This window comes from Companilactobacillus kimchii DSM 13961 = JCM 10707, from assembly GCF_001435445.1.
Lineage (GTDB): Bacteria > Bacillota > Bacilli > Lactobacillales > Lactobacillaceae > Companilactobacillus > Companilactobacillus kimchii.
In genome coordinates this window covers 1-115,343 of record NZ_AZDH01000009.1, presented here as the reverse complement: position 1 = coordinate 115,343, position 115,343 = coordinate 1, and the positions used below count along the sequence as shown (strand labels likewise).

Annotated in this window: 109 protein-coding genes (1 of these 109 running past the window's edge); 35 read left to right on the top strand and 74 right to left on the bottom strand. The window is 34.3% G+C overall.

What is annotated here, in order from left to right:
• The 14 genes from FC97_RS04870 to FC97_RS04805 form a co-directional block, all read right to left on the bottom strand.
• Positions 1-346, bottom strand: the 5' portion of a protein-coding gene (locus tag FC97_RS04870) for a DUF3021 domain-containing protein (protein ID WP_054642867.1). The gene continues 62 nt to the left of window position 1, outside the view; only the first 346 of its 408 coding nucleotides appear in the window; it begins with the start codon at positions 344-346; its stop codon lies off the left edge, out of view.
• 1 nt (position 347) lies between these two features.
• Positions 348-806 carry a LytTR family DNA-binding domain-containing protein gene (locus FC97_RS04865; protein WP_054642866.1) on the bottom strand — a complete coding sequence of 153 codons (459 nt, stop codon included), beginning with the start codon at positions 804-806 and terminating at the stop codon, positions 348-350.
• A 267-nt stretch (positions 807-1,073) separates the two neighbouring features.
• Positions 1,074-1,844: a DeoR/GlpR family DNA-binding transcription regulator gene (locus tag FC97_RS04860; protein ID WP_054642865.1), complete on the bottom strand. Its 771-nt coding sequence runs from the start codon at positions 1,842-1,844 to the stop codon at positions 1,074-1,076.
• A gap of 61 nt (positions 1,845-1,905) precedes the next feature.
• Positions 1,906-2,367 (bottom strand): helix-turn-helix domain-containing protein, encoded by a 462-nt coding sequence (locus tag FC97_RS04855; RefSeq protein WP_056967881.1) that lies wholly within the window; start codon positions 2,365-2,367, stop codon positions 1,906-1,908.
• A 55-nt stretch (positions 2,368-2,422) separates the two neighbouring features.
• Positions 2,423-2,908 (bottom strand): PTS sugar transporter subunit IIA, encoded by a 486-nt coding sequence (locus FC97_RS04850; RefSeq protein ID WP_054642863.1) that lies wholly within the window; start codon positions 2,906-2,908, stop codon positions 2,423-2,425.
• 1 nt (position 2,909) lies between these two features.
• Positions 2,910-4,520 carry a PTS transporter subunit EIIC gene (locus FC97_RS04845; protein ID WP_054642862.1) on the bottom strand — a complete coding sequence of 537 codons (1,611 nt, stop codon included), beginning with the start codon at positions 4,518-4,520 and terminating at the stop codon, positions 2,910-2,912.
• 145 nt (positions 4,521-4,665) lie between these two features.
• The gene (locus FC97_RS04840; RefSeq protein WP_054642861.1) at positions 4,666-4,968 is read right to left on the bottom strand and encodes a hypothetical protein; all 303 of its coding nucleotides are present in this window, start codon (positions 4,966-4,968) and stop codon (positions 4,666-4,668) included.
• 135 nt (positions 4,969-5,103) lie between these two features.
• A complete protein-coding gene (locus FC97_RS04835; protein WP_025085653.1) occupies positions 5,104-5,697 on the bottom strand; it encodes an NAD-dependent epimerase/dehydratase family protein in 594 nt (197 codons plus the stop codon).
• Positions 5,698-5,726: 29 nt separating this feature from the next.
• Positions 5,727-6,644, bottom strand: coding sequence for an aldo/keto reductase (locus tag FC97_RS04830; RefSeq protein WP_054642860.1), 918 nt, complete (start codon positions 6,642-6,644; stop codon positions 5,727-5,729).
• 107 nt (positions 6,645-6,751) lie between these two features.
• Entirely contained in the window at positions 6,752-7,858 is a 1,107-nt protein-coding gene (locus tag FC97_RS04825) for a DMT family transporter (protein WP_054642859.1), read from the bottom strand.
• A gap of 305 nt (positions 7,859-8,163) precedes the next feature.
• A complete protein-coding gene (locus FC97_RS04820; RefSeq protein WP_054642858.1) occupies positions 8,164-10,041 on the bottom strand; it encodes an LTA synthase family protein in 1,878 nt (625 codons plus the stop codon).
• A gap of 168 nt (positions 10,042-10,209) precedes the next feature.
• Positions 10,210-12,087, bottom strand: coding sequence for an LTA synthase family protein (locus tag FC97_RS04815; RefSeq protein ID WP_054642857.1), 1,878 nt, complete (start codon positions 12,085-12,087; stop codon positions 10,210-10,212).
• 197 nt (positions 12,088-12,284) lie between these two features.
• Positions 12,285-12,872, bottom strand: coding sequence for an NAD(P)H-dependent oxidoreductase (locus FC97_RS04810; protein WP_054642856.1), 588 nt, complete (start codon positions 12,870-12,872; stop codon positions 12,285-12,287).
• Between the two features lie 104 nt (positions 12,873-12,976).
• Positions 12,977-13,828, bottom strand: a complete 852-nt coding sequence (locus FC97_RS04805) for a YitT family protein (protein WP_054642855.1) — start codon at positions 13,826-13,828, stop codon at positions 12,977-12,979.
• A 147-nt stretch (positions 13,829-13,975) separates the two neighbouring features.
• On the opposite strand from FC97_RS04805, the gene FC97_RS04800 reads away from it, so the two are divergent.
• Entirely contained in the window at positions 13,976-14,839 is an 864-nt protein-coding gene (locus FC97_RS04800) for an NAD(P)-dependent oxidoreductase (protein WP_054642854.1), read from the top strand.
• 234 nt (positions 14,840-15,073) lie between these two features.
• On the opposite strand, the gene FC97_RS04795 is transcribed toward FC97_RS04800, so the two are convergent.
• Genes FC97_RS04795 through FC97_RS04785 form a run of 3 tightly spaced genes read right to left on the bottom strand, consistent with a single transcriptional unit; the run spans position 15,074 to position 19,060 of the window.
• A complete protein-coding gene (locus FC97_RS04795; protein WP_087882345.1) occupies positions 15,074-15,988 on the bottom strand; it encodes a sce7725 family protein in 915 nt (304 codons plus the stop codon).
• Positions 15,985-16,701, bottom strand: a complete 717-nt coding sequence (locus FC97_RS04790; protein WP_056967879.1) for a hypothetical protein — start codon at positions 16,699-16,701, stop codon at positions 15,985-15,987. Before FC97_RS04790 ends, FC97_RS04795 begins: the two co-directional genes overlap by 4 nt.
• On the bottom strand, positions 16,691-19,060 hold the full coding sequence (locus tag FC97_RS04785) for an ATP-dependent DNA helicase (RefSeq protein WP_056967876.1): 2,370 nt from the start codon (positions 19,058-19,060) through the stop codon (positions 16,691-16,693). The genes FC97_RS04790 and FC97_RS04785 overlap by 11 nt, the downstream gene beginning before the upstream one ends.
• 166 nt (positions 19,061-19,226) lie before the next feature.
• Between FC97_RS04785 and FC97_RS04780 the strand changes: the two genes are divergently transcribed.
• A complete protein-coding gene (locus FC97_RS04780) occupies positions 19,227-19,781 on the top strand; it encodes a TetR/AcrR family transcriptional regulator (RefSeq protein ID WP_054642853.1) in 555 nt (184 codons plus the stop codon).
• A gap of 132 nt (positions 19,782-19,913) precedes the next feature.
• Positions 19,914-21,713 (top strand): oleate hydratase, encoded by a 1,800-nt coding sequence (locus tag FC97_RS04775; protein ID WP_054642852.1) that lies wholly within the window; start codon positions 19,914-19,916, stop codon positions 21,711-21,713.
• Positions 21,714-22,107: 394 nt separating this feature from the next.
• Here FC97_RS04775 and FC97_RS04770 read toward each other — a convergent pair whose 3' ends face one another.
• The 7 genes from FC97_RS04770 to FC97_RS04740 form a co-directional block, all read right to left on the bottom strand.
• On the bottom strand, positions 22,108-22,938 hold the full coding sequence (locus FC97_RS04770; protein WP_054642851.1) for a methyltransferase domain-containing protein: 831 nt from the start codon (positions 22,936-22,938) through the stop codon (positions 22,108-22,110).
• 9 nt (positions 22,939-22,947) lie between these two features.
• Complete coding sequence (locus tag FC97_RS04765) at positions 22,948-23,514, bottom strand: SOS response-associated peptidase family protein (protein ID WP_054642850.1); 567 nt, start codon at positions 23,512-23,514, stop codon at positions 22,948-22,950.
• An 84-nt stretch (positions 23,515-23,598) separates the two neighbouring features.
• Positions 23,599-24,021, bottom strand: coding sequence for a DUF805 domain-containing protein (locus tag FC97_RS04760; RefSeq protein WP_054642849.1), 423 nt, complete (start codon positions 24,019-24,021; stop codon positions 23,599-23,601).
• A gap of 10 nt (positions 24,022-24,031) precedes the next feature.
• Positions 24,032-24,373, bottom strand: coding sequence for a fluoride efflux transporter FluC (locus FC97_RS04755; protein WP_025085802.1), 342 nt, complete (start codon positions 24,371-24,373; stop codon positions 24,032-24,034).
• A complete protein-coding gene (locus FC97_RS04750) occupies positions 24,370-24,786 on the bottom strand; it encodes a fluoride efflux transporter FluC (RefSeq protein ID WP_225868727.1) in 417 nt (138 codons plus the stop codon). The genes FC97_RS04755 and FC97_RS04750 overlap by 4 nt, the downstream gene beginning before the upstream one ends.
• A 55-nt stretch (positions 24,787-24,841) precedes the next feature.
• Positions 24,842-25,741, bottom strand: a complete 900-nt coding sequence (gnd, locus tag FC97_RS04745) for a phosphogluconate dehydrogenase (NAD(+)-dependent, decarboxylating) (protein WP_054642848.1) — start codon at positions 25,739-25,741, stop codon at positions 24,842-24,844.
• A gap of 121 nt (positions 25,742-25,862) precedes the next feature.
• Positions 25,863-26,441, bottom strand: a complete 579-nt coding sequence (locus FC97_RS04740) for a hypothetical protein (RefSeq protein WP_054642847.1) — start codon at positions 26,439-26,441, stop codon at positions 25,863-25,865.
• Positions 26,442-26,666: 225 nt separating this feature from the next.
• On the opposite strand from FC97_RS04740, the gene FC97_RS04735 reads away from it, so the two are divergent.
• Positions 26,667-28,055 (top strand): hemolysin family protein, encoded by a 1,389-nt coding sequence (locus FC97_RS04735; RefSeq protein ID WP_025085798.1) that lies wholly within the window; start codon positions 26,667-26,669, stop codon positions 28,053-28,055.
• An 84-nt stretch (positions 28,056-28,139) separates the two neighbouring features.
• Here FC97_RS04735 and FC97_RS04730 read toward each other — a convergent pair whose 3' ends face one another.
• From FC97_RS04730 to FC97_RS04705, 6 genes are all read right to left on the bottom strand, one after another.
• A complete protein-coding gene (locus FC97_RS04730) occupies positions 28,140-28,892 on the bottom strand; it encodes a class I SAM-dependent methyltransferase (protein WP_054642846.1) in 753 nt (250 codons plus the stop codon).
• A 105-nt stretch (positions 28,893-28,997) separates the two neighbouring features.
• Positions 28,998-30,707 carry a glycosyltransferase family protein gene (locus FC97_RS04725; protein ID WP_054642845.1) on the bottom strand — a complete coding sequence of 570 codons (1,710 nt, stop codon included), beginning with the start codon at positions 30,705-30,707 and terminating at the stop codon, positions 28,998-29,000.
• 75 nt (positions 30,708-30,782) lie between these two features.
• Positions 30,783-32,423, bottom strand: a complete 1,641-nt coding sequence (locus FC97_RS04720) for a glycosyltransferase family protein (protein ID WP_054642844.1) — start codon at positions 32,421-32,423, stop codon at positions 30,783-30,785.
• 76 nt (positions 32,424-32,499) lie between these two features.
• Positions 32,500-32,844: an iron-sulfur cluster biosynthesis family protein gene (locus FC97_RS04715; RefSeq protein WP_054642843.1), complete on the bottom strand. Its 345-nt coding sequence runs from the start codon at positions 32,842-32,844 to the stop codon at positions 32,500-32,502.
• An 8-nt stretch (positions 32,845-32,852) separates the two neighbouring features.
• Positions 32,853-33,668: a hypothetical protein gene (locus FC97_RS04710; RefSeq protein WP_054642842.1), complete on the bottom strand. Its 816-nt coding sequence runs from the start codon at positions 33,666-33,668 to the stop codon at positions 32,853-32,855.
• 2 nt (positions 33,669-33,670) lie between these two features.
• Positions 33,671-34,333, bottom strand: coding sequence for an HAD hydrolase-like protein (locus tag FC97_RS04705; RefSeq protein ID WP_054642841.1), 663 nt, complete (start codon positions 34,331-34,333; stop codon positions 33,671-33,673).
• 87 nt (positions 34,334-34,420) lie between these two features.
• On the opposite strand from FC97_RS04705, the gene FC97_RS04700 reads away from it, so the two are divergent.
• The gene (locus FC97_RS04700; protein WP_054642840.1) at positions 34,421-36,757 is read left to right on the top strand and encodes an HAD-IC family P-type ATPase; all 2,337 of its coding nucleotides are present in this window, start codon (positions 34,421-34,423) and stop codon (positions 36,755-36,757) included.
• 34 nt (positions 36,758-36,791) lie between these two features.
• Here the strand turns inward: FC97_RS04700 and FC97_RS04695 are convergent, their stop codons facing one another.
• From FC97_RS04695 to FC97_RS04675, 5 genes are all read right to left on the bottom strand, one after another.
• On the bottom strand, positions 36,792-39,020 hold the full coding sequence (locus FC97_RS04695; protein ID WP_054642839.1) for an SLAP domain-containing protein: 2,229 nt from the start codon (positions 39,018-39,020) through the stop codon (positions 36,792-36,794).
• A gap of 112 nt (positions 39,021-39,132) precedes the next feature.
• A complete protein-coding gene (locus FC97_RS04690; RefSeq protein WP_156314080.1) occupies positions 39,133-39,399 on the bottom strand; it encodes a hypothetical protein in 267 nt (88 codons plus the stop codon).
• Between the two features lie 12 nt (positions 39,400-39,411).
• Complete coding sequence (locus FC97_RS04685; protein WP_054642837.1) at positions 39,412-40,860, bottom strand: glycoside hydrolase family 1 protein; 1,449 nt, start codon at positions 40,858-40,860, stop codon at positions 39,412-39,414.
• Between the two features lie 64 nt (positions 40,861-40,924).
• Entirely contained in the window at positions 40,925-42,928 is a 2,004-nt protein-coding gene (locus FC97_RS04680) for a beta-glucoside-specific PTS transporter subunit IIABC (RefSeq protein ID WP_054642836.1), read from the bottom strand.
• A 114-nt stretch (positions 42,929-43,042) separates the two neighbouring features.
• Entirely contained in the window at positions 43,043-43,879 is an 837-nt protein-coding gene (locus FC97_RS04675) for a PRD domain-containing protein (RefSeq protein WP_056967874.1), read from the bottom strand.
• A 435-nt stretch (positions 43,880-44,314) separates the two neighbouring features.
• Here FC97_RS04675 and FC97_RS04670 point away from each other — a divergent pair, with 435 nt between their 5' ends.
• Positions 44,315-44,677 (top strand): hypothetical protein, encoded by a 363-nt coding sequence (locus tag FC97_RS04670; protein WP_054642833.1) that lies wholly within the window; start codon positions 44,315-44,317, stop codon positions 44,675-44,677.
• 49 nt (positions 44,678-44,726) lie between these two features.
• Here the strand turns inward: FC97_RS04670 and FC97_RS04665 are convergent, their stop codons facing one another.
• From FC97_RS04665 to FC97_RS04640, 6 genes are all read right to left on the bottom strand, one after another.
• Positions 44,727-45,368, bottom strand: coding sequence for an SDR family oxidoreductase (locus FC97_RS04665; RefSeq protein WP_054642832.1), 642 nt, complete (start codon positions 45,366-45,368; stop codon positions 44,727-44,729).
• A gap of 114 nt (positions 45,369-45,482) precedes the next feature.
• Positions 45,483-47,801: a glycoside hydrolase family 65 protein gene (locus tag FC97_RS04660; protein ID WP_054642831.1), complete on the bottom strand. Its 2,319-nt coding sequence runs from the start codon at positions 47,799-47,801 to the stop codon at positions 45,483-45,485.
• Positions 47,802-47,811: 10 nt separating this feature from the next.
• Entirely contained in the window at positions 47,812-49,329 is a 1,518-nt protein-coding gene (locus FC97_RS04655; protein WP_054642830.1) for a PTS transporter subunit EIIC, read from the bottom strand.
• 41 nt (positions 49,330-49,370) lie between these two features.
• Positions 49,371-50,075: a trehalose operon repressor gene (gene treR, locus FC97_RS04650; RefSeq protein WP_054642829.1), complete on the bottom strand. Its 705-nt coding sequence runs from the start codon at positions 50,073-50,075 to the stop codon at positions 49,371-49,373.
• Positions 50,076-50,354: 279 nt separating this feature from the next.
• Positions 50,355-51,335: a ribose-phosphate diphosphokinase gene (locus FC97_RS04645; RefSeq protein ID WP_054642828.1), complete on the bottom strand. Its 981-nt coding sequence runs from the start codon at positions 51,333-51,335 to the stop codon at positions 50,355-50,357.
• Positions 51,336-51,352: 17 nt separating this feature from the next.
• Complete coding sequence (locus FC97_RS04640; RefSeq protein ID WP_054642827.1) at positions 51,353-51,733, bottom strand: YueI family protein; 381 nt, start codon at positions 51,731-51,733, stop codon at positions 51,353-51,355.
• 118 nt (positions 51,734-51,851) lie between these two features.
• On the opposite strand from FC97_RS04640, the gene FC97_RS04635 reads away from it, so the two are divergent.
• A complete protein-coding gene (locus tag FC97_RS04635; RefSeq protein ID WP_025086317.1) occupies positions 51,852-52,091 on the top strand; it encodes a hypothetical protein in 240 nt (79 codons plus the stop codon).
• 288 nt (positions 52,092-52,379) lie between these two features.
• Here the strand turns inward: FC97_RS04635 and FC97_RS04630 are convergent, their stop codons facing one another.
• Both FC97_RS04630 and FC97_RS04625 read right to left on the bottom strand, forming a co-directional pair.
• Positions 52,380-53,786, bottom strand: coding sequence for a PTS sugar transporter subunit IIC (locus FC97_RS04630; RefSeq protein ID WP_082397525.1), 1,407 nt, complete (start codon positions 53,784-53,786; stop codon positions 52,380-52,382).
• 14 nt (positions 53,787-53,800) lie between these two features.
• Positions 53,801-54,445, bottom strand: coding sequence for an AAA family ATPase (locus FC97_RS04625; RefSeq protein ID WP_054642825.1), 645 nt, complete (start codon positions 54,443-54,445; stop codon positions 53,801-53,803).
• 41 nt (positions 54,446-54,486) lie between these two features.
• Between FC97_RS04625 and FC97_RS04620 the strand changes: the two genes are divergently transcribed.
• Complete coding sequence (locus FC97_RS04620; protein ID WP_054642824.1) at positions 54,487-55,188, top strand: MurR/RpiR family transcriptional regulator; 702 nt, start codon at positions 54,487-54,489, stop codon at positions 55,186-55,188.
• Between the two features lie 272 nt (positions 55,189-55,460).
• Positions 55,461-56,267 (top strand): hypothetical protein, encoded by an 807-nt coding sequence (locus FC97_RS04615; protein ID WP_054642823.1) that lies wholly within the window; start codon positions 55,461-55,463, stop codon positions 56,265-56,267.
• A gap of 36 nt (positions 56,268-56,303) precedes the next feature.
• Here the strand turns inward: FC97_RS04615 and FC97_RS04610 are convergent, their stop codons facing one another.
• Together FC97_RS04610 and FC97_RS04605 are read right to left on the bottom strand one after the other, a co-directional pair.
• Complete coding sequence (locus FC97_RS04610) at positions 56,304-56,903, bottom strand: alpha/beta hydrolase (RefSeq protein ID WP_173585306.1); 600 nt, start codon at positions 56,901-56,903, stop codon at positions 56,304-56,306.
• Between the two features lie 13 nt (positions 56,904-56,916).
• Positions 56,917-57,582: a type 1 glutamine amidotransferase gene (locus FC97_RS04605; RefSeq protein ID WP_054642821.1), complete on the bottom strand. Its 666-nt coding sequence runs from the start codon at positions 57,580-57,582 to the stop codon at positions 56,917-56,919.
• A 202-nt stretch (positions 57,583-57,784) separates the two neighbouring features.
• Here FC97_RS04605 and FC97_RS04600 point away from each other — a divergent pair, with 202 nt between their 5' ends.
• Positions 57,785-58,795 (top strand): hypothetical protein, encoded by a 1,011-nt coding sequence (locus FC97_RS04600; protein ID WP_054642820.1) that lies wholly within the window; start codon positions 57,785-57,787, stop codon positions 58,793-58,795.
• A 42-nt stretch (positions 58,796-58,837) separates the two neighbouring features.
• On the opposite strand, the gene FC97_RS04595 is transcribed toward FC97_RS04600, so the two are convergent.
• From FC97_RS04595 to FC97_RS04575, 5 genes are all read right to left on the bottom strand, one after another.
• Positions 58,838-59,848, bottom strand: a complete 1,011-nt coding sequence (locus FC97_RS04595; RefSeq protein ID WP_054642819.1) for a helix-turn-helix transcriptional regulator — start codon at positions 59,846-59,848, stop codon at positions 58,838-58,840.
• 23 nt (positions 59,849-59,871) lie between these two features.
• Positions 59,872-60,777: a WYL domain-containing protein gene (locus FC97_RS04590; protein ID WP_054642818.1), complete on the bottom strand. Its 906-nt coding sequence runs from the start codon at positions 60,775-60,777 to the stop codon at positions 59,872-59,874.
• Positions 60,778-60,872: 95 nt separating this feature from the next.
• Positions 60,873-61,679 carry a MerR family transcriptional regulator gene (locus FC97_RS13210; RefSeq protein WP_082397524.1) on the bottom strand — a complete coding sequence of 269 codons (807 nt, stop codon included), beginning with the start codon at positions 61,677-61,679 and terminating at the stop codon, positions 60,873-60,875.
• A gap of 79 nt (positions 61,680-61,758) precedes the next feature.
• The gene (locus FC97_RS04580) at positions 61,759-62,709 is read right to left on the bottom strand and encodes a zinc-binding dehydrogenase (RefSeq protein ID WP_054642817.1); all 951 of its coding nucleotides are present in this window, start codon (positions 62,707-62,709) and stop codon (positions 61,759-61,761) included.
• Between the two features lie 173 nt (positions 62,710-62,882).
• Entirely contained in the window at positions 62,883-63,647 is a 765-nt protein-coding gene (locus FC97_RS04575; protein ID WP_054642816.1) for a glycosyltransferase family 2 protein, read from the bottom strand.
• A 67-nt stretch (positions 63,648-63,714) separates the two neighbouring features.
• Here FC97_RS04575 and FC97_RS04570 point away from each other — a divergent pair, with 67 nt between their 5' ends.
• Complete coding sequence (locus tag FC97_RS04570) at positions 63,715-64,467, top strand: tyrosine-protein phosphatase (protein WP_054642815.1); 753 nt, start codon at positions 63,715-63,717, stop codon at positions 64,465-64,467.
• 295 nt (positions 64,468-64,762) lie between these two features.
• Here the strand turns inward: FC97_RS04570 and FC97_RS04565 are convergent, their stop codons facing one another.
• Positions 64,763-65,026, bottom strand: coding sequence for a type II toxin-antitoxin system Phd/YefM family antitoxin (locus tag FC97_RS04565; RefSeq protein ID WP_054642814.1), 264 nt, complete (start codon positions 65,024-65,026; stop codon positions 64,763-64,765).
• Positions 65,027-65,341: 315 nt separating this feature from the next.
• Between FC97_RS04565 and FC97_RS04560 the strand changes: the two genes are divergently transcribed.
• From FC97_RS04560 to FC97_RS04550, 3 genes are all read left to right on the top strand, one after another.
• Positions 65,342-66,649: a zinc ribbon domain-containing protein gene (locus tag FC97_RS04560; RefSeq protein ID WP_054642813.1), complete on the top strand. Its 1,308-nt coding sequence runs from the start codon at positions 65,342-65,344 to the stop codon at positions 66,647-66,649.
• A gap of 133 nt (positions 66,650-66,782) precedes the next feature.
• Positions 66,783-68,738 (top strand): Ig-like domain-containing protein, encoded by a 1,956-nt coding sequence (locus FC97_RS04555; RefSeq protein WP_054642812.1) that lies wholly within the window; start codon positions 66,783-66,785, stop codon positions 68,736-68,738.
• Between the two features lie 175 nt (positions 68,739-68,913).
• Positions 68,914-70,863: a hypothetical protein gene (locus tag FC97_RS04550; RefSeq protein ID WP_056967872.1), complete on the top strand. Its 1,950-nt coding sequence runs from the start codon at positions 68,914-68,916 to the stop codon at positions 70,861-70,863.
• 427 nt (positions 70,864-71,290) lie between these two features.
• On the opposite strand, the gene FC97_RS04540 is transcribed toward FC97_RS04550, so the two are convergent.
• The 8 genes from FC97_RS04540 to FC97_RS04510 all read right to left on the bottom strand — a co-directional run bounded on the left by FC97_RS04540 (position 71,291) and on the right by FC97_RS04510 (position 79,125).
• Complete coding sequence (locus FC97_RS04540) at positions 71,291-72,034, bottom strand: glycerophosphodiester phosphodiesterase family protein (protein ID WP_054642808.1); 744 nt, start codon at positions 72,032-72,034, stop codon at positions 71,291-71,293.
• 274 nt (positions 72,035-72,308) lie between these two features.
• Positions 72,309-73,469, bottom strand: a complete 1,161-nt coding sequence (nagA, locus tag FC97_RS04535; protein ID WP_025085849.1) for an N-acetylglucosamine-6-phosphate deacetylase — start codon at positions 73,467-73,469, stop codon at positions 72,309-72,311.
• Positions 73,470-73,561: 92 nt separating this feature from the next.
• Positions 73,562-74,431, bottom strand: a complete 870-nt coding sequence (locus FC97_RS04530) for a DNA/RNA non-specific endonuclease (RefSeq protein ID WP_054642807.1) — start codon at positions 74,429-74,431, stop codon at positions 73,562-73,564.
• 165 nt (positions 74,432-74,596) lie between these two features.
• On the bottom strand, positions 74,597-74,971 hold the full coding sequence (locus FC97_RS04525) for a Rid family detoxifying hydrolase (protein ID WP_054642806.1): 375 nt from the start codon (positions 74,969-74,971) through the stop codon (positions 74,597-74,599).
• 16 nt (positions 74,972-74,987) lie between these two features.
• Positions 74,988-75,899, bottom strand: coding sequence for an L-lactate dehydrogenase (locus FC97_RS04520; protein WP_054642805.1), 912 nt, complete (start codon positions 75,897-75,899; stop codon positions 74,988-74,990).
• A 152-nt stretch (positions 75,900-76,051) separates the two neighbouring features.
• On the bottom strand, positions 76,052-77,107 hold the full coding sequence (locus FC97_RS04515; protein ID WP_054642804.1) for a D-alanine--D-alanine ligase family protein: 1,056 nt from the start codon (positions 77,105-77,107) through the stop codon (positions 76,052-76,054).
• Positions 77,108-77,432: 325 nt separating this feature from the next.
• Positions 77,433-77,597, bottom strand: a complete 165-nt coding sequence (locus FC97_RS13365; RefSeq protein WP_156314078.1) for a hypothetical protein — start codon at positions 77,595-77,597, stop codon at positions 77,433-77,435.
• Positions 77,598-77,886: 289 nt separating this feature from the next.
• Positions 77,887-79,125, bottom strand: a complete 1,239-nt coding sequence (locus tag FC97_RS04510; protein ID WP_054642803.1) for a PTS sugar transporter subunit IIC — start codon at positions 79,123-79,125, stop codon at positions 77,887-77,889.
• A gap of 266 nt (positions 79,126-79,391) precedes the next feature.
• On the opposite strand from FC97_RS04510, the gene FC97_RS04505 reads away from it, so the two are divergent.
• Entirely contained in the window at positions 79,392-80,315 is a 924-nt protein-coding gene (locus tag FC97_RS04505) for a DUF1002 domain-containing protein (RefSeq protein ID WP_371125784.1), read from the top strand.
• Positions 80,316-80,603: 288 nt separating this feature from the next.
• Here FC97_RS04505 and FC97_RS04500 read toward each other — a convergent pair whose 3' ends face one another.
• On the bottom strand, positions 80,604-81,302 hold the full coding sequence (locus tag FC97_RS04500; RefSeq protein WP_225868726.1) for a ribonuclease H family protein: 699 nt from the start codon (positions 81,300-81,302) through the stop codon (positions 80,604-80,606).
• 62 nt (positions 81,303-81,364) lie between these two features.
• Here FC97_RS04500 and FC97_RS04495 point away from each other — a divergent pair, with 62 nt between their 5' ends.
• The 8 genes from FC97_RS04495 to pcp all read left to right on the top strand — a co-directional run bounded on the left by FC97_RS04495 (position 81,365) and on the right by pcp (position 90,399).
• Entirely contained in the window at positions 81,365-82,120 is a 756-nt protein-coding gene (locus FC97_RS04495) for an alpha/beta hydrolase (RefSeq protein ID WP_054642801.1), read from the top strand.
• 40 nt (positions 82,121-82,160) lie between these two features.
• Positions 82,161-84,920: a YhgE/Pip domain-containing protein gene (locus FC97_RS04490; RefSeq protein WP_173585305.1), complete on the top strand. Its 2,760-nt coding sequence runs from the start codon at positions 82,161-82,163 to the stop codon at positions 84,918-84,920.
• Positions 84,921-85,277: 357 nt separating this feature from the next.
• Positions 85,278-85,727 (top strand): hypothetical protein, encoded by a 450-nt coding sequence (locus FC97_RS04485; protein WP_054642800.1) that lies wholly within the window; start codon positions 85,278-85,280, stop codon positions 85,725-85,727.
• A 6-nt stretch (positions 85,728-85,733) separates the two neighbouring features.
• On the top strand, positions 85,734-86,429 hold the full coding sequence (locus FC97_RS04480; protein ID WP_054642799.1) for a zinc metallopeptidase: 696 nt from the start codon (positions 85,734-85,736) through the stop codon (positions 86,427-86,429).
• Between the two features lie 112 nt (positions 86,430-86,541).
• Positions 86,542-88,008 carry a cardiolipin synthase gene (gene cls / locus FC97_RS04475; protein ID WP_054642798.1) on the top strand — a complete coding sequence of 489 codons (1,467 nt, stop codon included), beginning with the start codon at positions 86,542-86,544 and terminating at the stop codon, positions 88,006-88,008.
• A gap of 136 nt (positions 88,009-88,144) precedes the next feature.
• Positions 88,145-88,801 (top strand): DUF969 domain-containing protein, encoded by a 657-nt coding sequence (locus tag FC97_RS04470; RefSeq protein WP_054642797.1) that lies wholly within the window; start codon positions 88,145-88,147, stop codon positions 88,799-88,801.
• A gap of 17 nt (positions 88,802-88,818) precedes the next feature.
• Complete coding sequence (locus FC97_RS04465; protein ID WP_054642796.1) at positions 88,819-89,736, top strand: DUF979 domain-containing protein; 918 nt, start codon at positions 88,819-88,821, stop codon at positions 89,734-89,736.
• A 15-nt stretch (positions 89,737-89,751) separates the two neighbouring features.
• On the top strand, positions 89,752-90,399 hold the full coding sequence (pcp, locus tag FC97_RS04460; protein WP_054642795.1) for a pyroglutamyl-peptidase I: 648 nt from the start codon (positions 89,752-89,754) through the stop codon (positions 90,397-90,399).
• Between the two features lie 43 nt (positions 90,400-90,442).
• Here pcp and FC97_RS04455 read toward each other — a convergent pair whose 3' ends face one another.
• Both FC97_RS04455 and FC97_RS04450 read right to left on the bottom strand, forming a co-directional pair.
• Positions 90,443-91,720 carry an MFS transporter gene (locus FC97_RS04455; RefSeq protein ID WP_054642794.1) on the bottom strand — a complete coding sequence of 426 codons (1,278 nt, stop codon included), beginning with the start codon at positions 91,718-91,720 and terminating at the stop codon, positions 90,443-90,445.
• Positions 91,721-91,866: 146 nt separating this feature from the next.
• Positions 91,867-92,145 carry a hypothetical protein gene (locus FC97_RS04450; RefSeq protein WP_054642793.1) on the bottom strand — a complete coding sequence of 93 codons (279 nt, stop codon included), beginning with the start codon at positions 92,143-92,145 and terminating at the stop codon, positions 91,867-91,869.
• 152 nt (positions 92,146-92,297) lie between these two features.
• On the opposite strand from FC97_RS04450, the gene FC97_RS04445 reads away from it, so the two are divergent.
• Positions 92,298-92,945 (top strand): endonuclease III domain-containing protein, encoded by a 648-nt coding sequence (locus FC97_RS04445; protein WP_054642792.1) that lies wholly within the window; start codon positions 92,298-92,300, stop codon positions 92,943-92,945.
• 7 nt (positions 92,946-92,952) lie between these two features.
• Here FC97_RS04445 and FC97_RS04440 read toward each other — a convergent pair whose 3' ends face one another.
• Positions 92,953-93,747 carry a hypothetical protein gene (locus FC97_RS04440; protein ID WP_056967868.1) on the bottom strand — a complete coding sequence of 265 codons (795 nt, stop codon included), beginning with the start codon at positions 93,745-93,747 and terminating at the stop codon, positions 92,953-92,955.
• A 127-nt stretch (positions 93,748-93,874) separates the two neighbouring features.
• On the opposite strand from FC97_RS04440, the gene FC97_RS04435 reads away from it, so the two are divergent.
• Entirely contained in the window at positions 93,875-94,873 is a 999-nt protein-coding gene (locus FC97_RS04435; protein WP_054642790.1) for an aldo/keto reductase, read from the top strand.
• Between the two features lie 73 nt (positions 94,874-94,946).
• On the opposite strand, the gene FC97_RS04430 is transcribed toward FC97_RS04435, so the two are convergent.
• Positions 94,947-96,533 carry an ATP-binding cassette domain-containing protein gene (locus FC97_RS04430; protein ID WP_054642789.1) on the bottom strand — a complete coding sequence of 529 codons (1,587 nt, stop codon included), beginning with the start codon at positions 96,531-96,533 and terminating at the stop codon, positions 94,947-94,949.
• A 223-nt stretch (positions 96,534-96,756) separates the two neighbouring features.
• On the bottom strand, positions 96,757-97,077 hold the full coding sequence (locus tag FC97_RS04425) for a bacteriocin immunity family protein (RefSeq protein WP_087882344.1): 321 nt from the start codon (positions 97,075-97,077) through the stop codon (positions 96,757-96,759).
• 819 nt (positions 97,078-97,896) lie between these two features.
• On the opposite strand from FC97_RS04425, the gene FC97_RS13880 reads away from it, so the two are divergent.
• On the top strand, positions 97,897-98,421 hold the full coding sequence (locus FC97_RS13880; protein ID WP_162200763.1) for a CPBP family intramembrane glutamic endopeptidase: 525 nt from the start codon (positions 97,897-97,899) through the stop codon (positions 98,419-98,421).
• 105 nt (positions 98,422-98,526) lie between these two features.
• Here FC97_RS13880 and FC97_RS04410 read toward each other — a convergent pair whose 3' ends face one another.
• Together FC97_RS04410 and FC97_RS04405 are read right to left on the bottom strand one after the other, a co-directional pair.
• The gene (locus FC97_RS04410) at positions 98,527-99,906 is read right to left on the bottom strand and encodes a bacteriocin secretion accessory protein (RefSeq protein WP_054642785.1); all 1,380 of its coding nucleotides are present in this window, start codon (positions 99,904-99,906) and stop codon (positions 98,527-98,529) included.
• An 11-nt stretch (positions 99,907-99,917) separates the two neighbouring features.
• Positions 99,918-102,074 (bottom strand): peptide cleavage/export ABC transporter, encoded by a 2,157-nt coding sequence (locus FC97_RS04405; protein ID WP_275472409.1) that lies wholly within the window; start codon positions 102,072-102,074, stop codon positions 99,918-99,920.
• Between the two features lie 802 nt (positions 102,075-102,876).
• Between FC97_RS04405 and FC97_RS04400 the strand changes: the two genes are divergently transcribed.
• Both FC97_RS04400 and FC97_RS04395 read left to right on the top strand, forming a co-directional pair.
• Entirely contained in the window at positions 102,877-103,080 is a 204-nt protein-coding gene (locus FC97_RS04400) for a garvicin Q family class II bacteriocin (protein ID WP_054642783.1), read from the top strand.
• Positions 103,080-103,391 carry a hypothetical protein gene (locus FC97_RS04395; RefSeq protein WP_054642782.1) on the top strand — a complete coding sequence of 104 codons (312 nt, stop codon included), beginning with the start codon at positions 103,080-103,082 and terminating at the stop codon, positions 103,389-103,391. Before FC97_RS04400 ends, FC97_RS04395 begins: the two co-directional genes overlap by 1 nt.
• 672 nt (positions 103,392-104,063) lie before the next feature.
• On the opposite strand, the gene FC97_RS04390 is transcribed toward FC97_RS04395, so the two are convergent.
• From FC97_RS04390 to FC97_RS04370, 6 genes are all read right to left on the bottom strand, one after another.
• Entirely contained in the window at positions 104,064-104,798 is a 735-nt protein-coding gene (locus tag FC97_RS04390; protein WP_054642781.1) for a response regulator transcription factor, read from the bottom strand.
• Positions 104,799-105,986, bottom strand: a complete 1,188-nt coding sequence (locus tag FC97_RS04385; protein WP_158163587.1) for a GHKL domain-containing protein — start codon at positions 105,984-105,986, stop codon at positions 104,799-104,801. It lies immediately after the preceding gene.
• Positions 105,987-106,138: 152 nt separating this feature from the next.
• Positions 106,139-106,264: a bacteriocin gene (locus FC97_RS13360; protein ID WP_143442731.1), complete on the bottom strand. Its 126-nt coding sequence runs from the start codon at positions 106,262-106,264 to the stop codon at positions 106,139-106,141.
• Positions 106,265-107,299: 1,035 nt separating this feature from the next.
• On the bottom strand, positions 107,300-107,641 hold the full coding sequence (locus FC97_RS04380) for a bacteriocin immunity protein (RefSeq protein WP_054642778.1): 342 nt from the start codon (positions 107,639-107,641) through the stop codon (positions 107,300-107,302).
• A 24-nt stretch (positions 107,642-107,665) separates the two neighbouring features.
• The gene (locus FC97_RS04375; RefSeq protein ID WP_054642777.1) at positions 107,666-107,959 is read right to left on the bottom strand and encodes a bacteriocin immunity protein; all 294 of its coding nucleotides are present in this window, start codon (positions 107,957-107,959) and stop codon (positions 107,666-107,668) included.
• Between the two features lie 16 nt (positions 107,960-107,975).
• Entirely contained in the window at positions 107,976-108,290 is a 315-nt protein-coding gene (locus FC97_RS04370) for a bacteriocin immunity family protein (protein ID WP_054642900.1), read from the bottom strand.
• 679 nt (positions 108,291-108,969) lie between these two features.
• On the opposite strand from FC97_RS04370, the gene FC97_RS04365 reads away from it, so the two are divergent.
• The 5 genes from FC97_RS04365 to FC97_RS04345 all read left to right on the top strand — a co-directional run bounded on the left by FC97_RS04365 (position 108,970) and on the right by FC97_RS04345 (position 111,853).
• Positions 108,970-109,779, top strand: a complete 810-nt coding sequence (locus FC97_RS04365) for a sensor histidine kinase (protein WP_158163586.1) — start codon at positions 108,970-108,972, stop codon at positions 109,777-109,779.
• On the top strand, positions 109,776-110,531 hold the full coding sequence (locus tag FC97_RS04360; protein ID WP_054642775.1) for a LytR/AlgR family response regulator transcription factor: 756 nt from the start codon (positions 109,776-109,778) through the stop codon (positions 110,529-110,531). The genes FC97_RS04365 and FC97_RS04360 overlap by 4 nt, the downstream gene beginning before the upstream one ends.
• Positions 110,532-110,686: 155 nt before the next feature.
• Complete coding sequence (locus tag FC97_RS04355; protein ID WP_054642774.1) at positions 110,687-110,884, top strand: hypothetical protein; 198 nt, start codon at positions 110,687-110,689, stop codon at positions 110,882-110,884.
• 27 nt (positions 110,885-110,911) lie between these two features.
• Positions 110,912-111,538 carry a CPBP family intramembrane glutamic endopeptidase gene (locus FC97_RS04350; RefSeq protein WP_054642773.1) on the top strand — a complete coding sequence of 209 codons (627 nt, stop codon included), beginning with the start codon at positions 110,912-110,914 and terminating at the stop codon, positions 111,536-111,538.
• An 18-nt stretch (positions 111,539-111,556) separates the two neighbouring features.
• Positions 111,557-111,853 carry a bacteriocin immunity protein gene (locus FC97_RS04345; protein ID WP_054642772.1) on the top strand — a complete coding sequence of 99 codons (297 nt, stop codon included), beginning with the start codon at positions 111,557-111,559 and terminating at the stop codon, positions 111,851-111,853.
• A gap of 312 nt (positions 111,854-112,165) precedes the next feature.
• Here FC97_RS04345 and FC97_RS04340 read toward each other — a convergent pair whose 3' ends face one another.
• The gene (locus FC97_RS04340; RefSeq protein WP_025085914.1) at positions 112,166-112,633 is read right to left on the bottom strand and encodes a hypothetical protein; all 468 of its coding nucleotides are present in this window, start codon (positions 112,631-112,633) and stop codon (positions 112,166-112,168) included.
• Positions 112,634-112,907: 274 nt separating this feature from the next.
• Here FC97_RS04340 and FC97_RS04335 point away from each other — a divergent pair, with 274 nt between their 5' ends.
• The gene (locus tag FC97_RS04335) at positions 112,908-114,311 is read left to right on the top strand and encodes an Nramp family divalent metal transporter (protein WP_162200761.1); all 1,404 of its coding nucleotides are present in this window, start codon (positions 112,908-112,910) and stop codon (positions 114,309-114,311) included.
• A gap of 207 nt (positions 114,312-114,518) precedes the next feature.
• On the top strand, positions 114,519-115,295 hold the full coding sequence (locus FC97_RS04330; protein ID WP_056967864.1) for a TerC family protein: 777 nt from the start codon (positions 114,519-114,521) through the stop codon (positions 115,293-115,295).
• Positions 115,296-115,343 lie beyond the last annotated feature (48 nt).

Below are 115,343 nucleotides of genomic sequence, written 5' to 3'. Positions count from 1 at the left end.
TCATTTGATTGAGGTATATTCCCAACCAAATCAAAGCATAAATAATAATGAAACTAATTAGATTGATCCAGCCGTGTCTTAATAAAACATTCACCCAGCCATTATATGAGGTCATTACTATTACCAAAGCTAGAGTCACTACAAAATGAATTACTATTTCTAACAAAATATTCAAATCATACTCAAATATCATTGAGACCCAACCAATGAAAAGACTCATCAGCCAAATACTAAAAATGTTTTGAGGTGTGACTGTAACCGCCCCTTGTCTAGTAAGGATTGCTAAAAAAGTTAATGAACCAATTAGAATTCCAGTCAGACCATAACTAAAAATTTTTCTTATCATCTTACATCCCCAAGCTTTCTTTTAATTGTATTAGGTATTTACGACTAACAGTTAGCTTCTCATCATTATCCATAAAAGCCAGCATATTACCCGAAAATGATGCTTCTAGTGAGCTTAAATGATTCAAATTTATCAATGCACTTTTAGAAATTTGAATAAAATCACCATTATTCAGACGTTGATACATTTCTTTCAATTTTCCCTTTAACTTATACACTTTGGCTTGTGTATAAACCGTTAATTCGTTCTTGTATACTTCAATCGCAATAATCTCATCTAGTTGAACCATAACAACACGATCTTCAACCGCTAATGGTACAACATCAGTATAGTTATCCAAATTTTTAATCGTCCTCAATAATCTTTGGACATCATCAGAAAAACTTTGTGCTTTAACGGTTACTTTAACTTTATCTGTTGGTATGTCGCCTTCCTGTTGATAATTGATTTCTATTTTCACGAATTTTCCCCATTAGATTTTATTTAATATTATACGAGAAGATTTAAGAATTAGGTTAATCACAGTCATAAAATTTGCTTCCTCTATATTGCATTTTTAATAAGATTTTGACCTCCTTTATTAACTGGGGTCATTATACCCGAGACTTTTTTATCGTAATTCAATTTTTCGATAAGTGGTCAAAATCGGATATTAAGATGTTAATTCTTAAACACAAAATACCACGTTATAGTATGTATTCCGCATACTGTAACGTGGTATTATTTTTTACTTATTTCCAATTGTTCTAAAAACTACACTATCCCTAAAATAACTAACATATTTGGGGTCTAAGCTCTTATCGGTAACCAACACATCGACTTGCTGACAATTTGTTACAACGTAGGGCGAAGTTTTCTTAGTAGTAAATTTATAATTCTGTGTGACCAAGATTATCTTTTTGCCCCGTTGAACAGCTTTTCTCAAAATAGCCGCATCAGCCTTACCCATGACTGTTATGTCACCTTCATCAGTGATTCGAGATGCGCCGATAAAGACACCATCGAAAACAAAATCGTTTAAACGAATCAATGTATCAAGTGATGATGCGTAACGATTAATTTTATCGACAATTCCACCTAACAATTCAACCCTAGGAAACTTGTTTTCCATCAAATGTTCGGCGTTGTCGATACCATGCGTCACGATTGTCGTATCAACTTCCCCCAATAGATCACAAAGTTGTACTAACGTCGTCGAAGCCCCAATAAAATAAAGTTTATTTGGATGAACATAAGTCGCCGCAATCTTAGCCATTGAAGTTTTAACGGGTGACAAAATACGTTTTCTATTCAAGAACTCAGGTACTTCATCACCCTGAGTGATCATGATTCCACCATGAACCCGAATGGCTTGCCCGGTAGAGGTTAAATGCAGAACATCCCTCCTAGCAGTATCAAAGGCTATCCCAAAATGATCCGCAATCTGTTTGGTTGATAACCAACCCTTTTCTTTTAATACTTCTAAAATCTGCACTTCTCTTTTTTCCTTAGGAATCATCCGTACTCGTCCCCTTATCATTCTTTAACCGAAAAATAGTTATTCTTGAAGTAATTCCCCATCATAACTCAATTGTTGCACTATCCAACTTTATTGCTCGTAATGACAATATCTCTGAACGTAATAATTCATTCTCATGTTCTAATTCACTTATTTTTTCACGATCAATAACTAATTGCTGAACGTCTTTTCTAAATAGGCCTGTCCACCCAAGATCATCATACTTTCTTTGCCAGTTAGCAATTGTCCCCGGATTACTGATTTGAAAGTAATCTGCTGTTTTAGCATAAGTTGTTTGATGAGTTTTTTTCCACTTTAAAACGCGTAATTTGAAATCACCATCGTATTCGTGACTATCTGTACGTCTTCTCAAACCTTCAGAACCATACTTCTTATACCGCTGTACCCAATTGAAAATACTGAATTTACTGACATCAAACTTTCTTTGTAAACTAATGGAACTTTCACCCTGTAGATAAGCTGTCACTACTTTTAATTTCAATCCATAACTTAATTTAGTCAAAGTAAAACCTCCTATAATCTTTTTTTGAGGACCATGGGAGGATTACTTCAAAATTCTATTTTTCTTTAATGTCTGCAATTTTAGTCAAATTATCAACCTGACTACCGACTTCAGCCACCTGATTATAATCTTTCAAAACATCATTTGAATTAGTAATCAAAACCATTGTCATTGGATCTTTTTTAGCTGCTTTAATTTGATCAAAATCAACTTTAACCAATCTAGTATTGTTATCGACTTCATCGCCGACATTAACTAAAGTTTCAAACGGAGCACCTTTCAAATCCACAGTATCAATACCAATGTGAATCAAGATTTCCATTTTTCCACAATTTATCCCCACGGCATGTTTCGTGGGAAAAAGCTGACTGACTGTTCCTTTTACAGGACTATAAATATTTTCATTACTAGGTTCTATTGCAAATCCTTTACCCATTGCACCGCTAGAAAAAACTTCGTCACTTACTTTATCAAGCGCAACTAGTTTTCCTGCTACAGGAGAGAAGAAATCTGTTTTCTTTTTAAAATTAAATAAACCCATGTTATCCCTCAATTCCTAAATAATCTTCTACCTCTGGTCCAATAGTTGAAACTTTTGTACCATAAATAACTTGGACACCTTTTCCATGGACGACTGTTCCCACAGCACCAGTGGATTTCAAAAGGTTTTTCTTAACAATATCAGGGTTGTTAACACCAACACGTAATCTGGTAGCACAAGCTTCGAAGGTACTAATATTATCTTTTCCACCTAAACCATCAACAATCATTGCTGGAATACTATCGGTTGAATCACCGTTAGCATTCTTTTCATCAACATAATCTTGTTTTGTATGTAGAACGGCTTCTTCTTCATCATCTTCACGACCTGGAGTCTTCAAGTTAAACTTGAGAATGGCAAATTTAAAGACGAAGTAGTACAAAGCAAAGTAGAACAGAATCAATGGTATTAAGCCCAACCAATTAGTACGAGCTTGTCCAGGTAAGACTCCATAAAGAATCATATCTAGTAAACCACCGGAGAATGTGAAGCCAACACCAATCTTCAATAAGGAAACAAAGACTGCTGAAAAGGCAAACAAGACACAGTGGATACCCCAGAATAAGAATGGTGAAGCAAATAAAATAGTAAATTCTAGTGGTTCAGTAATACCTGTCAAAATTGATGTCAATGATGATGATAGTAACAAACCTTTAACATCTTTACGCTTATTCTTTTTAGCACAATGATACATAGCTAAGGCAGCAGCTGGAAAACCACCAATCATTACTGGGAATTCAAAGGCAAAGTATCTAGCAGCCTCCCATGAAATCTTTTGACCAGCAGCCATTTGAGCAAAGACGATATTCTGTGCACCCACAATTGATTTACCAGCAATAGTAGCTGTACCACCAACGGCTGTTTGCCAGAATGGTAAGTAGAACACATGGTGTAAACCAAATGGTATCAAGGCACGGTAAACATATGCATAGAAGAAAGTACCGAAATAACCTGATTTACCGATCAAAGTACCTAATCCAGCGATTCCCATAGCAATGTATGGCCATAGAAAGGCCATGATAAATCCACCAACAATACCAGCTAAGGCACCAGCAATAGGACTGAAGTGTGTTCCACCGAAGAATGAAATAGCATCGGGAAACTTAATCTTGTAATACTTATTGTGTAACCAAACACAGATCAATCCAATAAAGATTCCTCCAAAAACACCAGTATTCATGGTGTTAGTGAAACCAAGCATATTTGTAAGTAGACCGCCAATTTTCTTTAGACGTTCCAATTCACCAAAGTTAACAATGGCACTAGTCATAGTGGCATACATCATGAAATAACCAACTAAGGCTGACAATGCAGCAACACCTTTTTCACTCTTGGCCAAACCAAGAGCAACTGAAACAGCAAATAAGAGGCCTAAATTATTAAAAATAACACTACCACAATCATTAAAAATCGTTAGTAATCTGTTCAAAAATGTACCTGGTCCTAAAATTGCCTCTAAATGATACATTTTGATAAATGATGCACCTGTAAATGAAGCACCAATTCCTAAGAATAGTCCTGCAACAGGTAATAAAGCGATTGGAAGCATGAAGGTCTTACCGACATTTTGTAGTGCGGCAAAAGCTTTACTTCCCTCCTTATTTTTTGACATATTAACCCTTCCTTATCAGGGTTACCGGTAACCTAATTGTTAATTAACGTTATTTATACTAGCATGCAATTATTCCAAACCGACAGTTTCTTATTTATTTCAGGAAACTATCTACGTGCTTTTCAGCATTTCCGATTTCAAATGCTTACAGGTGATTATCGACTATCAATGATAAAGTATCTCTTTTAAAATAGTCATACTCACCAAAACCACTCCAAATGAAAATAAACTTCAATTTTCGATGAGTGAATTCTATTTTCTTCCAACCTTGATATTCCTTTTTACTAGCATCAGAAATTTCTTTCAAAGGTAGATGATAAATTTGCTTTCTGGTTAAACTTTTCAGATCTAATACTTTAACCAACAGTTCATTGTCATTCAAAGAATAGTTTACATAACCCACTGTGACTTTGTTTTGCGGCTCTATCACCTGTACGTATTCAAACATTTACTCACGTCCTTTCTTGTTTACAGAAAATACTGTAATCTATCAAACGCGTTTCATAGCAAGTAAAAAAGCAAAAAAAATCTCTAAATATTAGAATTTCTTCTAATATCTAGAGATTTTTGGTTTTTAATTTCATTATTGATCGATATCTTCAACACCTAAAGTAACGTTCTCTTTAGCATTATCAACAGCATCAAGGGCTGCCAAAACAACCATGCTGACAGGTAAACTTCTGTGCGGTTCATTACTATCAACCGCTTCTTCATCGGATACCATTGTAGCTGGTCTCAAGATAACACTTCTAAATTTACGTTTCTTCAAGTCATCTTCAGCGTCACGTTTTGTTTGGATATACCTCTTATTTGCGTTAGGAATATCATCAACTGAGAAGTAAACAAATACAGGAACATTGTTCTCTTCTGCTGCGTCGGCGATATTTAGGGCACTCTCATAATTAACTTTTTCAAAAGTAAGATTCTCATTAGAATCTTCATGCCACTCACCAATTGTATCAATGACAACATCGGCATCTTTTAAATATTGTGTCCAGAATCCCTTAGATAAAGCATTTCCAATCTTCCAATCAACCTTACTGTGCCATGAATCATTTCCAACTGGTTCACCAGTTCTAGAAATACTTGTAACTGTATAATCGTCTTCCAAAAGTTGTTGGGCGAACTCCTTACCCGCAAATCCATTTGCTCCTAAAATAACTGCTTTCTTAGTCATAATTTATCCCTCTTTCAATTAATTCAAAGCTATTCAACATCCATAAAAGCTTCATCAATCGTGCGATAATCTTTATCACTCAGTTTGATATCTAATGACTTAACGTTTTGATCGACTTGTTCCGGTTTTCTAGCCCCTGGAATTACGATCGAAATATTAGGATTTTTCATGTACCAAGCCAAAATCACTTGGGCGACGGTTGCCTCGTATCTGTCAGCAATCTTCTCCACAATCTCTAATGAGGTGATAATATCACCAAATTTTTCTCGACTATATTGACTAAACTTATCACTGTCGCTGAATCTATATTTCCCAGTTAATAGGCCCGACGCCAGTGGGAAATATGGAACAAAGGAAATCTTATTTTCCTTTAAATATGGGAATAGTTCTTTTTCAGCGTCACGGTGTAACAGACTGTAATTATCCTCAACAATATCAACGAAACCTTCTTTATTTGCTTCTTTAATTTGAGCCAATGAAAAATTAGAAACACCAATGGCTCTGATTTTGCCACTCTTTTTTAGTTCATTCAAAGCTCTTACGGCTTGATCTTTAGGTGTCTTTTCATCTGGAAAATGAATATAAAAAATGTCAATGTAATCTGTTTTTAACCGTTTTAGTGCTTCATCGACAGATTTTCTTAAGAATTCTGGACTATTGTCTACTTTATTCCTACTAGAATCTTGTGCTGCCTTTGTCGCAATAATTAATTTACTACGGTCATAATCTTGAATAACATCACCAATAATTTCCTCAGAGCGCCCTAAACCGTACATATAGGCTGTATCCAAAGTAGTAATGCCACTTTCAATAGCTTCTTTTACTACCGCATAACCATCTTTATCCTTTAATCCCGTAAAAATATTATGGCCACCAACTTTATTAGTCCCTAAGCCTAATTTTTTACTTACTACATTCGTGTTACCAATTTTTACTAAATCAGTCATACGTTCACCTCGCTATTTTGAAACCGTTACCTTTATAATAGCTCAATTATGCCAAAAAAAATAAGATTACGTCTAATTCGTAATCTTAATTTTAATAAATGAGTATTTTAATTTTCAGATGGTAATTCATGTGCTTGACGTTTTTCTTCAATCGAGTGACGAACTGCTTCTTCAGTAGCACGTCCACGTTTAGCAAGTTCACCATTTTCAAGTTCTTCTTTAACCTTAGCCAATTCATCAACTTCTTGATGTGCTTCAGGATTATTACGTTTGAAAATAGCCATAACACTGTAAGCAATCTTTTCGCCCATAAGAGTAACGAACGAACCGAGCAAGATAACAACAATACCGATAATAGTATTAACCTTCATGGCTTCGCCTAAAACTATCAATGCCAAGACGGGAGCCAAAGCTGGTTTGACTAGGAAAATCAATGAAGCTTGAAGAATACCAACCTTTTCCATTGAAAGGAAGTACAAACCGAAAGCTACACCAGTAACCAAGACAGAAATGTAAAGAATCAATGGTAATGTTTGTAAAGAGATTCCCTTGAAGAAAGGAATATTAACAAACTCAGAATAGTTACTTGGAATATTTTGAGCAATTGGTAAGTGACTTAGACCCATCAAAACACCCAATTCAGCTGAACCAAACAAGAATGATAAACAAGTCATTGAAAGACCATTTAAACCAATTTTGCCACCATTAACACGTGACATAACACCATAGACACCGAAAAGAATTGATGAAAGCAATCCTAACATGATACCCATAGCACCACTCAAGTGGAATGGATTAATAATGATCAAAAGACCAATCAAAGTCAAAACTAGAGCTAAAACATTAGTTCTAGATAATTTTTCTTTTAAGAACACGAAACCAATAATTAAACCAAAGATAGGATTAGCACTCAACATAATAGCGATAACCGAAGCAGTAGCCATCCCGATAGATAATTGATACAACGTCATACTCAAAACCACGATAACAAAACCAGTTAGAGCAATACGTCCAAAATCAGATCTAGATAATCTGACACTGTGCTTTCTAATGTACATCATAGTGAAAGGCAAAAGAGCCAAACCACCAATCAAGAATCTGACAAAGTTCAATTCAATTGGATTAAATTGCCCACCGGCAATCTTCAAGGCAATTTCCATAGAACTAAAAAGAAAAGTTGGTATCAATATATAAAAGAAACTCTTTAAATTCAAAACTTAATTTCATCCCCATTTTTGTAAGTCAATATTCTAAGTGTACTCCTGATTTTGGGGTCTATTTGAATGAAAGTGTTTCCAGTTTTAAAAAAGAGAGCGAAGCAAGGGCGCTCAACCCACGAGGATTTGCCTAAGTACTGGAATCGACCGCGTACTATGCGGGCAATTTCAGTACTGTAGCAAACCGGAATGGGTTCCCTTGCGTAGCTCGTTTCCACTATATTGCATAGAACCTTGGTTATTTTTCTTAGTAAAATTCTCCAACAAAAAAGAGAAGCTCCAAAAACTCCCCTTTCTAAAAACTACTTATTAATAATATTTCGAGAATAACCTTTACCAGCAGTCAAATCATACTGAACCAAACGATAGTCGTGAATGATCCGTTTCTGCTTCTTATTTAATTTATTCGTGGAAACCTGTTTTTCACTATTATTAACATAAAGACTTTCATTCCCACCAACACTATTACGAGCCATAGCGGGAACATCCTCTTCAACTTGCGTCAACAAAGCATAGTAAGGCGTAACTTGTTGTTTCATTTGCCTCAACGCTAAAGGTATAAAACCATTTGGATCAGTTACTTTCGTAGCATCAGACAACTTCTTCGTACCATAATTATGTTCCAGAGCATAACGATTACTATAAACAAAGTAATCAGTTGTATGTTGCTGAACGTTATATTGTGACATCTTATTGCCATCGTAAATTCCTGGTAAGTGATCGCCATACCAAACAATTGTGATTGGCTTTGAAATTTTATCAATCTCATCTAAAAAGTTTTGGGTTGTCTCATCAGTCATACTCAAACCCTTAGCGAAATTAGCGACTTGTTGCAGATTCTTTCCTGCACCTTTACCAGTAGCTTTAAATTGATTACCAGCATAATTAGTCGTATAAGGCATATGATTTTGCATCGTTACAAGATTAATGAATTGCCCACCCTTTTTTTGATTAATTTGCCATAAAGCTTCTTTATAGGCCGAGTCATCACTAATATATTGTCCTCCGTCAGCTGTTGCCGTGTAATGTAGCCCCAGCTTACCGGAAGTATTAATATTTCTAAAAGTTTGCATACCAAATTTCTGATAAACCGTATCACGATCATAGAAATTACCATAATAAGGGTGAATTGCTGCAGTAGTTTTGAAACTATTGGCAATATTGAGTGGATGTTTTTGTTTAATAACTAACTGGGTAAATGGCGAGTTTAAAGATTTTGAAAATTGATTATAGGCTAGACCTGTTAAAGTCATATATTCAATATTGGCCGTTCCCCCACCATAACTAGAGCTCATCATCAAGCCTGAAGTATTATCCTGTTTAATTTTTTTAATATTAGGAATTACTTCTTGATTCATCTTTATATTGGGAACACGACTAGGATCAGAAAAGCTTTCACTCAAAATAAAAATCAAAGTCTGTTTTCGTAAATTATTATTAGGACGATTCTGATTAATTTCATCTGCTTCGTTACGATATTTCGTAACGATACGTTGCATAGTGGTTTTACTGTAATTAACTGGCTTATCCATAACATCAATATGCATATTGCTTAAGAATGTCAGTAATGGACCATTACTATTAGCCGACCAATTAATATTGGCTGCAAAATCCGAATAGCCTGCCTTGTTGAGGATAGCGTGATTAAAACTTCCCTCGCGATTAGAGGTATAAAAACTACCTAAGCCCAAAACCATTAACAACACCAATAGAACTCTAGGAATCGGTTTAAAATGTAGAAAATTCTTACTGTACTGTTTTTCTAAGACAAAACATAATGCAACTAGAACTAGAATTATAGCAACGACCCAAACAATCAAACCGAGTTTAATCATTGAGAGTAATTCCCTAATATTACCTAAGAACATCAAGTCACTAGGCAAAATTGGTTCTGAACGATACTGTACTTTTAGATGATCCGCTAGTCCGTAGATACCAAAGAAAATATAAAAAATCGTTGTCGAAACGAAGAAATGATTTGTTAAACCATACAACCCCCAATAAACAATCAGTAGGACCACCACCGTTACCAAATAGACCGCAAAATTATCTTTAAAAACCATCTGAGCACTATAAGAAATTGATGTTAGTTGAGCATAATCTAATAAGTATCCCATCAAGAAAGCTGACAAAATGGTAAACAAACCTTGTCCTAAATAAGCGATTCTTTTTCTCTGCATAGTCAAAACATCCCTTTAACATATATATCATTACATTAATAATACCTCTTTTATTTTTTTAGAAAGTAAAAAAATAATGTTCATATCAACTAATATGTACCGTTAATATGAACACTTTTTCTATTTTAATAAGATTATGTAATTTAGAGTAAAAATTTAAAGATATTTTTACTTATTGATCGTTGCTTTCGAATATCCTTTACCAGCAGTTAAATCATACTGAACCATCCGATAATCATCAATAATTTGCTGTTGCTTCTTAGTCAATTTATCAACACTCTTACCGTCTTGATTTACATACAAATTATTAGTACCTTCATCGATACTCTTGGCCATAGCTGGAGCATCTTGTTGAACCTTAGTTAACAGTGCATAGTAAGGCGTTACCTTTTGATCCATTTGTTCCAAAGCCAATGGAATAAATCCATTAGGATCAGTTACTTTTGTAGCATTATTTAGCTTAGTTGTGCCTTCACCATGATCTCTGGCGTACTTATTACTATAAATAAAATAATCTGTTTGATGTTCTTCAACATTATATTTATAAATATCCACGCCATCATATATACCTGGTAAATGATCACCATACCAAACAACTGTAATTGGTTTCTTTACCTTATCTAACTCAGCCAAAAACTCTTTAGTTGAATTATCAGTGGTATTAATACTTTTAGCAAAATTTTCTATTTGTGTACGTGAACTATCTGTAACGCCAGAACCACTGGCCTTGAATGGATTGTTAGTGTAGTTATTGGTATAAGGCATATGATTTTGCATTGTAACCAAGTTGATAAACTGTCCACCCTTGGCTTGATTGATTTGCCATAAAGTATCCTTATAAGCTGATTCATCACTGACATATTCCATTTCTGGTAATGTATCGGCATACTTCAAAGGTTCTGTCTTAGCAGTATCAAGGTTTCTAAATGATTGAATTCCAAAATTCTTATAAACTGAATTACGATTATAAAAATTACCGTGAAATGGATGAATGGCAGCACTCGTCTTAAAGCTATTGGAAATGTTAATTGGATTCTCTTGCTTATTAACTAGCTGCGTATAAGGTGATTGCAAAGAATCTGAGAATTGGTTCATAGCTAGACCTGTCAAAGTCATGTATTCCATGTTGGCAGTTCCCCCACCATATCCAGAACTCATCATCAAACCAGACGTGGTGTTCTCTTTGATTTTTTCAATGTTAGGAATTGGATTTTGATTGAGTTTTACACCAGGAACTCGGTTAGGATTAGAGAAACTCTCACTCAAAACAAAGATCAAAGTTTGCTTACTCAAATTACTATTAGAACGATCTTGATTAATATCTTCAGCAACACCTTGATATTTTTTAACCAATTTTTCCATTTTCTGTTTGCTATAACCTTTAGGCTTATCCATCACATCAACGTACATGTTACCTAAAAAGGTCAACATTGGGCCATTACTATTGGCCGATTGATTGATATTAGAAGCATAGTTAGTATAACCAGCCTTAGCTAGAACTTTATAAGTAAAAGAATTGTTATCACTAGCTGTGTAGAAACTACCAATACTGATAACTGCTAGAGCAATAAAAATTAGTCTGACAATGTAATTAAGGCGCAATGTATGCTTGCCCAGAAAGTGTTCTAGTAAAATGGCTGCCGCTATCAAAATTATTAATAGAACTACCATAAAAATAACTACTTTTGGCGTAACCATTGATAAAAGTCCTTTAATATTCTTCAAAAGGCTCAAATCACTAGGTAAGATCGGTTCTGAACGATAATTAACTTTCAAACGGTCAGCGACTGCGTAAATAGCGAAAAATACGTAGAAGATCGCTGAAGCATAGAAAAAACGGTTACATAAGCCATACAAACCTAAATAGATGAAGAATAGGATCAACACCGTTAATAAGTAGGTATTCAAATTTGATTGAAAAACAATCTGTTTGGAAAAGACAATATCGCCTGTTTGAGCGTAATTCAAAATAAAACCGACTAAAAAAGCCGATGCAATAATGAAAATAAATTGCACTATCCCCAATATGTTAATTTTTTTTTGCATTAGTAAAACGTCCTCATTAATATCCCTTAATATAATTAATATATTAAACCAAATTCCGTTAATATCTAGTTTTATCGTAGATTAATTTCGGAAAAAGTTTATTAGTTATAGTTTTTCCTCTTTATTTAGTTTAATAATTAAACATAATTTTAAAAACAAATTAGAATTATTTGATATAAAAAAGACACAAATCCATTTTATGAATTTGCATCTTCATATTCTTCAATTAAATCAATCAAAAATTTTTGACGATTTTCATCAGTTGTTATATTAACCTGACCAAAATGAATCCAAGTAGTATTCTTAGGATTCAAACCAATATCAGCTAAAGTACGATCAATAAAAACTGATTGGATAGGATCTCCACAATTATTCACTAAATAGTCTTTTGTTGTCGTCGAAGTGGTTACAACCGTGACTCTTTTTATTTGTGTTAATAAACCCTTCCAGCCATCACTTTCATCATATGCAAAGCCACTCAATAAGACACGATCAAAAAATCCCTTTAACATAGCTGGCAAATTGTGCCACCAAATTGGAAAGATAAAGATCAATTCATCGGAATTATTTATCCGACGTTGATATTTTCTTACCAATTCATCACTAGTTTGACCTTGACTGTAGACCTTCAATTCTTCTGCCGAAAGGATCGGATTAAATTTATCCGCATACAAATTGATCACTTCAAATTCCTCATCATTTCGACTAAAATAGTTCGACAATGTATTTAGAATCTCATGATTGAAACTACTAGTATTCGGATGAGTATAAATAATTGTTTTCATATCTAGAATCTCCTCGTGAATCGCTGGGTTCAGTATATTATTTTTGAGGAAATTTATGGCATCAATTTGTGCTTAATTTTATTTTCTAATTTGAATTAAGATATTTAATTATCGTTAAATTTACCTGCAATTGACATTGTAGGCTGGATATTAATGAATGCATTAGGATCAACGTCCAAAATGATTTTCTTTGCGAAGAATAATTGATACTTCGTTAAAACCATCGTAATAGAACCGATTTCTTCACCAGAATAGGCACCTTTCAAATGATAATCCAACGTCAAACCACGATTGAGTGATTTGAGTAATTCTTGAGAAATCTGATCAATTTTGTGCGTGTAAACTGTAACGGTAATTTTTTGCTGTTGAATATACATCTTATCAATCACCATATTAGTAATATAAATTGAAATAATTGTATATAGGGCCAATTCCCAGCCGAAGGTAAAACCGGCAATCGTAATGATAATGGCATTAACCGCAAAACTGACTTGCCCGACCGTTCTACCAGTACTTCTTTGCACAATCAAGGCAATAATATCTGTTCCACCAGTTGAAAAACCGTAACGGAAGCAAAGCCCGATACCTGATCCAGACAAGATACCACCAAAGACAGCTGACAGTAACGGATCTTTAGTCAATGGATGCAATGGAACGATTAAAATGAATAACGATGCTGAAACGATAGAAATAATCGATAGAATCGTAAACTTCTTGCCTAACTTAAACCAGGCCAAAATTACTAATGGTAAATTTAATAATGCATACCAGAAGTAAACTGGCGTATTTGTTTGTGCAAATTCATTAAGCAAGTTAACGATCAACTGTGCTGCACCAGTCACACCACTGGTATAAAGCTTTGCCGGCTGTAGCAATAATTGAATTCCTAGAGCCGAGGTTATTCCATAGAAAAGAGCTGCGAAAATACTTTTATAGTAGTCTCTAATAAATTTCATGAAATCCCCCCTCCTTTTACTGTAAATATATATTCATATCATATGAATTATAGCAAACCTCGTCATACATAAAACAGTTCAAATGTATCATTACTGACAAATCTTTTGTATATATTATAATTAAATCAATGATTGGAGGATATAATAATGCAAAAAATTGGTTTCATTGGTACCGGCGTCATGGGTAGTGGCGTTATAAACAATTTACTAAAAGCAGGCTACGCTGTTGATATCTATACAAGAACAAAATCAAAAGCTGAACCTCTAATTAATCAAGGTGCTGAATGGTACGCTGACCCTAAAGATGTGGCTGAAAGTGCTGATATAATCTTTTCAATGGTTGGTTTCCCACAAGATGTTGAAGATGTCTACTTCAAAGACAATGGTATCTTTGCCGGTCTATCAGCTGATAAAATTATCGTTGATATGACAACTAGCACACCAACACTTGCTAAAAAGATTGGTCAAAAAGCTGAAGAGATTGGCGTTCAAGCCTTAGATGCGCCTGTTTCTGGCGGCGATGTTGGTGCTCGTGATGGTAAATTAACTATCATGGTCGGTGGTTCCAAAGAAGCTTACCAAACACTTCTTCCTATTTTTGAAATTATCGGTAAAGCCAATCACTACTTCGGATCTTACGGTGCCGGTCAACATGCTAAAATGGCTAATCAAATCATGATTGCCGGTACTATGACTGGTCTAACAGAAATGTTTGTCTATGCCAAGTCTGCCGGTCTCGATCTGCAATCTGTTTTAGAAACCGTTGAAGGCGGCAGTGGTGACAATTGGAGCTTAGAAAACTATGGACCTCGTATTTTAAATGGTGACTTCAAGCCCGGATTCTACTCTAAACATTTCCTTAAAGATTTGCGTATTGCACTTGATGAAAGTGAAAAAATGAAGCTTGACCTGCCTGCTACTAAACAAGCTAAGAAATTATATGAAAAATTAGTTGATGATAAAGACTTGGGTAACGATGGTACTCAAGGACTTATCAAACTTTGGTGGTAATATGTCACTAAAATTCGATGAATTAAAAGATAGCATCTCCTCTTTCTAAACAATAATTCAGAAATCTAAAACAGTACTTATTTGGGATTACCGTATATTACGGATATTCAAATAAGTACTGTTTTTTATTTTAAAAATTTAGAAACCTCAGGAATGAATACGACTGGTTAAATTCTGGCCTGAAGCAATGGCGTTCTACCAACATTTTTAATCAAATCGCCAAATTACTTGCAACTATCTATGTTCGGATAAACGACTCATTAACTCTAAATGATGCTTTATTGAAAGCTTTTTTATAACGCCTAGACCAGGAAACTTATCTCCATTACCATATTCTAATAGTGTTTCTAATGCAGGAGTCAAATTAAGCCCATTAATATTTTTATGGACCCAAGGTTCCAATTTATTCATAGCTTCAAAGAATTTTTGCTTTTGTCCACGCATAGACTCGTTACTGTCAGAAACAAAATGATGCACACGTAAACTACCATCCGCGGTTACATAAATAATATGAATTGCAATTGCTCTCGATGGCATACCTTTATCAAAATAAATATGGCCTAACATCGAATAATCACCGAAACCTTTGAATCCATCAATTTGTTGATACCAATCTGAACCTTCAAAAAATTCATCATCTAATTGATTATAGTCTTCCACGTGATGATGGAAAGTAAATGGATCAGTTAAACTAGCAGCTTTAGACCCAACAATTTTATGCATCCTTGCAACATTCGGAATTAACACTCTATTCACTTTTTTTAAAGCAGGTGTATCACGATAAACTTTGAGTAGTTCATAATTATTAACAATTAAAATTGCTTCTTGTTGAGGTAAAGTTTTAATAAAATCACTTCGAAAATCAGCTGCCAAGATGGCACTGGGGACATAAAAATCTAAGTTATACACATTCGGTAGTGGATAAAGTTTCGTATCATTCAAACCATATACGCTAACCTGTGGATTGGCAATTACACTAAATGGCTGCTTTTTATCAACGAAAGTTTGGACTGTTCTTTGTAACTCCTTAGAATCACGAACTGGTTCAATTATCGGAACAATCTGTGAATTGAACCAGTCTTCTTCACATAGTTCCTTCAATGCCAACAAGTCATACATTCGCCCACGAAAATAAGGATAATAAATCATATTTTATCCTCCAAGTTGGGCTGTTGTAATTTCTGCAATTGTAACTTCAATTCTTGATATTCAGCGTTTCTGGCATCCAGTTCATCTTGTAACGCCGTTACAGCATCACTCTGTGTTTCTTCAATAAAGCGATCATAAAGATTATTGTCAGGGTTATAAACATCATATCCTGCTTTTTGGCGTTTTTTTAATTCCTTAAAAAGTCTATCTTCAGAATATAGTTGTAGACCTTTCTCAACCTTTTTAGCTTTATCAACTTCTCTAAAAAGTGAGGCTACAAAATGACTCGTCAATTGTTTTTCATCAACTTGTAATTCTTGAAATTGAGCTTTTTTAGCAACAGTTAAGAATCCTGGTGCAACTAGTGTCTGTGGTGAAGCCTCCATTGCTTTTTTATCAAAAGCACGATAGATCAATACGCCAATGTGACTGGGTATTTCATCGATAACTTCTTCAAACAATTTCTGTGGCAAAACAAAGTAATTGTAATTACCGATAAAAGATAATTTTGCCTTGGAGTGAAAATCTGATTTGGTTACCTTCAATTCATAGCAACGCCATTCGATCTGATCATCCCGTAATTGTTGATAACTCAAAGTATCAACGATACCTTTATCATCTGGCATCGATACTTCTTCCACAACATACGAGCCTTGTTCTTTACAGTATTGATAAAGCGTACTTTCTAAATCCTTAGTTAACTTAGTTTTCATCTTGTTCCTTCCAAAAATTATCCACTGTACCTGTTAATTGTTGCAACGATGAAATGCGGCGATAGTTCTGCCAATGCTGTGGAAAAAGTCTAGTATAACGCATACTACCAAATCTTTGATCTACTAACAAAACAATGCCTTTATCATGGCTACTCCTGATCAAACGTCCTGCAGCCTGTAAAACATTATTCATTCCTGGCATCTGATAAGCATATTCAAAACCATGCCCATTTTTATTATCATAATAATCTCTAATCAAATTATTCTCGGCACTCAAACCTGGTAAACCAACACTGACAATAGCAACACCAATTAATTTATCACCTCTTAAGTCAATTCCTTCAGAGAAGATACCACCTAAAACACAGAAACCTACCAAGGTCTCCTCTGCTTCATTATCAAATTGGTCCAAGAATTCTTGTCGAGCTGTACTATCCATCTCAGAGGTCTGAGCAATTGTATTAACATGTGGATAACTTTTTTCAAAGCTGGTCCTCACTTGCTCTAAATAACCATATGAAGGAAAGAAGAATAAATAATTGCCCTTTTTGCTATCAACTAGAGTTTTCAAACTCTCAACAATTTTCTCTTGATTGAATTCTCTTTGTCGATAAGTCGTCTGAATATACTGTGTTATTAAAATTGCCTGATGATTAATCGGGAATGGTGATGCCAATTGATAAGCTAAACTATTATCACTTCCACCCAAAACACTTTGATAATAATCCATTGGTGATAACGTGGCAGAAAACAATACTGCACCTATGCCTAAATCTAAAGCTTGATCAATAAAATGGCTCGGATCGAGACACAATTGCTTAACAGTGAGATGCTTATTTTCAATCACAATTCGAGTCTTATACGTATCGTTATACAACGCTCCAATTTTGACAAATGTCAGACAATCGAAGAAATAATCTTTGGCGCTATCTAAAAAATCAGACGGTTTTTGGTCCTGCATCCATCCACCCATAAAGTCATCAAATTTGCCTAAGACTTTTAGCAACTCATCTGGTGCATCTGAGGTTATTTTTTCTTCCAAATCATCTATCTGTAATTGTTTTTTCATTTGGTTAAAGACCCGTCGCACTTTTTTCAACTGCTTTTGAAAATCCTTACTAGTTTTGGTTTCAATTTTTTTTGCTGCCTTCAACAATGAAGCAATCTTAAAATCACTTACTTCTGCTGAATACATTGAACGTGAACGACTAACCAAATTATGGGCTTCATCAATTAAAAAGAAATTATCTGTGTCCTTTTCAATGAAGAAACGTTGCAGATAAACTAATGGATCGAATAAATAATTGTAATCACAAATAATAACATCACAAAATAACGAAGCATCCAATGAAAATTCAAATGGATCAACTGTGTGCTTTCTAGCATACTTTTCCACAACCTCACGAGTAATCGCATCTTCATTAGTTAACAAATCAGCCAAAGCCGGTTTTAAGCGATCATAATAACCAATCATATATGGATCCTTTTCTGGTGGCACATTTTGTTCTTTAAAACGTATTTTATCTTTAGCAGTCAAAGTAATACTCTTCAATTGAAGTCCCTTTTTGGACATCAGAGCTATTGTTTCCTCAGCAACTCGCCTAGTACTCTGTTTAGCAGTCAAATAAAATAGCCGCTGAATCTTTTCCTCCCCCATTGATTTAATAGCTGGGAATAAAGTAGAGATTGTTTTACCTGTACCGGTTGGTGCTTCAACAAAAAGGCGCTTCTGATAATAAACCGTTTTATAAACAGCCGCTGCCAATTCATGTTGACCTGCACGGAATTTATCAAATGGAAAAGATAACCGTTGAATCGACTGATTACGAGTTTTACGTAATTTAGCTCGTAAGACTAACCAATATTCATATTCACTTATTAAATTTTGAAAAAATTCATTTAATTCGTCTCGTTCAAAGGTCTTGTCATCACTCGTGATTGTCTCGGTGCTAACTTGAAAATAAGTCAATCGTAAATCAACATGCTTTAACTCTGGATGTTCTTTCAAAATAATGTAGCCGTAAACTTTGACTTGTCCCCAATAGAGTTCCAAAGTATTATCGCTTAACTCATCGAAGGGCTGATCTGATGTTTTGATTTCTTCAATTAAGATACTTTTATCCGTCGTTGTTATCCCATCAGCACGTCCAGAAATAACATACTCACTGTCATTCATAGTTACTTCCGTCTTTAAATAAACTTCACTTTCATAGTCAGCATTTCTTGAGCGTGTCTTCTGTAGTCTACGATGAATCCGAGAACCATTTTGAGCTGTATTTTGACTATTTTTACTTTCCATTAAGTCACCACTACGTAGTACAAACTCAACTAGCTGTCGAATTCCAATTTTAGTCGTCATAGACTACCCTCCTTAAATTACTATTTAACATTGTAAAACATACGTTCGATTTTGTCTGTAGACAATTTTTTATAAGTTTTCAATCATTAGTACCAACTACTCAGCTACTTTTTGCAATTAAAAAATCATATAATTAATATCATTAATTCAGTTGGGGATGTATTTCATGCAAATTAGTACCGAAGATGTTTTAATTGACTCACTAAACAAACTTTTAGAAAACAAATCAGTTGATAAAGTCACCGTCAAAGATATCGTTTCTGAATGTGGTTTAACTAGACAAACCTTTTACAATCATTTCTCCGATATTTATGCACTGGTGGAATACTCTGCCTGCCAAAATGCTAAAAAGTATCTAGATAAAGCTTCTGATTATGATAATTGGCAAGAAGGTTTTTACAATATTATGATCAAGATCAAAGAAAACAAAGTCATTGCTCAGAATGTCTATCATTCCATTTATCGTGACTTAATGGAAAAATATATTTATGACGTACTTTATGGATACATTATTCAAATTGTCGAGAAACAGGCCAAGGGTATGTCGGTTTCACAAAATCATAAAGACTTCATTGCTCACTTTTACAGTCTCGCCTTCATTGCTGTTATTTTTGAATGGATCAGTGATGATATGAAAGACGATCCTGAAGAAATTGTTGAACAGATTGGTGTTCTGATTCATGGTGATTTCAAAAAAGCTTTGAATAAATACGCCAAATAATTTTACAGATATTGGGAAGTGTAAATAATATTTACACTTCTATTTTTTTGTCAATTGTTCATTCACGGAGTTTATTTTATCTTGAATGCAAGGACAAAGTTCCTTTGACATTTTCGAAAGAAGGCAACAACAATGAACATTTATAAAACAATGTATCATCCTCACAAACCAGCTGGTATTGACGACCGCAAAGCTAATATCATTGGTGGAGGAATCGCCGGATTGGCAACAGCAGCATTCTTAATTGATGATGCTAAAATGCCAGCTCGTAACATTACTATTTACGAGAAGAAGCCTGTTATGGGTGGTTCCATGGACGGAACTAAGGGTAATAAAGGTTATCTTTGCCGTGCTGAACGTGAACTAGAACCTTACATGGAATGTCTCTGGTATCTCTGCAGCAAGATCCCTTCACTTGAAAATGAAGGTAGAACCGTTCTTGATGATGTCGTTGACTTCAACCGTGATGAACCAATTCACACCGAAGCCAGAGTTATCGTTAACCAAGGAGAAATTGATGGACAATATCATAACTATAAGATGCCTCAACGTTATGTTACCGCTATGGCTAAAATTGTTTCTTCAACCGAAGAAGAATTGGCTGACAAACGCATCGATGAATTTTTCGATAAAGATTTCTTCAAGACTAATTTCTGGACTTGCTTCCACAGTCAACTAGCCTTCAAACACTACCACAGTGCCATCGAATGTCGTCGTTACTGGCAAAGATTCACTTTCATCAACCGTCATGAATATCTTGAAGGTTTCATTCATACTAAATATAACGAATATGACGCAATTATTTTACCTATCGAAAGATGGTTGATTGATCATGGAGTTCACTTCGTCAACAACTTCTCAGTTTACGATTTAACTCTTGATACAAAGAATGACACTGTTCAAGCAATTCTTGCCCATCAAAACGGTCAAGATGTCACTATCCCTGTAAGCAACAAGGACTTAGTCTTCGTTACTAGCGGCTCTATCAGTGAAAATAGTTGCTTCGGTGATAACAATACTGTTGCCAAAACTAACACTGATACTGAAGATATGGGTACCTTCACTATTTGGAAGAATCTCGCCAAGAAGGATGATAAATTTGGACATCCCGATAAATTCTTAGGCCAGATCGACAAAACAAAGTGGATTTCCTTCTTCCCAACTGTCAAAGGTTATCCTGAATTCTTCAGACGTATCGAAGAGTTGTCCGGAAGCAAAGCCGGTACTGGTGGTTTAATGACGTTCAAAGATTCAAATTGGGATATGTCATTTGAAATCCACCACAAACCATTCTTCCCATATCAAGCTGACGATGAAGAAGTTGGTTGGGGCTATGGTCTCTACGGTGAAAATGTCGGTAACTACATCAAGAAACGTATGTGGGATTGTACCGGCGACGAAATCATGACCGAACTTCTTTATCATCTAGGTATGTTGGACATCAAAGATGAAGTTCTAAAACATACTTACATGTCAACAGCCATGATGCCTTACGCAACCAGCCAATTCATGCCACGTAAATTAGGCGATCGCCCTAAAGTGGTTCCTGATGGCTGTACTAACCTAGCTTTCTTAGGTCAATTCGTTGAAGTTGATGACGATGTTGTCTTCACTGTTGAAACTTCAGTTAGAACTGGTTTGGAAAGTGTCTACGAACTACTTGATGTTGATAAAGATGTTCTTGAAGTCAACCCTTCAAGATACGACATCAGATACTTGCTAGAAAGAGTTAAACGTTTCAATGGTATCAAGGGTAAGATTACACCTGATATGTTGCCACAATTAACTCCGGATCAACTCCCTGCTGTGACTCAAGAACTATTGCACTACGTAAATAATATTCCACCATATTATACGATGTACCTTGGACGCGACAAGACCGTTCCATATAAGGAATCAATCTTGCATCCCAAAGCACCACACAGTAAATAAAATCTAACAAGCAAATAACCAGTAACTCGATTTTGAGTTACTGGTTATTTTGGTTTCTATTGGAATTTGGGGTAGATTAATCCTCCCGTCTTCCGCAAGAATTGGAGATGTGTCGGAACGCTATGGGCATGACTTGAAGCTAATAATTTCACCTTCGGCAAAATTATGGATCTCCAAGATCAGCCTTATTGTAAGCGGCAAAGCCGCCAACAATAATTTCATAGCTGAACACATTTCCAATTCTTACTCCAAACTAAATAATATTTCAATTATTTTTCTTGAGGTAAGTATATTTATAGATGATTTTGTAAAATATTTTAGTCTAGTAAGATGAAAATAGCCTCCACAGCGTTCCAAACCAATCGTGTTTGTTGTGGAGGATGGCATATTTATCTTACTTAATTTGTCCAACCAAAATTGTTGATCCAACTGTTATTTGCTTCACCCGATTCCAATCTATCAGACTATTATCAACGTTGAACAATAACGGTGTCATATTGATAAAAGCATTTCGTTCTTTCTCAGAGACGTTATACGTCTTTGTAGCGTCGATTTGATCCACTAACGTACAATGTTCCTCAAAGTAAGCTAAAACCTTCTGATTAGAGTATTTCTCCTGTTTCAATTGATCTTTAGCTTGTTCACGTAATTCTTGAACGTGATATTCATTAGGAACAACTTTCAAAACGTATCCTGCTGGTTTTAAAATTCTACTGAACTCGCCATAGTTAGCAGGAGAAAAGATATCAATGACACCATCAATCTTTTGAGCCTGTATTGGTAAATGAGCTAAATCACCAACAAACCACTCTACTGGCGTATTAGGACCTTTAGCTGCCAATTGAATCGAATCCTTTGAAATATCAAAAGCAAAGACATCCTTGTTTTCTAATTCAGCGATTTTTTTCGAATAATAACCTTCACCACAACCGATATCGAGTGTACTTTGAATATTAAGATCCTGAATCAATTTGACAACTTTATCAGCGATATGATCATACATTCCATGTTCCAAAATCAAATGGCGGTTTTCAAACGATTCCAGATCATAATTTTTCTGTTGCTTGCTATTTAACACGAAGTCAACAAAACCTTTTTTAGAAATATCAAAAGTATGATTTTGATCACAAGTTAGACTATTGCCCACTAAACTTAATTTTTCACCACAAATGGGACATTGGAAATATTCATCACTGTTATTAAATTTTTGAATCTTACTATTCATTAAAAGCACCTATTCTTCTGCTCTTGATATCAATTGAGGCATCGCACTGTCTAAAAATTTTTGTGCAAAGTCATCGTTATATATCCAAGCATTAATTTGATTTTTAGCTAAGATCAATGGCATTCGATCGTGAATTTTGACCATCGATTCATTCGGTTGGGTGGTAAAGAGAATACTCTGCGCCACACCATCAAAATAATTGTAACAACCGGCAATAAAAAGTGTCTCAGGATCATTACTGAAATTGAATTTATATTTCTGCTTTGTCTTATTCCACTCAAAGAAACCAGTTGTCGGATAAACACAACGGCGCTTTTTAAATGAGTCCGCAAACATTTGCTTCTGTTGAACCGTTTCTGAACGAGCGTTGATAATCGACTGGCCCATTTTAAAACCTGGAAATCCCCATTTCATACCGACAACTCTTACCATTTTTTCTCCAGCAACAATCAAGGCCGTTTCATCGGTTGGAAAAACTTCACCAACCTTAGGATTGTACCCAGCATCGACCGCCAACTGATAAATTCTTTTTATTTCAGGATTCTGATCTGGTTGAAACATATAACGTCCACACATAATTGTCCTCCCGTTTTTACTTTACAATTATGCAACAAAAAAAATTCAATTCCAATTAGAATTGAATTTTATGTTGAAAGCAAGTTAAATATTTTTGGGCCAGGAATTTCCTAAATCTTTTTGTGGCAAACATAGCAATACTAGTAACGCTATATCGCCCAAAAATGGAATTATTGGTAACAATACCCACCAGCCATGCATCTTTCTATCATGCAATCTTCTAATAACGGCTGTGAAAATAGAAATCATATAATATCCGAATGTTATTGCCAATGCTACACCGACAATTGAACTCCAATAGAAATCAGTTATTGGCATTTTTGTAATTACAAAGGCTAAAATTCCCATAATGATTCCAGCTACGATAGTCATTCCTAAAAAGCCCCACCAAAAATCCTTACGACTCATTCTCTTGGCGCCTACAAATAAATCTTGAAAATATAACTTTGTGGAAGAAATAATTCCTGGATGAAAACTTTCATTCCATACGTGTTCTTTCATTTGCATTTGATTTCTCCTAAATGTGAATTCCAATGATGAATCCTAAAATACCAAAAATGTAAGTTAAAACAAAGTATAACAGACATCTCCATAGACGGTGTTGGAACCACAACTGACTTAATTCCATACTGAAAGTACCAAAGGTTGTGAAACCTCCACAAAACCCTGTACCTAGTAGTAATAATATCGCACCATTATGAATTTGTGCAGTGAATATTCCTAATAACAAGGCACCAAAGATATTAATCAGTAAAGTTATAACGGGAAAATCGACTGGTATCTTAGATTGCAATAAAGTTAACTCGTTTCTTATAAAGGCACCAATAGCAGCACCAAAACCTACAATTAAAAAGTTCATTTACGTCTGCTCCTTACATAGTCATTAAATGCCTGACCAGCTGCCCAATAGTTACCTAATAGAGCTAATAAGAAGCCACCGACAAGTGTAAATGTTAAATATATCAGTAAGGATTGCCATTGACCGCTCTCATACAACCGATAAGTATCAGCCGTAAATGTTGAAAAAGTTGTATAAGAACCTAATAAACCTGTACTTAAAGTCAAAACTACTTGTGAGGATAAGTTATAACGATCCTGTAAATAATGAATCAAAAATGGTAATAGCAAAGCCCCACTCAAATTTGCTATTAACGTCCCCAGAGGAAAACCGTTACTCGTTTTGAAAATTAAACTCTCGGCATAACGAAGATTACTACCGATAAATGCTCCAATTAAAAGGAGCAAAAATACTTTACCTTTTTCCTTCACCATAAAAAATCACCCTCAAGAACAAAAAAAGCTTGTCAACGGCAAGCTTCCTTAATTATTATTTTTTATCGACATCATGTCCGCCAAATTCATTTCTCAAGGCAGCCACAACTTTACCGGTAAAGGTATCATCTTCCAAAGAACGGTAACGCATCATCAATGATGCTGCAATAACTGGTGTTGGTACTTGTAATTTCAAGGCTTCTTCCAAAGTCCACTTACCTTCACCAGAAGAGTGCATTACCCCTTTTATTTCATTCAAATTAGGATCTTTTGAAAATGCTGATTGTGTTAATTCCATCAACCAACCACGAATAACTGATCCGTGTTCCCAAACTTTAGCAACAGCCTCATTATCATAATCAAATTGACTGTGCGCTAAAACATCGAAACCTTCGGCGATTGCTTGCATCATACCGTATTCAATACCATTATGAACCATCTTTAGATAATGACCACTACCGGCCTTTCCAGTATACAAGTATCCATCTGTTTGAGCAATTCCTTTGAAAATTGGTTCGATATATTCAAAAGTTTTTTCATCATCGCCACCGATCATGAAGTTACCATCACGATTAGCACCGCTCATACCACCTGAAGTACCAACATCAAAGAATTTAATTTCTTTATCTTTCAAGATTTGGTTATGTTTCAATGAATTCTCGAAAAATGAATTGCCCCCATCAATTACAATATCATTGGGATCAAGAATTTCGCTAAGTTTATCAATTGTTTCATTTGTAGGATTCCCTGCTGGTAACATTACCCAGACAATACGTGGAGCTTGCAATTGTTTAACAGCGTCTTCCAAGGTTTGTTCTACTTGTGCACCTAGTGTTGAGGCATCATTTCTGGCAGCGTCGTTTAAATCGAACGCAACTACCTCGTTTCCATTACGAATCAAGTTCTCAGTCAAATTGATTCCCATCTTGCCTAACCCAATCATTGCTAATTTCAAAATTAATCCTCCTAAATTGTTATCACAAGGATTAATTATACATAAAAAAGCCGCACCAAAAACAACATTTTGGTACGACCCGATTGCTTAAAAGGTTGATATCATAGTCTTAATTGGCTGTTTAGCCCATGAACTTGTTCCACCAATGACCCTTTTTATCATTATTAACCTTTTCGTTGACACGTTCTTTGATCTCTTCATTATCATTGCCACTGTTATTAGAATCCGTACTTTGAACCTTTTCCTCTGCTTGTTGCTTCAAGGTATCTAATTCAACTTGTAGTTCTTCCTTAGCTTTTTGAGCATCGTTAAGTTCGCCTTGCAATTCTTTGATTGTAAGCTCGCGCTTTTTATTTTCAGACTCTAATTTAGCAACGGTTACTTGTAATTCTTTAACCTTTGCTTCTTGTTGTCCATCCTCAACTTTATCCTTTTTCACTTCAGAAGTTGGATAAATTTGCATTGCGGATGTTTCCAGAGTCATTTTAGGTCCATGGCTCAATTTAACCATTTCTCTAAAATCTTCAATATTCTTTTGCGTATACAAACGATTATTTTGACTATTACGTTCAAAATATTTACTATTCTCAGTCGTGCGTTCAACGATCAAAGAATATTTACGCAATGTAGCTACACTTATCCCTAAATCTTTGGCAGCTTGTGCAGGAGTTAATAAATTGTTGCTTTTTACTTTAGTCAAAAGGATTCCCCCAAGGTTGTTTCATTCTCTTCATTATAAAAATAATAATTGTGAAGTTCAACTACAAAATCGATGTAGTCTAAATTAAAATCATCCTTGCTATATTTTAACCTTCAAATTGGATATACTAAAGATGTATTAATAAAATATTTACTCTTAGCCGACACAGTCGGTTTTTCTTTGGTGTATAATTCATCTTACAAGAACAGAAGGGGAAATCATATATTGTCAAGTTCTACAATTACAACAAATTTCATTATCATTTTACTTACTTTCATTTTTGCTTTCTTCTTTGTTGCTGCTGAGTTTGCTTTAGTACAAACCAGATCCAGCCAACTAGAAGATGCAATTTCAAAGGGTAATGGTAATACAAAAAAATTAAAACGTGCTCTTATGATGGTCAACAACCTCAATGAGTACTTATCAACAACACAAGTTGGTACTAGTATTGCTGGTATCATCTTAGGTTGGATTGGTGAAAGTACGATTGAGTACTTATTAGTAGAAGTATTGGGTGTTGCCCATATTTCTGCCGGCGGTAGTAGCGGTTTACATGCCGTTAGCTCTATTGTCGGTGTGCTTTTACTAACATATCTTGAAGTTGTTTTGACGGAAATTGTTCCTAAGAACATTTCAATTGATATGCCAATGACGATGTTAATGCTTGTCGTTACACCGTTAAGATTCTTCCACATTGCCGTCTATCCATTCGTTTGGTTACTTAACGTGTCTGCGTCAGGTATCGTTCGTTTGATGGGAATGAAACCAGCTGATTCCGAAAATGAGGTTTTCTCTCAATCAGAAATTCTCAGACTTTCTAAGTCATCTATTAAGGGTGGCGATATGGAGCCTGACGATGTTATCTTCATGCAACGTGCTTTCGAATTAAATGATAAAGTTGCTAAAGACATCATGGTTGATAGAACTAGTCTTTACGTTGTCGACATTACCGATAAAGTTAAAGATGTCATCAAGGATTATTTACAACAAGGTTTCTCAAGATTCCCTGTCGTTGCCGATAATGATAAAGATAAGGTTTTAGGTTACGTATACGCCTACGACATTGTCCGTCAAAATCAAGTCGATGGTAACGTTGGCATCAGTCGTATTTTGAGATCTGTTAACACCGTTCCTGAAACAATGCCTATCCAAGATATCTTATCCAAGATGATCAAAAAACAAACACCTATCGTTATCGTCGTCGATGAATACGGTGGGACTAGTGGTATCGTTACCGATAAAGATATTTACGAAGAATTATTTGGTACCGTTAAAGATGAAATCGATGATGTTTCCGATGAATATATTGTTAAGAATCCTGATGGTTCTTACAACGTTTCTGGTAAAACAACACTTTACGACTTCGAACGTTACTTCAAATCTGACATTCCTGAATTTCAAGATTCCGATATTATCACAGTCGGTGGTTATATTATTGAAAAGTATCCTAACATTCAAAAGGATTTTGAGTTCGAGATGGATAACTTTAAGTTTAAGGTTGCTGAATTCGATCATGGATTCGTTAACTGGTTCAAAGTTACAGTTGATAAAACAGCCGTTACTAAACAAGATAATTTAGCATCACTTACTGATGTTGATGATTTAAAAGATTGAAACTAGACAAATAGCCAGTAACTCGATTATGAGTTACTGGCTATTTTTTTGAATAAAATGAAATGTATTCATTATCAGACTCTTTTATTTTTTAACAGAGTAACTAGCCCAAAATGTCGGAATATTGAAGTCATGAAGTTTGCCTTCGCTATTAGTATCTTCATATAAATCAACAATTTGAAAACCAGCTTTAATTTGACCACGCAATTGCTCATCCAATGTATGTGAAAATTGAATTCCATCTTCTTCTAAGGGAAATTCCTCTTTAATTTTATCATCCTGTAATGGATTGTAAGGTAAGGCATGATAGAGCTTGGTTTCCGTTTTATCAAAGATATAGTTGATGCCATTATCCATACCTACCAATAGGCGACCACCTTTTTTCAAAATACGATGGCTTTCTTCCCAAACATGCTGAACATCTTCAATGTAACAATTAGCAACAGGTTGAATAATCAAATCAAAGCTGTCATTTTCAAATGGCAAAGGTTTAGTCATATCGCCACGAATAATTTCTATATCATATCCTTCACGTTTAGCAACCGTTTCTTCAGCATCTAATTGTTTTTGCGAATAATCAAAGACTGTACAGTCGGCACTCAAAGCAGCTAATATTGGCATTTGTTGTCCACCGCCCGAAGCTAAACCTAAAACCTTTTTACCAGTCAACGATTCTGGGAACCAATCACGGGGAATTTCTCGATTAGGTGTCAAAACCATTCTAAATTCACCCTTTTGAGCCTTAACATATTCTTCGTGTGAAATAGGTTTGCCCCATTCCCAACCTTCTTCGACCCATTGGTCAATAATTTTAGAATTAAACTTTGTATAATCCATTAGCTTCCCCCCATTTGTAAAATTTCTATAATTATAGAATTAATATTCTTCCATAACAACAAAAATAACCAGCCAACTTAAAGTTGACTGGTTATTTGCTGAATATTATTTTTCTTTATTACTCTTCAAACCTTCAATTTTACTGAAGTCGATCAAATTCAATTTATTAATAAACAATATTGCAATGATAACTAGTAATGATAAGAACGAAGTACGACGAGCTACCTTTTGTGTCGTCGTTTCGAAGTAATCAACTACTACCTTACCTTTACCATGAATAGTTACTTGAGCCAAATTATTATTAGTTTTATCTACATGCAATTCGGATACTTTACCCTTAGATTGCGTGCTTTGGAAGCCATAATAACCGATAATCGGCAAATCAACTTTGGCATGCTTAGCGTTCTTGAAATTAAAACTTAAACGTGTGCCATATTGCTTGAAGTTAGTAATCTTAGCTTTTCCTTTAGTTACTTGAGGCTTATGTTTGCTTCTTTGTAACTTACTTAAATTGGTTCCTATAGGAAGATACTCTTGACCTGCTCCAACACTATAAGGTTCTGATTTATTGTAGGCTTCGTAAGTATTTCTTTGAAGCGGTGAATCATTTACCAAACGATATTCTGAAGAAATTGCTGTCAACATGACAAGTACTATCAACAAAGCTTTCATCGTTCTTTTCTTGAATATTCCCAAGGGATCAGCGGCAATAAAGACCGCTAACAATAATGAAGCAATCATATAAAAACGCCATGGGAATTGAATCATCTTAATTGGCGTTTTATTCAAGAGTTCCCAAGGAAACAATTTAGTACTGCAGAGTAACATTACTGCTCCAATTAGTGAAAAATCACGGACAGCCTTATTCTCAATTTTAGTCAAAGAGATAAAAACAACTATTGCCGCAAATAACATCAAGATTCCAGGATTAGCCTGATTATAAACATTATTTAAACTCGCATGAGCCATATCGGAAAAATCAGCTGCGGCCGCAACTAAATTGGAATTTGATTGGGTCAAAATGAATTTGGTATGTTTTACTTGCTCTAACATTGGTAAGAAATAAGCTGCTGTTAAAAGCAAGGAACAAATTGTTGCCCAACAAAGAGACAATAATCGAGTCGGTGTTTTTTTCAATTCACCAATCTGACAAACCGCCACTGCGACAATTAAGATAGCCATCAATATTGGTGTAATTGCGTGTGAGTAAATAATTCCAGTCATACCAAAAGTTAGATACAACCAATTTTTATGTTCACCGTAAAAAATTTCATAAATACCCAATAACGTTATCGGTAAGAAAACGAATGCTCCCACTTCACCTAAATCGTGGCGATATAGAACATCATACATTCGATATGTTGATAATGTGTAAACGAAACTGAAGACCAAACTGCTCCAATATTCTTTCTTGATCTTAAAGAAACAAAGGAAAGAAACTCCCATTGTCAAAAATGTTAATAGAATATTCAATCCGACAATTGCTTGAGCACTGGAATAACCCATTAAACGCAAGAATGCAGCTGGATAAAGTAGAAAATCAGAATAAAAAATATTAACAATATATCCAAAGCCATCCATGAATGACATGTTAATAAATGGGAAGTACTGGTGACGCAACAATGAATGATATAGTCCCTCAATTCTCATATTGTGGAACCGATCATCGCTTGTACCTAAGAATGACCAAATCTTGCCTTGGAAAATCTGTGCTTGATAGACAGCCAAAATGCTGACCAGTAGAAAAAGTGCAATTGTAAATACAATGATTGCAGCCTTTTTCCAATTCTTTTTATTCAAAAACGTTAATTGCATAACAAAATACCTTTCTTAGTAAATAAACAATACGTTTATTATACTAACTAGCCTCTTGTAAAAGATACTTATTTCTCACTCTTTTTTCCTAATGCAAAAAGTAATCAATAAGATCAATAAACTAGATATCGAAATAATTCTACTACATTTTTGAATCCATGTTTGAACATATTCGACTCTGACAATACCTTGACCATTTAGAGTCACTTGACCTAAGCCCGTTTTTAAATTCATTTTCAAAGCTGACACATTGCCAAGTGACTTTTTAGATGAATATCCATAATAACCAATAATTGGTAAACTAACTTTAGCCTCTTTAGCGTTGGTGAAATTAAATGTTAATCGTGATCCCTTTTGTTCAAATTCAGTGATTTTGACAGTACCACTCTTAACCACAGGAGCATGAGGTGCTAAACGCAGTTCGGCTAAACCAGTTTCTTTAGGTAAGTACTCTTCACCACTGCCGATACTATAAGAATCTAAATGATTAAAAGAAGTATAAGTGTCATATTCATTAGGATAACTCTTGATTAAGTTGGATTCTGAAACCAATGTAAGCAAAATTACTAGTCCAATGAGAATGAATTGCCATTTCCTTTTTTCAAATAAATGTAACGGATCAGCAACCAGAAATACACTGAATAGAATCGTAATCAACATATTCAAACGCCAAGGGAATTGAATTATCTTTAATGGTGTATTTTCTAAAACCTTCCAGGGAAAGAACTTAGTCGTCATCAACAAAAAGATCTCACCGATAATTGCAAAGTCACGTACGGCTGGATTCTTTTCTTTCCAAATGACGAACGGAATGGTCAAGGCAACGACGATGTAGATTAACCCAATACCTTCTTGATAAAGATTATTCGTAAAACTCCAAACTAGAACATCTTTAAATGAATTACTTCTTTGAGCAATGTCAATTAATGGTGAAGTCAATTTGAATTTTGTTCGATGCAACTGTTCAAACATTGGTAAGAGGTAAGCCAGACTTAATACTCCAGCAGTTAGACCAGCATAAATCAATTTCACGATTCGTTGTGGTTCTTTGATCAATGCTTTGGTTCTAAATAAAATTACGAAAAATATAAAGATGCCAATCAATATTGGTGATAGCGCATGCGCATAAATAATCATCGTCATTCCGAAGGCTAAGAATTTCCACTTACCGGCATCAGCATAAAATATTTCATAGACTCCCAGAATTACAATTGGCAGAAAAGTTAATGTCAGTGTCTCACCCACATCGAATCTACGTACCATATCAAAAATCCGATAAGCACTCAAAGTATAAACAAAGCTAAATAATAAGCTTTTAGTAGCGTTATGACTAACGTAACGATAAGTATAAAAGGCTATCAAAAAAGTAGCCAAGTTCAGCATGACATAATATGTCACGAAGGCTTGTGCTGTTGTCAGACCAATCAATCTTAAAATAGCCGCTGGATAAAGCCAAAGGTCGGCATAAAAGATATTGGCAATATAACCGAAACCATTCATAAATGACATATTCACAGTTGGAAAGAATTGACCATGCTTTAAGGCCTGATATAGTCCTTCAATTCTCAACACATGAAATCTTCCATCAGTATCAAGATCTAAATAGGACCAAATATGACCGTTAGCTAAATCAGTTATATAAATAATGATGACACTCATAGTAAGAAACAGTAACCAGATGAAAAGCATTTTGTGTTGTTCAAAAGTTTTTTTCATAATTTCTGCCTAAAGTAAAAAAGGAAGTTCGAAGACATACGTCTCCAAACTCCCTCAAGATATTTTCTATTCAATTTTAATAATTGATAATATTAACACTTTTATCAATTATTTCTCTGGAATTACTAAAAATCAACAGCTGTGTTTTAGGATCAATTTTTAATTTCATGTAATCATCTAAGAAATCTTTTGCACTATCTTTAAAATAAATTGTTCCCAAAGTACTGTTTAAATGCACCGTATAATCAGACAAATTCTCTGTTGGATCAACTACGATAATTCGGAATTTTGTTAAAAGTGCACAAGTTCCTTCATCTGAAAAACGACCGAAGCCATCATCCAAATCCAAAAGCAGTTTCTTACCTGCATCAACGTATTTTTGTAACTTGATTTGAGCCTCATTGCTTATTTCAATTTTCATTATCGACCTCAATACTTATATTTCATGGTACTTCCCCAATCAATCAAGCTGACAATGAATACCATAAATATAATTGTTATATAACTCAGGAATATCCCATTGAGGACATTGTATAATACATCCCTAACATTGTAGTCGATATTGCTTACAATAATATCTTGCAATGGATAGTAGACACAACCCAATACGATAGCTAAAAGAATTGATGTACAGATACCAACTGTCCCCAAATGGTGGAAGAACAACATATTAGAACCAACTTTAGAACGTAATCGTATTGCAAGTAATATGAAAATTCCAGCCGCTGCAACCATGACTGTCTTGATCAATTTCTTAATGGTTTGAATCTTAACAATCACCGTCTCAATAGGTCCTAAATCATTATCCACAATCTGATTCATCAAATCTTCATTGCTTTTAATAACAGTATCAATTTCGTTATCGATATTTAAACCGTAATTCTGAGCTTCAGCCTTTAATTTAGTACTAATGGTCGCCAGAATGGCACTACCGATAGTTAACTGTGAGTCATCGCTATACACCTCATCCACGGAGGTATTGATTATCTTTTTGACATCCTTATTAGTTAAGTTAACAGATGATAAATTCGTCGAAATCGAATAACTGTTGACCAGTCTTCCCAATCTTTGATTGGTATAATTTTTGATCAAAGTTACATTTGCTTCACTACTGACCACTTTTTTTACGTAATTACTATTTAAAACTGTAGACAGAGTGATTCCCAAAAAGACAATTACCATCAAACAAATTGATAACAAAATTAATGTAAAACCGTGTCTATTGTAAGACAATGACTTGCTCATAATTATTTCTCCATAGCTAGATTAACAACCTCTTGAGGCTTGTTGACGATCCATTCAGAATTGGCAGCTTTTAATTCTTTATAATCACCAAAACCGTATGTCACTCCAATAGCTTTCAAATTGTTTTTATGTGCCCCTACAATATCACTGCTACGATCCCCAACCATAACAAGATTCTTTGTATCTAATTCGACAGAAGTTTTATCAATTCCATAAGAAATGACATCTTCCTTCAATGAACGAACTGACTCATCTTCAGCTGCACCAAAGACATGTCTGATGTATTCCTTCATATTTAACTGATCAATAATTCTTTTAGCAAAAATTTCCGGCTTAGATGTGGCGATAAATAATTGCTTATCAGCCTCTTTCAATTCTTGAAACATTTCTAAAACACCATCATAAACAGTGTACTCCATCCAACCTTCATCTTGATAATATTCCCTAAAGGCGTTTATACTTTGATTAATCAACGGATCATCCGGTGCTAAATGATCGTATTTTTGAAGTGAGGCACCTATAGTTGGTCCAATGAAAGTATGCAAAGTCGCATCATCATGAGGAATATATCCCAAGGTATGTTGGTACATATATCTCAAACTTTTCATAATTCCCGTTTCAGAATTAATAATGGTTCCATCCAGATCAAAAAATAAATTGTTCAAATTAAATTCATCCTTTTATGTTAAATTTAAGTTATGTAAAGATTATATAGCATTCAATTAAAAATAACTAACAGTCGTAGGTAGAGTATGGTAAAAATAAAAAAACCGAAAACATATACCAGCCTCGAAGATGGACTAACGAGTCAGCAAGTCGCCACTCAAGTTCAAAAGGGACTGACAAATGTACAAATAAAGAAACTATCGCGTCCAATACCAAAAATTTTGGCCGATAACTTGTTCACACTATTTAATCTCCTAAACTTGATCATTGCCATCTTAATTTTCTGGACTGGATCCTATCGGAACTTGTTCTTCTTAGGACCAGTGATTGCCAATATTATCATTGGTAGTTATCAAGAAATCAGAGCTAAAATCACCGTCGATAAAATTAGTTTGGTTAATACTCAAAACTTTACCGTTATCCGTGATAAGCATAAACAAGAAATTCCCATCGATCAATTGGTCGAAGATGATATCGTTATGGTCAAACGTGGCGATACAATTCCCGCTGACGGAATCGTTCGTTATTCTAATGGTCTACAGATCAATGAATCCAGTATTACTGGTGAATCTGATACCATTGCCAAACAAATTGATAACGAAGTTTTCTCTGGCAGTTTTGCTATTGCGGGACAAGCCCAGATTCAATTGACTCAAGTCGGTCATGAGAGTTTTGTCTCTAAATTATCCTCAGCCGTTGGTAAGGAAAAACGATCTGTCAGCGTTTTAATGAAAATAATTAATAACATCATTAAAATTTTAACATATACTATCATACCGATTGGACTTCTTTTATTTTTCCGCTCATTCTTAAAAAATGGAGACGTGGCTCAATCCATTTTAGGTACTTCTGCCTCCGTTATCGGAATGATTCCAGAAGGTTTAGTTCTATTAACCGCCGTCGCTCTAGCTACTGGTTCTTACAACCTATCCAAGCGTAATATTCTGGTGCGGTCACTAAGCGCCATTGAAACCTTAGCTCGAGTTGATACTTTGTGTCTTGATAAGACTGGTACGATCACCACTGGTAAACTAACAGTTAAAAAGACCCTTACCTATCAAGATATGGATACCAATAAAGTTCAAGCTATCGCTACTAAAATTGTCGAGGCTACGCAGGAAACTAACGCAACCGCTTTAGCTATTAAAAATTTAAACGTTGCTGCCTTTCAAACTGATGTCCAAGAAGTTATTCCTTTCTCATCTGAAACCAAATATTCCGGATTTATAGATGAAGCAAATGTTAAATATATTATGGGTGCTCCTGAATTCATTATTAAAAATCCTGTTCCAGAGGTCACTCGAACGGTTGAAAAGGCCGCTGAAAAGGGATTCCGTGTCATTGCTATTCTAAAAGAGAATTCTCAACAGACTCTCTTAGGTCTATTATTGATTTCCGATGAAGTTAGACCGCAGGCTCCTTCTACTTTTTCATATCTAAAAAATCAGGGAATTGATTTAAAAATTATTTCTGGGGATAATCCAGTTACGGTTGCTAACGTTGCTGCCCAAGCTGGTATCGCTACTGGTAATAACTATATCGATATGAGTAGCGTTACAGATGACCAAGACTATCATGAATTAGTAAAAGAATATAAAGTCTTCGGTCGAGTTCGTCCTAGCCAAAAAGCCGATTTGATTAAAGCCATGCAAGATAATGGTCTAACTGTTGGTATGACCGGGGATGGTGTCAATGATGTTCTAGCAATGCGTCAATCTGACTGTAGTGTTGCCATTGCAGGTGAAAGTGATGCTGCTGAAGCCTCAGCCGATTTCGTCCTTTTGAATCGTAATTTTGATTCAATGATCTTTATGCTCAACGAAGGGCGACGTGTTATCAATAATGTTGAAAGAGTAGCTTCTCTATTCTTGATCAAAACTATTTATTCCGTTGTTTTGTCGATTTTCTTCATCATTTTGGGAACAGGCTATCCTTTCCAACCATCCCAATTAACGCCAATCAATGCTTTAACAGTCGGTATCCCAACATTCATCCTAGCTTTGGAACCAAACTATACTCCACCAGCCGGACGTTTCATGCGTAACGTTATGGAGATTGCTTTACCTTCAGCTATCTGTAATATCATCTTTATAATAGTCATCTCAATTTTGGGTCGACATTTCAATTATAATTTTGCAACAACTTCAACCCTTTCCGTCTTCACCATCGGTATTATCGGTTACTGTGCATTGATTTCCATCAGTAATCCATTGATTGTTAGGAAGAAAGTTATGATTGCTATCTCGTTTGCTTTATTCATCATTACATTTATTTTTGGAAATAAAGCTTTTGGACTGCAAAGTATTTTAACATTACAGTACACATATCTCTTCTTGGCTATCTTTTTAATTGCCTGGCCTCTCTTCATGTTTATGCGTGAAGTTTTAGGTCGAAGAGTATTCTCTAAAATCAATTGGAAGTAAAAAACTCAATCCGTTTTGGATTGAGTTTTTTGTTTCAATATTTCAAATGTACTTCACTAGCTTTAACCCACATATTAGTAGCGACTCGATACATTTTAATTCCATTTATTTTAGCAATCCTGTCAGTATACCAAGGTGTATTTTTGGCTAATACTTTTTCAGTATTCACTTTACCCTTGGAATCATATACTGGCGTTTCTTTTGAAGTCATTGCCACATTACTAAATGGCACATACTTATAAGCCTTATCGGCCCTAATGTACTTATCGGTTGCAACTCGATAATATTCAATTCCATTAATAGTTTTTAATTGATCAGTTACCCAATTACTTGCCTGACCTAATTCAATATTCACAGCTTTTCCATTATTATCATAAACTTGAACGGAACCACCATCAGGATAAGTTGAAACTAATCCTAAATCATCACTGTCAGCTACTTTTTTCACGGAGATTTTAACATTCCTATTACTACTATTAATCTGATAAATAGCATCATCAGCGTTAACCAATGCGTAACCCGTTGGCACTTTCAAATCGAGATTTTCACCATCGGCACCTTTACCCGTTTGAGTTCCTACTTCTTTGTTAGTGGCCTCGTCAATGTAAGAAATACTATAAGATGTATTAGCCTTTGTTACGTAACTGGTAAAAATCATATTGTTTTTGTTAAGTAAAAAGCCATATGAAGATAAGTCAGCCAAAGTATAACCGCTAGGGGCTTCAGCACTAATATAATCACCCAAATTGCCCTGTGATGTGCTCTTATCAATCACCTCATTAGTACTAAAATCTTTATATTGAATCGTATAATTCAATCTTTCAACTGGAATACTAGAAACTGCTTTTTTTACTAGATAAATTGTTTTCTGAGGTGTCTGACTGTCTAAGGTTAATATCATATCCGATGTATCCGCAAAATCATACCCACTCGGTGCCTGCAAAACAATTGAACTGCCTTCGTTACCTACACCAGTTACATTTTTACCTACTTGTTGATTAGTATCCTTATCTAAATATTTAACGTTATAATTAACACTCTTAGATATCTCAATAGTCTTAGATGGGTTCTTACCATCTACTTTGAATGTCTTTTGAGCATCACTTAATGTATAACCACTAGGAAGCTTAGACGTATCAATCGTCACGGTCGAGCCATCTGCTGCTTGCCCAGATTGAGTATCAATAATATTACCAGTCTTCTTGTCCTTGATAATAAGATTGTAATTTACTTGTGTCTTATCACCAGAAACAGTTATTGCTTGATCTCGTTTTGTATAAACAATATTATTCCCAACAACATGACTTCCTTCATCAATAACTGGAGTTCCGCTATCATCAATACCGGTAGCTTTGTATGTTACTTTATACTGACCAGGTTCAGCGATATTAACCGCATCAGAATTCATAGTAACAGAGTATCTATTACCGTTAGAATCAGTAATTGTAACTGGCTTACTTAACCCCTCTTTATCATTTAACTGTAAAGTTCGATCAGCTAGTTGATTCCAATCTGGCTCTTGGAAAATCTTTACGTGGCGAATTAAAGAATCTCCTTTTACACCATAAGTTACATCAGTAGGAGTAAATTCAATTTCTCCACCTTTAGTATCTATATTGGAACTCATATGAGTTATTTCAGTTTCAACATCATCCTTATGTCCATTTAGATCAGTTCTATTGTGTGACAATTTAGGTACATTAGTACTAGCATTATTCAAATTCTTTCCACTAGTAATTGCGTCCATAAAATTACTTGGTAAACTGTCGCCCTTATAATTCATTGGTTCAGACCGCTCTGTACTCAATTCAGGTTTGAAATAATTATATTCTAAATTAATGGTCTTAGTTTCTTTACCATCTGCGTAACTAACTTTGGTGGCAAAATTTGTTTGCTTATCACGCTGTTCAATTGTCATTGCTAACGAATTTCCCTTATTATCAACAATGCCCAATCTATCTTGTAACAAGGCTGCATATCCTTCACGACTATTATCTACATCTTCTTGAAAAATCGGTGAAATCTTTAGTATCTGATCATTCTTCAAATCAGAAAACTTTTGTTTACTAACCATTCCCGTACCAGTAGTTGAATCGACACTAGTGCTAGTGGCTTGTGCTTGAATTGCTGGTGCCCGTTTCAATTCATTTTTAACACGAATTTCCTTTGATTTAGTTGCAGCTTCAATAATTGAAGCATTGGCACCTAAAATTGTGGTTGATAGCAATACCCCAGCTAAAGCTACCATTCTATATTTTTTCATAAAAACATATCTCCCTGATATTTTATATGAATCTACACCTCTAGAATAGCAGTTATAACAGCAAAAGGGAGACACATTTTCAGAAAAGTGTCTCCCTTTTAATTCTCTATTGTTATTTAAATTTTTCTTCACGTTTATGATGTTGCATAAACTCTTCATGATTTTTTTCCATACCGATTAAATAAACAATCGATAGTACTATCACAGCGAACATTGCCAAAATCGCATGTGGCTGTCTCATGATCAGCAACAAAATTGTTATCAATACTAAAACTAATATCGAAATTCTTAAAGTAACTCTGGGAACTTTATCTTTCATAATGACTACCTCTTTTTGAACTTCTAGGTCAATTATGAAAGCAAATTCCTCGTTACGCAATTAAGAAGCTTATTAATTTTTCAAATCTTCACCATTTGATTCGATAACTTTCTTGTACCAGTAATAACTCTTCTTAGGTGTACGACTAAAGTCACCTTCTTGATTATCGTCACGGTTAACATAAACGAAACCATAACGTTTTTCCATTTGACCAGTACCTGCTGATACTAAATCAATACAGCCCCAAGGAGTATAGCCGATCAAATCAACACCATCTTTGATGGCTTCTTTCATTTGTTCGATATGGCCTTGTAGATATTCAATACGATAATCATCATTGATTGAACCATCTTTTTCAACAGTATCACGAGCACCTAAGCCATTTTCAACGACCATAACAGGGATTCCATAACGTCCATAAACATCATTTAGATACCAACGAAGTCCCTTAGGATCCATTGCCCAGCCCCATTCACTGTACTTAAGGTAGGGGTTCTTAACACCAGTTGAGAAGTTACCTGCAGCTTCAGCTTTGCTTGGATCTGATGTCAAAGCATTTGATGAGTAGTAACTGAATGTGTAGTAATCAACGGTTCCTTCTTTAAGAACTTCAGCATCTTCAGCTGTGATATTCAACTTAACATTGTGTTCATCCCAGAAACGTTGTGCAAAGTGTGGATATGCACCACGAACTTGAACATCACCACAATAGTAGTTGTTAATTTCGTTGGCGTGTTGAGCTTTCAAAATATCGTCAGGATTTGATGTCAATGGATAGTTAACATTACCAGCAATCATACAACCAATCATATTTTTAGCATTGATCTTGTGACCAATTTTAACTGCCAAAGCGCTAGCAACGAATTGATGATGTAAACCTTGAAGATTGTTTTGAATATCTTCATCAGTCATTTCACCATTAAATGGAGCAGCACCGTCTTTAACTGGTAGTCCTAGTGACATGTAGCCACCGAACATCATACCAATATTAATTTCGTTAAATGTTAACCAGTAGTGAACTAAATCTTTGTATTCTGTAAATAAAGTCTTGGCATATTTAACATAGAAGTCGATGACTTTGCGGTTACCCCAGCCACCATAAGCTTCTGTTAAATGATAAGGCATTTCGTAATGTGAAATTGTAACTAATGGTTCAATTCCATATTTGCGACATTCTTCGAAAACATTACGATAGAAATCCAAACCTTTTTGGTTAGGTTCAGCATCATCGCCATTTGGGAAAATCCTTGTCCAGGCAACTGACATACGGTAAGTCTTGTAGCCCATACCAGCTAATAGCTTGATATCTTCTTTGTAGTGATGATAGAAGTCACTACCTTCGTGTGATGGATAATAGCCATCAGGTTGCAAATCTTTAGTAAATACACGTGGCTTATCATAAGTTCCACCTAGCAAAAGGTCAGCTGTACTTGCTCCCTTGCCATCAACATCCCAGGCACCTTCATATTGATTGGCGGCAGTAGCTCCACCCCACAAAAAGTTCTTTGGAAATTCTGTCATAGTCTCTACTCCTTCAATTTCATTATATTTATATGTTAACGCTTTCTGGCATAAAAATTAAAGCTTATTTTAAATCAATAATACTGTCACCAGGTTCAACGTGACCATCAACTAACACGTCGACATCGTTATAATTCTTTGAATTAGTAACAATAACTGGCGTTGTAACGTCATAACCTTTGTTAGTAATACCGTCAACATCAAATTCCATTAACAACTCACCTTGATGAACCTCTTGACCTTGTTCAACGTGACTAGTAAATCCTTTACCTTCTAGTTGAACCGTATCCATACCGATATGAATCAATAATTCTGCTCCACCTTTAGAATTGATACCAATGGCATGCTTTGTTGGGAAAACAACTGTAATTGTTCCATCTACTGGTGAATAAACTTTTCCTTCATCAGGAAGTATCGCAACACCTTTACCAAGAGCTTCTGAAGCAAAGACTTCATCTTTAACATCACTCAATGGAACGGTTGAACCTTTAACAGGACTGATAATTGTTTCAGGCGTAACTGCTTCTTTTTCAACTGTTTCAGGAGCAGCAGTTGTTGTAGCTGTAGCTGAACTAGCCATAGCTGTGGCTAATTGTGGTTCTGCATTATTTGAAGCTGGTTCTTTAACTGTATTTTCGTTCTTAAGATCTTCTTTACTAAAACCAAAGACCAATGAAAGTCCTAATGCAATAACAAAGGCAACAGCCCATGAAATAAGAGCACCGTAAACTGACATATCCATACCACTAGCACCAATGTAACTAGGGAATAAGAAGACGCCAAGTCCCCCGACCATGTAACTCTTAGTACCAAATAGTCCCATCAAAGCGCCACCGATACCCGCACCGATACAACTCATAGCGAAGACTTTTTTACGAGGTAAAGTAATACCATAAATAGCTGGTTCTGTAATTCCAAAAATACCTGATAAGAAAGCTGACCAACCAAGTCCTTGAACTTTCTTACTCTTAACTTTCATGATAACTGCTAGAACAGCACCAATTTGAGCAAAGGATGCAGCACCAGTTAAAACAAGAATTGGATCATAATGAAGATTTTGTAGATTTAACATTGCCAATGGAACAAGTCCCCAGTGTAAACCAAAGATAACAAGGATTTGCCACAAGCCACCAATAACGGCACCTGTGAAAATTGGACTTAAGTTGTATAGGGCTGAAGCACCGGCAGCTAAGGCATCACTGATCCATGATGTAACAGGTCCAACAACTAGTAAAGTTAATGGAACAACAACTAATAAAGTAAAGAATGGAACTAAGAAGGTTTTAACAACACTTGGAATGACTTTCTTCAAGTATCGTTCAACTTTAGATGCAATCCACATAGCCACGATAATAGGAATAACGGATGAAGTATAGTTCATCATAATTACTGGTATCTTCAAGAAAGTAATGTGAATTGGTGAAGATATGGCTGTATTAGCAAACAAAGTGAATAGTGGTTTACCAGTTACAGCAGTAGGATTCAAAGCAACGATTGTTGGATAAACTAACGCTGCACCAATTGATAATCCGATAAACTGATCAACTCCAAATTTCTTAGCAGCCGACAATCCTAAAATGATTGGTAGGAAGTAAAAGAAAGCATCACCAATTGCATAAAGCACGATATAAGTACCAGAAGTCTTAGTTACGGCTCCTGTTGTCACTAGAATAGTTGCCAAGCCTTTAATCATACCAGTTGCGGCCAAGCAACCTAGTGCTGGAGCAAAGATTCCAGAAATCAAATCAATGAACTTATCTAGTAAGCTAGTTTTTTCATCATCTTCGCCATAGTCATCGGGAACAGTTCCACCATCTGGGAAACCACCCACTTTAACAACGTGATCGTAAACGTCAGCGACTTCATTACCAATAACAACTTGATATTGGCCACCACTTTGAACAACCGTTACGACCCCTTCGGTATCTTTTAATTCTTCAGTATTAGCTTTCTTTTCATCTTTTAATTTAAAACGTAATCTTGTGGCACAATGAACAACACTTTTAACGTTATCCTTGCCACCGACTAATTTAACAATTTTCTTAGCTAAACTATCGTAGTCCTTCATAATATTTCCTCCTTTAGCAGGCAAACAAAAAAGCTCAAGAGGTCACACCACTATTCACCAATAGTAATGTAATTTTCTTGAGCTAATGCCTGCCGAACAGTAACACGCTAGTATTTAATTTTCGCGATGGGTCACTCGCCAAACATGTAAGATCAAATACATCTGATCATTTGACGACATTGCCCATCCTTTAGTATTTCGTAAAAATGTAGAAATCTTTTGAACAGTTTGATTCTCTTGAGGATATTTTGCAATCATTAACTTCAATAAACTAGGGTCCAATTGTTCACCAGCAGGCTTATTGGATTTGATTTTTTTAATTAAAAAATATCTCAAATGTGAAACCAAACGACTGTAACTGAATGACTCATCATCCAAAGTCTTATGGTAACTGATTTGAATAATATTGATGATATCGGAAATTATCTTGGAAACTTGGATCGTGTCCTGAAGGGATTCTTTTTCATTCTCCAAATTAACAAAATGATACGTCAAGAAAACTAATTCATCCTTAGTAAAATTAACTTTCAAATCCTTATCGATGATTTTAATTGACCTTAATGATGCTTGATATTCTTTAGGAAATAATTTTTTTACTTCCCAATTAACTGCTCTATCCGTAAATTCAATGTGTTCTTTTGCTCGTTCGTAAGCAAAATTGATGTGATCAGCCAAAATTAAATATTGATAATCATTAAATTTAACTTTTAAGAAAGACTCGACATCGTTAACTATATCAGAAGTTACATCAATGATAGATTTATCATATTCCCCTAAATTATCAATGTTTGCTGTATTCTCCGACTTGAAACGTTGGGTGATTTTTGATGCGTCCACCAAATCACCTGTTTTCTTGCCAAATCCGATGCCTTTTCCAACAACTACCCATTCAACATGATGGTCATCAACTACAAGGGCTGCATTATTATTATAATTTCTTACAAATTTCAATGACTTACCCCCTAAAAAAAATACCCACTAATTGCACACCAAAATATGCACAACATTAGTAGGTTTATGCCTGATCGAATCAGTAACACACATCGTTTACAGGAACCATGATAGCGTTTTCCAAATAATACGTCAAGTCCCTTTTCCAAATTAGACTATAAAAGTAGCAATTTTTATTGCAAAAAGTGAATATTTTAAGGTTCATTTATCTTTATTTTGGTTATATAATCTTGATCAAAAAATTGATCAAATATAATGTAAACGTTGTCAATTAAGAAGTATTAAATAAACGCTACAAATTGTCTATATACTTCGTTATACTTGACCTAACAAGGTTTTGAACATTATATCTGTAAGCAGAAAAATCGTTTTTTATTAATATATTTTTTATCATGATATTATGCTAATAATTAAACTTGCTAAGGAGTCTTGCATATGCCAAAAAAAATTGCTGTCGTAGCCATGAATACCAAGAAGATTCCCTATGTCGGTGGTAACGAACTTATCATCACACTCGATAATCAAAAGGTTTGGTACACTGCTAATACTAAACAGATTAGAATCCCCTTCTTCACTAATGTTCTCAATTCAATGATGAATAATTTTTTCAGTACTTTTATGAAACGTTCCAATAAACAGGACGTTGTTAAAGCCAATTATTTCTCTAAACAAGTTGCCCGCTTTCTACTCAAAAATAACTATGATCAAGTTGTTTTTGAAAATGAACAACTCAGAAAGAATATTTCACGTCGTCTTGAAAAGAAAACTGCTACTGTCCCTGAAACTATTCTTGCTTAGGACATATAAATAAGGTTCAGAAATCTTAATTGATTTCTGAACCTTATTTTTATCTTACAGCTTTAACAATATCTTCGTCACCAGTGACAAAGTTAATATCTTTCTTAATTGTAGAAGGTGTTTCCAAAGTTTGGGCAATAACCTTAGCTACGTCAGCTCTTGGAACACTGCCACCTTCATAATTACTTTGAATATTGATTTTTCCTACAGCATCATCATTCGTCAACATTCCCGGATGTACGATTGTGTAATCCAAGTTTGTGCTACGAAGATATTTATCAGCATAATGCTTAGCAATATAGTATGGTCTGATTCCTGAAGCTTCCCACTTGCTACGATCATCACTGTAAACAGCACTAACCATAATATAGCGCTTAATACCTAATGTTTGGGCGATATCCATCGTCTTAATGGCACCATCTAAGTCAATTTCCATAGTCAAATCATAACCAGCACCACCGGCACCTGCTGTGAAGACTAATGTATCAGCTCCAGAAGCTTCAATTGAGTTCTTTATTTCAGCTATCGGTGCAGTCAAATCAATGTATTGTGTTGGAATATCCTCTGCTTGATAAGCCTTGATTTGTTCCTCACTACGTAATCCTGCAGCAAAATCAATCTGCTTGTTTTGAAGTTCATCAATCAACAAATGTCCCACTTTACCATGGGCACCAATAATAAGTACTTTCATCAAAAAATACCTCCTTGAGTAACTTCACTTTAACAACAAGTATTTAATTTTGCCATTATTATGTATTCCCCACAAAAATATCCAGAAATTAATCAAATAATTTCTGGATATTTTTTAATAACTGACTTCTTTATTAGCCTCCAACTGATATTCGTGACCACGTATCTTTATGATACAGCCCTGGTCAGCTTTAACCATTATCACATTATCTTCAAATGTTAGATGATATATAACGCCGCGATACTGTTGTGTAAATGACAATTTTTGCCACTTACTTGGTAACTGTGGATCTATATTTAATATATTATCCTCAAATCTTACACCAGCAAAATCACGCATAATAACAGTTAATACTGCACCCATAACGCCGGTATGAATACCATCAGCGGTTGTTCCTCCTTGAATATCATCATAATCAGAACGGATGGCTACTTGTAACTTTTCCCAAGCCTTATCCACATCCCCTAAAGCAATATCGATACTAGCGTAAACAGGTCTAGAAACAGTTGATCCATGTACAGTTCTAGCTAAATAGTAATCGCGATTTTTTTTCAACCAATCTTTTGGCAAATTATTACCCAATTGCTCTAAGGTCTTTTGCATTACTTGTGGCCCCAAATTGTAAATCATCATCAATGAATCAGCTTGTTTATCAACTTGATAATCGTTGGCAGACTTATTTTCGGCTGTTAAAATACGATCAATTCGATGAATATCGCCGTACTTCTTTTCATAGTCAACCAAATCCAAATCTTTCAATTCAAAATAGTGATTATATTGCTCAATAATTCCCTGATCATTAATATAAACTTTTAGTTTATGGGCCATTTCATCAGCTTTACGAATTAACAATTTATCAAAGTCTGATTCTTCACAGGCTTTAGCAAAGGCTTCTGGCATTGTCTGACGTAATTTCAATAACCAAGACAATGACCAAGCTACCATCATATTAGTATAAGCGTTATCTGACAAGCCGCCTTGATTTGTATTCGGATAAGCTTCATGGAATTCATCCGGACCCATGACACCAGATATATGGTAGTTTTCACCATCATACTCAGCCTTTTCTATCCAAAACTTACTTGTCTGTAAAAGTACATTCAAGCCGCCTTCTTCTAGCAGACTATTATCACCTGTCATCTGTGTATAATTCCAAATATCATACACGACAGCTAAAGATACATGACGTTGCAAACGTGAATTATCGGGATACCATTCGTTAGTCATTGGATTCAAATGAATCAATTGAGCCTGTTCATCACCGATGCTAGCCGATTGCCAAGGATACATAGCACCATGTTCTCGTTGCAATTCAGCGTTTTTCCTAGCAGCTGGCAAACGTTTGATCCGATATTTCATTAAAGCTTTTGCCGTTTGGGGTTCAATTGTTGTGTAATAAGGGGCAATGAAGAGTTCATCCCAGAAAATATGACCACGATAGCCTTCACCCGTCAATCCACGTGAACCAACCGACGCATCCAAATCCGGATTAGCTAATTTTTGTGCAGCTTGATGTAATTGAAAGATATTCAATCGAATTAATTTTTGAATATCCTTATCATCACTGGTTATTTCAACATCAGCATCTTTCCAAAAATCGGACCAATGTTGTAAATTACTTTGATAAATTTCTTCAAAAGTACCTTTATCAACAGCAGTTTTAACAATCTTCAAATAATCTGAACTCTCATAATCAGTTGCTACCGCGATAACCCGTTTAACATTTAAAACTTGTTTAGCAGCTAATTTAATCGTTGCACAATCCACAATCGTATCCTGATCATAAGTCGTTTCAAAATTAGTATCTGAACTAGTTGTTTTAGCTCCTACAGCAAAGTTGATATTTGATTGCAAAGTTTTCCCTTGCAAAATATGATCAGCGGTCCGAGTTACTTTAAATTCCTGACTATTGAATTTACGATAACGAGCAACATTCTGATTTTGAATCTTACCATCGATTATCATTTCAACACTGACTTGAGCTGAAAAATCTAAGGATAACTCTACCTTTAAAGCCAAACGATGATAGGATACTGGATCACAAATTTTAGTCGTTTTAATGAACAAGTGCCCTGCATCAACTGGGTAAACTAGCTCTTCTGTTAACTTGCCTTTATGCATATCCAGAGTGGCTTTTCGTTGATCATAGGGAACCGTAATTTCAGTTTCGTTAATTTTAATCTTTAATAATTGAGGATTGGGAAAATTAACTGGATCCTCATTTACAATGTCTCGAGAATTAACTTTGGTCGTTGTTTGATTGAAAATTCCGGCAACGTATAAGCCAGGATAATGATTAGCGTTATAACGACTCATCAAAGGTGCACCCCGCCAACCGAGGTATCCATTGCCTAAAGTTAATAAAGCTTCTTGACTGTATGATTTAACACCACTTGGCGTATCCCGATAAATTATTTGCCAATCTTCTGTCATAACGATCTCCTTAATTTACGGCATCTTTAAAGACATTCTTCTTTTGTGCTGCTTTAACTTTAGTTAAGTCAGCATCACTGAAGCCCCATAGGTAAACACAAACGAATGAGATAACAATGGTTACAACACTAGCAATAACGAAAGCCCAAATATTATTAGGATTTGTCTTAGAGAAGAAGGATGGGAAACCAATCAATGAACCTGTGAAACCGAACATATCGATCTTCATTAATCCAGCTAGGAAGCCACCGACGGCACCACCGATATTAGACATCCAGAATACACGTCCATATTTCAAATTGATACCATACATAGCAGGTTCAGTAACTCCAGCATATCCTGATAAAGCACCAGCTAGTGATAAGCCTTTAACACTAGCATTCTTTGTTTTAGCCCAAACAGCTAAAGCACCAGTACCTTGAGCAATCATTGTAAAGTTGATTAAAGCATTCAAAACTGAATGACCAGTCATAGCAATATCATTTGAAACGATAGGAACAACCATCCAATGCAAACCGAAAATTACTAAGACTTGATACAAACCACCAATTACTAATCCAGCAACAGCTTCATTAGCGGTTACTAACATGTTGATCAAAGCAGCTAGTCCACTTGAAATTAATGAAATAACGGGGCCCATAACAACTAGGACAGCAGCAGAAACGATAAATAGCGTAAATAATGGTTGGAAAATTGAACGTAAACTGAGTGGTAAAACTTTTTTAAGCCAATTACCAACTGGTCTTGCTAACCAAGCAGCAAAGATAATTGGGAAAATTGAATATGTGTACTGTGGGATATGAATAGGCATACCAAAGAATTCAGCGTTCATTGGAATCCCCAAGAAAGTAGACATACCCTTAGTTGGTGCTGCCCACAAAGCAGCAATAGTTGGGTGAACTAAAACACCCGCAATAGCGGCTACAACAATTGGATCAGAACGTAACTGTTTAGCAGCTGTGTATCCAACTAGAATCGGTAAGAAGTAAAAGGCGGAATCGCCCATAGCGTTAATAATGATATAAGTTGTTGATTTAGTATCAATCAAATTCAAATTAAATGTAAAGAGTGTTAAAAATCCCTTTAAAATACCAGAAGCAGCAAGCAATCCGATAATAGGAATCATTGAACCAGTAATGGTCCCTATTAATAATTGAAATCCCTTAGAGATCCAGCCCCATAAATTTGTAGGTCTTTGTTGAACTTCAGTTTGTTTGTTAGTTTCTTCGACCGCTGACTCAGTGGCCTCTTCATCAGAAAAGCCTTCACCCAATTGGGCAATTACTTGATCATAGACATCTGTAACCGCTGGTCCAATGACAACTTGATATTGACCTAAGCCGGCATTGTATAAAGCTCCAGCAACACCATCTAAGTTAGTAATCTTTTCTGTTTGAGCTTTCTTTTCATCTTTTAAATAAAATCTCAAACGTGAAATACAATGAATGACTTTATTAATATTTTCAGGCCCACCGACGTAAGAAATAATCTGCGATGCTAGCTCTGAATAATCTTTACTCTTTGCCATTATTCTCAATCCCCCGTATTACTAATATTTATTTTTGGTACTTAATGATGACGTCTAGCAAATTCAACACTACTGAATTTATCTGCCCGATGTCTTGACTCGGTATATGATAAGATTCGGCTATCAGTAAGATGCGTTTCACTTCGCACAACAACCATTGGGACTGATGATGAAATTCCTAATTGATTGCAATCCTCATATTCAGGATTCTCAATCGTCAAATGCTTAATAGCATAATCAATCGTTAATCCTAAATTATGTTCGAAGTAGTGAAACAGTGAATTTTCGGCCTCTTCCACAGGAATATCTTTGACAATATCTTCATTCACGTAATCATAATCTAAAATGGTTGGTATGCCATTAACAATTCTTTCTCGTACGATTAGTTGTGCGTAAATTTGATCAGATCCAAAAAGTAAATTTTCTGGCACTAAAACATGATTTTGAATTTTGATCACTTTATTTTTTGAATCCATACCGTTCTCTTTAACTATTTCTTTATAACTTTTTATTGATGAGACTGGGAACGAAAATCGTTTTGTGCTTAAAACTAAGCTTCCCTTGCCTCGTATGGTTTGAATATATCCTTCATCCGCCAGCAACTGCATCGACTTACGCACCGTTTCCCGGGATACGTGGTAACGCATTACCAATTGCTGATTGCTGGGAAGAAGTTCTCCTGATTGATATTTCTGTGTTTGAATACCACTTAATAAATCATGGTAGATTACCAAGTACTTTTTCATATGACCTCCAACGACCTAAGATTAGCATAAATAAAAAGCGCTTACATCAACGTTTTAAAGGCATTATCGGAAAAACCTAGACAAGTTGATTACAAACACCGGAAGAATTACCAAACTAAAACTAGACAAGTTTTTTCGTCCTTATTTATTCTTTTATGTCGATTATATTTATTTAATATTTAAATCATAATTTTTTATTTATTTAATAGCAATTCTATTCAAAAAAAACAGGCCTAATCGTTCATCACGATTAAGTCTGTTTTTAATTTTTGTATTAGTTTATTTAATTTCTGTATAGCTATCACGGACAGTAAACAATGAATCAATTGATTCATTCAATTCTGTCATCTTAATAGCATCACCAACAAGGTCTGTTACAGAAAGAATTCTTAATTTATCAAACTTGCATTCATCAGGTACCACAATTGAATCTGAAACTAGAACTTGCATAAGATCTGAGGCCTCAAGTCTCTTAGCAGCATCTTTTGAAAAGATTGGGTGTGTAGCAACGGCTGAAATTGTTTTGGCACCAGCAACTTTAACAGCTTCGGCACTATTGATCATTCTTGTACCAGTATCGATCAAATCATCAACGATAACACATTGTTTACCATCAACATCACCAATAATGTCAGGAACTACATTACTATCCTCAGTTGATCTTTGGTCAACGATAGCAATTTGTGAACCGAAAACTTCAGCCAAGGCACGAGCACGTTTAGTTGAGTTATGATCTGGAGCAACGAAAACAAAATCATCAGGATTCTTGATTTTCTTTTCAAAGTAGCTAGCAAAAATAGGCATAGCACGTAAGTGATCAACAGGAATATCAAAGAATCCTTGAATTTGGTCAGCATGCATATCAAGGGCGATCACACGATCAACCTTACCTAATTCCAACATGTTTGCAAATAACTTAGCAGAGATAGGTTCTCTTGAACGAGATTTTCTATCTGAACGAGTATATGCAAAGTAAGGCAATACACAATTAATGTTTTGTGCACTCGCACGTCTAAGAGCATCCACAGCAATCATCAATTCCATGAAATTATCATTTACAGGGTCTGAAACTGAATGAATAATGTAAACATCTTTTCCACGAATACTTTCATTAATTTGAATGTTAATTTCACCGTCACTGAAGTGTGAAACACTTGCATCCAATAATGGAATACCCATGTAGTCAGAAATTCTCTTAGCTAATGGCTTATTACCATTTAAAGAAAGTAAAGCAACGTTATCTAATGTACTATTAGACATATTTGTCCTCCAAAAAATTATATAAGTACTGGTCTACCAACAGGTTTACTCTCATCGGCAATCACCAAGCCCATGTCATTCTCTGACAATGATTTGTTTTTAGTTCTAACTCCCGATTGTGAAACTATTGTAAACTTATACTTTAATTTTACACTCAATTGTAGATAATTATCCAGTAAATATGAATCTATTTTTCCATTTAAGTACAAATGATAATCCGGGTACTTTTTCATTACGTTTTCAACAATATTTACATTGTCCGGATTTTTTACTTGTGAAACAGTTAAAGCAATCGCTACCCTCTCAGCAAAGTTTCCCAAAAATTTATTTTTCTCATCAGGCTTTAACTGTGGCTTGCCAAAAATATTCTTCTTTATATAATCTTCAACGTTAGTCATATTACACCCTCCATATGTCATAGTATAGCTGAGAAAGTAATAATATAAAAGAATGATAATTGTTCCTTCCCCTGCAAGTAAAATTGTATAATGTGGGTAAAGAAAGGATGTGTTACTTATGGATGAGATGGTATTTTTTAACCCCGGTGATGCCATTGCCAACTCTAAAGACTTTGGTGAGGCTGTCCGTGGAGCACAAATTTACAAAGCTAAAGATCCTTATGAATCATCCCTTATCGTTGCTGAGGATGTCAGCGATAAAAAATCTTTTGTCGTATACTTTGCAAAAGACGAAAAATCAGACGTTAAAGACTCTGATAAGAGTGTAGTTCCTTATCATTTGAAGAAAAAAATTTAAGATCTAAAAATTGGATATAAATAAAAGTCACTACTTTAACGAGGGTGGCTTTTATTTATAAAGTTTTTGTAATATTTCCTTTATAAGATCTTTTACTAATTTTAATTTTTACAATATTCATTTTCCCACTCATAAAAATATTTCATCACTAATTTTTATTTAATACTCTAAAACCATTAGGAATGAATTAAAAATTATCAAAGCCATCCTCATTTCCAATAATTTTATTTAAAATATTACAAAAGAGCCAAATTCATAGAATTTGACTCTTTTAATAGTTAATACATTTTAGTTTCCTACAGCATCTCCGATGCCATTTGAAATAACCGTATTCTTTTCTTCAGAGTTGATTTCAACAGAACCTTTGTCGATAGTACTCTTTGAAAACTCAAGCTTTTTCTCAGCCCTAAGTTCGTTTCGTTCATAGACTTTAAAAAATGGAAGATAAATTAACGATGCGATAAAGATCAGTACAGTCCAAAAAATAATATTTCTCCAATCCAGTGTTCCCATGTATGCTTGTGCAAAAAATGGAGTAAATGATGGATCAACGATAAAACCTAAGCTAATAAAATGAAATTTTTCAGCCAAATAAGTTAATGTAATGGTAACAATTGGGCTTATTACAAATGGAATTCCTAAAATCGGATTAAAAACAATTGGTAATCCGAAAATTACTGGTTCATTAATACCACAGATTCCCGGTATAAATGATAACCGTCCCACCGCTTTGATTTTTGTTACCTTACTTCTCATCATTAAAAGAATTAATCCTAGCGTATTTCCAGCACCACCTAATACAGAAATACGAAACATTTGTAAGTTCATTAAATGAGTTGGATCAATACCATGTGCAACTTGTGTAGCATTAAGTCCAGTTTGTGCTACACCCAAAGCAAAAAGAATGGGAAAAACAATATTAGTTCCGTTTACTCCTATTAACCATAAAAGATTAGCTAGTGTAACTATGAATAGAAAGCCCCAAATATTTCCAGCTATACCAACAGCGGGAGTCAATATACCCGTAATAAAAGCTGGAAAACTTTTATTAGTCAAATTAACAACAATTAAATTAATTCCATAAAACACAAGAATATTTAAAGTTAGTGGAATTAGTGAATTTATAAAAGTCGTAACCATTGGCGGTACGGAATCAGGCATCTTGAATTTCCAATTTTGTTTATCAATCTTTCTATTAAGTTCTACAACAAGCCATCCAAGTAAAATAGAGATAAATAGGCCATCCGTTCCTAAATAGGTCATAGATATATTTCCATTTTTATTTACTGTTGTAGTAACCATCATGTACGTAACAATTGCCATCATTCCGTCCATTGGAGCATTACGTTTATAGCTCTTGCTTAACTCATACGCAATTCCAAATACACAAATGATTCCGTATATACCCATTGTCATATTATATGGAAGTGTTATTGCATCGTAATTTGCGACAGCAAAATGTTTCCAGGATGCAAGAAAACGCATAAAGATATTTGCGGTGTTTGGATTGTATCTCGCTATGTCAATGGGTGGATTTGCAAAGATAAGAAAAAATGACCCAACTACAAGAAAGGGTAATCCAAAAAGCATACCGCTTGCCAGAGATTGTAGATGTCTTTGATTTCCTAATTTAGAACCAATTGGTGTTAAAATTTTATCTAATTTATCTAGAATTCCGTTCTTGGATTCATCCATTTTACTGTCCTCCGTTACACCTGATAAGGATTAAATTTGAAAGCTGTTGGGATTATTTTACTGGGATCATAATCCTGCATCAACTTGTCATATTCATCAAAATAATGATTATCAACCTTCTTTTGAGGCGTAACCTTACTATCAACATGAAGAAAGTGTAAACTCCCACGTCCTAACTCTTTACCACGCGTAGTGTGCTTATCTAGAGCATAGTCTGGAATATCTGGGACATAACCTTTATTGAAATTCTTAATAACAATATTCTTTAGTAAATCAGATGAACGATCCTTTTCAGATTCACACAAATATCTAATAGCGTGAACAAACATCATAGCCCGATCAGGTTCTGTGTATTCGAAATTCTGCCTGATTTGATTTAAACTATTAATTAAAACAGCTGCCATGGGATTACCCATACCAATGTCTTCAACAGAGATAGCTTGTAATCTTCTCCATAACTTCTCCTCAAACTGAGGAGATGAAATATACATTTCATATGCAAATTCAACAGCGGCTCTTTCCTTACCTTTTCTAATTGACTTTTGTAATGCTGAAATCACTTCATCTCCAGCTAATCCATTTCTAGTTGTTGATCTGGCCCATGGGTCAGACAAAAATTCTTTCTTGTTTTGTATAGATTTGTTATTATTCTCAGTCATTATAAACATTCCCCTTCGGCAACTTATTGAGGTAAACATTTATGGACATTCAACAAATTATTGAAAAATATCAACTTTCAAAGGAAGAGGGAAATGTCCTCTTCTACATGCTTGATCATAAAAAGGAACTCAGAAGCTTAGGAATCCGTGACATTGCTAAACAAACATACACATCTTCAAGTTTTATTGTTAAAATAGCAAAAAAAATGAAATTATCTGGATACTCTGAGCTAGTATTCCTTATAACTGATACAACAAGTATTCTTTCAAAACCAACGGATATAGTTGATATAAGCCATTTGATAGAACCTTTTTGCAATTTAATGAGTAAACACAACGATTCTATGATAATGATATTAGGCAATGGATATTCTCAAAATATCGCCAATTACATGAGTGAGTACTTTAATCTTCACGGATTCCGTTGCACGGCTAATTCTCATTTGGAATTACTAAGACTAGAGGATTACACGGACAAACTTTTGATAATGATAAGTAATTCTGGGGAAACTGCTAGATTAACAGAATTGCTTGTCCAGGCACGTAACAATAAACAAGATGTAATTACGTTTACTGGTAACGGTGCCTCTACTATTGCAAAGGAATCCACCTTGACAATTTCAACCGGGACATTCAAGCCTACATCATTTGAGTCTAATGTTCCACAATTATTTTTTGGATTAAGTTTAATTTATTTTGAATTGTTGATGAGTAAATATCTTGATTCTCTAAATCAGAAGTAAGCGCCTACTTAACTGACAAATATAGATTAGCACAAACTTTTAAATCCATTAATAATATTGAGTGTACAAAAAACACGTTTTAAATTTTGAAAACATGTATTGTATTTAGTTATTCATCTGAAAAAATTAATTATTAAGGGCTGAATATGTTATCCGAATTTAAAATGATCATCCATAATAAATTCGGGTCATTTTTTTACGCCATCGTAAAATGCCATAATATGACATTCCCCTGATTAGAATAGAAGTATAAATTAATTGGAGGCCGTCATATGACAACTATTACGATTGGTAAAAAAAATAATAATGAAACTGAATTATATAAAGCTATCGAAAATTCCAAATCAGGTGACACCATTAAATTATTGCCTGGAATTTACTTTTCACAATCACAACCTTATATCTTCACTATCAAACATAATCTGACTATAATTGGTCAAACGCACAATCCTGACGCCGTTCGATTAAACTGTGCCTTTCTTCTAGACGAAGGTGCAATCCTTATCGCTCAAAATCTTTCTCTTGCTTATGGTGAAAATCAATTCAACACAATTGCAATGTACAATAACACGCAATTATTTGGACGCAACCTTCACATTTCTCATTCTTCTCAAGACAAATGGGACTGCCTTTATGGTAAAAATGCGCAAATCTCACTGGTTAATTCAACAATAACTATCAATAATCTGAACGCTGCCAGTCTGGATTTGGAAGACAGCCAACTTTACCTTGAAAATACACATATTGCTGGCTTAGTCACTAAACTAACTGATTCTTCTGTCAAAAATTCCATCATTGATAGCACAATCTATTTAGATAACAATAGTCTGCTTGAATTTTCTGACCTCACAATTAACTCCAATGACAATCAATCCTTCTGTGAACTTTACGCTTTGAATAATTCAAATGTTGCTGGTCAAAATTTACAAACCACTAGCTCCTCACCAACAATTGCCCTTGCTGAATCCAATCTTAACGTTAATGGATTCAAGCCTGACCTTCAAAATATCACCTGGCATTTCGATGATAATTCCGAAGTTCTCGCTGATAGTATTAGACCTTACACATCAGGACTTTAAACATGCAAAAAGCCGAATCACAATGATTCGACTTTTTTATTTGTTTAATTTTTCTTGAAGCCAATTATCGAGAAAAGCCAACTGAGGTCTGGTATGGAAACGATGTTGGCCGTCTTTCATTACCGTTACATTAGCGTTATGGTTCTCTACAAAGCTCTTTAACAGTGATTTTGAAGTGTGATCATCATGTTCGCCATATAGAATTTCAGTTGGAACTTGCCAATCAAGCGGATTATCTCGAACATACTGTAATGACTGCCAAGAGAATTTCTCTTGACCAATCACTATTTCACCTTTATCACGTAATTCAGCTTCAGTAATATTATTCTTCTTCATTGAAGTTAATAAATATTGTTCCATATTCAATAATGGAGAGATGAATAAAGCTTTAGTTATCGTTATATCCTTCGTCAACATTGAGAAATACGATCCAATGCTGTTAGCCAATATCAAAACCTGATCATATTGTGGACTTACTTGCTCATATACATCCTTAATTTGTTTTTCCACAACCCAAGGCAAGTATTCTTTGTAATCAATCCCAACAATATCATAATCAGGACAAACTCTTTTAAATCGTTCAGCCTCTGCGGCACTGCCACCTTTTCCATGAACATACAGGATAACTTTTTTCAAAATCTCAACTCCATTAAAGTACAATATAGTCTAGTAATTTGAATAGAATCTCACGATTCTCAGTTGGTACAGACATTTGCAAAATATCATCAGCCGTCTGATTCAAAACTGACCCTTCGATATATGGAAAATCATTTACCACCATCTCACGAACGTTATCTGCTTTCGGTTCAAAATGAAATTGTAAACCGATAATACGATGGTTCATTACGAATCCTTGATTCTTAACCTTATCGCTGGAGAATAATAATCCAGCTTTATCAGGGATTTCAAACATTTCTTCATGCCAATGTAAGACGTTCATCCGTTCAGGTAAATCAGGAATTACTTGTGATTGTAAATATACCGGTGCCCAACCAACTTCCTTAGCTGGTGCCTTGGTAATTTTGTAACCAAGTTGTTTAGCAATCTGCTGAGCTCCAAAACAAGCACCAAAAATTGGTTTATCCTGTTCAATCATTTTTGCAATCAATTCACGCTCTTGTTTAATCCAAGATAAGTCATCATTAGGACTCATTGGACCTCCTAAAATAACCAACATGTCAGTTTCATCAGCGGTTGGTAAATAGCCAAACTGATATGGATGATAAATATACATCTCATGTCCATGTGCTTGTGACCAATCCTGAATCATCCCTGGACCCTCATTTGGAGTGTGTTGCAAAACATTTATTCGCATATAAATCCTTTCACTCAACGGCAATGTTTAACTGGGTATCGCCTGCAACTGCCCAAGATGGGAATATTATAGCATGCTATTTTTTACTATTAATAAATATTTTTAACAAAAAACAAATTTTGTTTTGGAGACAAAAAGAGTGACATATTATGACGGCTACCAATGTTATTCTATATTTATCAATATATAAGAGGGGATAACAATGAGTAGTACAGAAAGCATTCGTAAAGATTTGGACGGAATTAAAACTAAAATCAAGTATAAAGAAGCAAACGACAGCACTGATTCAGCTAATGATTTAAAAAATAAGGACATCATTGATTCAGAAGGTAATTTAAAAATGAATAATTTTGGATCTTTCATATCTTGTAAACATGGACTACCAAATAATAATGATCTACGTAAGCTTTTAAAAAATCATCCTAATAAGTTTACGTCTAAGTATTTTTATGACACCGAAAAATGTGATTTTAGTTTCAATGATTCATTTTTTGGAGAAGAAGATTTTAATAATGATTATATGTTTCTAGGTTTAAATGTAGCCGCTCGTGGGGACGATAAAAAAGATGACGGTGGTGTCAAAACTAAAGCTTACACTCTTGCGGGCTGGAAAAACTTTCATGATATGAATCCTAAAACAAGAACGAATACTTGTAAATTATTTATGCAATTAAATAATGATCGATTTAAGGGTTGTTATATTACTGATCTTATAAAATATAAAGTGGATAGTAATGCTGATCATTTATCCAGAGACCTCTTCCTTGCTAGCAATAACAAATGTTCATTCCTATACAACAGTAATGATATCTATAAAGTTTCAAATAATAAGGATATTGCTACCGTAGGGGATAAACGAATTGAATTATATAAGGAATGGTATAAAAAAGACTCTGAGGACAAAATAAGGAAAGATATTCATAACAATAATTCAATATTCGATAAATCAGTACAGATTTTTATAGAAGAATGTAATATCATACAACCAAAACATTTAGTAGCCTTTGGAGGGGATGTCTACAGAGCTCTAAAACGATTCAAAGAAACCAAAGCCGTCAAAAGTTCAAATGCTTCCAACGTCAATATTGGCAAACTAATTGATAACGCCATTTGGTTAGATCATTATTCTGGATATAGTAAAAATTTCATCAAATGGTTTGAAGAACAACCAAATGAACATATCCCTGATTATGTACAAAAATTAAACTCTTAATTAATATTAAAAATCGTTTGGAAATTAATCCAAACGATTTTTTTAGTTATCATACAATTCAACTGCCTTTTTCAAACGAGTCTTAACTTCTTTAACTAATGAATCCGGGCCTAATACCTTTAGCCCATCTCCTTGGCTTAAGATCCACAATAAAGCACCCTCTGAGAATATCTCGCCTTTGATAATCACACTACCATCATCCTTAGTTTCAACAATTTTTGATCCTGGCAATTTATCTAAAGCTGTTTGAGGATAATTCCAGTATTGAAATGTATAGTTTACGTCATTCCCCATTCTTAGTAGATATGTTTTTTTCAGTACTTCGCCTTCATCGACTTTTTTACTAAATGGTATATTGTAAGATTTACGTTTTTCCTTAATTGGAAAATCAAATCTATCAATTCTAAAGACTCTGGGATTGTCCTTATCATCGCCATCTTCCATTAAATAGATCATTACATAATAAAATGAAGTATCAAAATACAGATTAATTGGCGTACCTACAAATGTCTTATCAGAATTACTATCATCTCTACTGCTATGGTATGTAAACTCAATTATCTTATGTTTGAGAATCCAATTAGCAAATTTATCAATTCGTTCTACCAAATCATCTTGTGTTTTGACAGGATAGTACTTACCTAATGTTGTTGATAACAAGGTTTTAACACTTGATTGTTCACTAAAGGAAACAAAATTCAGAACTTCTTCTTCGATTTTTTCCAATTCATTTTTACTAAACGCACGCGTTCCAATAACCATTTTTAGAATTGTCAACGCTTCTGCTGAAGTAATCTGTCCTTCGTTCTCAACTCGATAAACTTGGTCTCTCGCGTCATAAACAATTTTTCGATCAGGCATATATCGATCCAATAGGAATCTCATATATTTTAAATCTAGTTGGATGGCCTTCTTCTTTACACCATAATGTTTCATTGATTCTTCAAGGTTAAACGTCTCACCAGAAAGCAACTGAAGGAGTAATTCTACAATGCGATAACGACTACCATATTCCTTAATACGTTTTTCTTCATCCTCTAATTCATCGTCCATTGAAATTGCCTCCTAAAATATTCTTACTTTTCCATTTTTACTTGTTTACCATGGTCCAATACCCATACTAGATCCTTAGCATAAATTATATTTCCTTCAATAATGACTCCATTTTCTTTATGACCGGATATATGAAAATCAGGCAACCGGTTTAAGGCATCTTGAGGATTTCCAAGGTATAGAAAACGATAATGGATTTCTTCGCCACTATTAGAAACATAATTTTTATTGCCAATTTGACTTCTATCTTCTAGTTTTTCTCGAGGAACCTTAATTTCATTATTTAAGACTTTGATATTCTGAAACTGATCTATCCGATAAACAACATTTTTACTTAGTCCACTGCCTACGTAGGTCAATATATAATAATGATTTTCTTTTGAGAATATTGATATTGGCACACCTTTTAGCATTTGGGTTTGACCATTATATGTGAACTGAACCGTTTTTCGATTAATTATTGCATCTATAAATTGATGAATAAGTTTCAAAACATCTTTATTATTAGATTTTACCGAACCATTAGATTCGTAGGAACTAGCCAGTAGAGTTCCTACAGCTTTCTTTTCATCGGTTGCCACTAAAGAAATTATATTCTTCTGTATTCTATTAATTAACTTACTATCAGCCTTTAATTCACTTCCTAGTAAAGGTAAAAGTGTAATTATCGCTTCTGTACAAGATAATTTTCCATGGTCAAAAATACTATAATTATTTTGCTTCTCATTATATTTAATTTGTAATTGATAGTTTCCTACTTCTTTATCTATTAAAGTATGCTTAATCGTACTTAAATCACGTAAAATCGTACGCCTAGAAACGCCATATCTCTCAGCGTCATTATTGATATTAATCTTTTCTCCGAGCATCATTCTCCCCATGATAGTTAATACTCGTTCTTGACTGTTTTTGTCCTTGCTGTTAGTCAACAGTTGGCCCCCTCTCCTAACCTTTACAACAATTCAAATTTTAGCATTGAGGGTCGCCACATTATGACATTTGGAAGGTACCGCAAAAAAACATTTTATTTATTTTTTAATTGATATTCTAAAAACATGAAGTCCGAACCACCACGATTCGTCAAAATACTATTATCATTCATTTGCCATAAATCAGTATTAATACTCAAATTCTGTTTTTGGCAGAAACTATTTAATTGTTCCAGTCCTCGACAAACTTCGTCAGTACCATTTTCAACTTTAACAGTTACGTATTCACCAGCTGGTTTTTCAATTGCTGGCATGGCCTTACCACTATTATTGGTAGAACATTCTTTAATAACTCTAAAAGAAGCGTCTGGATAATCTTGTGCATTTGCATCAGGTAAATCAGTTAGAAAGCCTGATTGGTTACCGTCCATTAAGGCAAGCTCGTCTAATTCCTTATAAAATGAACCAAACAGTTCTGCAATCTCTTCATCAGTACAAGAAACTGATTTTTGTGAACACCAAAATGAAATTTTTGATCGCTTAACTATTACTGGTTGGTAAGGTTGAACGGTTATTTGCTCACCTTCTCCAACTTTTTTAGAAACTACCGATTGGATTTTAGACAATTCAGTAATTTTCCCATCTATTTTCTTCTGAATATTCAACAACTCATCCATAACTTCAGCACTTGAATTATTTTGTAATTCTTTAATTTTTTCCAATGGTAAGCCTAAATTTTTCATTCCCAAAATGAATAATAAATCATATATCTGGTCATAGTCATAATAGCGATATCCATTATCACTACGTTCTTTAGGATGAAATACATCTTGCTCATCGTAAAATATCAATGTTCTTCTTGTTGTATTCGCTAATTGAGCCATTTCACTAATCTTTAACATATAACTTTCCTCACATTATAAAATTATATGCTAAATTAACAAAAAAAATACACCCCTCACGGGATGTATAAATTTATTTTTAGTCGGTTGTAACAATAACTTGTCCCATTGGACGGTCATGTTTCATAACGTATTCTTGAGCTGCTTGAATATCATCAAGTTTGAAGACTTTAGAAATTGGAATCGTCAAATGATTATCGTTGATCAACTTGAACATTTCAGCGACTAATTCATTACTAATATCTACACCATCAAAGGCTGTAATATACTTGCCACCAATATTTTCAAATGGATCGAAGTTCTTCCATAACCATTCACCGGCTAACAAACCAACCAATGTATAAACTCCACCACGTTTAACATGTGCTAGTGAATCACTAAGAACGGGAGCCCCAACCATATCAATTAAACCATCATAATTTTTTTCAGTTTGAAGTTTACCATCTTGATCAATCACAACATCAGTTGCACCCATATTGAGTAACATTTGACGACGTTCTTCACGTCTAGTTGTTACAGTAACTTTGATACCCATAGCGTTGGCCAAAACCATTGCAGCCATACCAACACCAGTCGTACCACCACGAACTAAGAGTGTTTGACCAGCTTGTAACTTAGTTGTCTTTATAGCGCCAAAAGCTGTATAGAATGTTTCAGGATAGTTAGCAAAATCTACCCATGAACCATCGAATTCAACCGGACGAACAATGTCATCTGGTACTAAAGCATATTGTTGTTCACTACCATCAAATTGGCGACCAAAGCCACCATTGATGATAACTATTTTTTGACCCTTCTTTAGATTGCTATTCTTTGAAGGTTCAAAAACCTCACCAACAGCTTCAACTCCAATAACTCTTGGAAATTTAACTGAAGGAGAACCACCCTCACGAGTTAGAACCTCATAACGATGAACGGCAAAAGCACGAATGTGAATTACAGTCTCCTTATCAGTTGCTTTAGGAATAGGACGTTCTTCAATCTTTAAAACCTCTGGGCCACCGGCCTTACTAATAACTACTGCTTTCATATTTAATATCTCCTATATATTTCATTTATCTCTCTTCAATTAAATACTATAAACTGTCACGCCACGTTATAGTCAAGGGATAGTTTCAAAGTTTTTTTGAAAGCAAATAAACCCGCTAAAGTGCTATTCTTTAGTTGGTAATTCGAACACAAAAAAAGCCGAGCTAAGCCCGACTACTCCATTTGATCTTTTTCTTTTCGAGTGCTGTCTCGAATTGCTTTGTAAACTTTCATTCTAGCGACTCCAACGTCACGCACATTTTCCATGGCAAAACGTTTGGTTATACTGTCTTTTCTAGAAATGTAATGATATAAAGGAAGATTATCTAAATAAAATTGACGTGCGACAGTCGCATATTCAACGTTAAAAACTTGATCTTCCATTAAATCTAAGTCTGTTTGGAATCTTAAATTATTATCAGTAATAATCGAACGAATGTAGGCTTTGTTCCAGGTGTAACCCATCACGGTACCTGTCATTCTGATTATTTGCTTGATTGCTTCATCTCGACCAACGATTGAGGTTTGTCGACTTGAAACTTTATTTTTTACTTTGCCATTTTCGCCTTCATTAAAGAACCCACAAGTAACCATATCTACATCGTAATCTTCAAATTTGGATAGAAAGTGTTCTACATAATCAGGTTCAACCCAATCATCTCCATCAATGAACGTTACCAAGTTACCATCGGCACTGGCTAATCCAGTATTGCGGGCAGCCGAAACACCTGCATTTTGTTTGTGGCAAACAACAGAGATCCAATCATACTTTTTTGCATAGGAACGAATTATCTTCTGAGTTTGATCTGTAGAGCAATCGTCCACAATGATTAAGTCAAAATTATGATTAGTCTGAGCGATTACCGATTCAATCGAGCTAGAAATATAGCTAGCTACGTTATAAGCCGTCATAATAATTGAAAGTTTATTTTTCACCATAAGTCACCTTAAATATTATTTTACTTCTAATGACCCAAAATACGCAACAAGACAGGGGAGGATAAAAATGAAACGTATCTTAAATCTTGAAGGTGCCATAAATTTACGTGAACTTGGTGGATATCCCACTAAGGATGGTACGACAATTAAATATAATAAGCTTCTTCGTTCAGGGGATATAAGTAATTTAACAACTAATTCTTTAAACTACCTTAAAAAATATGGTTTAAAATATGTTATCGACTTTAGATCCAATCAGGAACAACAAACCTGGTCTGATGTTACTTCCAATTTCTATCGCATCTATTCTGACCCCGTCTACCCTTTGACTGGTAATGGAGATAAGCTAGCTGGAGCTATCAATCACGGTGATTATTCTTACTTGGGATTGATTTATCAAAGTGTCGTTCTGGACAAACACGGTCAAGAGGCTTACAGATTTCTTTTCGACCGCCTGCTCAATAACAATCAAGATCATCAATCATTGCTTTTCCACTGTGCTGCTGGTAAAGATAGAACTGGTATTGGTGCCCTTTTAATTCTGAAAGCTTTAGGCGTTGATGACGAAATAATTACTAAAGATTACCTACTAACTAATCTAATGTATCAAGATAGTGACGAAATTGAGGCCACTTTGAATGATGAAAATGGTAATCAAGATATCAACAAGATGAATATGACTAAAGGTGATCTAGAAAGTATCACCTCAGTTTTCGAAGCCATTGAACACTATTATGGTAGTTTCGAGAATTATTTGGATAAAGCTTTAGGTGTTGACCAAACTAAATTGGCAGAACTCAAACGAATTTATACTGAGTAAAAATTAATCTAATATTGTTTTATATCAAACTAGATTGGCAAGAAGTATTTTGCTTTCGTTATAATTATTAGTGGGAAGACGTAACCTCACTGATTTACCTGACTACAAATCCTACAGACTTCCCGCGCATAATCTATCTTTATTTGACTGATACAAAACCAAAACGTCGTTTTCCTCATACAAGTGCTTGTATGAGGTTTTTTTATGCACTCTTAGTGACAAGTCACTTAGAGAGTATTATGCATGTGTTCGTAGAACACATACGTTCCTTGAAATTCACATTATGAATTTCCCACTAGATTTCATCCCAATCTATGCCATCCGTGATATCAATAAATTCAGAATCATCTTTTTCAATTTCACGTATCTTATCCCAGGTACCATCATTAATAAGATATAATGTCTCCTGAATAGCATGATAATATTTAGCACTAATCAAAACTGCACTATTCTCTTCTTTTCCTCCATTTATTTCAATCACGGTTGAATTATTATTAACCGATTCCATTATTTTATAAAAATCTTTTTTAGCTTGTTCTGCACTTAATATTTTTTTCATCGAATTACTCCTGTCTTATACAAATATATTGTGACATATGTTTTTGGGTACACAAATTAAACAGCTTAAGATGCACTTCAATATGTAGAATCACAGCATAATGCTCCACTTTCAAGATTTACCGACTGATATAAAAACAAATATAATATTAGTGATAAGATATTTTTAAGCAAACTTTAACAATATTTTGTATAATTAGGTTTCGGATGTATATATACAACATGTGACCTTTTTGTGAACTTTTATCAAATGTCTTCATATACATAACAGTGTCTTGTATACTTATTTTGTCAACATAATGGAGGAATGCAAATAATGTTTTGTCCAAATTGTGGCCACAAAGTTGATCCAGATCAAAAATTTTGCGATAACTGTGGTTGGGCCCTAAAAAAGAAAAATACTGAAACAACAGAGAATAAAGACGACGACTCAATTCGTTCTTTATCTGAAATTGAAAAAGAATTAAATCAAGAAGATCCTTCAACTAAGAAAATTGAGGAGAAGCCTGTTTTACAACAAGCTCCTGCTCAACAACGCGAATACAGCAATACCAAATCTGAACCTGAAGTTGAACCTCATAAACAAAAACCTTCCCATTCAGAACCAGAAATGAAAACTTTTAAGCAAGCTGATCGTTCATCTTTTAAGAAAGCGAATGCCGCTGAACCTTTAGATGATCGGACACAAGTTTATAACAAGAATGATTTTAATCCTATTTCTCAAAAGCCATACAAAGCTAATACCTTTGAAGATCCAATTAAGGAACCATTAAGTGATCCTTTCAAACCTACTGAAAGTGAATTACGTGCGGCTAGAGCTAAACAGGCTGCTGAACAAGAAGATCCTAATGATGGTTTTATCCACAATATGATAAAATTTGCCAAGAATAATGCTTTTGTAAGTATCATTGCCGTTATTATTGTAGCGATCTTACTAGTATTCAAACGTAACTACGGATTTATTGCCTTAGCTATTGTCCTTATTGCTTGGTTCTTATTGTCTCAATTACGTCATGGTAATGAAACTGGCGCTAATAAAGCTTTAAAGCGTGAAACTTCCTTAAAGAAAAAAGATTCAGATAGTCCTGACGACAATTACACTGAGGAACATTACCAAAAACCTGCTCACAATAAGAGAGATGTTGCGACTGAAAGACTTCATTCCAATAAGAAGACAACTACTCAGAAAATAATTATTGTTTCTTCCATCATTGGTTTCATTGCATCTATTGGTGGGCCATTCTTAAACGGAGTCTCCTTATCGAGTACTATTTCTACAGCTGCTAATTACACAGCTAATATTGGTGCTCAATCGATTTGGATCACTAATGGATTTTCGGCTATCCGTATTATTTGTTTCCTATCACCAATCATTACTTTAATTGCCGCTAACTTCAGAAAACGTGGCACAATCAGATTGGTTAGAATTTTTACAGTTCTACCTACTATCTTATACGCAGCACTTTACGGAGCACTTTATGCTGGCTTAGTAAATTCAACTGCTATTACTGGACAAGTGGCCGTGACAACTAATGGGTCATTTGGGACTAGTTTCTATGTGATCTTAGTTACTTCAATTGTTTCTCTGTTGATGTCATATTCATTACGTCCCAGAATAAAATAAACCCTCAGGGGTTTATTTTTTTATGTTAAATTACATATCAAATTAGTAAAGAATATTTTGTGCAGATCGAATTATTTTCCAATAACCTTTTTAATATAATTATTTCAGATAGTAGTATATTGGAGGTGATTTCGTGAAATTTAATAGACATATCAACAAAAATATAAAAAGATTTCTTATTTTTATCATGCCTATTTTTATGATCAGCTTAACAATTATCACGACGGAACATCTAAGTCAGGCTGAAGAAGAAACAGTTGTGACTCCTAAATATACTCCTACTAAAGATCCCACTAAATTCATTGGAATCTGGTTAACTAGTGGTTACTCTTTGCAGCCGAAAGAAAACTACTATACTACTGTCAATAATTCAGTGACCATTAAAACCAATACTGGCCGTTCTGTTTGGACATTACTAACCGGAATTTTTGATTCTTCAAGTTATCAATGGTGGGAGTCAACTGACGGTAAAACTTGGTCAAAAATCAGTAAATCTAATGGTGGTCAAAAGAAAAATTTGGTAGTTACACCAAAAGAGACTGGCACTACCTGGTACCAGTTAGATACTCAATACGCCTTTTTAGGTCTTAATAAAAAGCATCTTTACTCTAAGGTTGGAGCTATTCATGCTCTACCTGAACCAGTCAATGCAACTAAATTGGACGTTTCCGTTGACGATGACTACCTTTATAATACTAGCGACAATCTTTCTAACACAACCTATGCCCAGGCTACAGCGACTCCGGCTAACGCCACTGGTACAGTTGATTGGTCTGTTGACGATGAGTCTTTAGCCACTGTTGATAATGAAGGTCTCGTTACAGCTAACAATCAAGATAAAACGGGTACGGTTCACGTTATCGCTACAATGACTAATCCTGATGGAACTAAAATTCAAGGCTCTGCCCCTGTTGAAATCGGTGGCGGTCTAGAAGATAGAACTGTCAAATCCGGCGAAACAGCTACTTTCACTCTGAAGGGTAATACTGGCGGTGACGGAGAAGATGAAGAAAATAACGGGTCTGTAATGATCGACTGGTATCGTTATGATCCAAATACTGGGCAAAGGACAAAGGTTGAATCTAATGGTGGAACTAGCTATACTACCCCCGATACAACTTATGCTGATAACGATTCCTTTTATCAAGCTGTTATAACTTTAAAAGTTAACTTAATTACTAAAACAATCACTACCAACAAAGCTAAATTGACGGTTATTCCTTCCGGAGACCCCAATATTGAAATCACTAATCAACTTACCAATCAAACTTTTACCACCGAAGATAATGACGATCATAGCCTTTACGATGTAGTAAATGGTGATAACGTTGTCTACCACGATACCCTCAAAAATAATAGTAACGACGGTCTCTTGAAAAACGGCTTCTACGTAATTCCGATGCACACAGGTACGACGGTCAATAGTATTAAAGTAAATGATCAAAAATTAGACGATGACAAATTTTCAATTATTCATAATGATGAAGATGATACCGATGATCTTGTAATTGAATTGGGCACCTTAAATATACAAGAAGTCGCAACTATTGATGTCGATACGACGGTTAAAAATGCCACTCAAAAAGAGGCACGCTCCTACATTCCTTACATTTATGGAACCAATAATGATGACAATATTTATCGTAAAGAAGGTGCCGTTGAAACTATCAGCTATACTACTAACAGTCTAGATGCCAATATTAAAGATATCGACTTTGGCACTATTAAAGCTTTTAGCAAAGGTACTCTGCAACATCGCCCTAGTACAATGAACTCCCCTAACAATATCATTGATATTAGCGACCAAAGACGTGATAAGGGTGGACTAAAAGTTTTCGTATCGCAGATAAATGAATTCACCGATGATAATTCTGAAGTACTACCGGTCAGTTTAAGATACTACGACAACGGCAATTACACTGAAGTTTTGAATAATAAAGTTCAAATATCGCAATCAGATGTCGGTCAAGAATTATCCTCAATCGGTTGGAATAAAGACGATGGCCTCTTATTACATGTAAATGATGATCATCTAAAAGCAGGCAAATACAGTACTACATTAACGTGGTACTTCCAAAACAGTTTGTAAATATTAAATAATAAAAAAAACACGGAAATTACTCCGTGTTTTTTTATACTAAAATATAAAAATATTTAATCATTTTTTAGTGCTAAAAACTTGCAAAATATGCAAAAATGTCTTTATTAAAAATCAAACATTATATACAATGAGTTGTGGTCTAAAAATATTAAGGAGAAAAATTGTGATACTATATACGAACTTGAAAATCAAATTGTTAATCAGTTTCATTATAATTTTCACAACCGCTTTTTTCCTAATTACAAATGAGCAAACTATAATAGCCGAAACTGAAGAATCAAACCCTCCATACAAATTTAAACCTAGTCCTGACGCCAAAAGATTTTGGGATATTGGTCCAATTACAACCAGTGGCTATACCGAACAGCCTAAAGAACATTACTACATTATATTGGGCGAGAAACTCCATATCGAAACTAACGTTGAGCGAACTCCTTTGTCTAACTTTTTCTTAGTACCACAATATCATTGGTGGCAATCAACTGATGGTATAACCTGGACCGATGTTAATAAAAAAACAAACGGTAATTCTTCACTTGACTTTATTCCTACCACGATAGGAAAAACATATTATCAGCTACGTACTTCCTATGTTCTTTCCCATGTCTATACTGGAAGCATCTTTTATTCCAAAGTAGCCACTGTTGATGTTGAACGTGAGCCCGTATCTGCTAAAGAAGTCAAAGTTCATACCAGGGCAGATTATCTATTTAATATCGATAGCAATATTACCCGTGGCACAACCTTTGCCTACTCAAGTCCCACGCCTTTTAACGCCACTGAATCGACAAAATGGTCTGTTGATAAACCAGATTTAGCAACTATTAATGAGGATGGACGTATTTTTGCTAACACCAAAGGTAAATCAGGCATCGTTAAAGTGACTGGAACTATTAGCAACAAGGATGATACTGTCGTCTCTGATTCCAAAGAAATCACTATTGGAAACGGATTAGTAGATCGTACCGCCCATGAAGGAAAAAAAGCTCGTTTTGAAATCCAAGGATTAAATAATGATACACGTGATGACGAATCCGGTGATATCACTATTAATTGGTATAAACAAGTTGATTCACAACACATGAAATTAGTTAAATCAGAAACAAATCTTGCTTCTAATGATGCCTTTTACGAGACTCAAAAGCTCCGCCTTGAAGATGATAACAGTAAGTATTACGCTGAAATTGTCGTTAAACAAGCAAAAGGTAACAATAGTGTCCTTATTGGACCGGCTACTTTAAACGTCCTGCCACCAAACGATCCTAAAGTTGAGATTTCAGCAACCATAACTAACGGAACATTCGATACGAGTAATACTGAAAATCAGTTAAATGATGTAACTAATGGTGACTGGATAAATTACTCTATTGATTTATATAATAACAGCCAACGTGATGTTCACGACTCTTACGTAACTCTGCCACTACATTTGGACACCCAAATCGAAAGTATTAAAATCGGTAGTACTGAGATAGATAATTCTGACTATTCTTTAAGTACTAACGAAAAAAATCAGATACTAAGAATCAATCTAAATAATCTAGATATGCATCAAGAGAAGACCCTTTTCATTGCTACCACTGTTAAAAATATCAATGACCGTGAATCCTTTGATTCTCAAATTGACTTTCATGGATTAGATCCAGATTCTGATGAATATACTAGTCAAGGCAATAGACTAAATATTAACTACATTAATAATCAATTAACAGCATCCATCAAAGACTTACATTTTGAACCAATCACTCTTTTCAATCACAATAATTTAAAGTATCGTATCTCCGCCAATAACGATCCAAATGAGGTAATTTCAATAGACGATCAACGTCGGAAACGTCGTCCTTTAAAGCTCTTTTTGAAACAAGAAAGTGACTTCGAAAATAAGGATAACAAATCGATTAAATTACCCGCTGATTTACGTTATTACGATGGTGATTCTTTTACGTCACTAACTAATAAAACTCTTATTAATGAAACAACATACGGACAAATATTCAATTCCATCAAGTGGCATAAGGATCAAGGACCACTTTTACACATAAACAATAGTAATCCTATCCCCGGAAATTACTCTTCAAAACTCACTTGGCAATTCGAAGATAGTGTAACTTAGAGGATTATACGAAGGGTATGAAATACATTACTTATCTTGGCTTAGCTTGCATTCTGTTTATACTTAACAGTAAGAGAAATACAAATGAAGAAATGGTATTTATATTTCTCGAAGCCTCACAATGTGAGCTTACACTTACCAAAACATCACCGATTTAAAAATATCGTAGTCAAGGTAAATGTAATCGAATGGGATAGTAACAAAAAATGGGTTGAAATGGAGATGACACAAAATCAAACATGTAAGAGATTTTGTAATATCCGAAAATGATATGTAATAAACCACGTGTTTTAAGCAAGTTCTTTACCCTTCTGAGAACTGCAGAATTGTCATTTATCATGATGAATCCTCCGAAACAACAATTTAGTCTAGACAAAAAGGTCTCGTAGAAGTTAAAAGCACTAACTTCTACGAGACTATTTTTATATTATTCTTCTAAAAAGCTCATTCTATCTGCAATATTAGTAATTATTCCATCAACACCCCACTTGAGTAGTGTTTGCGCACGATTAATATCATCGATTGTCCAAGCGTTAATTTCGTAACCATAATCCTTCATTTGTTTAACTTTAGCTTCAGTTAGTGAAGAACCATCTGGATGAACGATCTTGGCGTGACAAGCTTGCATAACCAAATTCCAATCATCACCAAGTGTTGCTCGACTGAATAAGACAGCATATTTTAAATCTGGTCTTAACTTATACATCTTTTCCAACATAATTGGATTAAAACTAGAAATAATTAATTCAACATGCTCATCCAATCGATCCAATGACTCAACAAACTTTTCAACTAACTTATCAGCCAAATAGTTGGCGTTGTCCCCTACAACACCCTTTAACTCGATATTGGCGTTAATTTTATGGATATTAAGGAAATCAATTAATTGGTCCAAAGTTGGTATCTTTTCACCGCGAAATTTCTCAGCAAACCAATATCCAGCATCGGCATTAGCCACTGTTTCACTATCAATAGTTTCAATTGAACCAGATTGATTTGTCGTTCTGTTCAATTTGTCATCATGGATGACAAAGATTTTTTCATCTTTAGTGATGCTTAAATCAGTCTCAATCCATTTAACATCATGATTTACCACCTCATTGAATGAGGCCATAGTATTCTCAGGTGCTAACGTTGGTATTCCTCTATGAGCAACAATTTTTTTATTCATAGTAATCCTCCCGATATGTAGAGTATACAACAGCCATGCAAGGGACTAAAAAACCGAGGTATCTTATTGGTTTGCCTCGGTTTTTGGTTGTGGTTCTATTATTTGGTTTTCCCATGTGGAATAACCAATGTTTTAATCTTTATAGTGGAAACGAGCTACACAGGCCAATTTCTTCCGGTTTGCTACAGCACTGAAATTGCCCGCCAAGTACGCGTGCGATTCCAGTACTTAGGCAAATCCTCGGAAATTCCCAGGCCTGTTCCGCTCTCTATCTTTAGGCCTTATATCTTGATACACCGTCAAGATATGTTTCTGATAATGTCATATCATCGTCAAGTACGATGAAATCAGCATCTCTACCGTCAGCGATAATACCACACTTGTCAGCAACCTTTGAACTCTTAGCAGCTGTGTAACTTGCCATTTCTACGGCTTCTTCGTCTGTAGCAATGTTCCAGTCAACAACGTTCTTGATAGCTTCGTTCAACATCAAGATTGAACCAGCTAAGTTATGTGTTTCATCTTTTAATCTGGCTGTTCCGTTAGCAACAACAACTGGTAGTTCACCAAGTACGTAGTCACCATCTGGCATTAAACCGGCACGCATACAATCAGTAATTAGGGCAACGTGTTCTGCACCCTTCTTTTCGATAACGATTCTTGCTGCGAATGGGTTAACGTGGTGTCCATCACAGATCAATTCGTCATCAACTAAGTGCATTGAAAGTGCTGCACCAACCATACCTGGTAATCTGTGATTCAAACCACTCATACCATTGTATGTATGCGTAAATCCTGTAGCGCCTGCTTCAACACAAGCTTTAGCTTGTTCAAATGTGGCATCACTGTGTCCAAGATATACAGCAACGTTATCTGAAGCGACAGCTTTAGTGAATTCAACTGAGCCTTTTCTTTCAGGAGCAATAGAAATCTTCTTGATCATACCATGAGCAGCTTCTTGCCAGTCTTCAAATTCTTCGGCATCTGGATCTCTGAAGTACTTAGGATTTTGTGCACCCTTGTGTTTTTCTGTATAGAAAGGTCCTTCAAAGTGAATACCTTGAATCTTGGCACCAGTAGCCTTCTTGTAATTATCACCAATTGTTTGGCAGATATGTTTTAGTTGGTCATGTGATGCTGTCAAAGTTGTTGGCAACCATGAAGTAACACCAGCCTTTAATAGACCTTCTGACATTTCATTTAATTTTTCAAAGTCGTCATCCATAACATCATGACCTACAAGACCATGAATATGTGTATCAACTAGACCTGGGGCGATAAACTTGTCTGAATAGTCAACAACTTTACCTTCAGGTTTTTCTTCGTCAGCATGATAGAATTTACCAAACTTACCGTCATCAGTAACTTCTAGGTAGCCGCCATTTTCAGTAGTGTTTTTTAAAAAGAACTTCTTAGCATGAATATAATATGACATTATCGAGTCTCCTTACTAATTTTAACGTTTTCATTATACCATTGTTTACTGGTCTATACCACAGAAGAAAAACAAATATCTCTCCTATTTGTCTAGTGATAATAATGATGATACTTCCTATAATGTCTGTAATTTTTGTGTCTATTATTATAATGCTTATTTTGATAATTATTAGCAACTTCGGGTACTGTGAAAGTTGTATCTACGGTTGACCGTCCTGTCGCATAATCAAAGACAATATTATTTTGAACATTCCACAAATATCGGTTAAATTTGAAACTTCCATCAATTGATAACGCCTGTACCCAAACGCCTCGAGCCATTAATTCGTTACCTCGAAAAATTGGTGTTACTTGATAAATAACTTTTTTATTTTGTGCCAACTCATTACGAACCATTTGTTCCGTTTCAGTCATTGTTTTCTGATTTGAGAATTCTGTTTGTGTGAAAAGATTATACGGATTATCAATACTACCCAACTGACCTTGTTGTGTTTGACCAGACTTATTCAAATTAAAAGTCATTGTATAAGCAATCAAATGTCCCCTATTTTGTGGAATTACACGTGTCCCGTTGACCGTTTTGGGTTCGTTATGCCAACCAGTCGGACGCCACGTCTGTTCAGTTCTCGTATTAGATTTACCCAAATTATTACGAGTTAAATATGCTGTCGCCGTTTTAGTTCGATTTAGATTGTCCAACCCACCATAATTTATATGAGTCTGAGTAAAATCATTAGCTTGAATCGTTGTTGGCCGATCATTGTTCAAAATCTTAACTGCTTTATCACCAGATGTATATGTCCAATTACTCATTTCCTCTGCTGTAACATTTCCAGTGGAGTCAGATTTTTTGTTAGTCGTTGTTTCTTGATTATCAGCTTGTTTAGAACTAGTATCCACATTCGTCGAACAGCCAGTCAAAAGTAGTGGTAGAAGTAACAGCAATAAACCTTTTTTCATAGTTTGTCCCCTTAACAATTTTTAGCAAGTTACATTATATCAATATATGTGAATTATCCTCTCAAAATAAAAAGAGTGCGACGTTTTGTCTACACTCTTCAAGAAATCATCAATTCTATTTACAGAGAGACTAGATTGTCCTCGTCTCATCATTGTTTTTAAATTCTATTTTGTTTCAGCAATTAATTCTATTTCTACCTTAGCTCCCATAGGTAATTTGGAAACTTCAATCGCACTTCTAGCAGAGAAATTTTCATTGAAATAATTTTGATAAATACTATTTACTTTAGAAAAATTATCTAAATCATCCAAATAAATTGTAGCTTTTAAAACATGTTCAAAGTCACTACTGGAAGACTCTAAGATATTTTCCAAATTCTCCAAAGTCTGCTTTGCCTGCTCTTCGATTCCCTCAGCTAACTTTGATGTTTGAGGGTTTAATCCGATTTGACCAGATGTAAAAATAATATTTTCTGATCTTGTAGCATGAACATAAGGACCAATTGCATCTGGAGCACTATTTGAAGTAATTCTTTCCATAATTTATACCTCTAAATCATTTTAAATTTTTCTTGATATAGTCGGCAGAATATTGAAGTTTATCTAATTCATCTTGTGGCAAATCTAATTGTAACTGTTTTTCAATTCCGTCACGTCCAACAATAGCTGGGTATGATAAGTAAACACCATACTCTTCACGATAATTTGATACGGGCAATTCGATATTAGCATCATTTAAAATAGCTAACGAAAGTCTAACTGCTGCAGTCGATACACCGTAGTTAGTATATCCTTTGCCATCAAAGACTGTGAAACCACCCATTCTTACATCTTCATTAATTTGATCCAAATCAAGACCATTTTTCTCAGCTAATTCTTTAACTGGTTGATCCATGACCTTTACCGTTGACCAAGCTGTAAATTGAGAGTTACCGTGTTCTCCCAAGTTATATCCTGAAACTGATCTAGGATCGACATCAAAGGCTTTACCAACAGCACGTTTCATTCTGGCTGAATCAAGCAATGTACCAGTACCAATTACACGTTCTTTAGGAAAATCAAGAATTTGTTGATACATTGATGTCATAACATCATTAGGATTACTAATTACGACCATGATGCCATGGAACTTAGTTTGTTTAATTTTATTGGCTACATCTGTTACAGAATCACCAGTTGGCTTTAATTCTCCAAAACGATTTGGGTGTTCTCCACCGATTAATTTGATGTGTCCAACGGCTGAAATAATAATATCGGCATCATCCAATTGAGAATAATCATTTACGTAAATATTAGTATGAGCTGGCAAATTAGCCATGGCATCTTCAAAGTCTAAAGCATCAGCCTTAACTTTTTTCTCATTCTTATCGATCAATACCAAGTCGTCAACAAAACCACCTGCAACAATATAATGTGCACATGCGGCACCAACATTTCCCATTCCAATAATTCCAATTTTTCTTGTCATGAAACATACCTCGCAATCAAATTTTTAAAGAATAGTTCACACGACAATTATACCTTATATTTGTAATCGCTTTAACAAAGCTTCAAATCTATCTAAAACAAAAAAAGATCATCCTCAACCAAGGAAGATGACCTTTAAATTATAATTCGTTATTATTTTCTTTCTTCGTAGTACTTAACTTTACTCTTAATGATTCTCTCACAAAGATCAGCATATGAAATACCGGCAGCTTCAGCTTCTCTTGGCATTAATGACAATGGTGTCATACCTGGTAAAGTATTAGCTTCCATGACATACAATTGACCGTCACGTAATAAGAAGTCAACACGACCATAGTTACTCATACCTAGAGCCTCAAAAGTCTTCTTAGTCAACGCTTGCATCTTTTCGTGAATTTTATCATCCAAATTGTCTGGAGGAGTAATAAAGTGAGTTACGTTGTTAGCTTGGAACTTATGTTGGAAATCATACCAACCTGTATCAACAGTAACTTCGACAGCTGGAAGAACCAAACCATCAACGATAGCAACTGAGAATTCGCGTCCCTTGATATACTCTTCAATTAAAACTTCATCATCAAATCTCAAAGCATCAGCAACTGAATCTCTTAATTCAGTAGCATTGTTAACAATATGTGTACCAACACTTGAACCACCGTTAGAAGGTTTTACTACCATTGGATAGTTGAAAGGAATATCCTCTGATAAAATCTTAGCAGTCTTAGTTGTTGTATATTGAGCAGTTGGAATACCATCTTGTACAAAAATTTCTTTAGAATATTTCTTATCCATAGCAAGTCCAGAAGCTAATGAGCCACTACCTGTATACTTGATATCAAAGACATCAAAGACAGCTTGCATCTTACCATTTTCGCCATCTTCACCGTGAAGTCCCATGTAGACAATATCGGCATGACGACAAATGTTAAGAACATTTCTACCTAATAGACCCTTAGTTCCGTCAGTTCTCAAAGCATTGATCTTTTCATCTGTAAGAACTTCATCATCAATAACTAATTTACTTTCATTTTCAGGTTCTGTTGTGAAGAGATCATCAATTTTATCCTCTTCAATATCCTTACCTAAGAATGAATCAACGTAAGCTACTTCATAACCTTTACTACGTAGTGCGTTGGTGATTTTAACTCCGGAAGATAAAGAAACATTTCTTTCTGTACTTCTTCCACCTGAAAGAACGACAATTTTCATTGTGTTTCACCTAATCCTTTTTATTTAATTATACTTACTTAAGCGTAATCCTAGAACCTACAGAATAGCATAAACCAGCGGAAAAAGCCATTTTAATCATCAAATAAATAGGAAAAACTTCATCGGTTTGTGAAAGCTTTTTTCTTTAACGAATGTACTTTTTCAGTAACTATTATAAATATGATAATACTAGTTGACATGTTATTACTTTATAGTTGTTTTAGACGTCTTATCTTGTTAATATATTAGTGAAGCAAGGTAAAGAAAAAGACCACTTAAAAAGTGGCCCTTAATCAGTGTCCTTGTCTAATAACAATATTACATATTATTTAGAGTCGGACATTGCCGTGTCCGACTTTTTTGTTTGAATTATTTCTTCAATTCTTTGATAATTTCTAGTAAAACTACTAGAATCAAGAAAATGGAAATCAATTCCAACGCCAAAGCCTCCCGTCATGATAGGAAGACTGAGAATATGATTTTCAACCATAAGCACCAGCTCCTTTCAATATAAGACAAGGACACTACAGTAAGTATAGCAAAAGATAATTCTTATCAGTTAGCATTTACATGCAAAAGTGCAAAACCCTATTAAAAATAATAAATGGACTATAAAATTATTAATCAATTAAAAAAGATCTATTAATGATAGACATGTTTTTAGCTCAGAAGCGTTAAAAGCGTGCGAAAAAGCAAGCAATTCTCACGCTTTTTAAAAATAAGTATTAAATAGCAGAAAAGAACGATAATCAGCCTCCTCTGACTGATCATCGTTCTTTTTAATCTGTAGAAGTCTTTTCTTTAGCAAGCATACCTTTTTCAGCAACTTTGAAGAATGGATAATACATTGCTCCAGCTAAGACTAACTCGACAGCTGACCAAACAGCAGCACGCCAATCCCAACCAGTTGCCATTAGTGGTCCGATAATTGGAGGCATTGTCCAAGGTACCATCGCTACTGGCGCATTCATTAATCCTAAATGAATCAAAAGATAACTACCTGTAGCTAAAATCAATGGAATTATGATAAATGGGATCATCGTCAAAGGATTCATAACAATAGGAAATCCGAAAATAACAGGTTCATTGATTTCAAACAAAGCACCTGGAAATGCTACTCGTCCAAGATCACGATAAGTTTTACTCTTTGAGAATAACATCAAAACAACTAAAGTAATTGTGGCACCAGTACCACCAACGTTAACCATCAAACTAGAAAATCCAGCAGCTGTGGCATAAGGAAGTGGTTGATGATGTGCAAAAGCGGTTCCGTTGGCAGCTAGGAACTGTAGAAAAATTGGATCAGCAATTCCCTCTAAAGTCATATCACCATGAATACCACAAACCCAGAGTAAACTTACTAAGAATGTGTAAACCAAAATACCTGGCAAAGTATTCATTGCGAATAGTAATGGATGGAAAATTGATTGAATAACTAAATTAATATCAATATGTAGTGGCATACGGATAAACCAGAATAGAACTAAAATAACGAAACCTGGTAATAATGAAACAAATGAATTCGAGACAGCTGTTGGTACACCATCAGGTAACTTGATAACAATATTTTTCTTAATAAAGAAGTTAAAAATTGTAACTGATATCATAGCAGTAATAATTGCAGTAAATAATCCAGATGATGAAAAATTATTAGTATCTAATTTGAACTTATCATTAAATGAAACGATGACAAATGCCATAGTTGAAAGTCCTGCACCGGAAATAGGATCAACTCCTAATTCCTTAGATAACTCATATCCAATCCCAATTGCAGCTAATAATGAAATAATTCCAAATGATCCATTAACAGCCACACCAATCATATTCATATACGGTTTGATGAAATTAGCCCATGCAGTAATTGGTATATTTCCAACAATTAGGAATACACTACCACTGATAATAGCTGGTAATGTTAAGACTAAACCATTACGTATGGATACTAAATATTTATTGTTTCCGACTTTTGACATCGGTGGCATAATTTTATTTTGAAGCCAATCCATAAAGTTTTTCAAAAGCCTGTACCCCTCTTTCTGTCGTAAAGTGGTTTTACAACATAGAAAGTATATTCTTGTAAGCGCTATTATTCAATAGGTATATACCATTTTTACTAAATCATTGACATATTGTCAAAAAACTATTCATTTTTATTAATTTATTCGCCAATATATTAATATATTCATACAAGTATCCAAAAAAAATTCTCATCTTCTCGAATTCTTCATACATATTTGGTTTAATAGTGTTTAAGGAGGATAAAACCTTGAAAAAGTTAAATATCATTTTATTAGGACTAGTTTCTCTAATCACGGTTGGGATCTTCTCAACTCAGACTGTCAAAGCGGACGATCTAAGCGATCAACCCGTAATGACATTGGGAACTTCATTAACATCAAGTCAACGTCAAGGAACAATTGACGCCCTTTCTTCACAAGTCAGTGGAGACTACAAAACTATTACCGTTACCGGTGATACTCTGGTGAAATATCTCAACCCTAGTGGCAGTAGTTTCACAAGTAATAGTGGTGTTTGGTCATCAGCCTTGATTCAAAAGACTTCATCCGGTTCTGGTATTAATGTCAAAATCGTTGATTATAATGGGAAGAACAATATTACTACCATTACAGCCGACCAATATCGTAATGCTGCCGTAACTGCCGGTATCAGCGATGCCAACATCTATGTAACATCAGCTACACCAATTGATGGTTCTGGTGCTTTAGCCGGAATCTACGCTGCTTATGCAAATAGTGGTGATACCTTGAACCAAAACCAAGTTAATGCTGCGCAAAAGGAAATGAATGTCTTAAGTAATATTACTGATGCGAATAAGGGTACTGATGGATATTCTGATAAACAATTGAACAATGCCGTTGCCGGTATGAAATCTGATTTGGCAAATAAAGGCGATAATATCACCGTTAACCAAATCACAACAATTGTTAATAACAACTTGCAAAAGAATAATCTTCAAAATATCATCAACAATAATCAAAAACAACAAATCATCAACTTGATGGTACAAATCAGAGATTCTGGTGCTTTGAAGAATTCAAACTTCAAACAACAAGCTCAAAAATTAAGTAGCGATATCATGAGTAAAGCTAAAAATATTTTTAACAACTTAAATACTCAAGAGAATCGTAACTTCTTACAAAGAATTTGGGACAGTATCGTTTCATTCTTTAGTGGTTTATTTAAATAATTTGAAAACAACATCTTCTTATTAAGGAGGTGTTGTTTTTTTATGTCTATAAAGTTCTATAATCAAACTAATTATAATTTGGTAAAGGTAAATACGTATGGACATAAAAACATATTGGAAATTCTTCAAGCAAGAATATGCCGACGAACACCATCCCTTCAATGAAGAGCTTCCCTGTGTCTGTGAGGTCTACAAATAAAAAGAGCAGCTTCCATTAAGTATTCAAAACACATATTATGCATTTGGATATCTCTTAATAGACGCTGTCCTTATTTAATTATTTAAATTTTACATTTTATCCATTGTTTCGTTCAACAAAGCATCAACACGGTTGTTTCCCACATTGGTTGCGTGTCCTTTAGTCCATTCAAAAGTCTTCTTAGGAACGGTTGGCAAAAGTTGATCCAACTCACGCCATAATTCGACATTTACCGGAGTACTACCGTCGGCTTTTTTGAAGCCTCTTCTCTTCCAACCGTTGAGCCAATTCTGGGTAATAGCGTTGAGGACGTACTGAGAATCTAAGACAAATATCGCATTTTGTTGGTTGATTTTAAGCTCATTTAATCGTTTAATACTCTGAATTAGGGCCATTATCTCCATGCGATTATTTGTCGCTCCAAATTCTCCACCAGTTCCTTCATATATCTGGCCTTTGTTATTGATATGATAGGCCCAAGCGGCTTTATCAGAATCCTTAACATGACCACCTTTAAAGTTACCATGATTTCTGGAACCACCGTCGGTATAAATAACGATGTCAAAATCTTCAATATTAGAAACTTTATTGGCAGATTTTTTAGTTGTCGTTTTTCTACTATTATATGAATCTTTTCCATCAATAAAAGCTTGTGCTTGTGCCTTATCAGGAAAACTTTTATATCTAGCTCCGGCGAACCCATCGACTTGAGCCTTACAGTCAGCCCAGGTTGAATAGATTCCAGGTTTCTTACCGCGTCGTACTGCATAATATTTTTGCAATGTCATACCTCATTTGGTTAATTTTTCTCAATAATAATTATATAATAATATCTTGTTGGGGTGAATTTATGAAAAAAGGGCAATGGCCGATTCTCTATATCCACGGTTTTCGTGGTGGAGACTATACGACCAAGAAAATGATCGAATCCGCTTTAAAGTGTAACGGTAAACAAAAGGACCAATTTCTCAAAGCAATCATTGATTGGAAAGGAAAGGTCACATATGAAGGGGTTTGGACTGAGGATGAACATCCCATTGTCCAAGTTGTTTTTCAAAATAAATGGGTTGGCAGTAACCAAATGGCATATTGGTTAACCAAGCTATTATTTAACTTACGCTTAGAACATGAATTCACAACTTATGATGCAATTGGTCATTCACTAGGTGCCGTTTCATTGGTACTGGTCAATTTGAAGGAAAAAATGCGTCCCTACATGCCTAGGTTGAAAAAATTAGTACTCATCGCTGCACCGTTCAACGGAATTATTGGTTTGGGAGATCTTCCCAACATCAACCGAATCAAACCAAATGGACGTCCAGCTTTTATGAGTCCAACCTACTTTAGAATTTTTATGAATGAAAAAAGTATCTCAGACGATTTACGCGTTTTGAACATTTTTGGAAATGTCGGCGATCACTCTAATAGTGACAAATACATTTCCGTTACATCTGCCAAGTCTATTTCTTACATTCTCAAACCGCGAGTAAAAGAATACACCGAATATCTTATTAAGGGCTCCAATGCAGAACACTCAATGCTTCACGATGATTCAGAGATTCTAAAAGTGGTCAACGGGTTTATTTATTATAATCCGCTGTCATAACGTTATATAATTATATTACTACTACAGTTTTAACAGAGATTTGGAGGGGATTTCTATCAAAGCTTGGGAATTATTTAAATTAGATTTAAAGAGGACGTTAAAATCCAAGCCCGCAACTTTACTGATGCTGGCATTGGTTATTTTACCGTGTCTATACTGTTGGTTTAACGTTTGGGCCCTATGGGACCCTTATTCTAACACCAGTGGTCTAAAAGTTGCCGTTTATTCAGCCGATACACCAGTTGAAGTACAGGGTCAAAAAATTGAAATTGGTGATCAATTAATCGACAACCTTAAAAAGAATCATAAACTAGGATGGACTTTTGTCAACTCCAAAAAGGAATTAGACCAAGGTGTCAAAGATGGTTCTTACTATGCTGGAATTTATATTCCAAAAACTTTTTCTAAGGACATTATCAGCTTCTTATCTGGAACTATTAAGAAACCGAAGCTGGTCTTTAAGGTAAATCAGAAAATCAATGCGATAGCCCCGAAATTGACCGAAACTGGGGCGACAACCTTACAAAATACAATTTCTTCTGAATTCGTGGGAACCATCAGTAAAACTATTACACAAGCCTTGAACAAGTCAGGAATGGATATCAAAGATAACCTTCCAATGTTAAGACGATTCGAATCTTTACTAGTCACAACTGATGACAACATCCCTGAATTACAGAATATTATGGATAAAGTTCAAAAAGCTAATACCCTAGTTCCTAACTTGAATCAAAAATTGAATCAAGTTAATGACATGTATGGATATTTGCCACTATTGAATGAAGATGCCAACAAATTAGTTAATGTTAATAATATTTTGCCATTAGCTGATGTTGGTGGGACCGCCGCTAAACAACTCAAGAATAAGATTCCTGAAATTCAAAATGCCGGTACACAAATCAACGAAGTAGATACAGACTTTGGTAAGATTTCCAGTTTAATGAGTTCCAGCATCACTCAGGTTCAAAACGGACTAGAAGTTATCCAGAAAGTTCAAAACGTCATGCCTGAAGTTCAAAAATTAGGCGAAGACGCTAAGAATGCTACTGATAAGACAACTTCTGAATTAATTCCTAAGATTCAACAAGCTTTACCTGTTATCAAAACAACCATCGATACTGGTTTATCAATGGTTTATAACCTTGGCAAACAAATTAGTAGTTCTGCCGAGATGATCAATACTCTAATCGACAAGATCAAAGAAGATCCAACTAATCAGCAATTGAAGGCACAATTGAAGACCGTTATTCAAAACATTGCTACTGACTCAACCCATTTGGCAAAAGTCAGTCGTCAAGTTGCTTCAGCTTTAACTGATCTCCAAAACTTCTTCAACCGCCTAGCCGAACAATTGGGTAAAGATAAGTTAACTCTACTCGACAAACCTATTCAACATCTAAACGATTTGGCTACGTTGAACGATACCTTAGCTACAAAAGCTAATGATATTTTGAACAACTATGACAGCTTAGATACTTCTGAATTACAAAGTAAGCTAACTGATTTACAAACACATGCAAATCAAGTAGCCGATGGCGTTAATACAATTAAAAATATCAATATTATGGATTCGGTTTCAACAATTATTACTGATATCAATAGTTTCTTGAAGGAACTTAGTTCTACATTAGGAACTTTCAACACTGATATTATCCCAACGATTCCAGGTCTATTGAACAATACTGAAGGTATTTTGAACACAGCTTTAAGTTACCTTCAAAAGTATCAAAAACAATTGCCTGCTGTTGGTAACGAAATTCATGATGCTAACCGACTATTGAACGGTAATATGACTAACATCGTTACTGGAATCGGTATGCTAAATGATTTCTATGACAACGATTATCCAACTTTGAAGAACAAACTAGCTAAGGCTACCTTCTTTGTTCAATATGAATTGCCATCAATTGAAAATGAGTTAACTACAACTTTGAATTTGGTTAACTCCAAGACACCAGAATTAGAGCAAGCACTATCAACTGCTAATGACTTTGCCGAAAATGATTGGCCACAGTTGAAGAAAGATATCCATCATTCCGCTACCCTATTGAAGAAGGGTAAGAAAGACGTTGACCTCGGAGCCATTATTAGATTAATGAAATCTGATGCCAACAAAGAATCCGATTTCTTCTCTAATCCAGTCAAATTGAAGCAAGACAATCTCTACGACGTACCAAATTACGGATCAGCAAGTGCACCATTCTACTTAGCCCTCTGTATTTGGGTTGGAGCTTTGTTACTATCCAGTGTCTTCACCGTTCACTTCAAATTAGACGAAAAACAACAGTATCTCTACACATTCAAGCAAAGATTCAATGGCCGTTACTTAACATTTGGTTTCTTAAATCAATTACAAGCAATCTCCGCAGCTTTAGGTAATCTATTTATCTTGCATGCTTATACTAAAGAGAAGATATGGTTAATCGTCTTCTGTATGTTAGTAAGTTTCGTCTTCATCTCGATACTGTATTCGCTAGTCCAAATGTTTGGAACCGTCGGAAAAGGACTAGGAATTATTATCCTAGTGCTATCAATTTCCGGAGCCGGAGGAAACTTCCCAGTAGTACTATCAGACGGATTCTTTAGAGTAATCAATCCATATCTACCGTTTACATATGCGGTAAATCTAATAAGAGAAGCCGTCGGTGGAATATATTGGCCTAATGCAACCAAAGATATTATTATATTGTTAGCATTCGGAATTGGATTCTATCTATTAGGCTTGCTATGTACAGAACCATTAAAACCATTTATGCATAAACTACATAAGAGTGCTAAGAAGAGCATGATCATCGAATAAGAGAGCGGAGCAGGCCTGGGAATTTCCGAGGATTTGCCTAGGTATCAGAATTGCACGCGTACTTGGCGGGCGATTTTGATACTGTAGCAAACCGGAAGAAATTGGCCTGCGGAGCTCATTTCAGAATAAGAGAGCGGAGCAAGGGCGATTAGCCTCCGAGGATTTGCCTGAGTATTGGAATCGCACGCGCACCATGCGGGCAATTTCAATACTGTAGCAAACCGGAAGAGGTTGCCCTTGCGGAGCTCGTTTCCACTATTAAACATAGAACAATGGTTATTCCAAAAAAGAACCACGAACTACAATAAGAAAAAGGGAGGATAAGTAATACGATCAACCACCGTATGAAATTTTTTAATGACAAACCAAAAAATGCGCGATTATCGACCTTTTATCACAAATAACTTCTGCTGGGATTTCCCCAGTCGCTTTAATCTAAAAGAAGTTAGCGAATTTCTAGATGAGGACATCGATCCCACAACTGAATATATCTCTAATACCGCTAAAGTTATTATGAAAAATGATGGTATTTACTGGTTTATTCAAAAGAAAGAGGCTAAACAGATTTCTGCTTTGATCAGTCTTAGTGATCTCGATCTAAAAAAACATTCAGCAGCTTTGATGATAACTTTCAAAGATCTAACTGATGATGAAAAGAAAGAGATCTCTGATCGGTTACTCATCTTCTTACGTGATCAAATCTTATTGACAGATATTGAAATTAACGACTTGGACCATCTAGTTCAAGAAAACTTCACAAATAATGGTTATACTATCTTTAACAAAAAGTTATTAAAGAGGAGTTAACAATATATGTATACATATGGTTTCTTTGGTCCCAGCTATCTCCTGATAATTATTGGTCTTGTTATCAGTTTATGGGCATCATGGTATGTAAATCATAATTTCAAAAAGTATGATGAAGTTCCTAGTCACCACGGAACTAGTGGTGCTGATGCTGCTAGATTTATTCTTGATAATGCTGGGCTTCAAAACGTTCAAATTCAAAGAGTTAGTGGTAAGTTAACCGATAACTACAATCCTACCAACAAAACATTGAATCTTTCTGAATCCACTTACGATTCAACGTCCGTTGCAGCTATCGGTGTGGCAGCCCACGAGTGTGGACATGCTATCCAAGACCAAACAAGTTATGCCCCTATGAGATTGAGATCAGCTTTGGTCCCTGCTGTAAATCTTGGATCTAACTTTTCAATCCCAATTATCCTATTGGGTGTTATCTTGGGCGCAAATCAAACTTTGATTCAAATCGGAATTTGGTTATTCGCTTTAGTTGTTTTGTTCCAAGTAGTTACTCTACCAGTTGAGTTCAATGCTTCAGGTCGTGCCGTAAAGATCTTAAGTTCCAGTACACTTGTCGATAATGACGAAGTGCCAATGGTCAAACAAGTTCTCTTCGCCGCTGCTTTAACTTATGTAGCTGCTGTAATCTCAACTGCCCTACAACTATTACGTTTAATTCTGATTTTCGGTGATAACAGAAATTAAGCAAAAGTCGCGAAAGCGGCTTTTTTTATTACCAAATTATATTCAATAATTAGATTTTATTAGTATTTTGAAGTAAACTTTCTTTATAAATAAATAGAGGGGAATTTATTTTATGATTGATACTTGGATCATCTGGCTAATTCTCATAATTCTAACAGTCAATACAATATCTGCACTTATTACTGTTTTCCATAGGCCTCGTAATATTGTTACTACTTGGGCCTGGATTTTAGTTCTTGTCCTACTACCAATTTTGGGGTTCCTTATCTATGCCTTCTTAGGCCGTGGAATTGCTCAAGAGAAGATATTCAATATTAGTAAGCAAGAGCACTATAGTTTAAGTCAGTTAAAGAAAATGGCCATTGCTGCTCAAAAGCGTCCTCAGAACGCCTCACGTTATGATGAGACGCATTATGCGGACCATATAATAAGATTCTTCAATGAAACTGAAGAAGCACCGTTAACTCGTCATAACGAGATCAAACTTTATTTTGATGGACAAGAGAAGTTCAAGGGTATGTTTGAAGATATCCGTCAAGCTAAAGAGACCGTTCATGTCGAATACTATGCTTTTATTAAGAGTGACATTGGGGATAAGTTTCTAGATCTCTTAACACAAAAAGCTAAAGAAGGATTAGAAGTCCGTATTCTGTATGATCCATGGGGTTCTGGTGGTACTAAACCGAAATACTTCAAGAGATTCCAAGCCGCTGGTGGTGAAGTCTTGCCTTTTATCACCTCTAAAAACGTCATCGCCAAGACTCGTTTGAACTATCACTTGCACCGAAAAATCGTTGTTATCGATGGTACAACTGGCTGGATCGGTGGTTTTAACGTTGGGGATCAATATGTCAATACGACTGAAAAATTCGGTTACTGGCGGGATACTCATTCTAGAATCTTTGGTGCTGCTACCCTCTTGTTACAAGAGAGGTTTTTCCGTGACTGGAACGCTTCACTAGATCGTAATGCCGAACCATTAGCTTTCTTAGAAAAATACTTTCCATCTGATAAATTTAATTCTGACGCTAACTTACCAATTCAGATTATTTCTGATGGTCCCGATAGCCGTGAAGAGATCTTAAAAGATGGTTTTATCGATATGATTGTCAGTGCTAAGAAGAGTGTTTGGATTCAATCGCCTTATTTGGTACCAGACGATGCGATGTTTACGGCTCTAACCATTGCTGCTCGTTCTGGAGTTGATGTCAGGATCATGATCCCATGCATGCCTGATCATCCCTTCATCTACCGTGCAACACAATATTATGCTAATTTGTTAACCACTTATGGTATCAAGATTTACAGTTATCAAAAGGGATTCTTACATGCTAAAACTTCCGTTTTTGATGGCAAAATCTGTTCCGTCGGTTCAATGAATCATGATTTCAGAAGTTACTCATTAAACTTTGAGGCCAACGCTTTTATCTATGATGCTAAAGTAGCTCACCAGATTGCCCGTTCATTTGAGAATGATATGAAAGATTCATTATTATTAACACCAGAAATCATTAAAGAACAAGGAATGTGGCTTCACTTCAAACAACGTTTCTCTCGTTTGTTATCGCCTATTCTTTAAAATTAAATTACGTAAAGACACAATCGACAATATCTTGATTGTGTCTTCTTTATTAGACTTTTTTTAATTATTCTAACCTTTATTAAATAATACATGCTAAAATGGGAAATAAATTTAATAATTAGGGAGTAACAGAATGGAATATTTAAAATTAATTGGAATAGTTATAATTATTCTTGGCTTCGCTTTCAAATTAGATACCATAGCTGTTGTTGTCGCTGCTGCTCTGGCAACCGGACTAGTTTCTGGTATGTCCATACCTCACGTACTGACAATTCTTGGAAAAGGGTTTATGGATAACCGTATGGTTTCACTATTTTTCCTTACCCTACCAATGATTGGTGTTGTCGAAAGTCATGGTTTGAAGCAAGCTGCCGTCAACGGTATTAGTAAAATCAAGAACCTTTCTGCAGGGAAGATATTCAACCTTTATTTAGCAATTCGTGAAATTACCGATGCCATGGGTATTGCACTTTCCGGTCAAGTTCAATTCATCCGTCCCTTAATCAATCCTATGGCGCAGGCCGCCGCAAGTGTCAAAAAAACTTTAACCGATAAACAAGTTGATTTAATTAAAGCCCGCGCCGCCGCAACCGACAATTTTGGTAACTTCTTCTCACAAAATTTATTCATTGCCTCAAGTGGTGTCCTTTTAATGTCTAGTACCATGAAATCACTTGGCTATACCGCTACACCTGCCAATATTGTGCTTTACTCAATTCCAATGGCTGTCATTACGTTCCTAATTACCGCTTATTACAACAGACGTTTTGATAAGCAATTTGAAGTCTAATAAGCGAGGTTAAACATATGAATGTTAATAATATTCTAGAAATCTTCTACGTTCTAATCGGTTTAATTATGGTTTTCGCCAGCATCGAATCATTTCGTGATAGGGAAAATTCAGCTCGCATTGGTACCGGATTATTTTGGCTAATCATGGGCATCATTTTTGCTGTTGGTAAATACTTACCTAACCTTGTTATCGGCCTCTTAATTGTTTTTGTCGGCATACTTTCTTTACTCAAACAAATCAAGGTCGGCAAACTTAAGGAAGTTAACAAAGAGATCGCCGAAAAATCAGCTAAACGTTTAGGAGCTTGGCTCTTCTTCCCTAGTGTTGTTTTAGCTATCTTTTCTATTCTAATCAGTCAATTCACTAAATTAGGTGGTCAAGTTGGAATCGGTATTGCTTCAGTAATTGCTTTGATTATTGCTATGATCATATCTAAAACTGATGCTAAAACTACTTATCATGATAGTGAAAGAATGGTCCGTTCTGTCGGAACTGCTGGTGTATTGCCACAATTATTAGCTACTTTAGGCGTGATTTTTACTGCTTCTGGTGTTGGCGATGTTACTTCCAAAGCTATTTCCGGTGTCTTTCCAGCAGGTAATCATCTCTTAGGAGTAATCCTATATTGTGTCGCTATGGTGATCTTCACTATGGTAATGGGAAATGCTTTTGCCGCCTTTGCCGTTATCACAGCTGGAATCGGTATTCCCTTTGTTGTAGCTCAAGGTGGTAATCCCGCCGTAGTTGCTGCACTAGGTATGACATCTGGTTATTGTGGTACCTTAATGACACCAATGGCTGCCAATTTCAACTCTTTACCTGTAGCATTACTGGAAATGAAGGATAATTTAGGCGTCATCAAGCAACAATTTCCAATTGCACTAACCCTATTAGTTGTTCAAATTATATTAATGTACTTTTTAGCATTTTAAGGAGGAAATTTTATTATGAAAATTCTTGTAACTGGCTTTGATCCCTTTGGTACTGACAAAATTAATCCGGCTATTGAAGCTGTAAAGAAATTACCCGATACAATTGCTGGAGCTGAAATTATTAAAGTAGAGATTCCAACTATCTTCAATAAATGTGCTGAAGTTGTTCATCAAGCTATTCTTGATAACAAACCCGATTACGTTTTGGATATTGGTCAAGCTGGTGGTCGTTACGCTTTAACACCTGAAAGAGTTGCCATCAATTTTGACGATGGTCGAATTAAAGATAATGCTGGTTACCAACCTCGTAATCAACCAATCCATGAAGATGGACAGAATGCTTATTTCACACAATTGCCTGTTAAAGCTATGGCACAGGCGATTATCGAAGCTGGAATTCCTAGTCAGGTTTCCACAACTGCTGGAACCTACGTTTGCAACCACATCATGTATCAAGTTCAATATATGATTGACAAAGAGTTCCCCGACTTGAAGGCAGGTTTCATGCACATTCCCTTCTTACCTAATCAAGTTTTGAATCGCCCTGAGACACCTTCTCTTTCACTAGCTGACGATGTTAAGGGAATTACTGCCGCCATTACAGCCATTGTTGAACGCGATGGTAAAGGTGATATCGAAGTCATCGGCGGTAGTTTGAATTAAACGCGCCAAAAAGCGACTAACTGAAATCAAGTTAGTCGCTTTTTTAATTATTAATAGTACCTTGATCTTTCAAATAGTCCTTCTTCAAAATTATCCAAATCGTGACTATTGCCAACAATAACATTGCTGCCCCTGCTGCGAAAAATATTATAACGGCGTTATAATGGTCAAATAATAAGCCAAAGAACATTGTCCCAACAGGCATCAAGACAGTGCTCAAAGTCTCATCTATATTGAACACTCGACCTTGCATATCTGGCGGTACCGTCTCTTGCAAGAAAGTATCTAGCGGTGTATTCATGAATGTTAATAAACAGCCATTCGTTGCATTAATAATAATGAAAATAATCGTGATGACTTGGGTCTTGAAGTTCGTTATTGTCGATAAACCGACTGATGACACAATAATGGAAAAAACTATCAACGCTACATAAGAAAACATAATTGGATTAAGGCGTAGATGAATTTTGCTTAAAATCAAACCACCAAGTATCATTCCAACAGCCATTGCGGAATCAGTCATACCATATTGTACGTTAGACAGCTTTAATGTCTTAACTAACAAATATGGATAACCGATATTCATGGACGCAAAGAAAAAATTCAAGGCTCCAGAGGATAAGGTTAAAATAAAAATCAATTTTTGTTTCAACATATAACGGAAACCATCTAAAAAGTTTCCTATTATTGAAGTCTTATTAGCAGTTTCATTGGAAGCTTCCTCATCTACTATTTTTTCAGTTTTCTTATAGTCAAATTTCAAGACTAGGATTCCCAATAAAGCAATCAATTCAAAAATAATTTCTAAATCAGCGAATACAACAATATTGACCATCGTATAGAGCATCGCACCTAAAATTGGTGCCAGAAACTCTGCCAATGAGGTAATTGACTGACTTAGAGAATTAACTTTTTGTAATTCATCATTAGGAAAAAGTTGAATTAAGCTGGACTGAATTGTTGTGCTTAGGAAGCAATCTGTAATTTCCAACATAACAATTAATCCAATCAAAATGTAGAAGTATCCCGCAGGCCACAAGTTGAAATAGAGACTGAATACTAATAGCGAAACACTAGTAACAATTTGTGACACTATCATTATCATTTTATGGGGGACTGTATCAACGATGTATCCAACAAAAGGCATTATAACGACATCAACAAGTGGGCCTGTGATCAGCGAAACTCCCATACTAATAGCGGAACCAGTGCGTTTCAAAATATAAAGGCTGATTGCGAATTGTAGCATTTCACTACCAAAAGTTCCCGCAAACTTTACTAACAAAATTTTATTTAATTGGTTGAAGAGTCTCTTATACATAAGATAGCCTCGAATTTAATTATTAAATTATTTCTAATTAAATTAGTATATCACAATATTTAATAATTATTTCGTTAAATTCGAAGCAAATCTAGCACAAAAAAAGTTCTAAACAAAGAATTTACTCTTTGCTTAGAACTTTTTTATTATAGATTACTTGATTCATAAACCTTATGAACGACTCTTTGATGATACAAGTCGTTTCCTTGTCCCCAGAAAATGAAACTTAGCGATACGTAGATGATCGCAAGTAGAATATTTGTAGCGTTGAATTGCATTAGGCTAGATAACATCAACCAGATGATGAATCCAATTGATAGTACCGGCACAATAGCTCCTAACCATACATGTGAATTATTTGCTAAAACATATTTCTCAAGAATCAAGGAGGCTATTGAACCAATCACAAAAATTATCCCTAACATAATTACACCCCCTGTAATTAACTCAGCGATAAATATGATAACACAACTTATTTTCTGAAATAAAACCATATGTCTATGAAAACGTCTCCAAGTAGTAATTTCGGACAAATTTAGCTATCAAGTGGATAATAACGTTTAGGGGGATATTCACTTTGTATAAACAAATTACAATTTATGACTTACTAGATATTCTGCATCAAAAATTAGGCGAGCAAAACTGGTGGCCCGCTGAAAACACTGAGGAAATGTTAACTGGTATGATTTTAATTCAAAATACTAACTGGAAAAACGCCGATCGCTCGTTAGCTAATCTCAAACAAGCAACCAACTTTGAAGTCGATAAAATGCTGGCTGTACCACAAGATCAGTTGCAAGAATTGATTCAACCTAGTGGCTTCTTTCATAATAAGGCCATCTACCTACGTTCTCTACTGACGGCCTATCGAGATGATTTCGCTGATTGGGAGAAACTCTCTACCAACTTGTTGCGTAAACGATTAGTTGCTCTCAAGGGTGTTGGTAACGAAACTGCTGATGTCTTACTGCTCTACTACTTTCATCGGCCAACCTTTGTCGCTGACAATTATTCCATGAAGTTATTCCGTCATTTACATACTTTCACTGAAAAACCAACTTACATGCAATTGAAAAATGCCGTTGAACGAGATTTCAAATTAACATCCAAGCAAGCCGAAGAGCTTCATGCCTTGATTGATGAGTTCGGTAAGCTCAAAAGTGACTTCTTCGATAACTATCAATTACGTTTACCATATTTAACGCCCCTTAATACTAGAAATTAATTAAAATTCATTTCCAATAATCGGTCAACGCATAAAGATTCTTAAATTCAGTATTATCCTTTAACTTTTTAAACTCAGGGTTATTCAAAATAAATCGTTTCTTATCCTTAACCCATAAATTAGTTCTTGGATTTTTCAATAGATAGAATTGATCAAAATTGATTCCATACTTATCGTCATAAATATTTTGACGAGTTGAATCATAAGCCTCACTAGTCATCTTGAAGGATTTAAAGGAGCCAATTATCACACTTCCTATCTTAGGAACGGGAATATCTTTTCGAACCATTAATACTTTCTGGTCCGGATTGAATTTTTTATTCAAATGTTCACCTTCAATACTGCTAAAAGCATATTTAGCTTTTGTTATACCGCTTCTAAAGACAGTGTAAATACGCTTATTTTTGACTGACTGGTCGCCATGCCACACTTTTTTAACCAATATAGTTGCTTTCGTCTCAACCATTTCTGACATAGGCTCTAAATTTAATACCACTCCTTCAAAAATAGTTGGATTATCAGCATAAAAACGATCTTTCAACGAAAACTTATCCTCATACTTTGAACTATGACCATCTTTAGGATTCTCATAATTCATCTGAATCCTTTCTAACAAGGGCAAATTATCATGATAAGCAATCTGAGGAATATCTTTAGTTAACTTTTTCCATTGGGATTCATTCTTAACTAGTTCTTCAGAATTCTCACTTTTGTGTGTTTCCTTGATTCCTTTAAACTTTGTAATATTAATAGCTAAAATAATTATCAGTAAAAATATCAAAGAGATACTAATTTTTTTCAACCTTCTCCACCACCTCTTCAATCAAGTTATCAAAAAGATGTTTAAAGATTGTATAATCAGAATTTGCGTAAACGCTTCCAGTGACATATTATTGAGCTAATGAGTTTTTTTACGAAAGGATGATTCTATGTATAGAGCTTCAGATAGTCGTTATCAAGGAAACCATATTCGTCATGCTGGTAAAACTGGTTTGATGTTGCCACCAATCTCACTTGGACTCTGGCATCACTTCAGTAGTGCTGATCCATTGAGCGAACGTAAACAAGTTATTTTGCATGCCTTTGACAAAGGTATTTTCCATTTCGATGTTGCTAACCATTATGGCGACGGCACTAAAGATGGTTTAGGCAGTTCCGAGACATTGTTGGGACAAATCTTAAACAGCGACTTGAAACCATACCGTGACGAGTTAGTTATCTCAACTAAGGCCGGCTATGAAATACACGATGGCCCTTATGGTGTTGGGACTTCAAGAAAATCATTGTTACAAGATATTGATGGTTCCCTAGAAAGACTTCAACTAGATTATGTTGATATCTTCTACGCTCACCGTTATGACGATACAACTCCAGTTGAAGAAACCGTCAGAGCTTTAGATGATATTGTCAAATCTGGTAAAGCTCTATATGTTGGAGTTTCCAATTTCGAAGTTCCTGAAATGAAACAAGCTATTAAGATGTTTAAAGAATTAGGCACACCATTTGTTTTGGACCAAATGAGTATGAATATTTTGAATCATCATGTTGAAGATAGTGGTCTAATCGATGTCCTTAAAGATGCTGGTGCTGGTGCTATCGCTTATGGACCTCTATCCGAAGGATTATTGTCAGATAGATATCTTAACGGTATTCCCGAAAGCTTCAAGATTCATCCTACTAACGAGGAACTCTTTGCAGATGGTAAAGATGCTCTAGTTAAAAAACTAAATAAGCTTAACGACATCGCCCAAAGTCGTAACCAAACACTTAGTCAATTAGCATTAGCATGGTTATTAAGAGATCCTGTCGTTGCCAGTGTCATCATTGGAACAACCAACATTGATCATTTAGATGACAATCTCAAAGCACTAGATAATCTTGATTTCAGTAGTGATGAAGTATCAGCTATCACAAATATTCTTCAATAGAAAAGGAAAATAATAGCAGGTAATCAAATTACGATTACCTGCTATTATTTGTTTTAAATACAAAAGATTTTTATCACTCAAATTGAATTATACGATCAAACATAGACTTCTCTTGTTCAGAGATTTTATGCGCAACTTCAATAACCGCAATTTGAGGATTTTTCAATATTGTATTGTGGATTGCCAATGATAATTCTGGGTCCAAAGCACTAGTTGCTTCATCTGCCAATAAAATTGGTCGTTTAGAAAGTAAGGCACGTGCAATCTCAATTCTTTGAATCTGACCACCAGAAAGATTGGCTCCATTCTCACCAACTTGATAATTCCATCCTTTTTCCCCAACTAAACTAAACAGTCCTGACTTTTCAACTGCTTCTTCCATTTCAGAATCAGTTACTTTTCTTCCCAAAGAAATATTGAATTTCAACGTATCATCAAAAATGAATGGTTTCTGATTTACATAGCTGAAACTGTCATGAGCCTTTTGCCAATCACCTGTTACGTCCATCTTATCAATATAAATTTTCCCATCGTTAGGTTTGAGCTTACCCAATATTAATCTCAAAAGGGTCGTTTTACCCCAGCCACTAGGTGCCATCAATAAAACTTTTTCATTCGGATGCACTGAAAGTCCCAAATCCGAAAATAAAGTCTTATCTTTAAGTTTATAAGTTAGATTATCAACATCCAATCCTGTAAACTTCGTATTATTAACTGATGCAGGTTTTGCTTCATCAAATCTCAAAGCCTTCTCAACTTTATCCCACATAGGTTTAGTTGATTGAATTGAATTAATCTGTTGAAAAATATTGATAACTGGATTAACAAAATCATTGGAAAGCTGAACGATCATGACCAAAGTACCAGCACCGATATGACCTTGGAACATCAAAATGGCACCGACTAAGAAAGGAATAATAAAGCTAAAAATCTCCGCTACGGCCATAATAATTTCACCCGCTACAGCTTGAGTATAATTCAAACTCTTAAGCGCATTTTCCATTCTCTTAGCACCCTCAACGACTCTGCCGACGATTGGGATTTGAACATCATATAGATCAGCAGTTGCGGCACCATTCAAACCATCACTGACATTCTGGGTATAACTAGCATTAGCCTTTTCCCAAGCTTCTGATTTGGATTGGATCTTTTTGGTAAAGAACTTCTGAACAAAGCCCGGAATCACCGTTGTAACGATGAATAGTAATGTTAAAATCCAAGAATTAAGTAAACCAACCGTGACTGAGACTACAAAAGACATGAATTCAGTAATTATGGTTAATTCGTTCAATATTTTTAAAGTTTCAATTTGTTTAACGTCATTAGTCATCAGGCTCAGACCATCTTTTTGCGAATCATCTTGCTGTTCAATCAGATAGGCCATTGTCTTTGCTTTCAAATGTACATTGATGTCTTTGACAATATCAAATTTGAGGTAACGATAGGCGAAATTAAAAAACATAATTAAAATAATTGCTAAAGCACCGCTTGCTGCGACGGTTATTAATTGTTTGACACTTCCTTGACGATATTGTGCCATGTTCAACATGATCTTAGTAATATAAGCGATGACCACATTTCCAAAAGCATACACAATTGATAGTAGGAAATACAAAATCATCTTTCCTTTAGAAGTGAAACGTAACGATAAATTTGCCATAGTTCCCCTTTTCCAAATATCATAACGAGAGATATTCTGCTTTACTTAGCAATCAAGTATTAAAAACATTTAATAATCAATACCCCCACAAATACCAATATATAAATATCATCTTGATTTAATTATATATTTTACTACTGGATAATTAGAATTCAAGCAACTATATTAAATTATTTCTAATTACAAATTGTACAAAAAAAGCAAACCTCAACAGGTTTGCTTTTTAATTCATTGAACCAAAAGTAATATTGGTTGAAATCAATCCATAACCCAGATTCAAATCACGCATTTCTTTTTCACTAGGGTTATGTAACTTATCTTTTACATATTGATATAGTGCTCGATTATTCCTAGGCAATCCCATAGGAACGATGTAATTGTCGTGGCAACTTTGGTAAATATCGGCACATACCTCAACTTCTTTTCCACCAGCTAATAACTTTTGAGCAGCTTTCAAAAGTGAATCCTTGTACTCTTTAGGTTGCTCAGAAAGATCCTCATTATATGCCGTATCGATTAGATCGAACAATTCTTGATTCTCCATACTCACATCCCCAATCTTTAGCTTCTAACTATATTATAGACCATGCTAAATATTTCTCACGTTTATACGGTTTTTCCCAACGTTAATATCCTTTTAAATCAAGGAATCACTATTTCTACTATAATTAAAACTATCTTGTTTCAAAATTATAGAAAGGACTCTCATGCGTAAATCTCAAAAAATCAACAAAATAAAATCATTAAACAAATTACTCAAAGAACTAAATTCATCTCTACCTCCCAATGCCGACACTCTCAAGTCCACAGTCCAAAAAGTATACCTTCAAATAAATAAGTCCGATAACGTCAGTAAAAATTATAACGAAATTCACGATGCTCTTATTACTCTAAATAATGCATTACAGCAGGCTGCTCTAAAGAAGACATACCACTTCAGTCCTGCACAAAATAAGATCATACATGAGATTAACTCTGTAGAACACAAGTCACTTTGACAACAAATTTCTACTGTAATAAATGGTCCAGCATTCTTTCACTCTTAAACTATTTAACAACACAGTAGCTAGAGTTATCACACAATTATTAAACAACTTAATTAGATTGGTAGTGAATTATGACAAACACAATAAGGTTCCCCAAAAAACAAATAATCTTTTTTGTACTATTAGTAATATTCGACAATTTTATATCCAGACCAATTTTTGATTATTTCAAAATAGATAATTGGCAACATATAATTGCATTTAAACTGGTTGAACTTATATTTGGACTAATTCTAAATAATTTGATATTTCGTCAGAAAATCTACTTTAAATTATCAGTTGGTAAGAATACTAAAATATTTTCAATAACGCTCATATTGATTTCAATATTGTCATCAATATCTAATACCAATCACCTTTTTATTTCGTTACTTATTGGATTATGTGCAGCAATCCCCGAAGAATGCTTATTCAGAGGCATAGTCCTAGGTAGTCTCTTAAATGATAACAATAAAAATATGGACAAAAGAAAGTTACTATTCTGTTTAATTATATCTAGTACCTTTTTTGCCCTTTATCATATCGGAAATATTCATTCCCAGAATTTGACTATGACTATAATACAAGTGTTTGAAACATTTGGAATGGGGTGTCTATTTGGCGCCATATATATACGTAAGGGAAGTATTTTGCTATCTTTCTTACTCAATTTCTTCATAGATTTCACTGGAACTATTGGAAACGGACAGATAGTCAATAATTCTCCATCCCAATATAAATATTCCATTGTTATCTCCCTTATATATATGCTTATCTTTTCCATCATTGCTTTCAATATCTTAAATATTGATAACAAATCAAAGTGGGAACTGCCTATTAGAATCGGACTTTCAAACCAATAACAAAAAATACTCTTAAAGTCATCAGACAAAGGTCTAGTAACTTTAAGAGTATTTTTTTACCATCATTTAACGATGGGGACTCTTAAACAAATCATTTATATATGACTAATTTTTATCCAGTAATTTATCTTTATAATACTTAAAGAAAGTTTCTTTTCCTGTAATAATGGTTGTCTTCCCGCTCATTCCATAATGGATCTGAGGAGCAATATTAGGCTCACTTTTAGCCTCTGCAGTCACAATATAATATGTTCCTTTATTCACTGGGACAGGAGCAACACTGATATTATTAATCACTCCATCAATAAGGATTGGTCTTGGTACATTACGAGTTATTTCTAATCGCATATGTTGACCTTTTTTTATAGATGAAATCTCTCTAGAAGAAACATAACTTTGCAGTTTTAGTGTATTACCGCTTCTTAGAACTGGATATATTTCAGCAATTTCAGAACCAGCTCCAACGTATTTAGCTCCCTTTACCGATTGATTATTCATATGGATAACACCGGACTTTTTGGCTTTAATATATGAGTTATCTTTTAAATCATCCAATTCTTTTAAATTGGACTTCAAATTTCTACTCTGGCTTTTTAATTTAACTAATTCTTCTGAAATACTTTTTAACTGCTCATTTTGCAAAGACTCTAATTTGGTGTTATTCGAATCAACATTATACTTACTATCATCGAAATCTTTTAAAGAATCTTTCTGTTCACTGACATTACTTATTTCATCATTGATACTATCAATTTGTTGTCGCAAATTATTTAAGTAACTATTCTTAACAGATGTTTTAGAGTCAGTATCAGAAGCACTTTTCAATTCGGCACTATAACCATCATACAAGTAACCATAACTAGCATTAGAAGCATAACTTTTACCATTTTTTATGGCATCAAAAATACTCTGATAGGATTTTAATTCACTTTCCTTTTGCTTTAAATTACTATCATATAAATTCGTCAGCTGCTTAATTTTTCCATTGGAAAAAGAAGATTTATCTTGTAACATCTGACTTTCAATACCATAAATATTTCTTTGATTTAAATAACTTTTCAATAAATTTCGATATCCAAATTTATCATCACCATCAAAAGTATCTTGATTGGATTCAACACCCTTTTGAAAGATTTGTAGACTAGCAATTTGATCATTTATATCCTTTTGTTGATTCTGAACATTATTAATCTTAATATCATTCCCAGTATTCTTATAAGAAAGTAAAATATCTCCACTTTTTACGTATTTTCCTTCAGATAAATAGTTTTTTTGAATTGCACTATTAGAAGGTGACTGAATGATAGGTATATTTTGTCTACTGCCAAGATCTCCAAAAGATTCAATTGTAACTTCACGTTTCATGAAAAAAGAAAAGATAACCACTAAAAGAAACAAACAAGAGATGGGAATTATCAACAAACTGGAAAAGTTATTAAACCTTTTATTATAGAATTCGCTGCTCTCTAAAAATTTTTTATTCATTATAACTTCCCCTAATTATTCAAAAGATCAAAATAATAACCTTTCTTATTTACTAACTCTTGGTGAGTTCCCTTTTCTACAATTCTCCCTTTATCTAACACTACAATATTGTCTGTCTTTTTTGCGATGGATAGTCTATGAGCAATAAAAATAACCGTCAATCCTTTGATCTTCATCAAATTATTCATAATATTATTTTCAGTTATCGAATCTAATCCACTAGTGGATTCATCAAATATTAATACTTTAGCTGGAGACAGTAACGCTCTAGCAATAGTAATTCTTTGTTTTTGTCCTCCAGATAATGTATTACCGTTTTCGTCCAAAACAGTTTCAAATTGCAACGGCATTTTTTCAATATCTTCATCTATTTGAGCAATCTTACATGCTTCTAAAATATCATCATTGTTGATATTTTCTCTATTTCCCAAAGTCAGGTTTTCTAAAATACTTCCTGAAAAAACGTATGGTGACTGAGGTATATAATTAATAAATCCTCTCAGCACATGTTTATCAATATTCTGAACGTTATGTTCATTAATAAAAACTTCACCCTTGTTGGGTTTAAAGAAATCCACCAATAACTTAACTAACGTTGATTTACCAGATCCACTCATCCCTACAATAGTTACTTTTTCACCAGAATGAATATTCAAATTAATATCATTTAAAACATTCTCTCCATATCCATAACTATAATCAACGTCCTTTAATTTAATATCTCCCACTAATTGAGTAGAGTTTTTAACTGAACGATTTTCTTTGAATTCAGAATTAACTAAATAAACTTCATTCAATCTATTATTAGCAACTTTGGCTGACTGTAATTTAGGCTGTAAATTAATAATATTCTGCAAAGGATTAACAAAATATGCAAGTAACGCATTATAAGTCATCAATTGTCCAACGGATAATCGATTCTTAGTTACCATAAGAGCTCCAATCCACAATACAACTACACTTAAAACTAATTGAATGAATAACTTTAGTGCTTGTTGTAATGTGTCAGCCTTTATATAACTCAAACTTTTCTTTAAATAATCCACAAACTCACTATCAATTTTAGAGTAACGTTGATTTTCGCTAGTTAAAGCTTTGATTGTTTCAATTCCATGAATATCTTCAATGATTGAAGAATTCAAAACTGATCCACTTTCCATTTCTTTTTGATTTAATCTTTCAAAAGGTTTGGAAAATACCCAAATTATTACTACATAAATGGGTAAAGAAATCAGAGTTATTAAAAATAATGTTCCATTTTGAATTGCCAAAACGGTTCCCATAATAATTACAATTCCTACATCCAGAAATATAGAAATTATTGTACTTGCTAAGGCATCAATAATCTTATTGGCGTCATTAAATCTAGAGACAATCTCTCCTGTTTTTCTAGTAGCAAAAAAATCCATGGGTAGCTCAAAAATATGACGAATATATCCTAAAATAATATCAATAGAAAGTCTTTGGCCCAATATTGATAATAAAAAGTCTCTAGAATAAGTAAACATGGACTGAAAAATGTAAAGGACAATTAGTCCTAAAGAAATGATTGCTAAAGTATTATTCATATTATTGGGAATATATGTGTCAATAACCGTTTGTAAAAAATAAGATCCTAGAATACTAATAATAGTTATTAAAAGTGCTGCCAAAATAATATTAATCACTAATCTTTTTTGTTTAAAAAGAACAGGCACAAAGGAAAAAAGAGATTCCTTTTTATCAACTTTTTCAGGTTTATACTCCGAATTAGGCGCAAAAAATAGAGCTACACCTGTCCATTCAGAAGCAAATTGTTCGTAACTCATCTTGGTTACTTTAACCGTTGGATCAGGATCAGCTACAAGAATGTAATTTTTGGTACACCCTAAAATTACGTAGTAATGTTCCAATACCTTATTCTTTATTACATGTGCAATAAATGGGTATGGAATATCCCTTTCTTTAAAAAGAGTCATATCTGCCTGAATAGCTTGAGTTTCAAAATTCAATTTTTGAGCTGTTTTAACCAGTCCAAGAGCTGTAGTACCCTCTTTATCAGTTTTTGCAAGATTACGTAGCCTTGCAATAGAATAGCTGGAACCATAATTTTTTAAAATCATAGCCAAAGAGGCGGCGCCACAATCACTTTCATCAACTTGAGGTGTATAGATTTTATTTTTAAACATATTAATCTCCATCTTTAACAATTCAAAACTATTTTCTCATTGACTATGGGAATATGTTTACATAATATATTAACGCTCATTTAAATGGATTAACGCTAATTAGGCGTGCTCAAAAAAAGATATTCAATCAACGGATAACAATGTCAAGGTTTGCTTCATTTTTATTCAAGAAAATAAACCTTCTGATATTTATTCATTAATCTTTCGTATTCATTTTCAAATTCACTTTTAAAAAATAATTGAACCTTCTAATTAAGGAAATATTTTTAAATCGTCCATATAAATTACATATACTTAATGGCATTTTAATTTTGACATTATAAATAAACTTAAAAGCGCTTCTATCATTAACCTTAAAATTAGCAGTATTACAATACTAAAGGAATGCTGAATAATGGCATTAAATTTAATAATACATTTCAATTTTTATACAGATACTACCGAAAACGAATCAACATTACTTCTTGCCACACTCAATAATTCAACTTAAGTGTTTCTAAATATCAAATTCCAGTTTGGAATATTCATATATATATTAAGTAAAATCATTATTTTTTAAAGTTAGTACTTAAAAGTTATACGATAATACTATTAACCAAACGTTAATAATTTTTATATAGTTTACAAATGATAAGAGGCTATAGTATTACTTGTAAGGACAGCTAGCCGGCAGTTGTTCTTTAATATTATTATTTATAATTAAACGAATTACTATTGTATTAACTACGATGACGTCATATTCGATGGTAATTATTAACTAAGATGTTGCAAAACATTAATTCATAAAAAAGGGGATTTTATTATGTCAAAATTTAAAGAATTAAGTATTACTGAACTTTACAAAACATCAGGTGGAAACTTTTTTGGTGGATCTAATGGTTATTCATGGAGAGATAAGAAGGGTCACTGGCACTACACTGTTACTTCTGGTGTTTCTTCCACTGTTGCACAAATCATTGGAAACGGTTGGGGAAGTGCTGGTGCACCAGGAGTGGGCCAACGTTAATGTCTAGAAAAAAAGGAATAGATAGGTTAGAACTATTAAACCTATTGTTCGATTTTATCCTTGATACCGGTATTACCGATCGTGAAAGAAAAATAGGCCTTATGGCAAAGGATGATTTAGAAAAAAAGAAATACACGTTTGCTGTACTTAATAAACTCATTGTTAGCTTCCAAATGGAGGCTATGAAAAATAAAGGTCTATCAGTACAAGCCTCGAAGTTCTACCATAAAATTTATCCAATGTTCATTGCATCTAAACCATTTGGATTAAACTTAGGATACATTGGTTTACATAGTACTTATTTAGATTAAACATAAGAATAAGAACATACTACGGATAAAAGTCCTAGACAAAAGAAGAAGGTCCAGAAATCAAATTGATTTCTGGACCTTCTTTCACATGCAAGTGATGAGCCAATCCATCATTATCTACAAAAAACTAGAAGTCCCTCATTATACAAATGAGATGTATCAATTAATCAGTTATCCTTGAAGTCTAGATTAGATTGGAATCTTCCTCCCCTATTTTAACCGTTGACCTCCTTTCTCATAAATAAATTAAATTGAGTATTCTTCCAAAGCGTCATTCTTTATTTTGGAAAAGTTCCTTCAAGTAGAAAAAATTTTGAAATGATTGAAGAAAATTTATCAATACATTAATTTAGGGAAAGTATTGTTTATATTCCAGTAACAAAACTATTAATCATTTTAAAGTTGGTAACAAAGATAAAGAAATGATAAAAAATTATTTCTGACATTCAAAAATACTACTAAATTTTTGGAGATTGAAATACCCACTCAAAACTAATTCAATTTTTACCATAATATTTTTAAATACTTAATTGATACCAAGATATTGATCCCAATTTTAAATAATATTACATACTTTTTTAACATAAAAGGATCAGATTCAAATTTATAGTTTTTGAATCTGATCCTTCAACATTTATAATATTTAAAAACAAATATAGAAAATCAAAATAGCTATTTAAATCTTTTTCTAACTAATGATGCCCTTCTCAAAGAAACATTACAATCCAAGTTATTCTCTAGATATAGAATACGTTTATTCGAATCATACGAAATCATTTTAGACTTATTCACCAATGAACTTTTATCAACCCTTAAAAGATTATCATATTTTTTTTCATAATAATTAAGATTTCCCGGAAAAGAAGCTCTTCTATCTTTAGAAATCAAATTAACCTGTCCGGAAAGACTTTTATCGGTATAGAGAAGTATCAACTCATCCATAGGAAGTGAAAAGTACTTTGAACCTATTTTATATCCAAATGTAGTCCTTTTCGTGTATATATCTTTATCATAATATTTTTGGGATAAAATCACATCATCAACAATATGTGATTTTATCTTTTCAATTGTAAAATCTTTTAAAACATAGTCCATTGGCGAAACTTTTCTTTCCAGAGTTAAAAAAGATAATTCCTCATGGGTAGTAACAAAAACTATATTAGCATTAGGAATATTAGTTCTAATCCATTCTGCTAATTTCAAACCTGCTCTTGTATCTTTATCTATTTCCATATCTAGAAAAAATAATCCATACTGAGTTTCCGAAAAAATATCGAAAAAAGATTTCACACTACTAACGTCAAAAATATCCATGGCATATTCATTAATAACTTTCGTGTTAATAATTATTGACTTATAGAATTCTCTCTGTTCATCATTATCTTCCAGTATATACACAGGAAACATTTACACTCTTCCTTCCAATACAATTAACGTCATTCTTAATTTTTTATTTATTATTTCAGAATCTAAATATAATTTCGAATTACTATTGACTAGTTTTTTTACATTATATAATCCGGTACCTCTATTCATTCCCTTAGTAGAATAGCCTAATTTAAAAATATTCACTAAATCAATAGGATCACTTGTGGGATTTTCAATCGATATCTCTAAACTATCTTCATTTTTAATAAATGCCATATTGACAGTATTGGTCGAGCATTTTACAGTCTCTTCTATCGCATTATCAACAAGTATCCCCAGTATTCTTATAATACCTAAAATATCTTCATCAACATTAATATCTTCCATTATTTCGACATTCAATTTGATTCCTCTAGCCTTAGCACTAAGAAATTTTTGTACAATTAAGCCCCTCAAAGGGCCATTTTTTATAAGCTTATACTCAGAAATTATCTTCCCTCCGAGTTCAGAGTCCAATTCTTTTTGATTAGATAATTCTTTATATAATTTTTCATAGTTTTTTTCTGTTTTCTCTTTGGAGTTCATACTCATTGACAAAATAATATTTTTAAAATCATGTTTAAATTTACGTAAATCATCATACTGTTCTTGAATACTTTTTAGATACTCACCAAGTTGTTTATTCTGCTCCGATTCATTTAACATCTTCTCTCTTTCAGAAAATATTCTAATTAAATTCATCATTTGCCAAAGCATGAATGAAAAAAAAGAAATGAATGCTACCAATATTGTTCCTCTTATAAAGGCCGTAACCTCTTCATAATCACCAACAAATAAAATCAATTCAAATGAAGCAAACAATGAAAAAATCATCCAAAACAGTTGGCTTTCTAATTTCAATTTTTTTATCTTAAATTGTAAATCATTCAACCATACTAAATTTTTTCTAATTAAGACAATTAAAATTAACATCAAAATAAAATTTATTAGCAACTCGAAAAACAATATCAAATTATTATAATCTATTCCATTAATATAATTAGGAACAATTATACCTACAAATTTTCCTATCAATCCGCTTAGTATAAACATAATCATTTCCGATAATAGCGAAAATAATAACGGATTCAGAACTAATTCAGCGAGTTTAAGGCTTTTTTCTTTATACCAATGATGAAAAATAAAAAATATAACAAATAATACGTAACTAAAATCATCAAAAATCATTCCTATATATCCCCACGCTAATGAGGTAATGATAATCTTTGTAATTAAGGATTTTTTATTCCTTTTTATAAATTCACAATATATCAATAAAGTGAAAAATATAACCATACTATTTGAAACAAATTCAAGTCCTATAAATACATGTATCATAATTACTTATTATGTACCCAACTTTTAATAGCTCTAAAGAAGCGGTTTTCCCCAATCCCCATCGTTAAAGATCGAGATTTTCCTCCTGAGATTTTCTTTAAATCATTCTCGTTGATATTTTTTTTCATAATACCCTCCTATTAAAAACTCCAACAATTATATACTACATGATCATATATTCAAAAATTTTATTTCTCTAAAATTTTAAACTACTGATTTTTAAAAGAGACATGGTAAATAGTATAAAATACTATTTCTTGTGGAATGCAATTATTTTTATAAATATTTAAATCAGTCATTAAAAATAAGATTAATCAGAGATCTCTCGTACATACCCATCGTTTATAACTTCTAATTATTCATTTTCTATAATTAAAAATATTTACAAAAATTATATTGTAATAAGTCTATATTAAGAGAGAGGTTTCCACTTGTAATTTTTAATTTCAAATTATGAATTTACATTTCATCATTATTAAGACCATCTTTAAATTATTCGATAATACCAAATAATAATTACATAGATCTTTTACCATATCTAAAAGATTCTCATTAAATTAACAAAAGCATCTCTAAAATTTTAAGAATCAATAATTACAAATTTATTTTCTAATAATCGATGATTTGCCAGATAATTCCATTGAATTCTATATACGAACTAGTATATTCTCTATTTAATAAAATACTTATTTTATTTATTAACGTAGATTATTTCATATTATCGCTAGATTTTTTCTTATAAAACTATATTGATTACTAAATCGTTTCTATCTCTACTATTGAATCTTAGTTTTCTAAAAAATCACCTAATTAAATTCTCAACTAATTTTTAGTACATTTCTCCTGTAAATTTGAGGATATTGGTGTTATCTTCTTATTTTCTCAACATAAATGTTAAAAAACTACAATTATTTGATTGACAACAATTGCAATATATCTCATTTTACAAACTTGTCTTAATTATTGATTCAATGATTACGTCTATTGTGAAATAATACTAATACTCAAAGCAGATCATATTTCTTATTTATTTTTTTATTTTATTAAAAATATATATACGTACTTTATAAATTAAACATATTTTGCTGACTCAAATTCACAAAAAATACTCTTAAAGTCATCAGACACGGGTCTACTAACTTTAAGAGTATTTTTACTATCCATTAACGACGAGGCATTTTTTCAAACAAACCGTAAAATTGAGATTTATCATTAAAGTTTGCTCGATTTCTACCATTGAGTCCTGATCTCTTTGAGAGGTCGCCCAACTCAATCAAAAGGTTATCTTCTTCCCTAGAAAAATGTACTCGACCGAAAGCTTCCATATATATGTAATTTACCAGTCTGCTTAACCAAGCTTCAGGATTATCAACCGTATCCAATTTCATATAAACCTGACTTAATACATCCGTGATATTCAATAAATATGGTGATTGATCTGGATGCGCATGTAAAGCGTCATATAACTCGTGAATAACTTTCTTCGTTGTTTTTATATCTAGCATAGACATCTCTCCCCGTGTATAAATTTAGTTAGCGAACCAAGTAAGTATCGACATAAATCCTTTATATTTGTTAGCATCATTTTGCAAAAATTTTGATAGTTCAACAATTGATTTAGGCGCTTTTAAACCATGCGTAAATGTATAAGTACTAATTGCATGTTCTAATTTAGTTGCCACTATATTTTCAGCATCGCCTTTATCTAATTTGAATTGTGCGTTACGCAAAATTTCAGTTAATTCTTCATTGTTTTGTACAGCTTCATCGTTCAATGATGAAGTTATTAAATATTTTAGTTGTGATTCCCGACTTTTTAACATTTATATCCCCCAATTCTTAACTTAAATAACTACTGTTAAAACCTATATATCCCAAGTTAGTTCCAATAGGTTTCATCTTGATCAAAATTGGATTTACTACATCATAAAAGTGAGAAGCATCAGGTGTTAATCCTTTATTTTTCAAGTCTAACTGTTGAAAACTTACAATTATTTGATTGAGAACGGCTACGGTGTATCTCCCTTTTTCCAAATCAGCTTTAGCCATGAGTCCAATCTTACGTTCGTCATCAGAAATATTAGGATTCAAAACAAAATCATAAAGCTCACTCAATAAAATCTCTTCTTCTTTTTCATTTTTATCAGGCATAATTAATCCTTTCTTGGTCACTTCTTATAATAATTTTAATTCAGCTTTCAATTTTTTGGTGAAAAATATCCTCGAATACCGTTATCAACATCCCCAATGAAAAAATTGGTATTGGTCAACTTATCTTTTCATTGTTACGATATAAATATACTTTTTTTTCACTGGGGAGTGATGAACATTGATTACTGTGGATACTCGATTGCTTATTTTAAATATATTTATATCGTATCTCTTTTATTTTTTAGCATTTAATTCTGTTTACGATATGAAATTAATTCCACTTTACAAGAAGATACTCTTTCTTCCCACTTTTTATTTTGCCGCCATTTTTATTGCCGTATTTGTCAACGACACCGTCTATTTAGTGCTACTAGTGATCATTTACTTCTCTTTAAGAAACAAAAATTCTAACAAATATTACTTGGTGAATTCCATATTGTTGGCACTTCTATTCGAATTCACTTCTTCAACAATTGCTTCCGCGATTCTTACAAAAATCTATCTTGTTTATAAATTAAACAATTTATTATTAATAACTGGTATGCTCTTGATCCAGCTTATTATTTTGCTAATAATTATTTTTATCTTTAAAAAGCTTAAATTGAATAGTATCATTCAAAATTTCAATTCACCATCCCTGAGCATAGTTCTAACCTATTCTTCTATGGTCATATTTGCCTTTATGTATTTTATCCAAAAATTCAAAGCTTATTTAGACCTAACAACAGGTATTCTAATTTTTCTGATTGTCCAAGGAATCGCCATTGCCTTCATTTTCATTCATGAGAATGTCCGTCAAAAAGAGGTTTACGAAAAGAAATTGATGTCTGAACAATTAGATAATTTAAGCGATTATACTAAACAACTCGATAGTGACCAAAAAGAAATGCATAAATTTCGGCATGACTACAAAAACATTCTTAACAGTTTAAACGAAATTGCTACCGTTAATGACAACAACGATTTGAAAAGCTCACTAAAAGAATTGGAAGGTTACTCGACTACATATTTCAGTAACATTTCTATGGATGACTTCAAAGATTTGGAATACATCTCCAATCCCTATATTAAGTCGCTCATGATCAGTAAATTGAAAACTATCAAATCTAACAATATCGACTGCTATTTTGAATGCAAAAGTGATATCGACAATGTGAGTATCAATATTTTTGACCTCATAAGACTAATGGGAGCTAGTATTGATAATGCCATTGAAGCTGTTAAAGAACAACCAAGTGGCAAGATCCAAATTATCCTGATTAACACTGATGGACAATTAGAAATCTCGATTAAGAACACTATTGTCAAACACATTTCCGTTTCTAAAATTGAACAATATGGCTTTTCTTCCAAGAAGAATCATGACGGGCTTGGTATGATTAACATCCAAGATATTAAAAAGAAGTATAAAAACCTTTTGGTTTCCTACAATACCCGCAATAATTGGTTCAGCATGCAATTTACCATTACAAAATCAGGAGGGAAAAAATGAGTTATCCTATTATTATTTGTGAAGATAATCCAATCGAGCTGAAACAACTCAATACTCTGATTGAAAACTATCTCCTCTTTCATAATAATTTCTTCGAAATTGAACGTACCGCTCAAAGCCCTCGAGATATTCTTCAGTACTTACGAACATCCCAACCTAACCGTGGAATTTACTTTTTGGATATCGACTTACAAGCAAAAATTGACGGTATCGATTTGGCAAAAAGAATTCGAGAATTTGATGTAGAAGCCAATATTATTTTTACTACTACACATGAGGAGTTAGCACCAGAAACTCTCAAGCGAAAGGTTGGTGCCATTGGTTTTATCGAGAAACAACAAGACCTCGAAACTTATCGTGATGAAATTTATGATACTCTCACCTATATAGAAAAATTGATCAAAAGGTCTGCTGAATATCATCAACAGAATTTTGTCTTTGAAATCGGTACGCAAATATTTAATTTTAACCAAAATGAGGTTTATTCAATTGAATCATCCAAAATTCCTCATCAATTAATTTTTATATCTAATAATGGTCAGTACGAATTCTATGGCAAACTCAATAATTTGGAAAAGAAATACACTTTCTTATTTAGAATCAGCCGTTCCTGTCTTATCAATCCAACCAACATCAGACAGATTGATTTTCCATCCCGCCAAATTCTATTAAAAAATGGCACTACTAAAAAATTTTCCATGGGTAAAGCTACTAGATTAAAGAAGAAACTGCAATCTATCACTAATATTTAAAGTAAAAAGGATTCGGGCAATCATGCTCGAGTCCTTTTATTTTTACCCTTTTCAAGATATAGAATCCCCCCATCCAAGATATTTCAACTCTAATTAATCACACAGTTGTTAAGATTATCAGTGTAAAGAATCAATTATGATACGGGGTGAATATTATGAAAAACATATTTAGCACACTATTCATTATTATTGGTATCTGGCAATTTTTTGTAACGATAAATTATTTCAAAACTCTCAAAAAATCAGGTGGCAAATCCACATCAGCATTTTCACCGATGGCAATTTGGTTCTCATTTATACTTGCAATCACTTTTATCATCTTGGGACTTAGTTCATTATTTAACTGGCTCTAAAATTTCTTAACAACACGGGGAGATGTCATGCCGCAAAAAATAATCCAACTAATACTCCTTTTACTATTACCGATATTTATACAGCTAAATGCCTTACCGATGGTCTCAAAATCAGGCAATATCGTCTTTACACTTATTATGTTTGGAGCTATCTTATACGTGTTAATTCGCATTACCAAAAAATACGATTTAACATTGATACGTAAAAAATTTGATTGGCAGGCTCTGCTAGTTACCGTTTCCCTAACAGCAATCTGCGAAACCATTTCATTACTATTCAACTATCTCAACCAATTAGTCACCAAAGTACAACCTGATCCTCTAATCAGCACACGTTTATCCGATAAATCTATCTGGATTATGATTGTGACCATGCTGACAGTCAATATAACTGGACCAATCCTAGAAGAATTAGCCCTGAGAGGAATAATCTATCAATATTCTGCCAGCATTTTCAATTCTCGAATAGTTGGAGCAGTTCTTTCCTCAATCGTATTTTCTTTCTTCCATGAGGAAGGAATAATACTTTCAATCAATTATTTCATTACTAGTATTTTTCTGACCATCATCTTCGAGAAAACTAAAAATATTTATAGTAATATCCTCTCACATCAATTATTAAATATAATATCGACAACCCTATTTTTCCTATAAAAGGAGGTGACAAAACAAATGACTAAACTAACTTGGTTTGCTGGTGGCAAAGATCGTGGTGACGAAGCAATTTCTATCATCGATGACTTACTTAATAGTCTAAACACCGATGCTAGCAGACAACCTTTACAAGAAGTATTAATCGAATTCAAAGATGAACTAGAAAAAAGAGAATCAGCCGTTCCCTACATTTTAAGTAGAATGAACATATCAATTTCTAACGCACTTCATAAGAACAAAATTTCATTAACCGAAGAACAACAATCTAAACTACAAAAGTTAACTCAATTATCAAATATACGATACGGTTATTAAGATAAACGACGTCCATTCAGATTAATCAATCCACGAAATTAAAGTGAATTGAGATTCCTGAATAGACGTCGTTTTTTAATTCTAAATTTAGAAGCAGGATCTAGTCTGGAACAAAAAATCTGTGGGCCCTCAGTAGCAAAATTCTACTTAGCTTGCGAAGCAAGGTTAGTAGAAGACCGAGCTTGGAGATCCATGATTTTACACGAAGTGTGAAATCATTAGCTTCAAGCCATGCCCACAGATTTTTTGTGGAAGACGACATATTTATACTTTACTAACTAAAAAAGACCTCAAACGAGGTCTCTTCCATTTCTATATTTGTCCAACTTCAACTGAAACTTCATTGGATAATTTTTTATCTAAGAATTTTTGAATCTCTTTATATGATACATTAAAATTCATTTCCACTTGTTGTGGTCTCTTTGTATTAAAAATGACTGCTACTTTTGGTTTACTACCTTGCAACTCAATTGGTATCAAAGTTACATGAATGATTTGCGAGTAATCCAAAACACCTGAATAGAATCCGTTGATGACGATTTTCTTCGAACCAATTCCTCCAACACCATTCATAATGTTAAGTAACATGAATAAAGCAACCATGATGATGTAAGATAATTGATTTGTTGGTGAGAAAAGTAGCCATGCCCCAATGAAAGCCGCAAAAATCAGCGATGAAACCTTATAAATTGACTTGATTTCAATTTGGGACTGCCAATACACATTGAAGGCTGCACCAAGGAAAAAGATGATATCAACTATTATTAAAATTACATTCATTTGACTTTATCCCTTTTCTAAAAATTTAAAATATTGTTCCTTACCTTTTCCATTACACCTATATTGTATCGTAACAGTGTGACAAATACATGAAGTTGCGTATTAGAAACGTAAAATTATGCATTTAAACATAAATTTTTGTTTATTAATAACATTATTGGCACAGAATTATTACCCTAAACCGTCATCTATCCTTTGAAATCACAGCTTTTAATATTATTTTGTTAAGTTGTCCTAATTATTAAGTTTACTGGGTTTAAAAGACACCTCTAACATGATATTATATGTTGAGAATAAAAAGGGGGAGAACAGCTTGAGTGAAAAAAATAAAAAACACGAAAGCCTAATTCATTACGCTAACGGTCCTTCCTTGGAAGAAATTAATGATACCGTTGATGTTCCGACAGACGCAGGTTTCTTTAAAACCTTGTTAGCATATAGTGGACCAGGTGCCTTGGTCGCCGTGGGTTACATGGATCCCGGTAACTGGGTAACATCTATCGCCGGTGGTGCCCAATTTAAGTACAAATTACTATCCGTTATCTTGATTTCTAGTTTAATTGCGATGCTACTACAATACATGTCAGCTAAACTAGGTATCGTGACCGGAAGAGATTTGGCACAACTAACAAGAGATCGAACTAGTCGAGTCGGAGGATTCTGTTTATGGATCATCACCGAATTGGCTATCATGGCTACCGATATCGCTGAAATCATTGGTTCAGCGATTGCCTTGAAATTGCTATTTAATATACCGGTATTATGGGGTGTTATCATCACGGCCTTTGATGTTCTATTACTATTGGTCTTGATGAAACTAGGATTCAGAAAAATTGAAGCTATCGTAGCCACACTTATTATGGTTATTCTATTAGTCTTCTTGTACGAAGTTATTTTGGCTAAACCAGATGTTGGTCAAATGATGGTCGGATTCATCCCCGAACCTAAGATTTTACAAAATCAGAGTATGCTTTACCTATCATTAGGTATTGTTGGTGCGACTGTTATGCCTCATAACTTGTACTTGCACTCATCTATTTCACAGGCTAGAAAATACGACCGTGATGATCCAAAGAGTATTCATCAAGCCGTTAGATTTTCAACTTGGGATTCAAATATCCAATTAACATTAGCCTTTGTCGTTAACACATTGCTATTACTACTTGGTGCCGCATTGTTCTATGGTACAAATAGTGATTTGGGACGTTTCGTTGATCTATTTAACGCCCTTCAAAATCCTAAGGTTGCTGGTGCAGTTGCTAGTCCTGTACTAAGTATTTTGTTCGCCGTTGCCCTATTGGCATCTGGTCAAAATTCAACTATCACTGGTACACTTTCTGGACAAATCGTTATGGAAGGTTTCATCCACATGAAGATGAAACTATGGGCAAGACGTGTTATTACTCGTCTTCTATCCATTATTCCAGTTATCTCGTTTGCCATTATTTTCCATGGTAACGAAGCTAAGATTGAATCACTTTTGACATTGTCACAAGTATTCTTGAGTGTCGCTTTACCATTCTCAATTTTCCCATTGATCAGATTCTCCAGTAACAAGAAACTTATGGGTGAATTTGCCAATAATAAATTTATTGAATATCTAGGTTACTTTGTTGCGGTAGTGCTAACCATTTTGAATATTTGGTTAATTTATACAACATTTGTACCAACCGCTTAAAAGTTAAAGAGCAGTTTCTTCGAAAATGAGGGAACTGCTTTTTTTATTTACTCCTTATATCAAAATGGAAGTATACTTCCATTTTTACTATTTTTTCGACTTTTTGGAAGTATACTTCCATTTTCTTTTTCAAACCTTAATTGTAAATCGATCCTCTAATCTGGTATCATTTACCCAACAATATAAATAGAAAGCAAGGAATACTGATTGAATGCATTAATAAATATGTACGGTCCATTCTTTGATCTTCATAACTGGGCAACTGTTATTGAATCGGGGGAAGATTGGTTAGTTATTTTATCATTGGTAGTCATGGAGTGTATGTTGTCAGTCGACAACGCGGTAGTTTTGGCCGCTCAAACACAATCACTACCTAACAAAGTTGAACAGGAAAAGTCACTATTTTACGGACTATTCGGTGCTTATATCTTTAGATTCTTAGTTATCGGTGTCGGGGTCTACTTGATTAATTTCTGGTGGATCAAAGTCTTTGGTGCCGCCTACTTGTTCTATCTCTTCTTAAATCACTTTTTCTTCAGTAAGAATAAAAAAGTTGAGGTTCCAACTGAACCTAAAAAAGAGAATGTCTTTGAAAAGCATCTTCACATTTCCAGGTTCTGGCAAGTCGTTATCTCAATTGAATTAATGGATATCGTCTTCTCAATTGATTCTGTTTTGGCCTCACTAGCCATTTCTAGTAATCCAGTTATCGTCTTAATTGGTGGTATGATTGGTATCCTAGCTATGAGGGGTATCGCTGAACTAATCATGGGCTTGATGAGTAAGATTCCTGAACTAAACGGTATGGCTTACTTCTTGATCATGTTCATTTCGGTAAAATTATTCTTGTCGATTCCAGCAATTGACATCGAAATACCTAATCTCGTCTTCGTAGGTGTTTTGATTGGTGCCATCATTGTTACTTTAATCATCCATGTTATCAACAACAATAAAGCTCCCAAGAGCAAGAAAAAATGGGTCTAAGTCAAATCGTATTGGTAAGACCTTTTACTAAGAATCATACCTTAATTG

Bases quoted from the DNA above. Each gene is read 5' to 3' on its own strand.
- FC97_RS04860 (WP_054642865.1), bottom strand. From the start codon at position 1,844: ATGATTCCTAAGGAAAAAAGAGAAGTGCAGATTTTAGAAGTATTAAAA.
- FC97_RS04850 (WP_054642863.1), bottom strand. From the start codon at position 2,908: ATGGGTTTATTTAATTTTAAAAAGAAAACAGATTTCTTCTCTCCTGTA.
- FC97_RS04845 (WP_054642862.1), bottom strand. From the start codon at position 4,520: ATGTCAAAAAATAAGGAGGGAAGTAAAGCTTTTGCCGCACTACAAAAT.
- FC97_RS04840 (WP_054642861.1), bottom strand. From the start codon at position 4,968: ATGTTTGAATACGTACAGGTGATAGAGCCGCAAAACAAAGTCACAGTG.
- FC97_RS04835 (WP_025085653.1), bottom strand. From the start codon at position 5,697: ATGACTAAGAAAGCAGTTATTTTAGGAGCAAATGGATTTGCGGGTAAG.
- FC97_RS04830 (WP_054642860.1), bottom strand. From the start codon at position 6,644: ATGACTGATTTAGTAAAAATTGGTAACACGAATGTAGTAAGTAAAAAA.
- FC97_RS04820 (WP_054642858.1), bottom strand. From the start codon at position 10,041: ATGCAGAGAAAAAGAATCGCTTATTTAGGACAAGGTTTGTTTACCATT.
- FC97_RS04815 (WP_054642857.1), bottom strand. From the start codon at position 12,087: ATGCAAAAAAAAATTAACATATTGGGGATAGTGCAATTTATTTTCATT.
- FC97_RS04810 (WP_054642856.1), bottom strand. From the start codon at position 12,872: ATGAAAACAATTATTTATACTCATCCGAATACTAGTAGTTTCAATCAT.
- FC97_RS04805 (WP_054642855.1), bottom strand. From the start codon at position 13,828: ATGAAATTTATTAGAGACTACTATAAAAGTATTTTCGCAGCTCTTTTC.
- FC97_RS04800 (WP_054642854.1), top strand. From the start codon at position 13,976: ATGCAAAAAATTGGTTTCATTGGTACCGGCGTCATGGGTAGTGGCGTT.
- FC97_RS04795 (WP_087882345.1), bottom strand. From the start codon at position 15,988: ATGATTTATTATCCTTATTTTCGTGGGCGAATGTATGACTTGTTGGCA.
- FC97_RS04790 (WP_056967879.1), bottom strand. From the start codon at position 16,701: ATGAAAACTAAGTTAACTAAGGATTTAGAAAGTACGCTTTATCAATAC.
- FC97_RS04785 (WP_056967876.1), bottom strand. From the start codon at position 19,060: ATGACGACTAAAATTGGAATTCGACAGCTAGTTGAGTTTGTACTACGT.
- FC97_RS04780 (WP_054642853.1), top strand. From the start codon at position 19,227: ATGCAAATTAGTACCGAAGATGTTTTAATTGACTCACTAAACAAACTT.
- FC97_RS04775 (WP_054642852.1), top strand. From the start codon at position 19,914: ATGAACATTTATAAAACAATGTATCATCCTCACAAACCAGCTGGTATT.
- FC97_RS04770 (WP_054642851.1), bottom strand. From the start codon at position 22,938: ATGAATAGTAAGATTCAAAAATTTAATAACAGTGATGAATATTTCCAA.
- FC97_RS04765 (WP_054642850.1), bottom strand. From the start codon at position 23,514: ATGTGTGGACGTTATATGTTTCAACCAGATCAGAATCCTGAAATAAAA.
- FC97_RS04760 (WP_054642849.1), bottom strand. From the start codon at position 24,021: ATGCAAATGAAAGAACACGTATGGAATGAAAGTTTTCATCCAGGAATT.
- FC97_RS04755 (WP_025085802.1), bottom strand. From the start codon at position 24,373: ATGAACTTTTTAATTGTAGGTTTTGGTGCTGCTATTGGTGCCTTTATA.
- FC97_RS04750 (WP_225868727.1), bottom strand. From the start codon at position 24,786: ATGGTGAAGGAAAAAGGTAAAGTATTTTTGCTCCTTTTAATTGGAGCA.
- FC97_RS04730 (WP_054642846.1), bottom strand. From the start codon at position 28,892: ATGGATTATACAAAGTTTAATTCTAAAATTATTGACCAATGGGTCGAA.
- FC97_RS04725 (WP_054642845.1), bottom strand. From the start codon at position 30,707: ATGCAATTAACGTTTTTGAATAAAAAGAATTGGAAAAAGGCTGCAATC.
- FC97_RS04720 (WP_054642844.1), bottom strand. From the start codon at position 32,423: ATGAAAAAAACTTTTGAACAACACAAAATGCTTTTCATCTGGTTACTG.
- FC97_RS04715 (WP_054642843.1), bottom strand. From the start codon at position 32,844: ATGAAAATTGAAATAAGCAATGAGGCTCAAATCAAGTTACAAAAATAC.
- FC97_RS04710 (WP_054642842.1), bottom strand. From the start codon at position 33,668: ATGAGCAAGTCATTGTCTTACAATAGACACGGTTTTACATTAATTTTG.
- FC97_RS04700 (WP_054642840.1), top strand. From the start codon at position 34,421: ATGGTAAAAATAAAAAAACCGAAAACATATACCAGCCTCGAAGATGGA.
- FC97_RS04695 (WP_054642839.1), bottom strand. From the start codon at position 39,020: ATGAAAAAATATAGAATGGTAGCTTTAGCTGGGGTATTGCTATCAACC.
- FC97_RS04685 (WP_054642837.1), bottom strand. From the start codon at position 40,860: ATGACAGAATTTCCAAAGAACTTTTTGTGGGGTGGAGCTACTGCCGCC.
- FC97_RS04680 (WP_054642836.1), bottom strand. From the start codon at position 42,928: ATGAAGGACTACGATAGTTTAGCTAAGAAAATTGTTAAATTAGTCGGT.
- FC97_RS04670 (WP_054642833.1), top strand. From the start codon at position 44,315: ATGCCAAAAAAAATTGCTGTCGTAGCCATGAATACCAAGAAGATTCCC.
- FC97_RS04665 (WP_054642832.1), bottom strand. From the start codon at position 45,368: ATGAAAGTACTTATTATTGGTGCCCATGGTAAAGTGGGACATTTGTTG.
- FC97_RS04660 (WP_054642831.1), bottom strand. From the start codon at position 47,801: ATGACAGAAGATTGGCAAATAATTTATCGGGATACGCCAAGTGGTGTT.
- FC97_RS04655 (WP_054642830.1), bottom strand. From the start codon at position 49,329: ATGGCAAAGAGTAAAGATTATTCAGAGCTAGCATCGCAGATTATTTCT.
- treR (WP_054642829.1), bottom strand. From the start codon at position 50,075: ATGAAAAAGTACTTGGTAATCTACCATGATTTATTAAGTGGTATTCAA.
- FC97_RS04645 (WP_054642828.1), bottom strand. From the start codon at position 51,335: ATGTCTAATAGTACATTAGATAACGTTGCTTTACTTTCTTTAAATGGT.
- FC97_RS04640 (WP_054642827.1), bottom strand. From the start codon at position 51,733: ATGACTAACGTTGAAGATTATATAAAGAAGAATATTTTTGGCAAGCCA.
- FC97_RS04635 (WP_025086317.1), top strand. From the start codon at position 51,852: ATGGATGAGATGGTATTTTTTAACCCCGGTGATGCCATTGCCAACTCT.
- FC97_RS04630 (WP_082397525.1), bottom strand. From the start codon at position 53,786: ATGGATGAATCCAAGAACGGAATTCTAGATAAATTAGATAAAATTTTA.
- FC97_RS04625 (WP_054642825.1), bottom strand. From the start codon at position 54,445: ATGACTGAGAATAATAACAAATCTATACAAAACAAGAAAGAATTTTTG.
- FC97_RS04620 (WP_054642824.1), top strand. From the start codon at position 54,487: ATGGACATTCAACAAATTATTGAAAAATATCAACTTTCAAAGGAAGAG.
- FC97_RS04615 (WP_054642823.1), top strand. From the start codon at position 55,461: ATGACAACTATTACGATTGGTAAAAAAAATAATAATGAAACTGAATTA.
- FC97_RS04605 (WP_054642821.1), bottom strand. From the start codon at position 57,582: ATGCGAATAAATGTTTTGCAACACACTCCAAATGAGGGTCCAGGGATG.
- FC97_RS04600 (WP_054642820.1), top strand. From the start codon at position 57,785: ATGAGTAGTACAGAAAGCATTCGTAAAGATTTGGACGGAATTAAAACT.
- FC97_RS04595 (WP_054642819.1), bottom strand. From the start codon at position 59,848: ATGGACGATGAATTAGAGGATGAAGAAAAACGTATTAAGGAATATGGT.
- FC97_RS13210 (WP_082397524.1), bottom strand. From the start codon at position 61,679: ATGTTAAAGATTAGTGAAATGGCTCAATTAGCGAATACAACAAGAAGA.
- FC97_RS04580 (WP_054642817.1), bottom strand. From the start codon at position 62,709: ATGAAAGCAGTAGTTATTAGTAAGGCCGGTGGCCCAGAGGTTTTAAAG.
- FC97_RS04575 (WP_054642816.1), bottom strand. From the start codon at position 63,647: ATGGTGAAAAATAAACTTTCAATTATTATGACGGCTTATAACGTAGCT.
- FC97_RS04570 (WP_054642815.1), top strand. From the start codon at position 63,715: ATGAAACGTATCTTAAATCTTGAAGGTGCCATAAATTTACGTGAACTT.
- FC97_RS04565 (WP_054642814.1), bottom strand. From the start codon at position 65,026: ATGAAAAAAATATTAAGTGCAGAACAAGCTAAAAAAGATTTTTATAAA.
- FC97_RS04560 (WP_054642813.1), top strand. From the start codon at position 65,342: ATGTTTTGTCCAAATTGTGGCCACAAAGTTGATCCAGATCAAAAATTT.
- FC97_RS04540 (WP_054642808.1), bottom strand. From the start codon at position 72,034: ATGAATAAAAAAATTGTTGCTCATAGAGGAATACCAACGTTAGCACCT.
- nagA (WP_025085849.1), bottom strand. From the start codon at position 73,469: ATGTCATATTATATTCATGCTAAGAAGTTCTTTTTAAAAAACACTACT.
- FC97_RS04530 (WP_054642807.1), bottom strand. From the start codon at position 74,431: ATGAAAAAAGGTTTATTGCTGTTACTTCTACCACTACTTTTGACTGGC.
- FC97_RS04525 (WP_054642806.1), bottom strand. From the start codon at position 74,971: ATGGAAAGAATTACTTCAAATAGTGCTCCAGATGCAATTGGTCCTTAT.
- FC97_RS04520 (WP_054642805.1), bottom strand. From the start codon at position 75,899: ATGACAAGAAAAATTGGAATTATTGGAATGGGAAATGTTGGTGCCGCA.
- FC97_RS04515 (WP_054642804.1), bottom strand. From the start codon at position 77,107: ATGAAAATTGTCGTTCTTTCAGGTGGAAGAAGTACAGAAAGAAATGTT.
- FC97_RS13365 (WP_156314078.1), bottom strand. From the start codon at position 77,597: ATGGTTGAAAATCATATTCTCAGTCTTCCTATCATGACGGGAGGCTTT.
- FC97_RS04500 (WP_225868726.1), bottom strand. From the start codon at position 81,302: ATGACATTGCAAAAATATTATGCAGTACGACGCGGTAAGAAACCTGGA.
- FC97_RS04495 (WP_054642801.1), top strand. From the start codon at position 81,365: ATGAAAAAAGGGCAATGGCCGATTCTCTATATCCACGGTTTTCGTGGT.
- FC97_RS04485 (WP_054642800.1), top strand. From the start codon at position 85,278: ATGACAAACCAAAAAATGCGCGATTATCGACCTTTTATCACAAATAAC.
- FC97_RS04480 (WP_054642799.1), top strand. From the start codon at position 85,734: ATGTATACATATGGTTTCTTTGGTCCCAGCTATCTCCTGATAATTATT.
- cls (WP_054642798.1), top strand. From the start codon at position 86,542: ATGATTGATACTTGGATCATCTGGCTAATTCTCATAATTCTAACAGTC.
- FC97_RS04470 (WP_054642797.1), top strand. From the start codon at position 88,145: ATGGAATATTTAAAATTAATTGGAATAGTTATAATTATTCTTGGCTTC.
- FC97_RS04465 (WP_054642796.1), top strand. From the start codon at position 88,819: ATGAATGTTAATAATATTCTAGAAATCTTCTACGTTCTAATCGGTTTA.
- pcp (WP_054642795.1), top strand. From the start codon at position 89,752: ATGAAAATTCTTGTAACTGGCTTTGATCCCTTTGGTACTGACAAAATT.
- FC97_RS04455 (WP_054642794.1), bottom strand. From the start codon at position 91,720: ATGTATAAGAGACTCTTCAACCAATTAAATAAAATTTTGTTAGTAAAG.
- FC97_RS04450 (WP_054642793.1), bottom strand. From the start codon at position 92,145: ATGTTAGGGATAATTTTTGTGATTGGTTCAATAGCCTCCTTGATTCTT.
- FC97_RS04435 (WP_054642790.1), top strand. From the start codon at position 93,875: ATGTATAGAGCTTCAGATAGTCGTTATCAAGGAAACCATATTCGTCAT.
- FC97_RS04430 (WP_054642789.1), bottom strand. From the start codon at position 96,533: ATGGCAAATTTATCGTTACGTTTCACTTCTAAAGGAAAGATGATTTTG.
- FC97_RS04425 (WP_087882344.1), bottom strand. From the start codon at position 97,077: ATGGAGAATCAAGAATTGTTCGATCTAATCGATACGGCATATAATGAG.
- FC97_RS04410 (WP_054642785.1), bottom strand. From the start codon at position 99,906: ATGAATAAAAAATTTTTAGAGAGCAGCGAATTCTATAATAAAAGGTTT.
- FC97_RS04405 (WP_275472409.1), bottom strand. From the start codon at position 102,074: ATGTTTAAAAATAAAATCTATACACCTCAAGTTGATGAAAGTGATTGT.
- FC97_RS04400 (WP_054642783.1), top strand. From the start codon at position 102,877: ATGTCAAAATTTAAAGAATTAAGTATTACTGAACTTTACAAAACATCA.
- FC97_RS04395 (WP_054642782.1), top strand. From the start codon at position 103,080: ATGTCTAGAAAAAAAGGAATAGATAGGTTAGAACTATTAAACCTATTG.
- FC97_RS04390 (WP_054642781.1), bottom strand. From the start codon at position 104,798: ATGTTTCCTGTGTATATACTGGAAGATAATGATGAACAGAGAGAATTC.
- FC97_RS04385 (WP_158163587.1), bottom strand. From the start codon at position 105,986: ATGATTTTTGATGATTTTAGTTACGTATTATTTGTTATATTTTTTATT.
- FC97_RS13360 (WP_143442731.1), bottom strand. From the start codon at position 106,264: ATGAAAAAAAATATCAACGAGAATGATTTAAAGAAAATCTCAGGAGGA.
- FC97_RS04380 (WP_054642778.1), bottom strand. From the start codon at position 107,641: ATGCTAGATATAAAAACAACGAAGAAAGTTATTCACGAGTTATATGAC.
- FC97_RS04375 (WP_054642777.1), bottom strand. From the start codon at position 107,959: ATGTTAAAAAGTCGGGAATCACAACTAAAATATTTAATAACTTCATCA.
- FC97_RS04365 (WP_158163586.1), top strand. From the start codon at position 108,970: ATGTATTTTATCCAAAAATTCAAAGCTTATTTAGACCTAACAACAGGT.
- FC97_RS04360 (WP_054642775.1), top strand. From the start codon at position 109,776: ATGAGTTATCCTATTATTATTTGTGAAGATAATCCAATCGAGCTGAAA.
- FC97_RS04355 (WP_054642774.1), top strand. From the start codon at position 110,687: ATGAAAAACATATTTAGCACACTATTCATTATTATTGGTATCTGGCAA.
- FC97_RS04350 (WP_054642773.1), top strand. From the start codon at position 110,912: ATGCCGCAAAAAATAATCCAACTAATACTCCTTTTACTATTACCGATA.
- FC97_RS04345 (WP_054642772.1), top strand. From the start codon at position 111,557: ATGACTAAACTAACTTGGTTTGCTGGTGGCAAAGATCGTGGTGACGAA.
- FC97_RS04340 (WP_025085914.1), bottom strand. From the start codon at position 112,633: ATGAATGTAATTTTAATAATAGTTGATATCATCTTTTTCCTTGGTGCA.
- FC97_RS04335 (WP_162200761.1), top strand. From the start codon at position 112,908: ATGATATTATATGTTGAGAATAAAAAGGGGGAGAACAGCTTGAGTGAA.